This is a genomic window from Exiguobacterium sp. BMC-KP (assembly GCF_001275385.1).
In the GTDB taxonomy this organism is placed as follows: domain Bacteria; phylum Bacillota; class Bacilli; order Exiguobacteriales; family Exiguobacteriaceae; genus Exiguobacterium_A.
In genome coordinates, this window is sequence record NZ_LGIW01000011.1 from 1 (window position 1) to 115,343 (window position 115,343).

Genomic DNA, 115,343 nt, shown 5'->3' on the forward strand with positions numbered 1-115,343 from the left:
ATCGAATGCACTACAAGGAACAGAAAAAAGTATGCGCCGGCGCATACTTTTTTCTCCCTCATGCTGATATAGTACGTCGTCTCTTGTGATGTCCATCCCGAAATCGACACTCGATCAGGACGACTAATGGTTTCTTGATCTACACCCACAACTCATAGTCCACACTTTTCGTCGAAAAGATCAGACGCTGATAAATCTGAGGGCAGTCGATGAGAATGAAGAGCTTCAGAAAAAGTATGCGCCGGCGCATACTTTTTTGTTCACATTCGCCTACTCATCCTAACGATGCATCTGTCATCTTATGATTCAATATTCGGATTCGAATCCGGCTGATCGTTCCATGCATAGATCAATCATTCCTTGGCTTCAAACAATCAAGGAAGATGACTTCACGAAGCGGATGAGTTTGCACAGATCCTAGATGTAGCAAGGCCGATGTATCTCTCAAAAAGTATGCGCCGGCGCATACTTTTTTCTGATTTCCCCGTACATCCTAGGACGTGATATGCTAGACGTATCGAAAAAGGGGGGGCGATGTAAAATGGACAGCTCATCATCCGTCCAACACCGACAACTCGTCGTCTCTCAGGCAGCCAAGACGCTGCTAGAGAACGACGTCACCGAACATCTCACCTCGATCGACATCGTCGACGTCGAGGCATACGTCAATCAGCTCTATGAGGAATGTTACGAGTTCCAGAACGAGGAGGACGTCTACACGAAGCTCCGCTACTACTCGTTCAAGAAACTGAAGAGAAGATGGGTCCGGTCCGCCATCCGCAACTATGTCGAGAACAAGGGACCGATGAAGGAGCTACGGGGACTCCATAAGATGTACCTCGAGTTCTGGGACATCTCCGGGAAGGAAGGCTTCCAACGAAAGTTCTCTGCCGACAGCGTAGAGGACCTCATGCAGGAACATATACGCGAGCTAGAGGAGTGGGCCGAGAACAACAACCTTCTCATCCATACGTATCCACATTGGGGACAGAAGACGAAGAACCAGCGGACGAGCACCATGCGGACCGACATCCTGATGGTCATCGGGGAGGTCGCGAAGGGCCTCAAGCGCGTCCAGCCGAAGGCACATGTCGCGACGTCCACCTCGATCACCGTCCCGTTCTTCGGACTGGCCGATCGCATGAAGAACACGACCGAGAAGTTCAGCCAAGGGGAGGGGACGTTGACGGACCTCTCGCTCGACCTACATGACTATTCTGCCGTCGTACCGAAGTACAAGCAGGGCGTGCCGAACAATCTATCCGTCCTCGTCAGCAACGAGTTCCTCGCCGAACTCGACGGGAAGGTCCCTGATCTCGATTCACGTGATTTCGAGGCGTTCAACGAAATCCTGTCCTATCGTGACATGACGTTCCAGACGAACCGGAAGATTGTCTTCCCGATCTCCAAGCTGGTCAAGAAGATCTACGGGAACGATAGTGGAAAGAGCTACGCCTTGACGACGCAGCGTCTCGTCAAGCTCGGTTATTATCGCGTCGCCGTCAGGAACGAGGAAGGGGACCTCTCCATCTTCGGTCTGTTCTCCTCCGTCAAAATCAGCGGGGCGTCAGCCATCCAGCGCGACACCCAGATCACCGTGACCGTCTCGGAGGAGGTCTATGACGACCTGCTCAAGCAGCAGATCATCAGCATCTACGGGGAACAGATCGAACGACTGAAGGGGACGTTCGCCTATCATCTATCTTTTGTCCTGCAGAAGGAACGTCTCACCTCCTTCCAGCTCAAGGAGGAGATGCCGGCGAAGCGGCACTGGCGACAGTTCACCCATTCCATCCGCTTCAACAAGAGTCGGAAGGCCGAGAACCTGAAGGAGCTCGAGACGAACCTCGACCGGATCAAAGACCTCGACTTCATCATCCAGGACTGGCACCGTTCAGGGGACTATTATTTCCTCTATTTCCATCCGCTCGAGCGGTGGGAGCTCGACGACCGCAGCAACGTACTACTTCTCTGAGGGAGACGGTCATGGGGACGGACGCGTCCGTAAAGTGACAGATGTATATAATAGAAGGAGAGCGTCCGGATTTTCATCCGAACGCTCTTTTTTCTATGCTTCATCGAGCAACTACATATGAATGAGCATCAATCTTCTGGATGATGAGATTCTGATGATGAAAAAACCATGATCGATTCCATCATCACGAAATTGGTCGTCGGATGCCGTACCCTACATACGGATATCGGTAGCGAACCATGATCGTCATATTCATGACAATCAATGATCGAAGAAGCGTCTATTTTTAAAATAAGAACTTATGTTCTTATTTTATTTAATTCTATCTCTCGAGAAGTATGACCAGAAAAAAATCTACATCAGAAACATTTGTCGAAATATGTCGTAAAACGACCAATTTTCGATTTTGGTCGTCCATTTCCGTACCAGAATGACATTCATCAGACGAATCAAAACGTTTTTTGTCGTTTTCGACCGTACTGGAACAACACTTTCACTATCTTGGTCGTCATTCACCGTACTGAAACTACACTTTTGAAGTATTGGTCGCCTTTCACCGTACCGGAGCGACATTTTTAAGATTTCCTGGGATTTCTCAAATTTTTTTTAGGACATCCCGCGACAAGATTTGTCGTCTTTCACCGTACCGGAACGACACTTTTTCTTGTTCTGGTCGCCCAGCGCCGTACCGGAACGACACTTTCGGCGTTCTGGTCGCCTTTCACCGTACTGGAGCGACATCCATCAGTCAGAAAGCCTTGAAAATACTGGCGAAGAGGGGCCACCGATGGCTCCATGTCGGGATTCCGACGATTTTGGTCGTTTTCGACCGTACCGAAATGACATCTTTTCCCCCCCTGGAAACGGCTTCATATCAACGTTTCTGGCGCATTGGTCGTTTTTCACCGTACCGGAGACGCGTTTTGACAGTTCTCCTCAAGGACAGGATACTAGGCTTAATAGTCCAGAGTAGGGGAGGTGTAGGCAATGTCGATGAATCAGCAGAATAGACACGTATTGGTCGCGAACAAGGTGTTGATCGCCATGAGCGGTCTGACGCGTTGGACGAAGCGAGAAGAAAGCTTCATGTATGAGCAGCATCACTATAACATCCCAGGACCGTTCCTCGCCCTGAAATGGACGAAGTCGCGGATCCGTCATCTTCTCACGCTTCTCTCGCATTGTGACGACAAGGGCATGCTGTCCCTCGTCGAGAGCGAGGCGCTCGCGGACCATGCCCGGACCTCCGTCCGTTCGTTGCACGACAACCTCCGTCTGTTCGAGCAGGCGGGGCTCATCCGCTATGACTTCCATTTCACCGGCGTCCTGTCGATCGAGCTCATCGACTATCTCTCCAACTATCGTGACCTCACGGAAGAATCCGGCAGTATCGGTTCGAAGACGGGATATACCTCCATCTGGTGTGGGATGATCCGTCATCTCATGGAGATCGACCACGTCAACATCCTGCGCGTGGCATTGCGTGCCCTCGTGCAGGTGGAACGGGACATCCATGTCCAATCCCAGGAGAAGGCCATCCTCACCTATGACGAGGTGAAGGGCTTCCTCCCTCGCTATTGTGGCCATCGTCTCGCGGTGAAGGGCATGCTCGACCAGCTCTCACGCCTCTTCGACGTGCAACTCGTCGAGGACACGAAGGACTTCCTGTCGGCCGTCAAGGACAACATCTCGCTCAAGCGACGCATACATACCGTCACACGTCCGCTCATGTTCCAGATGAAGATCGGGGAGCAGGTCGACAGCAGACGCATCCGCGAGGCGGAACGCGCGAGCACGCTCATCGGTTGGTTCGACCTTCGTGAGGTGGCTCGTGACTTCGTCGACTTCGACCTGCTCGAGGTACCGCAGTCCTCCCTCAAGTCGCTCAGCGACACATACGGGTTCGAGGCCTGTGACGAGGTCCTGCGTTCGATCCGGAACGACTTCCTCCGCTACGGCGAACGCCTGCAGGAGACGGACGTCTATAGTCTCTTCTTCCAGTCCCCGGTCCTCTATCTCAATGAGCGTCTGAGACGACTCTCGGAAAAATTGGCCATCGCATGATGGTCTATTTGTCATGCCCTTTTCTGAAAAAAATGATGAAAACGAGGCAAATCACCCCTGATATCGGCGTCATCGGCCTCGAAAAAGAGAGTCTCCGCATCCAGGATATCCGTCCAGACGATTTTTAGAATGTGTCATACCGTTCAGGAAAAAAAACAAATATACAGGACATAAAAAAAGCTAGTGGATGCAGAGAAACGACTCATATTGAACGAAAACGAGCAGTCAGGGCGCATAATCCAGATAAAGGCGAACTTCTCCAAATCATCATGTCTCTTTATCGGACTTCGATTTCGAAAGGGAACGTTGGTATCACGGGCTCCATGATCGATTCACGTTTTCCAATTCTTTTTAATTCTTTTTTAATCCCTTCAATCTCCTAGAATGTCTGTAATGATGATAATCTGGTTAACCCTCATGTCATCATCTTGGAGAGGAGAACCCCTCTCTGGTGATCGAAGTTCGAGAAGACTAAAAAACATGTTGTATACATTTCGATGTCGAAATGTATACAACTTAAATATAGTGTATACATATGAATTTCATAAAAAATCGATATCGAACGATAAAAATGGTTGTCTTCAATCCTCTCGTATGTGATGATGGAGACAGAAAGGGGAGAGATGATGAACATTCTGACGTTCTACATATCAAAGGGAGGTTCCGGGAAGACGACCTGTTCCCTCAACATGGGGCATGCACTCGGTGAACTCGGACAACGCACCCTGCTCGTGGACCTCGATCCACAAGGTTCCCTCAGCAAGCTGATGCTGAAGGAGTCCGATACGATCAAATACATGACGCTCTTCGACGTCCAGGCGCGCGGACTCGCCATCGAAGAGATTTTGTTCGACGACGAGAGACACAACATCAGCCTTCTCCCCTCGAACGAACGGAACGCACGACTCATCAACCTGATATCGGAACAGGACAAACTCTTCCTGTTGAAGGATCTGCTCGCACCGCTCGCGGAGGAGTTCGACTGGATCATCCTCGACTCCGTCCCGTCGATCAACGAGCTGTCGAAGGTCGTCCTGTCCTGCGCGGACCATGTCATCGTGCCCTTCATGCCGAAGAAGCTCGTCTTCGACCAGCTCGGGAGCACCATCCGGACGATCCGGCAGGTGAAGAAGTACTATAACGACTCGCTCGAGCTGACGGGCATCATGCCGGTCGCCTTCGACGCGGGACTGAAGGCCGATCGCGATTACGCGGAGGCCATGGGACGACTCGCAGAGGAGGAGGGGCTCGACGTGCTCCCATCCGTCAGACGTGCAGCCTTCATCGAGAAGGCCGCCGACAACGGGAAGAGCGTGCTGCAGTACAAGTCGAAGGAAGGGCAAGAGCTCGCCGCACCATTCAGGGAGCTCGCCCGTCGCATGGTCGAGGGAGGGAAGGACGCATGAAGGCACGGAACAAGCAAATCCATAAGATCAAGCCCCAGGAGCAACATCCGTATCGGAGCGGGTTGACGGACATCGGCTCCGTCGTCCAGAAGCTCCCCGTGTCGAAGGACCTCGAGAACCTCGCGATCGAGATCAAGGAGCTCGCGCGCGTGCAGACGATATCGGTCTTCGAGATCGGCAAACGCCTCTCGATAGCGAAGTCGGAGATGCACGATGGAAAGGAATGGCAAGGGTTCCTCGAGACGGTCCAGATGTCGAACTCGCTCGCCTCGAGGTACGTCAAGGCCTATGACACGCTCCAACCGTTCGAGGAGTCGCTCGGGAAGCTGCCGGCCTCGAAAATCTTCGAGCTCATGTACGTCGAGGACCCGGAGGACGTCGTGCTCAACGGCCTACCCGTGGAAGGCGGGCGGAAACCGATAGAGGAGGCGACCGTACGTGAACTCCGGGCTAGCCGCTCTACCACGTCGGGCGTGAAGGTCAGCGCCTTCCGTCAGAAGAAGACGACGTCGACGGTCCTGTCGGCACGCGTGCCGACGGACACATCGGAACGCCTCCATGCGCTCGCGAGCGCACGAGGGCTCAGCATCAGCGAATATTTGTCACGATTGATAGAGGAATCGCTCGACCACGACATCGTGGAGGGCTCAGGTGAGATGGAAGGGGAAGAGAGACCATGAAGAAAATCGCGTTATACAACCGTAAGGGCGGGGTCGGGAAGTCGACGACGACGATCAACCTCGCACATGCCTACGCCAGGGAGGGTCTCCGTGTACTCGTGATCGACGCGGACGACCAGGCGTCGACCTCGAATGGTCTCGGGCTGACCGAGGACTATCCAGGGAAGGTGCTGCTCGACTGTCTAATCAACGAGGATGACCCATACTACGCACCGATCGAGCAGGTCATCGTCAACTGCGAGTACGAGACGGGGACGGTCCATCTCGTACCGACGCGTCGCTCCGCCTCGCCGACCGGCCTGACGAGCCAGATGGGCTATGAGTTCCGCCTGAGGGAAGAGCTCGCACGCGTCGAGGAATTGTTCGACGTCTGCCTCATCGACTGCCCGGGATCGACGTCCGCCCTGAACCCCTATGCCCGCTGCGCATTGGTCGCACAGGACATCATCGTGATGCCGGTACAGATGCAGAAGTTCTCGATGGACGCCGTCTACACGGCACCTGAGGAGCTCGAGGAAATCAGACGCTACAAGGAGGACATCCACATCGCGGCCTTCGTGCCGACGATGGTCGGGACGCGCTCGCGTGGGGACCTGACGACGGTCGAGGAACTCGTCGACCTCGGACGGGAAGTCGGCATACCCGTGTTGACGACGATCCCATACATGGTGAAGGTACAGTCGCTACAGCGTGAGTCCCGCCCGGTCATCGACCACAAGGGTCCGGCCACGGACGCGTACCTGAAGCTCGCGGAGGAGGTGCTCGCATTATGAGTCGCAAGAAGAACGCACCGAAGTTCTCGAGCTTCCAGGCGAACGGCGCGCTCCCTGAGGCGACGAACCCGAACACGGACGCACGTGGGGAGAAGGTCGACGCCGTCAAGAAGTTCTCCTCGCCGACGAGCGTCGCGAACCCGTATCAATCCCTGTCCGCGACCTCGTTATCCCGCGTCGTGACGAAGAAGCTACCCGAGAACATGGACGGGTTGGTCCAGTACTACAACCACATCGATGCCATCCATGCGACGAGCTTCGTCGAGAAGTGCCGCGTGCTCGCGCACGCCAACGCCATCTTCCGCTACGAGGGGACGCGTGACGGCTTCCGGCAGGAGGAGGGCGGATGGCTCGAGTTCGTCGGGCGCATCGGCCTGTCGCAGTCACAGGTGAGCCGCTTCGTCTCGTTCTGGAACGTGTTCGGCGAGGAGTTGCTCGTCCGCGCGGTCGAGGAGGAGCTGACGGCGTCGAAGCTCGCCGAGCTGCTGTCCTGGCCGGAGGACCCACGGGCGGTCATGCTCGAGGGGCGTACATACCAGGTCGGGGACGGGGAGAAGACCGTCTACGAGATGACGCGGGAGGAGCTCCGCGAGGTCAAGCGGATGCTAGGCGACCGCAAGGAGCGTCGTGTCATCGAGCAGCCTACCAAGAGTCGTCCCGTCAAGCTTCGGATCGACTTCGGCGACGACGATCCGTTGTTGAAGAACCTACAGGAACGTGCGAAGGAAGAGGGCAGCAGCCCGGAGGACATCATCCGGCTCGCGCTCGAGCAATATCTGCGCTGAGGCGCTGCGAAGAAGACAGGCATCCGTTGAGAGGGTGTCTGTTTGCGTCTTCCGGAAAAAATAGGGGTATAGTTATAAAATCCAAGCATTTTGTGGATTTTCTGATGAAATGGATTGTCTTTATTTTCAATATATGTGTAAGATTTAGATGAGACGAAGTGGCCATCATGGGATTGTCACACAAGAATTTTGGGAGGAATCACAAGCTATGAACTTCGATAATACGATCGACCTACAACAAGAAATCAAGAAAAGCATCTCCTTGACGGACGGGACGCGAAAGCTGACAATCAAGGGCCAGACGAAGAGTTATCCGGTCTATCAGATACCGCTCGACCTCCTGCTCTATAACCGTCAGAACGGACGTATCATCAGTTCGATGAACCGATACGAGTCGGAAGGGAACGACATCCAGACCCTCTCGAAGGAGGAGTACAACGACCTCGTCGAACAGTTCATCGTCGACTCGAACAGTTCTGCGTTGAACAAGACGAAACAGAACATCGCATTGTTCGGGCAACGTCTACCGGGCGTCGTCCTGAATGACGGGACGGTCGTCGACGGGAACCGTCGCTTCACGTGCCTGCGTCAATTGAAGCGGGAGGGGAAGACGTCGTTCTTCGACGCGGTCATCCTCGACCCTTCTGAAGGCCTCTCGGCCGTCGACATCAAGCGACTCGAGCTCAACCTGCAGCATGGGGAGGAGCGTCCGGTCGACTACAACGCGATCGACAACCTGGTCGAGGTCTACAACGACATCGAGAAGAACAAATACTTCACCGTGAAGGAGTACGCGACGAACACGAACAAGACGGAGACCGACGTCAAGAAGATGCTCAAGAAGGCGAACCTGATGGTCGACTTCCTCGTCTTCATCAACGCGGAAGGAAAGTATTATGTGGCGCGTGACCTCGACCTCGACGGCCCGCTCCAGGAGGTCATGCTCATCCTGAACAAGGAGAAGGACGAGGAGGAATATGAGCGCGTCAAGAGCGCGTTGTTCACTGCCATGACGCTCTCGAAGGAGGGCGATCTGACACGCCACATCCGTCGCATCGGGAAGGAAATCATCCAGGCAGGTAACCGTGAACAGTTCCTCGAGGAATATGAAGACATCGTCGAGGATGTCTACGACGCCTATCAGGGGGAGGCGAACGTGACCGTGAACACGGTCAAGAAAATCAACGAGACCCTCAAGGACGTTCGCGAGGAGGCAGGGGCCATCGTGAGCAATCGCGTCGACGAGACGGTCCTGACACGCGTCAAGATGAAGCCGATCGACTCGCTCAACACCGTCATCCGGACGCTCGACAATGTCGACGCGGACCAAATCGCCCGCATGGATGGAGTGTCGAAGAAGGAGTTCGCCCGCCTCGTCGAACAGATCCGGAAGGAACTCGAGGCCTATGAGTCACGACTCTGACTTCCGGGACCTGCCGCTGAAGCCGTCCTATTACACATCCGAGCATCAAATCGGCAAGGACTTCTACACGCCTGTCCTCGGACAGGCGGTCATCTATGACCGTGTCAGCGGCTACTTCAGCTCGAAGGCGTTGGCCTCCTATGCTCAGGGCGTCAAGGGGCTGATCCGCAACGGCGGTCGGATGCGACTCATCGTCTCGGAGGAGCTGAGCGAGGAGGACGTCCTGCTGATACGACAAGGCTATGCCCTGCGGGAGCAGACCGTCGACGCCCTGCTCGGGCGCCTCGACGAACGTCTCGACGACCAGGAGATGATGGACTATTGCAACCTCGCCCATCTGATCGCGAGCGGCGTCGTCGACATCCGCATCGGCTTCAAGTCGTCCGGCCTGTTCCACTCGAAGTTCGGCCTCGTCGAGGACATGTCCGGGAACGTCATCTACTTCACTGGCTCGAACAATGAGACGAGCGCCGCCATCCAGAACAACTTCGAGTCCTTCGACATCACGACGACATGGCTCTCCTCTTCCTTCGACGTCGAGAAAATCCATCGCGCGCGCCGCGAGTTTGATCTCCTATGGGCGGACCGGATGCGGGAGGAGAACATCTACGTCAAGCAAATCGAGGAACTCATCATCAAGAAGATACTGACATACGACAAGGGGACGATCATATTGGACAAGGAGATGCTGCGGGAGGACGCGATGATCCTCACGATCGACGACGGAAGATTCGTCATACACGATAACGTACAACCCGGAAAGCTGAAGGCGAACGAACTGACGATCGTCACGAAACTGAAGCCTTACTATTCAGGGGAGGGGTATCCCCACTTCCGTAAGGATTTGACATACGTCGAGATCCGGAAGGTCATCGAGCTCTTCGAGAAACTGGGACGTCGGCGTGACTTCGAAGTCGTGGTGACGCGAGCGCTGGAGGAACATCTCGAGCGACAGACCTATCTCATCGAGGAGCGGTCGAACTATGCGACGCTACTGAAGACGCAAGACGACCGGATCGAGGATAAATATGCCCGTTTCGCCTCGATCGTCGACCGAGAGCTCCACCGGGAGCTCCGTGACAAGCAGATGCGGTCCGCCTTCTACATGGCAGAGATGCATCGGGCGGCGAACTTCTCCGTTCCGGGGGCAGGGAAGACCTCGATGGTCTATGGGACGTTCGCGTACCTCTCGGCCCCGGAAGTCGACCGGGTCGACAAGGTCATCATGATCGGACCGAAGAACACCTTCCTCGCCTGGAAGGACGAGTATGCGGAGAACTTCGGTGCGAAGCGAGAGCTGCGTCTGCTCAACATCCACGACGCGGACGACCCGATCCGGCAACTCCGACTAGGGGGAGACTCGTTCGACCTGATTCTCGTCAACTACGAGTCGCTCGGACGATTCGAGGGCGTCCTCGGCGACGTCATCGACGGACGCACGATGCTCGTGTTCGACGAGGTCCATAAGATCAAGGGGATGGCGAGCAAGCGTGCCCAGGTCGCGAAGCGTCTCTCGACCCTGACGCCCTACAAATACGTCCTGACCGGTACGCCGATCCCGAACACCTACGAGGACGTCTATAACTTCCTGAACATCCTGTACGGCGAGGACTATAAGAGCTTCTTCAACTTCAAGCCGAGCGAACTGAAGAATCCTTCCGCGACCCGCGTAGAGGAGATCAACGCGAAGCTGTTGCCGTTCTTCTGGCGGACGACGAAGCACGAGCTGCAGGTACCGCCCGCGGAGCCGGACATCCAGTACCACGTGGAGGCGGATGAGTCCGAGCAGGCGATCATCGACCTCGTCCATCGCAAGTACATGGGGAACCCGTTCAGCATGTACATCCGGCTACTGCAGGCATCGACCTGCCCCGAACTCTTGTTGCGGGCACTCGACTTCCAGGAGATGTATGGGGAGGAAGAGGCATCCGGGTTGCTCTTCGTGGGACAGGAGGACACCCCTCCCGTCACGCTCGACCGTTCGGAGGTCGAATTGTTGCGCCGCGTGCCGACGACGCAGAAGTTCCGTGCCGGGGTGGAGCTCGTCTCCGACCTACATGACGAGGGCAAGACGGCCGTCGTCTGGTGCATGTTCGTCCACACGATTGACGCGTTCCGGACGGAGCTGCTCGCTAGAGGCATCAAGGTGGAGGCCATCTATGGTAGCACGCCACTCGAGGAGCGCGAACGAATCATCAAGACGTTCCAGGCCGGGGATCTCGACGTCATCGTCACGAACCCGCACACGCTCGCCGAGTCGGTATCGCTGCACCATGTCTGTCATGACGCGGTCTATCTGGAGTACTCGTTCAACCTGACGCACATGCTGCAGTCCCGGGACCGCATCCATCGTCTCGGACTCCCGCAAGGCCAATATACGCGTTATCACTACATGATGATGCAGGGACAACCGGAGGGGCATGGGATGGTCGACGAGAAGATCTATGACCGTCTCAAGCTGAAGGAACAGCGCATGATCGACGCGATCGAGAACGGTGAGCTCCGTCCGGATCCGACCGTCGACTATGACGAAATCGTCTCGCTGTTCGACTGAGGCTCTCGATCATAAGGATGGTCCTTGATAAAATCAGGTACCTGTAGGATTGGGGAGGTAGGGTTTCGCGACGAGTCACGGGATCCTACCTCTTCTTTGTGTTTCGGAGAGCGCTGTTTGTTTAGATATATCAAGAGGCCGATGAGCTCAGTATCATCGGTTTCTTCGGAAGGGGTAGGGAAATGTCCTACATATCGTTGCTTTTCGCATTTCTATTCGCTACGACGCTCCATGAGCTCGGACATGTCATCGGAGCGAGAATCGCGGGGATTGAAGTCTCTACGTTCTCGATCGGGTTCGGTCCCGTCCTCTTCAGGACGTCGCGCCGTGGCGTCACCTATCAAATCTGCATGATTCCTCTCGGGGGATATGTCATACCCTCGGGGTCCACGATCAACCGGACGAGACGCATCGTCTTCCTCGCGGCCGGATTGCTCACGAGCATCATCCTCGTCCCGGTCGGCTGTCTTTCTCTTCTTCGGGTGACTGATCCGGGCAGCTCGTTCGTATCTGGCTTGGACGGATTGGTCGCTCCTTGGCTGGAGAATCCCTTACGTTTCCTATATGACAGCCTATCCCTCTTGCTGGTGGATGGCCCCTCGACGTCCGCCTCGGTGATCGAGTCGCTTGCGGCGGCGAGCCTGTTCCTCGGCTTGGCGAACTGTCTTCCTCTTCTCATGCTCGATGGGGGACAGATTCTCTTCCTGCTTCTCGAGGGATGGTTCCCGTCAATCAGGAAGAACGAACAGGTCCTCTTCCTGATCAGCTATTGCATACTGGCGCTCCTCATCGCTGGTCCGCTGCTATTCGCCCTGGTCCAGGAAATCAGGACGACGTATCCCATCCTGTTGATAGGGTTCTTCGTTCTCTATCGCGTCATCAGATTGACTCCGGGCTTATCGTTCAGGGTGAAGAAATAAGAAAACCTACATGAAGATAGGGTCGGACCTGGTCCGACCCTATCTCTTTTTTTCTTCCGTTCGAACCCTGGATGGATGTAAGGAGTCCTTTCGATTCGTCAATGCGCCTCGTCGAAGCGGAAGCGATGGTGACGCATGTAGTTTTCCCGGCCGGGCCAGTTCCTGATCGACATGTCTTCGCGTAGTCCCATGAGACGTCGGTTCTCCTCGCCTAGGTGTGGGGTGACCAGTAGACGCCCGTCCGATGCGAAGGAGATGAATCCCTTGTCGAAGAGGCCGTCATGCATCACGCAGAGGACGAGACCGTTGTCCGGGTCATCCTTCTGAGATGCGTCCGACAATGCCCAGGGGAGGATATGGCTCGCGACGAGCAACTCGCGCACGTCGAGCCCGCAGAGTTCACAGCATGCGTCCCGTCTCAATAGTGTCTCGCGGAAGCGGGACTGGGAGATGCGGTAGCGGGTCATCCGCATGCCCTCGTGGTTCCGGGTCCGTGGGTGCGAAATATCTTCAAGGGAGTCTGAAGCGAACAACGAGAATTGTGACATCCAAAGCTTCGTAAGGTTACGTCGGAACGTGCGCCAGGCGTCGGGCTCATGCTTTCCGTCTCCCACGCCGAGCTTCAGGTCGAACAGCCATTCCCCGTCCACGGGGATGGGGAGGACGGTGAAACGGGCGACCAGGTTCTCGTACGTGGCACCTGATGCCTTGTGATGGAACGTCTTCCGATAGAGCGCCTCGTCGAGCGTCATGCCGTCGACATGGGGGAGGGCGAGTCCGACGTAGCGTACGTCGCGACCGACGCGCTCGAAGTAGAAGAACGGTGCATGGTGGCCCTGTTCCAGCGCATAGGCTCGTCCGAAATGCTTCAGGAACGTCTCGTTCCCGCGTTGCTTCGTGTCACGGAAGTCCTTACCGGGCGTCTGGTTGTCACCGTAGTAGACGAGGATGTTGGTGGCCTCGTCATATTGGTTCTCCCACTCGGCCTGCTTGCCGGTGTCGAGGAGGACGATGAATGCCTCCTCGTTGACGAGAGACGGATTCCTCTCGACCATGGCGCGTCGGATGCCGCCCTGGTTCCCGAGCCCCTTCAATCCATCCCCGAAGCGGAAGAGGTTCTTCAGGGGCTCGGTCGCGAAATGGGAGGGGGAGTCGGTCCCTGCCGGATAGATTCTTCCTGGTATGAGGTCCTGCGGGGTGACCCGGCTCAACGCTCGTCCCTCGTCTCATCCGGGCGTCGTCCGCGGTCCCTCAGGATGGCGAGCTCGATCTGTTCGGCGAGGGCTGCCTCCTGACGCTCCTTCTCGTGCTCGAGGAGCCGGACCCTCATCGACAGCTCGCGGTTCTCTTCCTCGAGACGTTCGACGTTCCGCGCCCGTGCCTTGTAGTCGTCCGTCACCGCGGTCAGGCTATGGAGTTGGTGTTGGAGGCGTTCCTTCTCCTCGTCGCCGCGACGGAGGCGTTCCTCGAGGGAGAAGATTTCCTTGCGCGATGCCTTGATCGCCTCGGCGTGTTCCTTCTCGAGCCGCGCGAGCGTCTCCTCCGCCTTCGTACGTCCCGCTTCCGCCTTTTCTGCCGCGAGGACGAGTCCGCGTTCCTGTTTGGCGAGCCGTTCGAGTGCGAGCCGTCCCTCCTCCTCGATGCGGGCGCGCTCCTCGATCACTTCTGCCTCGAGCCGTGAGACGGTCTCCTCATGACGCGTCTTGACGCCCGCGAGGTCCGTCGCCTGTCGCTTCAGTCGCAGGGAACGTTCCTCGAAGAGGTTGCCGACCTGACGTAGCAACAGGGAGAGTTGCTCGTCCTCCTCCGTCAACAGGGGGTCATGCGAGCGATTCTCGCTCAACGTGACGAACTCCTCGAATAGTTGGTTCGTCGTCACCTGACGTTCCCGTACCAGCTCGCCGATCCGGCGCGTGACCTCCTCCGACAGGCGGAAGGACTTGTTCTTCATCTCGTTCGTATCAGTGTTCTGCGGTTCCATGGACATCTCTCCGTATGTATAGGTATTTTTGAATCTCATGCCTCGATTATAGCACGCGTCGCATCGGCTGCCGAGCCGTCCCGCGCGGGGCACAGGGGACCGTCCGACGACCCGAAATTTCGATCTGTTCAAACGCATGGATATCTGCTATAATTGAGAAACTGAAACAGAGCGAAAGGATGTTCGTATTTATGGAAACAACAAAACGGCTCAACACCATCGAGCTATTCGCGGGGGTCGGTGGCTTCCGCGTCGGCCTCGAGAAGGCGAACGAGGACCTCTTCAAGGTCGTATGGGGGAACCAATGGGAGCCCTCGCGCAAGGCACAGGATGCCTTCGAGTGCTACGCGTCGAACTTCGACGAGGGGATCCACTCCAACGAGGACATCACGACCGTGACGGACGAGGCGTTCCGTAACCTGGACGCACAGATCGTGGTCGGCGGCTTCCCGTGCCAGGACTACTCGGTCGCGCGCAGCCTGTCGGGCGAGAAGGGGATACAGGGCAAGAAGGGCGTCCTCTTCTGGGAGATCAAGCGCATCATCGAGGCGACGACGCCACGCTACGTCCTCCTCGAGAACGTCGACCGCCTGCTGAAGTCCCCGGCGAAACAACGAGGACGTGACTTCGCGGTCATGCTGGCGACGTTCCGTGACCTCGGATACAAGGTCGAATGGCGTGTCCTCAACGCCGCGGAATATGGCATGGCGCAACGTCGCAGACGCGTGTTCATCTTCGCGACGCGCGACGACTCCGGGTTCTCCAAGGAACTCGAGTCCTATACGGCGGACGACATCCTGTTCGAGAAGGGCTTCTTCGCCCCGGTCTTCCCCGTCAAGCCGGAGGTCATCAAGAACCGGCGTCTCGAAGGGATGCTCCCGGACGACATCGTCGAGATCTCCGATACGTTCACGGCGAACTTCCACAACTCGGGCTACATGCACGGGGGACGTTTCCACTCCATCCATACGGAGCCGGTCTTCGAGAAGCCGACCCCGCTGCGGGACATCCTGCAACCGGAGGAGACGGTGCCCGAGAAGTTCTACCTCAAGGACTCCGCGATTGAGAAGTTCAACTTCCTCCGGGGTGCGAAGAAAATCGAACGCACGTCGGCGGACGGTCACAAGTACATCTATGCCGAGGGAGGCATGTCGGAGATCGATGATCTCGACAAGCCAGGTCGAACGATGCTGACGAGCGAGGGGACGACGAACCGGAGCTCCCACGTGGTCGAGGTCGATGGACGCCGTCGCTTCCTGACGCCGCTCGAGTGCGAGCGGCTGAACGGATTCCCGGACAACTGGACGAGCACGATGAGTGACCGCATGCGCTACTTCTGCATGGGGAACGCGTTGGTCGTAGGTCTCATCGAGCGGATGGGCTGGCGCATCGAGCAGATTGAAGACCGTCATCCGGTACCCGTGCCGGCCCAGGAATCGTTCTTCATCAATAACAACTGACGTGTACGTGTCACGCATACGCACGACACGTCCGGCATATCCGAGGCACCTCCATGACATGTGGAGGTGCCTTTTCTGGTTTCCCGACGTCCTCGGGGAGGGAAAGGTAGTGTAAAGGGATGATTAAAGGAGGCAGGGACGATGGCGACCAAGAACAAGAACCTCAGCAAGGTAAAGGGGACGGACACGAAGATGGAGGTCAAGGTGCGGCATGCACTCTGGCATCGCGGCCTGCGTTATCGCAAGAACTATCGGCGCCTGCTCGGGACGCCGGACATCGCCTTCCCGGCGCAGCGACTCGTCGTGTTCCTCGACTCGTGCTTCTGGCATGGGTGCCCCGTCCACTATAAGGAACCGAAGAGCAACGTCGAGTTCTGGCGTAACAAAATCAGACGGAACCGTGAGCGGGACAAGGAGCAGACGGAACACTACCTCTGCCAGGGATGGACGGTCCTTCGCTACTGGGAGCATGAGGTGAGCGGTGATTTCGACCGGGTAATTGATGAAATCGATAGGACGTATCACGCCCTCCTTGGTACGGGGGCGGACGTCCAGCAGGCGAGACTCGAGACGTATTTAGAGGAAGAAGTTGATATAGAAGATCCTTGTGATTAAGGTGATATTTCTTTATTTACTAAAGTATTTAATTATTGGAAAAAGGAACCTCTCAATATAATTCGATAGCATTAAAATCTGAACTATGTTGAGAGGTTTTAATAAAACCGTTGTATTTTATTGTATAGATATAATATTATGTCCAATATTTTTTTTATAAAGTCCCGGGCTTAATACATAAGAACCAACACTACTTCTAATTTTAATAGTTGGCTTTATTGAAATAGTGCAAGTTTTGTTGAATGGTAACTGTTTTAATCGACAATTACCTATCCTAATTTCTTCGATCTTGCAAAACCCTTTATTATTACCGCTCGAAATTTTCCATTGTTTTGATTTTAAATCTACAGCTTTATCAGTGACCTTAATTTCTAAAATTGCAGTTTGTGAACCGCTACCATTACATCCTAGTATCACCTTTAATATTTTTATAGTTGTATCTGTACGATTTAAATGTAAGTACATCTTTAAAATTTCGTCTTCAAAATACTTTTCGATTATATTAATTAGACACTTCATTAAATCAATTAAAGTTATCATTTGTTTATTCGTAAGATGCTCATCGATTTCCATTTTATAAGTATGAGAAATAGTATTACGTAGATCAATCACTAATGACAAATAACCTTTTATGTTATCAAATATTGAATTACTCAAACTATCTTGTACGGGTGTGATTCCTGATTCTTTTAAAATTTTTATCAATGAGGATAAGTCATCGGATGAATTAATCCTATCTACTATTAGCTCTTTATTAAACCCTATTACTAAAAGTAAATCCTCAAACTCTTTCCAATTTAAATTGTTAGATTGGCATAGTATATCTTTTTTAACCTTTGTGTTTCTTAAATCCTTCAAAAAAATAGACGATAGATAAACTTTTCCAAAACTTTTTTTTAGGTATCTTTTAATAAAATCTTCTGTATGCAAAATGTGTTCATAATCGATGTAGGTGTCGTAAACTTTTTTTTTTGCGTATGTTTCCCAAATTGTATAAAAAGAAAGTACAAAGTTTTTATTGATTATTTTTTCTATCTCGTCGTCAGGATATCGATTTTTTAATTCAAGAGATTTTTTTAAATTTTGATAAGCTTCGTAAGCGAATTCTTTACTCATTGTTTTTTATTTCCTCAAGTAGAAAATTATAAAAAAGACTTACTCTATTTTCTATATTTTTTAGTGAAGTATATTTACCGTTGAAATCAGCTTTTTTCAATCTAATAAATTCATTTTTAGCTGCGACAGAGTCAATTTCTTTAAGATTTTTTAAATTGATTTCTTCATCTAACAATTTTGATATAGACAACATGACAGTATCGTAAATCATCTTTTCAAACTTACCATTTTTTGTTTTTTTAAATGCCTTATCGCCATAAATATCATAGACTGCACTGATAAGTGATTCGAAGTAGTCGAAGGAAGCGTCAGTTTCATCGTCTGTAAATTCCTTAGCTTTAATAGCGAAGCTATCTAATGTATTTTTTATACCACGTCTATAATTACAGTTGATTGCTGCCTTGAAAGCGAAGAATCGTAAAATTAACTCTCTGTCTTCCATTCGAATTAATTCATCATCTGAGTTATTTATCATTTTTCGAAAAGGGGACAGCTCTGAAAGTTTGTTTATGGTGCTGTTAAATTCAGATGGGTAAATAGCATTTCTAATCTCATGAGGTGATAATTCCATGCCACCAGTGTTAAGTCTTTCGAAAACAAACTGCTTTAATTCTAATTCACGATCGGGACTTTTATTTGTCTCCTTTAAAATAATAATGGCGGATAAATATCTTCTTCTAATTAGATTAGCTAATTCTTCGGGTAAGTCGCCAAATTTAAATCCATTTATTTCTGACCATAAGTCTAAACCATCAAGTTCAAACTCATTATTAAAGAAACTAATGATAGTTGATATCCTTTGAAGACCATCCATGACTTCATATTTATTAAAGTCTGTTTCATATAAAAAAATTGGAGGGATAGGGACGTTCACTAGCAAGCTCTCGATTAATTTGGATTTTCTTTTTTGATCCCACACTCTTTTTCTTTGATAATCTGGTTTTAAATTATAGTTAGAAAAAATTGTCTGGAGATTTTGAAGCGGATATCTAGCCTGATCAATCAATAAATTGTATTCACCTTGCATGGCTTTATCGACTAGATGTTCCCTACTTTGATTTAATTCGGGACTAGTATGGATATTATTAAAAACTTTAAAAATATTATTTAACATAATAATCTCCCATGTTTACTTATTTGTTTATTACATCGCTGAAAGGAATACTGTTTTTTATAGAAAATAAAAAACAGTATTCCTTTTTTCATTATAACTTATGTATGGATATATCATAAATAAAGATGTAGCTGGAGTAAGTCACTCCAGCTACATCTCTATTTTAGGTGTAAAATCAACATAAAGATACGTTAGCAAGAAACTAAAAAAATCAGTATGAACTAGATGTTCCGTAAGTACGACCTTTATAATCACCGTGAACGTTTACACGTAGGAAAGTTTCTTCGAATGTTAATCCAACTCCATTTACAGCTAATCCGTAACTAACTATGCCTTCTTGAAAAGCAGTACGCTTTTTACTATTTGAGGTATCGACTCCTGAAGACTTATCGTAAATACTATAAGCAAAACCGTCGAAATTTCTTTTTATATAGTGATGAGTTATTCTTGCAGTGACTTTTTTTCCATCATAAGTGAAATTTGCTCCAATGCTTGCCGTTGCAACTTTTGTTCCGAAAAAACTATATAAGGTCCTCTCGTTATGAGCGTATTTAGTTTTAGCTGAAGCTGCGTATGCTGTTTTACCTAAAAAAGCTTCTTTTAGTGAATTAAAAAATGATAACCGATTCTCTGTTGTGTTTTGTTCTAATGTTTCTTCTTCTAGTAAAGTTGCTGGACGGTCATCTCCTTCTTGGAACTCGTCTAGAATGATTCCTTGATTAGAAAATATAATCTTGCTATTTTCGTCTAATGGATAAGTATGTGTATCAGTCTCGACTAGAAGCGAATTACGATCATCATTATCTTCTTTTTCAATTTTTTCTTGAATTTCATTAGTGTGAGAATCCATATAAGTTTCTAATTGTTCTTCCTTATTTTTAGATTTTTTTAGTACACTAACTAAGTTTTCTTCAAACTGTCTTTGTTTTATTTCTTCAACGGGACTTAAGTTAATTTGAATTGTCTCATTTTCTGTTGCAAAAGTTTGTATAGGTGTGATTGTTAAAATTCCTATAGTAGATAAAGAAAACAATATTTTTTTAGTTTTTAGGATGTTATAAGATTGTCCTTTTCAAATTTGAAGATTATATAAAAATTACCAACTTTCATTATACATAAAAAATGTAACAAAATGAATTAATTTCATTTTAACTTATTATCTTTTGGGATATAAAGGTGGAAGGGAGAGATGAAATATTATGGATGATAAAGTAGATAGTCGATTGTTGGGAATTCTTGATTTGGCAGACTCGAAGAGCACGAAGCTTAGCCTGCAATAGATAGCTAAGTTGATGAAAGATGGTTATAAATTAGAAGATTTCATAGAGTGGGATGAGGAACTGGTAGAAGGGATACAGGCGAACGTGAAGGAGGAACTTCACGGCCAATTTCTTGATTTGAAAGAAGAAAATCTCTCAATCATAGGAGAGAAGAAGTTCCTCTACAGACTCGTCTTGGTAAATGGAGGTGCGAGTGAGAACATCGGAAGAAATCTATTACATCCCTCGGGAATAATATACGAATATCTAACGACGATTGATTATGAAACATTCAGAAGGCTGACAGCTGGTGGTGAGCGTAAAACCATCTTCGTCAAACTAATGAAGGCATTTGAGAACGATAGTGGTGTCAGGGACGAGTCCTACGATAGTAGCATCATACAGGCGAAAAAGTTAGGGAAACGATTAGTGAATCAAATCGAAAAAGATTTGACCCGCGTATACGACGAAATGCCAAATCAATCCATGCCAGGGGACTGGGGAAAAAACGGGATTGCAAGAACACGAGGTCTCTGCGGGATTAGGATGTCTAGCGCAAAACGGGCTAGTCCATCTTAGAGAAGAACAAGTGAGCAAGCGAACTAGACACCTAGAAGAAGCCCTATCATCTATACCAGAAACAAACAGACGTATCATGGAACAGCGTCTGACAGGAATGACTCTCCAAGAAATAGGAGACATCAACAATGTGACACGTGAAAGAGTCAGACAAATTCTAGAAAAGGTCGTCTCTGGCATCCCTCTGACAAACATCATAGAAGCCAGACGGATGAGATATCTATTTGAGAGTTACGAACTTGATTATGTCTTCTTCGAGACTGTATTAGGCGAACGAAAAGAAACATATCATTTCCTTTCAGAAAAATGTTCGGAAGGTACTTCGTCCAAAAGAAAAATCTATTCTTTCTTACAATCAGAGCAGAGACAGCGGATGCTCTTGAGCGAAGGGCTATACGAGAACCTTGAGGGACAGGCCGTGACGATGACGAAGTCAGGAATGGTGGAGAAGTATTATGCCCTCGAAGGACGTGAGATGGAGCATGTGTCGATTCATCATCGTCGTTATCTCGCGTACATCGAGGAGGTATTACGAGACCAGGAAGGGGCACTGGGGACGTTCCGTCTATCCGAACGCGCCTTCGAGGGGGTCTCCGACAGGATCGAAGGATGCATACAATCCGCGGGACGAAAGGTCAGGTACCTCGACATCCGCCCAATCCTCGAGGAACGGGATGTCATCGAGAGTTTATTCGTCCTGGACCCGGGCATCTACAATGCGCGTCTCATCTATGACGTCCATGCCGACTACTTCTGGTCGCTGGACATCAGGACGCATCATGAGCTACATAACATCCTGAAGGATAACCTCAAGATCGATGCGATCCAGATGCGCCGGATGCCCGAGTTCGGCGTCATGGTGACGGATAAGCTGGAGTGGCTGGTAGGTCTCATCGACGAGATGGGTCCGATACCGCTCGAGACGTTCCTGCTGCGCGTCGAGGAGGCCTATGGTCTGTCAATCTCCTCTACGCGGAGTCTGATACAGATGGAGCTGTCCGACTACATCACCGCACAGAACGAGCTCGCCCATGAAATACCTGAGTTGACCGAGGGGGAGGAGGCGTTCATCCGTTCGGTGCTCGTCCAGGACATCTACACCGCCCAGGAACTGATCGAGAAGCATTCGGTGACGGTCGCTGATTTCCAACATCGCTATCTGAACAAGCGGAACCTTTCCGTGGTGGGCTACGACCTGAGACGAGGGTTCGTGCTCCGGAAGGGGCTCGGGAGCGGGGAGGCCTATTTCCGACGGTTGTTGCTGTCCGAGGATTACTTCCGTTGGGATCGTCGTTCTAACGTGCAGAACACGCAGTCCTTCTGGAAGACGCTGCTCGACCTCCAGGAAGACCTCGACCTGTTCCGGATCGAGGAGGACGTCTACATGAGCATCTCCGTACTCGAGCGAGCCGGTGTCGCGAAGAAGACGGTAGCCGACTTCCGAGAAAGGGTCGGCGCTCATTTCTCTGGCGGGCGGTACTATACGATGAAGACCATACGTGAGGAAGTCGAACATCCGATCCTCAATCTGGGGTTCGAGGACGTGTTCTATGAACGAATCTGTCGGAGTGATGCCGAGGTCCGGTTCATCCAGACACCATCCGGCCACGTGTTCTATCAGGCCGGGGAAAGACGGAACCAGGCGGATTTCATCGGTCACGGATGGCATCCATATCGATGCACTCCTGTCGTCCATCGAACAGACATACGGCATCCGATTCGAGAAATAGGAGGTCATCGAGAAGGTCAATGCCTCGGGTATGTATTATACGCCCGAGATGGAACGTGTGTACGTAAAAAAGTGGAGTTTATTCGATGAAATTTATGATAATTGATAAAATACTTTAGTTACTATTCGAGCTCTCTATACTCTAAGTTAAAAGGCCACGTTTCTTGTTTATAGAGAAACATGGCTTTTTAAAGTTATTTGTGTACTAGAGTACTTATACATCCATAGATTGACAATAATATAAAAAATCATGACTATGAAAAGGGTGAGCGAAAAAAATGACTCTTAATAAACTCTATAGGCTATAGTTTCTCGAATACTGTAGACTAAGATGTTAAAGAGGATGATGGATTAGTGCTTTTAATTGTTAATTGTTTGAGTTGGTTCAACAATGACGGTGGTGCATTTGACGGACTTTTGATAAAACCAACTTGCTCTGCGATATCTCTCCGTAGCTTACTCAAAGGCTCGTCGTTGATTTTCTTTTCATCTATTTCATAACCGATAATGAAAGACTTAAGCTCGTCGATATTAGTAAAAATGGGAAATGAATCATTTAAATCTATCAGTCTAGAGTCAGGATACATCAGTTTTTTTCTTACAATATCCTCCACATGATTGGTGTGATAACTATATAAGGCTTTCAATTGAAACATGTCTAAATGCTCTAGTATTCTTTTATCTTGAGGATCATTTAACGCTAAATCAATAAATATTTCATTTTGAATTGTATTTGGATTAGCTAAGAATCTAAAGTGAGAGTGTAAATTATCTTCAAACGGATTGACAGCTGACATGGAAGGAATTTTATCGCCCTTCATTGACTGATTACACTGCTTGCAAGAGGGTACCAAGTTATATAAAGACATAGAGAAGTAAGGATATTTGCTCTTAGGATAAAAGTGATCTAAATCAGCACGCACCTTCCCTTTTTTTGATAAAAAAGGAGTTATGAATTGACGATTACAGTAGGGACACACCTTTAAATTACTACTCATGATAAGGGCGTAATCACTCCACCCTTTCTCGAAAACTTTTGATTTTCCGATATTTGAAAATGTCAAATACAGATTGGGAATAGAATCGAACGACTTTTTGAATTCGTTCAAATTTTTGTTTTTATCATCGTGCAGAAGATTTTCGATTTCTGTTTTCTGGCGAGGAATCGAATTAATCAAGATTGTACGGAAATTGTTCCAATGACGAGTTTTAGAGAATTTGACACTGCTATCATCCCCATTTTCAGCTTTTGCAGAGTCCTTTATCAAATCGAATAAATCTTTTGTCGTAAATTTTTCATAACCAAATAAATCATATATATGTTTACTGAAGTTTTTCCCTGCATTACTGTTTAAAACTGCACTTATTAGTGGGAATTTATTTTCAATCTCAAGCTGAATACTTCGTAATATCATGGGTTGTTCAATCAAAAAATCATGTAAATTATCCCCTAGATAATCATTAAAGTGTTGCTGTTGAGATAAAAATAATTGAACTAGTTCTATTTCGCTTGTAAATCCTAAACATAGTTTCAACTCTAATGTCTCGTCGTAGGTTGGAGCATAGAGGTTATACTTGTATGAATCCCATCGATTCATTATATATTTCGTTGTATATCGAAGATGCTTATCAACCGCCTCATCATCGTATTTCAATTGAATCATCAGTAATCATCCCTCTTCTCTTTATTTAAAATATACTGAATTAATCTGTTTTTTTCATGTTCATTCATTGCATCATAGATTTCAGTTGTCTTCTTTACGCGATCGCTCACTACTTCGTTTAAAAGCGAGTTGATTTTTTCTTGATAATAGATTCGCGTGATGTCCTCGCCTATGATGTTCGTGGTCAATCTGATTGAATCTATCAAAGCATTTTTAGTTACTATCTCCATAGAGTCCTCGATAAATGCTATGTCACGTTTCATCCGCTCCGAAACTCGAATCGCTAACCTGCCTGTGACATTATCTAATAGGAATGAGTCCTTGAATAAAGAATAAATATTCTGGCTAAATGTCATACTGGTCTCGTTTCTTTCTTCTTTGGATATATAGTATATGTTGTGATGTGGTACGTCTGAAAGGATTATTGGTGAATGGGTAGTAAGTATGATTTGAACGTCGTGTTCAGGGAAAAATCTCGATACGCTTCTGACCATAGAGTCGATGTATGTAGATTGTCCCTCGGGATGGAGTGAGCTACCAGCCTCGTCAATCAATAACCATAGAGTTGTTTTTCTTATTCGTAGTGTTTCTTGAGACCGATGTCCGTTAAACTCATAGAGATCATTTCTAATTGAATAAAGAGTGGAGTATAGATTGAGGAGCTTGTTTTCACCCGTGCTCATTCCCCAATCAAATTCCAAATAAGACATGAAACTCATGTCATTGTATTTTTCTCGAAAACCTGAAAACCCCTTTACTTCGTCACTGTTCTTCAAACTTATCTCGAATAAGTCTGATTTGAGTATATTTTTTTTATAACTTACCTTCATTGTTGAAAGGTAGTACTCGACATAATTAAAAAAATCAAAAACGGAAGTATCTTTTTTCAGAACTTCATTATGAATTCGATCCAATGCTTCAGCGATATCGAAAGCGCTATTAAATCGTTTAAATGATAGTGATGATAACGAGCTTAAGAATCTAACATGTAACTCTTTGTGTTCCTTTACAGGTTCGACAGTCAGGTTTTTGATATAAAATTCATTGAGTCCATCAAAAAGAATACATTTCAAGAGGGCTTTTTCGAAATCATCATGTGGACTGTTTTCAATAGACTCACTGATTTTACTTAGGAGACGTTCTTCATCAAAAAGTTCGGGATATGGATTTATGGATTTTAACCTTTTAGCCAGCTCAGCCATAGGTGCTTGATAATCCATGGACACATATATTTTAGTCGGAAAATTTAAAAAGTCATAATAAGCTTCGTTTAAGGCATGTTCAAGAAAGTTAAGTTGCCATTCCATTTCCTCCTTGAAATATTTGGCGATAGGATTCATATATGTACCATTAGCAATAGATGATTCACTCTTTCTATCATCAAAAGCATTTTTTGATGATTTTCTAATTGTTTTTCCGAATGTCATGTCTCTCACTAAGTCCGAGTTATGCGTAGAATTAATGATGAAGTCGGATTTATTGAGCTCATCTGTGTAATGGACGACACAATTAGTATTAATGATTTTTTTCAAATCTACTTTTGATAAAGGTTCTATGAAAAGCTCTTTTTCGTGTGTAAGTATTTCAATTTTCATTTCAGTCGAAGTTGTATAAAAGAAAAGTTTTTTGTCAATTATTCCGTGTTCTCGTTCGTATTCATCATAAAAAATCCCTAGGTATCGATTAGTCAACGTTTCATGGGAATTATAATCTAAAAACATTTTTATTCTATTAAGAATTTTCGTCTTTCCGCTGCCGTTCCTTCCTACGATAACATTCACTGCCTTAATGTTAGGTGTTTCTCTAAATATGTAATCATCGATTATCGGAATTTGGATATCTAGTTTTTTTATGTTAAGTATGGTTGTCTTATCATCTTTAGTATGCCTGTCGATAGTTAGTAAATTTTGTAAAATAATTTCTTCGAAAGTCTCTTTTTCTTTGTCCAACTCCAATAAATAAATCAATTTCATCTTCTACTCCCCCTATCTGTATATTAATGTAAATAAAAAATCCTGAAATAACAATGGATACTTTGTATTGGAAGTACTTAAAATCATAATTCTTTTGCCATCCTCAATGCCTCTATCCAGGAACCGAATCGCTTCGTCACCGCGAGGAGTCTGGGTGCACCCCTATCGATTGCCCATCTGTCGTATTCGACAGAGTTCAGGTGCTGCTCCTCGAGCGCGACCCGGAGGAAGACTAGGCATTCCTCGTCGGTAAACCGACTGCGTGGAGTCAGACCGTGGCTCCTCAAGGCATCTGCCCAGCCACCGTACCGCTTCACGATCGTCGCACGACTCGGCATCTCGGGATGCTCCTTCCGTATCCGATTATAGTCGGACGACGAGAGGTAGCTCCCGTGGAGGTGGCGGCAGATGATGAGGCTCTCCCTTATCGTCCATTTCTCTCGAGGCATCCTGAGGTGGTCCAGTCGCCAGATGGCATGTGGGTCCAGGTTCTCGAGAGTGATGATTCCTGCACGGACGAGTAGCTGCGTCCATGATCCGAAGCCGTCGATGATTTCTTTGAGCGGGGGATGTGCGTCGCGTTTCGCGAGCTTGTCGTACATCGCGGCGTTGATTGTCCGTTTCCGGTCCTGCTGAAGTCGTAGGATCAGCTGGATGATGTCCTCCTGCCACTCCCCTGAGGGCTTTGCTCCCATTGAAATGATTCCTCCTCTGGATGATGCATCATTCGATTGATTGAGTAGGGGAAGAGTGGTCCCGTGTCTCCTTCGTCTCCTCTACACCACTATAAGGTGAAGACGGAGTGCGATGTCCAGCATGAATCACACAAACACCTAAAGTCACTAGGGTATCGTTAGGGTTTTAGGGTATTGAAATTGTGTTTTTCATCTGATAGACTAAGGTCATGAAGTCGAAAGAATAACTTTCTAAGGAGTGTTGACACATGACGCAAGTGTTCCAGCTGAAGAACAAACCGCATGGGATTGATCGGGGGAAGCTCTTCCTCGAGGAAGGGTTCGTCTGTATCGGATGGCCAGGGATCGGGAATCTAGAGACTGCTGACAAGAAGGACATACGACGGGGACTTGAACGAAAATACCAGTACGAAGGACAGAGACTCGGAGCCTATACGGGGGTGGTCAACATGTTCGTCAACGTCGTCGAACCAGGCGACGTCATCCTCGTCCCTGACGGCTCAATCGTCCACGTCGGAATCGCGGGACCGTATCGATACGCTAAAGAATATGACCATAAGGACATCGGGATGTGTCACCGTCGCCCGGTCGAATGGAAGGCGACGGTCGCGAAGTCGAGCCTGGACCAGAAGGTCGTCGACCTGGTCAAGAACCGAGGCACGATGACGAGGTTCTCCGGGACGTATGAGGAGACAGGTCTAGATGTAGTGATCGACGAGGAAGGACATACCCCGTTCGCCATCATCGAGGGGACGCGCGACGTTAGCGGAGGACACGGGTTTTTCGACCCTGAGACGATCGATGCAGCGAAGGACGTCTTGATCGATGCACTTCGGTCCGATGATTCTGATAGACGGATACAGGCGGCGATCGCGATTCTGAGACTCTCGAAGGGTTGAATCGCGCAGGATGAGTGACGGAGATAGACGAAATGGAGGAATGGACATGTTGATGACGGCAGAAAAGGAAATGATAACGACGGTGGCCTATGCGTCGACCTTCAAGAAAAGAATGCAACATCTCGATCCGGAGGACCATCGCATCATCGTAGAAGAGCTGAACCGTATCATCGACGGGGGTGACGTGCATACCTCGAGCTGGATCCCCGGTAGTGACTGGAGAGGCACGTTGTACGAACCGATCTGGATTTCCTGTCGCCAGAACAGCACGGAGGCGGCGAAGTTCTACGGACAGATTCTTTACCAGGTCATGATGGACAGACCGGAGGCATGGGGATTCGGCAACTATTCGGATGCGAAGGGGAAGACATACTTCCGATTGAAGGATTTATGACGTTCATACCATCAAAGGGGCCGGCTAGGCGATTCGTTATAGTCGGCCCTTTCCCATACCTCGAGCTACGTCATGGGACGTGAAGCCTTCAGGAGCACTGAATCCGGCTCCTAAAAAATCCTTCATTCATCCATTAAAAGTAATTAGATTATTTAAATTGTAAAAAAAGTGAACAAAGTATAAAATTTTAATATAATGTTTTGGAAAGAAGAGGTGAAGGACATGTTCATAAGAGGAAGAATGGACAACGGTCCCGGGCACGAGGCAGAGCTGCTCGTCTGGGATGCCTTGGAGAGACGATTCGAGGGAAGGGAGAGCTTCGGATTTCTCCATTTCCCGATGTTCGCAGAGGGACATGCTTATCGCAGGGAGATCGACATCTTGATCGTCGACCGCGAGATTGGCGTGACCACCATCGAGGTCAAGGGGATCAGCATCAGACAGATCAAGAACATATCCGGTCAGGTGTGGAGCTGCGAGAAGGACGGTACGCCTTTCGAAATCGAGCCATATGCGCAGGCGGAGCGTCAGATGGACATGTTATGCAAGGACCTCGAGGAGGAGCCGTTGCTCTATCGGAAGCTTGGGCGGCGTGCCATCGTCGCACTGCCATACATCACGCGTCATGAATGGGCGGAACGCGGTTACGACAAGATGTTGAACGTGCCTCCGATCCTGTTCAAGGAGGACCTCGTCGACCCCGGCGTGTTGGAGAGAATGGGGCGGATCAACGTCCGGAAACAGCCGGGTCGACTCGCCGATGCCGGATGGGGGGCCATCAAGAGACGATTCTCGGTCATGGAGGAGCCTGCGTCCGTACCTTCCGCGGAGCAAGTGATGGGATCGAAGGGGCTGTTCTCGTTGACCTACTTCCTCCCTGATCGGACGTCGATCGACACGAACGAGGGTGACATCCGTGCCGCACTCGAGGACGGCAAGAAGGTCTACCTCTTCTCGTCGTCAGGTCTACCTGAGAGGCTCATGAGGGAACTTCGTCCCTTCATCGAAGAGCATCAGCTCCAACACGTCCACCTCGACATCGACCGGACGCCGTACGGGTTCGCCTGCATCAGGAACGGAGAACTCCCGGATGCCTTGTCCAAACTCGTGGAAGGATGTGGGGCGTTCAACCATGGACAATACATGGCCGTACATGCGCCCGTCCGTGACAACCTGAAGATCATGGCGGGGGCGGGGACGGGGAAGACCCATGTGATGATTGACCGAATCATGTATCTCCTCGAGAGCGAGGGCGTCGACCTGAAGGACATCGTCATGATCACCTTCACGAACGACTCGACCGACGAGATGCGGCGCCGGTTCCAGGGACGCATGCTGACGATGTTCTCGCTCACGCGACGGAAGCGATACCTCGAACTCGCGGAGGACGTAAAGAACATGCAGATCAGTACGATCCATTCCTACTCCAAGTCGATCCTGACACATCTCGCGCACGAGATCGGCTTCGGTCGCGGCGTCAAGATACGGAGCTACATCCGGACGAAGGACTTGATCATCGAGCGGCTGACCGACGAGTTCCTGTCGGGCGATCATTCCGCGGGTGGCATCGACGGGTTGTTCGGGAGCGGACTGGAGCATCATCAAATCACACGTACCATCCGACGATTCTGGGACGAGATGGAGAAGAAGGGGCTGACCCGCGAGGAAATCGAGGGACTCGATTGGGGCACCGTCGAGGACGAGGACCATGCCACGTTACATGAGCTGTTCCGCCATGTCTTCTCGAGATGCGAGGCAGAACTCGAGCGCATCAAGCGGAAGGACAACGCGATCGACATGGGGGACATGATCCGGAAGCTGAGATGGTTCACCGACAACGAGAAGATGGATCAGCTCGAGTCGAGGAAGCACCTGTTCGTCGACGAGTTCCAGGATAGCGACAACACCCAGATCGAGCTGGTGGCGAGCCTACATGCACAGCTCGGATATACGGTCTTCGTGGTCGGCGACGTCAAGCAATCCATCTATCGGTTCCGGGGAGCGGACTACACGTCCTTCGAACGTCTCGAGGACAAGATGGGGGCGGGCATCCCTGAGGTGCGACTGACCCAGAACTATCGGACGAATAGCAGCCTCCTCGATCGGTTGGACGAGATGTTCTCCCGTTGGGGGGATGATGGACACGGACTCCTCCCTTATTCGCGATCGGACCGCCTCGTCGGGGTGAGACGTACGACGCGGGACGAGACGGAGCTATCGCTCGTCGAGGCCGGATGGTACGAACGAGAACAGGTCATGATGGATCGTATACGGGAAGGTCTCGGTGAGGTCTCGAGTAAGCCGGGCGAGAAGGTGGCCCTACTCGTCCGTACGAACAAACAGGCGAAGGAGGTCGCGAGTCTATGCGAGAAAAACGGCATCGCGGTCAAGCAGAACCTGGACGGTACGTTCTACCGTTCGCATGCCGTGATGCACTTCAAGGCATTGCTGGAGGCGATGATGTACCCGAGTGAGGCGGTCCACCTCGTATCGGCACTCGAGACGCCCTACTTCCTCTACAAAATCCCGTCGCGGTTGTTGGTCCGATACGAAGGGGACGGGAAGGCGATTTCCCGATATGTCGAGGAGCGCATCGGGGACGACTTCTCCCGTTACTTGAAGGACTTGCGGCGACTGCCGTTCCTGGCCGTGATCCAGCGCATCATAGCCGAGAAGGGGCTGATGCAGAACCTGCAGCCGTACTACGAACGGATCACGCAGGATCCCGAGGTGGCGGCAAGCCGCGCACGACAGTACGAGCTGGATCTCGCCCACCTGATGAACATCATCCATCAGCAGTTCGGTCCGGACACGGGCACGCTCTATACGATACATCGTTGGCTCAAGCTACAGGTACGGGTGAACACGAACGAGAACACGCCGATGGACACGACGAGCGACGGACAGCTCGAAATCACGACGATTCACCGGGCGAAGGGCCTCGAATATCATACCGTGATCCTACCGAGACTCGACTTCCCCTTCACGAACCAACGCAACGTGTTCCTCATCGAAGAGGAACAGGACGAGACGGGGGGGATGCGCCGGGTCGGCTGGGACCTCTCTGCCGACAGAGGCCGAGTGACGGGAGAGAAGGAAGGCAAGAACGGCTACTACGATGATCTCGAGACCTCGGAGCTGGATGAGATCGTCAAGGAGGAGACGCGCCTCCTCTACGTCGCGCTGACACGTGCGAAGAACAAGATCGTGCTCATCCGTTCCGGCGTCAAGCCCGACACATGGGGCGAACTACTAGAGAAAGCGATGGGAGGAATGCACGATGTCCGTTAAGGTATACACCTATGACGATCCGAAGGGATGGCGTTCCCATCCGCGGTATGAGGAAATCAAGGGAGCCATCCACGTCTGTGCGACGAAGAACGTGGCAGAGGGATTGAGACAGGCCTATCAGGAAAAAGGCTCGTTCGAACACGTCTATACGGTACGCGAGATCATCTCCGCGATGCAGCCGGAATGGAACTCGGCGGAGACGCAACTACAGCAATTCCTCAGACTTTCGAAGGTCCTGAAGGAGCATGGGGCACGCCCGACGGACGAGAGCATCAAGGAATCGTTCCGGAAGAACAAGAAGGAGGTCCTCGAGACGCTACGCCTCCTCGCCTATTCAGGCATCGGACCCTCGGATTTAGCCAAGGTCTTGCTGGGCAGGGAGGACCTGTCCGCGAAGGAGCGGATGCTGGTCGAGGTATGGCATGAGCTCGAGAAGCAGGATTCATCCTATGCCCGTCTCCGCGAGGAGATGAGGTCGGGCTGGTCACCCCGGAGATTGCACGAGGTACTCGATGACATATCGCCGGACGCGAAGTCGACGACTCCGGACGGTCATACGCTCGTCCTCCACGGTTTCTACTTCGTCACGCCTGAACAGCAACGCTTCCTGGAGCGACTACGAGAGGGAGGGATGGATATCATCTTCTTCAACCTCTACGACGCTCGCTATCCGGAGACGTTCGGGTTCACGAGAGCCTTCATCACGGAACGCTACGGCTGGTCGGACGACTGGGAGATTGCATCCGCTCGTGGTGAAGAGGGCGGTCTCGGGGACGTCTTCCTACGTGCCTATGAGGAAGGGAGTGCGCCGACGAGCGGGACGGACCGTGAAATCGTCGCATACGACTCGTTCTTCGAGTTCATGAACAAGGTCATCGTCCCGGCGTACCCGATCGGGGGAAGACCGGAGGAGGGCAAGACGCAGATCATCGCGACCAATGCCGACATGCTCAACGACGTCCTCAGCCAGTACTATCCGGACATGTCCACGGGCAGTCGCAACCTTCTCCGTTACCCCGTGGGACAATTCCTCAGCAACATCCATGCCATCCGGACCGCGGACGGCTTCATGCTCGATGCCGACATCCTGATGGCGACGTTCACGAGCGGGTGGCTGTACGATCCGGAGAGTGGCAAGAATGCCCGCGACTATACGGGACAACTGCGGAAGATCCTGCCACATTTCGAGGGATGCGAGACGCTGGAGGAGTGGCGAAGACGTTCCGACGAGCTGATGAGCTTTTACGAGCAGGTCCTCTCCCCCTATGAGAAGGCAGGGGACGGGCGCGTCCTCAAGAGCATGCGCAGCCCGTTCGTACGGATCTCGCAGTTCTCGCTCGACCGTCATGAGATGGAGACGATCCGCTTCTTCCTGAGACAGCTCGACTTCATCTCGAAGGAACTCTTCCGTATCGAGATGGAGGAGGAGCGGATCGGGATTCATTTCAAGAAGGTGTTCGAGATGGTCGCGAAGTACGACCCGAGCAGTCACATGGAACTCGAGGAGGAGGAGACGCGCATCCTCGAGACGCTGAACGAGAGGCTCGCGCGCATCGAGGACGACACCTTCTTCCTCTACGAGGACGTGGGTGAGGCGGTCAGCCTCTACCTCAGCGGTAAGCTGGACCCGGAGGACACGCCGATCGTCAAACCTTTCATCGAGGTGGACGGGGAGGCGTTCAAGGAAGGCAAGGAGTATCACGTGACCGGACTCGACGAACGAGGATTGCCGCTCAGCGAGTTCGCACTCCCCTGGCCCTTCCAGCCGGAGACATACGAGGCGTTGTCCGAGCAGCACCAGGTGCTCGAGCTCGACACGTTGCGGAACAAATCGATCAAGCACATATCGAGATATCTCTTCTATATCACGCTGGAGTTCCTCCGACCACGCTGTACGGAACTGTCCTTCATGCGGAACTATCTCGACAAGAGGGACATGGAGCCAGCGCTCTACGTCAAGCAGCTCGACCTGACCGTCGTCCCTGCGGACGTGTCATGGAACACGGAGGACGCACCGGCCCATCGTGAGAACGCCTACGACTTCGAGGCGGAGGCGACGACGGGAAGGGAAGGATTCGAAGGTTTGACGTCATCAGACTTCCTGATGGAATACGTCGCATGCCAGCGACGATTCCAGTACGGATACATCCTGTCGGAGTTCCCGACATTCGATACCGAGTTCCATCAACAGTTCCAGTACACGGACCTGCTCCGTGTCGTCAAGCGTACGATGCCTCGCGAGGATGAACGGGTCATACGGGAGGTCGGGACACTCTTCCCGGGATGGACGGATTATCGGAAACGGATGATCGCGAAGAAATACATCTCTGGAAAGTGGATGAAAAAGACTGAGAAGCAGGACGCGGCGGACGGCATCAAGATCAACTCGGCGCGCCAGGACCTCCAACTACCCGGGTTGAGAGTGGACCGACGGACGAAGCTCCGAGCCGAGGTCGAGGATGGACTATCTGGATGGATAGATCAGATCGAGGAGAAGCTCGGGAAGGACGTCGCCTTCAAGGCGAGTCCATCGGACGAATGCAAGTATTGCCCATACCAGGACATCTGTCCGGACGTGGACCCGCTCGAAGGAGGCGGGGGTCGATGAACGAACTATGGAGGCTGGTGGAGAAGGAGTGGCGATCCGAACCGCCGAAGGCACGTCCTAATGACGAGCTCGCGCTCGACCACATGAGGCGCGGGCTCGTCGACCTCGATACGTCCAACATCTGGGACGAGCTGGATGACGAAGACGATGAAGACGACGAGGATTGAACAAACGAACAGGAAGAGGTAGTGGCAACATGAACAATATGACGACGACGGGGTATCTGGCGGAGGACGAGATTGTCCTCACCCCCCAACAACAGCAAATCGTGGACAACGAATCAGAGGAGCAATTGGTGAGAGGGATTGCAGGCAGCGGGAAGACCTTGGTGCTCCTGAAGAAGGCGAAGAAGAAGGCAGTGAAGAACGCCGCCGACGCGATCATGATTTTCACGTATGCGAAGTCGCTGACGAACGCATCACAGATCACGATGAAGCGTCATGGACTCGGCAACCTGGGCGTGAGCACGTTCCATTCATGGGCGATGAAGGTCTATGGGCAAGTGTTCAGCGAGAGCTTCAAGCTGATCATGAACGCCGATCAGGCGAACCTGGTGAAGCGAGCCATCGCCAACACGAAGGTCGACCATCGGTTCGTCACCGACGAGAAGTATGTCGAGTTCCTCCAGAAGGAGATCAGCTTCATCAAGGGGATGGAGGTCCGCTCGATGTCCGAGTACGCGGCCGTGAGCCGACGTGGCCGAGGTGTGGGGACGCGGGTAACGGCCGCGGACAGGGAGATCATCTACGCGATCTTCTGGAACTATGAGGAGCTGAAGGGACGTAATCGTGACTTCGACGACTTCGCTTACCGGCTCTTGGACGTGAAGGATCGCATCCCGGAGAACGCGAAGCTCGACCACGTCTTCGTCGACGAGGCGCAGGATCTCCAGCTCAGCCAGATCCGTCTCTTGAAGGTATGTGTGAGGAAATCCATCACGATCGCAGCCGACAAAGGGCAGAAAATCTACGATACTGCGTTCAGTTGGAAGGAGGCAGGACTGAACATCCAAGGCGGACGTACGAAGATCCTCACGGAGTCCCATCGTTCCACGAGACAGGTCATCGAGCTCGCCGTCAGCCTGCAGCAGCACGACTCCATCACGCAGGACGAGGAATACGTCGTACCCGTGTTACCAGAACGTAGTGGTCCTAAACCGGTCCTCAGAAGGCTCGACGACAGAGGACATCATGACGAGGCAGTGATCGCGATGATCAACGAGGTCCTCGCGGCATCACCGTCGGCGACCATCGGTGTCCTCTACCGTTCCTCCCAAGGATGGGGACATCGGCTCGGGGGCGCCCTCAAGCGGAAGGGCATCGCCTACATGGACGTCCGCGCGAAGAAGGACGTCGACCCATTCTCTCCTGGCGTCAAGTTCAGCACGTTCCATTCTGCTAAGGGTCTCGAGTTCGACGTCGTCATCATCGTCGACCTGGTCGAACCGTCGGTCCTGCCGGCAGAGGAGGACGCGGCTGAGTTCTGGGACAACGAACGAAGACTCCTATACGTGGCCATGACGCGGGCGAAATCGCTCCTCTACATGATGACCTACGAGAGAGAGAATCGCCTCTTGCTCGAGATGGACGATTCGCTATACGACATCCAATGAGGCGGTTTCGGGACGTGTTCAATCACATGGACCGAGGGATGACGGGCGTGCTTCGACGACGCTCGTCGTATCACTCTCTCCTCACGGGATGGACGATATTTTTATCATAGGACGCACCCTCGAGTTATGGATCACGAAATGGGTCGAGGGTGTGTATTTTTTTTACATACCTAATGGCAAATAAATCTATATAATCCTTTTAAAGGCACGAACGAATTGTAGGAAGACTCATCTCGGGAAGATGAGGAATCGACCCAGGGAATGGAGCGTGGTGCTCGCTCCAGGGAGGACGACGAGGAGGAAGGGACACATGAGCAGAACAAGCAGGGAGGTTTTGTTTGATTTTCTGAAAGGGAGGAACACGGCAAGCCTGGAGGACGTCAAGACAGCCCAAAGAACGTATTACGAGACACTCGTGGACGGACAGGCGTTAACTTTGACCGAGTTAGCACCGTTGAGTGAGCATCGGAGCAAGCTCTGGGGCACATTGAAAAGGTCGGGATATGAAGACCAGCCACATGGCATCGCCATCGGTCTCCGACTAGAAGACGAGAACGTGGTGATCAGGTTGGCTCTCCAGTGTAGGGTGGAGGGCGAGAGAGGGACGCGTCCGACCACCGAGGACCTCGTGAGACACAGTCGGTTTTTGGACGTGACGCTCGACGACATGGAAGGGGTCCATCATATGTTGGACTCGAAGAGAATCAGACCGGACATGATCTCGAAAGAGGGGATCGGACGTGGTGAACATCGCAAGCTCGAGCTCGTCTACCGGCTCTCCGAAGCTGACGTCAAGGACGACCTCTCGATGGAGGATATGTTCTCGGATAGGCTCAGACAGGTGATGGGGAAGTTCGTCACGTGCTATGACGCCATCATCGGTGAAGGATTGCCAGGCTCTGGAGCGATGGACCGAAGTATGAAGAAACTGAGTGGGAGGGGGAAGAACGTGATACATCCGAAGAACATGATCCTACAGGGACCACCGGGTACCGGGAAGACCTACCATACGGTACTGTACGCCGTCGCCATCATCGAAGGAAAATCCTTTGAGGAAATCAAGGAAGAGGTGGCCGAAGAAGGATATGAAGTGGTGAAAGAGCGATACACGGGATACAGGGACGAGAATCGGATCGCCTTCACGACCTTCCATCAGTCGTACGGTTATGAAGAATTCATCGAGGGAATCAAGCCGATGGTGAACGACTCGGGAGAGGTCGGGTTCAATATCGAGTCAGGAATCTTCAAGGAATTTTGCGAGATGGCGACGACGAATCATCGAATCAGTCCATCGGCGAGAATCTGGAAAATTTCACTCGGTGGTGCGGGAGAACGAGACATCAAGACGAGGTGTTTCGAAGATGGGACGATCCGCATCGGTTTCACTAAGCACGGAGAAACGCCACTCCTGGATGACGAGAAGATGACGAGTGCCATGAAGAACGTCTTCACCTATTTCTACGATACCATGGAGATCGGTGACGTCGTCCTCTCGTTAAAAGACCACGAACATATCGATGGCATAGGAATCATCGAGGGAGAGGCAGAATGGCTGAAGGATGAAGAAAGATACAAACGCTGCCGGAAGGTGAAATGGCTGGCCAAGGACATATCGGAAAGTATCCTCGAGATGAACATGCGCAAGAAGATGACACAGAAGACGATCTATCCACTGAATCGATTGACCGTATCACAAATCGAACGGATCATCACCAAGCATGATGCCGTCGAGAAGGACGATGAGGAGAGGAGCGAGCCGTACGTGTTCATCATCGATGAGATTAACCGAGGAAACATCTCGAAGATCCTAGGAGAGCTCATCACCTTGATCGAACCCTCGAAACGCCTGGGTGAGGTCGAGGAGACGCTCGTCAAGCTCCCCTATTCGAAGAAGGAGTTCGGCGTACCGGACAACATCCATATCATCGGGACGATGAACACGGCGGATCGTTCCATCGCGTTGATGGATACCGCGTTACGTCGCAGATTCCGGTTCGTCGAGATGTCCCCAGATCCTTCGACGCTCCGAGGCATCTCCGTCGGAGGAGTCGACATAGAACGCCTACTCGAGGTGATGAACCGACGGATCGAGGCGTTGTATGATCGGGATCACATGATCGGCCATGCCTATTTCACTGACTTGTCGTCCGACGATGATGTGGATGCGCTCAAGGAAATCTTCCTCAAGTCGATCATCCCGCTCCTACAGGAGTATTTCTTCGATGATTATGAGAAAATCCGGGCAGTACTCGGAGACGGCCCACGCAAGGAGGATGCTCACATCCTGAAAGGACGACCGGATGCGTCCGGATTGTTCAACATGTCTGTTCACCTTTCAGGCATCGAGAATGGCTATACTGTCGATCATGAGGCTCTTTCTACCCCGGAGGTCTATCGAGCCATCTATGCGGGGCATCATGCGAAAGTCTGATGTCATCGAGGTCACGGAATATGAGGCCATCGTATACAAAGGTCCGGGTCGAAGAATCGACAAGGAGATGTTCGAGGAACTCGAGGAGCTCATGCTCACGCTATCGGATGAAGGACGGGATGGATTAGACTTCTTGAAACTCTCCTCCAGGAAAGGCTCCGGGAGGGTCATCCAGGTCAGGAACTACGTCGGCGTCCTGCAGATGCCGAGTGGCAGGCAGCTCCAAATCCTTCCGAAAATCCATACGACGACAGTCGACGCGAAGACGGCGATGCTCAAGATGTTGAGGACGATGCGTGATTTTCCGAGTAAATCGTTCGACGCGACGGCGCTCGGCAACTCGAGGATGTCGATGTTCGAAGTCTATATCAAGCTCTTCCTCGACGAGGTCTCCCTGCTGGTCAGACGAGGATTGAAATCGGATTATCGTCGAATCGAGGAGAACGTACGCTTCTACAAGGGGAAGATGAACTTCGCACGTCAGCTCACGGTCAATCACGTGCACAAGGAAAGATTCTTCGTCACGTTCGATGAGTACGGGATCGACTGTCCAGAGAATCGGATCCTTAAGAAGGCATTGATGAAGACTCTCGGCAGTTCGACGGATGCGAAGAATCGCAAGGATGCGAGGCGTCTGCTTGATCATTTTGATGGAATCGCGGAGAGTCATGCCGTGGCGAAGGACTTCGCTGGAATCATCGACGACCGGAAGAACGGGCATTACCAGAAGGCGATAGGTTGGGCGAGGCTACTCCTGAACGACTTGAACGTATCGAACACGACCGGGACCACGGACACACAATCGCTCCTTTTCTCGATGGACCAACTTTTCGAGAGTTACGTAGGGCACGTGATTCAGCACCGTCTCGGTCGGGAGTGGGACATCTCACTGAAAGGTCCTGTCAAGCATCTCTTCGACAACGGGTCATTCAGACTCATGCCCGATGTCGTTGCGAGATATCGAGATGCGTCCGACGGACGGATGAGGACGCGGGTCATCGACATGAAATGGAAGATCCTTGATCCGAGGAGCACCAACCTCGGGATCTCCTCGAGCGACATGTATCAGATGTTCGCCTATGCGAAGAAGTACTCATGTGAGCATGTCGTGGTGGTCTATCCGCTCGTCGAGGGTCTTTCTAGGAGGAATATCCAATATACCGACGGGGACATCACCGTCCATATCCATCTATTCGATTGCGTAGATGGGGAGGAAGACCTTATCGACTTACTCAGGTCTCTCGATTCACGACAACCGAGCGTCTCGAACACACCGATAATACCGACGAAAAAATGAACCTTAAGAAACGGAGGAATTGATATGTACGATATTTTGTTGAAGATATCGCAGGACATCATCAAAAAGATTGACCAGGGTACGGGAGGTGCGAACACTCTGAAGGACGTACTTCTTGACGAGATGCGTGACATCTATGGGGAAGGGGCGTCAGGAAAGTATGAGCAGATGAAGATGTTCCTGGAACGTACGGACGCCAATCACCGTGAGATAGCAGAAGGAAGGTCGGAAGGACGTTCACGTCAGTCTTGGCTCAAAGGACGTCTGAAGGCGGCTGAGGGAAAATTTCCTGGTGTGACTGAAGGAATCATCGACGGACTACGAAGATCGGATGAAGCAGATGATGATCGCAGAGCTCTCGATGTGAAAGACTCGTTCGACTTCGACATCATGACGAGCGAGATTCAGCAGGATGTAGAAATTGATGCGCTCTCCGGTGTACTGAACCTCGACACTGCGATGGAGGAGGTCAATACGTCAGGAGCATCATCACTTGAAGGATACTCGCGTCTAACGAATGCACTTAAATCCGATCTGAACTCCGAAGAAGATCGAGAGATGAAGCAATTATTGACGGTGAGTGCATTGAAGTTCATCCAAAAAGCTGATGAGGACTCAATCCTCAAGAAACTTAATCATGTACAGACTTCTTTCGTAGTCGATGCCGCCTATACCTCGGTCAAGGTCGCGTATAAGGTGGCGGACAAGTCGATTACGAGTGAAGAAGCGGTCGATTTCCTTGTAGACCGCGGGGTCGCTCGTCTCGAATCGCTCGTCCAGGTGACGTGCACGACCGTGGGTGCAAAGGTCGGCACCCAAGTAGGTCGAGTGATCGGTGGAGTGTTCGGACCTGCTGGGAGTGCACTTGGAGGCGTCATAGGAAACACCATCGGAAAGATGGTAGGAAAAAAGATTGGCGATGTCATCGTCACGGGAATCAAAAAAATCGTGCCGATTGCGAAGCGTGGACTTCAACATTATGCAGAAAAAGTGAAGAATAAAGTAAAAGGTGCATTGTCCAGGACTTTCTGGAGATGACCATCTTTCCAAGGAGCAACGAAGTATGAAACCTATAAAATTCAACCTGTTACTCGACGGAAGGATTGTCCGTTCGCTCGATGAAGTGAAGGATAACTTTAACATCGATGACATCTATGACTTGTTCAATAAGCGTATCCTCCAGAAATGGTTAAGGCTCCAGAACGAGCTCGCCATTGCTGAAAAGCTCGAGCTCATAACGACGGTCAATCCAAAGCTCGCCATCGAGAAGATTCTTGTGGTGTTCGGGTACGAGCCAGGTAAGATGCAGACAGAAATCTACGCACATCTATACGGTCGGACCTATCGTGAAGAGGTCGCGGTCGCGATCTCCGAGAACAAGAATCATGCTGAGATGATCGAGGACTACCATAAGAATTATATTTACTTGAAGGAGGCGCTACACAACTTCGGACTTGTGAAAGATCAGGTTACGAAAGATTTTAGGTTCGATGATGAGGAACGGACATCCGAATATTTGGAGGGCGTACGTGAAATCATGAGTGTCTTATCGAAAATCAGCGATGCGAAGAAATCACGAGGGGAGTTCGGGGACGAACAGTTCTCAAGACTCGTTCCTGAGCAAGGAAAGCTTAGTACGAATGACTATTCATATGGAGCCATCAAGGCGACCATCGATGAAATCGGGAAACATCATCTCGAGCTCTTGAAGCTCGACATTTCGAACTTCTTCGATGAATTCATAGATGAGAATCCTATCGTCATCATGTCCTGCCTGATGAACGACGCAATCCGGGAAGTGATGTTGGCGAATGAGCGCATCCGATCATCATTGCGGAAGTCATGCGATCACCATGCGATGATCCACAAGCTGGAACCTTATCTGCAGTCCTATGAGGGGGACACGGAAGGGATGTGGAAGTATCTAGGTAGCACAGACAAGAAATATCTCGTCCTGAACATCACTCTCGGTAAGTCTAGGGTGGGGGAACAATCAGACCTAAAAAAAGACTTCGGACATCGTGAGGTCAACGGGAACTATCTTGTTTTGAGTGGACTTACCTTCAAGAGCGCCTCGGCGACACAGGCCATCCACTACCTGGAGGTATGAGGCCATGAAGAACATGATTTTAGAGGTAGGGGCATACGTCGACGCCCTAAGACCAATCATCTACATCCCACATAATGATTTCACGAGCATCGAGAGGGTCATCGAGAACGTCGCCCAAGAGGAGTTCGATATCGTCGAGTTCAATCACGGTTATGGATATGTGGACTTCCGGACGAAACTTCCGAAGACCAACTGTTCACTCAGTGAGTTCTTACGGTATGCCGACGATATCAGTAACGAGCCGAGATTTTTGGTGTTGAAGGACGTACATGGAGAACTTGGCGAACCGGAGGTACAAGCGTTGCTGAAGAGCATCGCGATGAAGAACCTCTACAAAGAGGACTTCTACTGCACTGTGTTCATCCTGAGTACGAGCCTCGTGGTACCGACGGAGCTCGAGTCGCTGATGACCATCCTGGAAATCGGAGCCCCCGATGTCTCGGACATCGAGGAGCTCATCAAGGATTTTTCGAGAGTGCAGGACATCGACATCGAACAATCGATCATCGACGAGATGACTCTATCCTTCAAAGGACTGAGCGAATTCGAAATCTATCAAATCCTGAATCTTGCCTATCAGTCGAACGGCGAGATAACGGCGGAGGACAAGTCGCTGATCCTTCGGGAGAAGGAGCAGTTCGTCAAGAAGTCCGGCATGCTCGAGATCATCAACTTCCAGGAGGACATCGATGACATCGGTGGACTCGAGAACCTGAAGGCCTGGCTGAGGAGGAAGGGCCGCATCTTCAATCATCTTGATCAGGCGATGAAGGCAGGCGTCGACATCCCGAAAGGTCTGATGATGGTCGGCATGCCGGGCTGCGGGAAGAGTCTGGCGGCGAAGGCGACCGCTAAGCTCTTCAACGTACCGCTGTTGCGTCTCGACATCGGTAAGCTCTTCAACGTACCGCTGTTGCGTCTCGACATCGGTAAGCTCTTCGGGAAGTATGTCGGCGAGAGCGAGGATAACATGAGACGTGCGCTCAAGACTGCCGAGGCGGTCAGTCCTTGCATCCTCTGGGTCGATGAGATCGAGAAGGCGTTCTCCGGCATCGGAGATTCTGGAGGTGGCAATAGCGTCACGACACGTCTGTTCGGGACGTTCCTGACTTGGATGCAAGAGAAGGAATCGACGGTCTTCGTCGTCGCGACGGCGAACGACATCTCGTCCCTTCCTCCAGAGCTATTACGGAAGGGACGTTTCGATGAGCTCTTCTCTGTCAATCTTCCGAACAAGGAGGAGCGGAGACGTATCATCGACATCCATCTGACGAAGCGTCAAAAGAACAACCTGGACATCGACACGATCAAAATCGTCAAGGAGACGGAAGGGTTCAATGGCGCGGATCTTGAGTCCGTCGTGAGGGATGCGATTGAGAACCTCTACCTCGAAGGAAGGGACACGTTGACGACCGGAGATTTGCTCGACGTCGTCAAGGAGACCAAGGGTATCTCGACATCCTTGAAGGATAAGATTAGTCAGATCAAGTCGAGCCTCGAGAAGTTTGATATCAAGCCAGCCAGTCGAATGGACGAGTGATGAATAGGATAAGACGCTCTCCTTGCATGATTCTACGGGCCTTTCACTTTCGATTGTTCATCGAGAATGGGAGGCCCGTCTATTATTCATCTCGATAAGAGCGTTACGAAATTCGTCGACAATCATGTTTGTTTTCTTAAGAACCTTTTGTACAGAAAATTGATTATCGAATGGGACGACTGACTTACATTTGGACTGACATGAACGTAATTATTCATCGATTAAAGTCTTTTGGTGAATTCATAAGGTGATTCAGGGCACTTCCTCTAGATATAAGAAGATGAATCAAATCATTGGTGACGAGAAGGTTAGTAGTGATGAAGAATGTAACTTAAAATGACATTGACATTCATTTTTTATAGATAGGTAAATACTATCTTTTTTGGGAACCATGTTCATCAATTATCGTACTGAATAATAATAAAAAGGAAAAATAATTCAATTGTAGAGGAGAATTTTTGTGACATTCGACAAGGTGCTTTATCGGAATCATGAAGGTGAGGAAGAATTAGTAGTAGCTGAAGAATTGTCTTCCAGAGAAGATTATGAGTTTGTTAAAAAAAATTTACATTGCTCCTATGAAGGATGCACTTCCAGAATAAGATACGTTACGAAGGGAAAGAAAAAAGCCTATTTTACTACTTGGCCAAAAGACAACCACTCAGAAGCGTGTCTTAACTACTTCGAGAGAGAGAAAAAGAATCCATCGATAAAGAGAATCACTTCTGATGCGACTAGATTATCCGAAAAACATATTAGTAGTATTTTGAGAGAGATGATTAAAGTTAGTGATGAGTCTCAAGAAGAAAAAGAAGCTCGGTCGAAAAAACAAAAAATGAATAGAAATAATAAGAAGAACAAAATAACCGATATCACTAAGAGTTCTGAGATTAAAGAAGTCGCTAGACCGTCAACAGATGGCAACCTAATGCCTCTTCTAAGTAGCAGCAGAGCTCCCAATGTAAAAAGAAAATATGGAGTTGTTGACTTGAAAGAAGAAGATGTCGGTAGAGCGACAGGTCTCGTCGAAATGATTCACTCGATGGAAATTTCTGAGAACAGAGTCGTTATGGGATTGAAAAACAAGGATTCTAAAGAGAAAGTGTACATGGAAGAAGGATTTTTTGCGACTGCATATGCGAACATTGATACAATATTTTCTATTATAAAAGAAGCTGTTGATACTAGAGAGTCATTAAAAATTTACTGTGTCGGAAATGCTGAAAAACGGGCTGGCGAATTATGTCTGGTAATAAATGATCAAAAAGATATAAGAATAAATGGCAAAAAAATAGACGTATTCGCTTTTAACTATAAAGAGAGAACATGAATCAGAGATAAGGCATATCCTCATAACGATCGAAAAATGGGATATGTCTTATTTCTATGATGATAGCCAAACGGATATTCTTGAATTAATTTTTGTATATGGTTCTATTTTAGTCAATTCAAGGGCTAACTTTACTTAATGATTTTATGCTAGATTTTTCCGAAATACAAAACAAGACTATTAAACGGATCTTTCACAATAAGTTCCTGTCATACTCGATACAGTCTGCATAAAGAAGTCAAATGTTCTTCATTTTTGACACTTACAGAAATGCTGATTCAATAAAGACTCCCTCTGTATTCCCTTCGATTCTATAATAAATTTACATACGATAAGTGACATGGACATTAATTTAATTTCAGATATCTTGGACTTAGGAATGTCAGAATAAATTCTACATCCGAGAAGTAAAATCTGAGAGTAGATATGTAAATCAAGTTGAATTAAACAAATTAATGTAAGTAAATGTATTTTTAATTACACTAAAATATGTTATAAATGTAACTAATAACATATTAAGGAGGAAAATGGTTTGAGGACATTTTTAGCATTCTTTTTTTCGATACTCATCTGTTGTGTATCAGGGTGTACATCCCAACCGACGCAGCCGGCTGAGAAACCAAAGTCCACTATTCGAGAAGTTGAACTAGCGAAGGACCAGCATGCAAAAATCATCACGTTGTACCCAGCCTATATCGACTACATCACAAAAGTTGAGAAAAAGATGAAGGATACAAACGTCACGGACGAGGATTTACAGCAAATCTTCGATAAAACTGTCCGTCGGGAACTGGATCGCATTCAGAAAGAGCAGGATATCTTTCTTGATTTTAAGGGGTTCAATGACGTGAATAACGCCACTTCCTATGTGAACGATTTAAAACGACTGACGAAACGTCTGATGGATGAAGATAAAGAAAATATGAAGGCTGTTCACGCGGCACTCCGTAAATCAGCTGACCATCTTCCTGGTAAAGATAAGATAATCCTGATGTTACCATTATCGGAAGATTATCGATATGCCGCAAAGGCGACGAGCGGGTTGATGGGTTTTGCGATGAGCGATGGTAGCATGGTGATTATGTTAGGTGAAGAGTATACGCCCGGAATTCTGAAGTACGCCGTCGCACATGAGTATAATCATTCCGTAGTGAACGAACATCCTGAAATCAGACAACCAAGCTCCATCGACTATCTCATATTCGAAGGTAAAGCGGAAGTGTTTGCGCAAGAACTTTATCCCAAAGCCCCCCTTATAGAAACGGAGAAAATAGCTTCCAGCGATAAAAAGAAGATACTCGAACAGGTCAAGAACAACTCCTTAAGCTATGAAGAACTTAGCACTGGAAGTGAAGCGAAGGATGTCCCACGATTAACTGTTTACAGTTTAGGAACGGAGTTAATGGCAGATTTCCGACAAAAAAAATCTGAGCAGACGCTACAAGAGTTCTCATTAACACCGATTTCCGATGTAATTCATGCAGGAAAATTCAAGTCGATTCTTGATTAAAAAATAATGGTATCTCAAAAACTGAAGATAGATACATGAAATCCATCTTTAGTTTAATGAATCAGACTTTTTTAATACTCTATTCAAGTCAAGATTTTTTGTTTTTCTCATGGATCAAATCAAAGAGATGTCATATTTATTGACTTGATTAAGTGATAAGGGAATTTTCAAAATGAATCTAAACATAGTTCTTCCTTTCGATTACTAAAATAAAGACGAAAATAAACTTTTAATTTTGATGGATATTAAAATAAGTTTTATTTACAGTAATTATTTATGAATTTAATTATAGTTTCCAAAAAAATTTGTTTTGGAGGGATTTTGAGATGGCTGTAGTGAAAATGAGTAATCCTACTCAACGTATTGATTCATTAGAGGGTAGAGCTGCTCCTAAATATAGTTATGGTGAAGGAGCGATTCCTAAAAAAGAAGCAATCAAAACTCAACTAATTCGACCATCATTGACATGTAGTTGTTCATGTTCATCAGGTCCAGGTACGACATATCCCCCGTTTCCATGTAAGGGTGGAGGTGTAGCTGATGTAAACAGAGTTAAATCAATAAGATCTTTAAAATAAAAAAACTGAAAATTTTAATATTGCAAAAAATTTACTTATATAATAAAATATGTATATAGGTTATATTAGGTAAAAAAGGGGATATTTACATGAAAGATAGATATTGGGCTCCGGGTACGAGTGGAATTCCAAGTAGTGATAAACCATCTACTGAAACTACTGCGACTGAATCTAAATTTGGTAGCGGCACGAACGGTCCTCAAGGCGTCGTCGCACAACCACCAGGTGGAGGCGGTAAGAGCACATGTATTACTACGTTTTGCTATGGTCCGGGAACTACATGTTCTCAAGGCGCTTGTTGGGGTGCTGGATCTACAACTTCGGGTAAAGTGAAGGCATTACGTAAAAAAATTTAATAAAACTACTTAGTAAAAAAATAAAACCTAATATAACCTGGTTTTATTTTTTTGTTTCACGACAAAATGAATTAATCTGATGACTTATCGTATGTACACCTAATGTAATCGTTTGGTGGAATAAATTTTTTTATAAATCTTTAATTATTATTTAGATTTAGAAAGGAATTGAAATGAAAGTTAGAGCCGCTTTTCAAAATATGTTCTTTGTGTATAACGTTGTTAAGCTTACTCGAAAAAGGATTTTACTTTTCTTTATTTCGATTTTAATTGTAATATCATCTTTATTTCCTATCGTTACACTGGATGTAACGCGTAGAATATTAAACAATATCCAAAGTGGTTCACCAGTCAAAGAGACGATTAAATTATTTATAACCATGATTTCTATACAGATTTTTTCTCAATTGATTATGTACTTCATCCAATTTAACAAGAACCTCTTCTATATCAAAATGAGTAATCTTATACCTGAGTTGATTATGAAGAAAATTGCTAATTTAGCTGCGGATAAGATTTTTCATGAGAAAACTCAGGACGAATTATATTTTTTGAGAACACAGACTTCCGAAAAAATAAGTTCTGTTTTTGAGAACCTTTTTTCTTTACTATCAGCATTTACGACGCTCACTTCCATGTTCATATATGTTGCCAATTGGAACATGATGTACGCATTGATAATCTTTTTGATCAGTATGCCACTTGGGATTACTCAGGTATATTTCAATCAAAAAAAATTCAGATTATCCAAAAGATTAAATCGTCCATACAGAGAACAATTTTATATCCAATACATATCGACGACAGGAAGCTATTTGAAGGAAATAATAACGAACAACTCGATGGGAAGATTAATAAAAGAGTATAAGGACATTTTCAAAGGAACATACTACCAACAAAAAAAATTAATGAAGAAAGAATATATAGCGAGTCTATTTTTATCTTTGATGAGCTTTATGGTGATTGGTTTTTTAGAGTTCAAACTAGTCATGAAGGCAGTCAATGGAGAATTACTATTAGGTACTTTCACATCATTATTACAAGCCATAAACAGTGTCTCAATCGGAATCAACGCCTTGATTTTGGTAATGAGTAATTTTTATGGCGATTTGCTTTACGTAAACAATTTAAAAGACTTTTTAAGTGAGAAGAATGAAAAATCTTTCGAAAAAAATTATTATGAAGACGTTAAAAAAATCGATAGCAAGTCTTTCATTCTGAAAGGTAGCGACTTATCTTTTCATATCGGCAATAAAGAGATATTTCGGGATTTGAACTTTGAATTAGAGAGTGGGAAGATTCACGGTATTCTAGGTGATAATGGGAGTGGAAAAACCACTTTACTTGAGGTGATACAAGGATTGAAAAAACAGACCACGGGTTCCATATACTTTAACAACATGGACCTGGATCTCTTGAGTAAAGAAGAACGTTTTGAAATCATTCAAATGCTATTCCAACAACCGTCTCGCTATGAATTTTCTTTTGAGGATAACATCACGATTTCGGACTTTGAAAAGGAACCTACTGAAAACGTTTTTGAATTCATTAAACGAATAGATGACGAGAGCAAAATTGAAACAATCGTTTCAAGTAGTAATGAAAGGTTGGGAGATTGGTACGAAGATAGTAGACCATTATCAGGAGGACAGTGGCAAACAATTTCTTTTTATCGCTTATTATACAGAGAGTCTCCAATATACCTTATCGACGAGCCGACAAATAATTTGGACTATCATTCTATTCAAAGGATGAAAAATACATTAAAAAAAATAAAAGATAATGGGTTCTTAGTGATAGTTGTATCTCATGATTTGGAATTTATGGAGAGTATATGTGATAATTTAATTGATATGAAGGCTTTGACATCTAGAGGAAAGACGTTAATTAATTCTTGATTTTTGAATGAGATGTTTAGGGGGGATTTGTTTGAAGAAGTTAACCATATTTATTTTGTGCGTCGCTTTGTTCGCATTATCTGGTTGTAACGTATTTCAAGAAAAAGAAACTCACTCGATTAACAAGGCGCATAGGGATGAAGTTGGGAGTGAGGTCGTTAAAATCAATCAGGACGATGAGTTGAAAATCATTCCATTATATTCACAATATATCGATTACTTGGAGAACTCACTTGATTCGAGTAGCCCGGAAGTAGATAAGAAAAATTACTATAAATATGTTCTCAATTATTTTGATAAGATTGGCGAACAGCGTAATATAAATGTGACGGAATTAAAAGCTAACGGTATGTTACAAGCAACCACGTATAAACAAGAGCAATTAGATCGAGTGAATAAGTTAATGAAAAAGGATGCTGAAATAAAAAGTATCATTAAAAAGAGTTTTATAAAGGCTCATAAAGTATTACCGAAGAAAAAAAGTACGATTTTCATCGTACCTGTCTCTTCTGAGTATCTGGATGGAAGTGAACTGCTGAAAGGGGTGATGGGGGTTGCATATAAAGACTGCATTGTCTTTTTTTTAGATGAAAACTATGACAAAGACATTCTTGCTTATGCCACCGCTCATGAGTACCATCACACAATTCTGTATGATAATAAGGACTTCCGATTAGAAACGATTCTTCAATCCTGCATCGCAGAAGGTAAGGCTGATGAATTTGCAAAACGCGTTATAAAGGGAGTAAGGCCGCCGACGGATATGCCACTAGAAAATAAGACTAAAGAAAACATTATAAAGATGATGAATAAAGGAGAAGTTACAGGAGATGACATACTCCTTGGAAATGATTCGAAAAATATACCTATGTGGAGTAACTATAGATTAGGTAAAGATATTATGGAAAGTTATTTAAATCAAAATCCTTCTAGGTCGATTGCCGATTGGACGTTTGATGACGAAAAGACAATATTGAAGGGATATAAATATAAAATTGAAATCGAATGAACACAACATATGAACTCCTGAAGGATGGATGGCGTCTATCCTTCAGGAGTTCAATGTTTAATCAACTGCATAGCATTCGAATACACTGAATGGTGAATCGTTCTCAGTCGAAAGGATCTATTATCATCAATGATTACTGAAGCATGTATTAAATGAAATGTAGTGAAAGTCTTAGGCGAATATATTTTGTTGCACATGTTAATCGGACTTACATTTGATTACTTGGTTTGACTAGACATTTTGAACGAATAAATTAATATTATCATTTAACAGTTAAGCATCAATCCTTACAAAATTCTGTTGACGTTTGATTTGTCATCATGCTTGATAGTGACGACCTGACAGAACTCTAAACTTAAGAGGAGATTGTATTGAATGGCAATGAATCATATTATTGAATATTATTCCAAAAAGGTTGTTTTACAATTTAATAGGAGTTAAGATTAATTCAAAGTATTTTTTTACATAAAAGTATTTTTATGTCGTTAAGGAAATTAATTATTCTATTTATGTTTTACAAGGAGGACTTTCCATTGCTTTTTAAAATTAATAAGTTTATTTTTTACTCAGTAAATAAAAATCTCTTAATATGTCAAAGTGAATCTGGAATAGTAAAGATTCATAATCGGCTCCTTATAGATTTCTTGAAAGGTCTTGAGGCGGAATCGAGGGGCGGAGGAATCATCACATACGATGAAATACAAGAATATTTTCTAGAAGAATCGGACGATGTAATAGATTTCTTGATGAGCCACAATTTGATAAGTGAGAAAAATGAGTCTAACTTTAATATTCGTCAAGTACTGCTGATTTCAAATTCACCTGAAGTGAAAAGTATGATAATCAATAACATTAACGAGAATATTGAAGTTGATACGATAGATATAGATGAGATTGGGCATCATGATAAATTTAAGGAAAATACGCTAATCGTCATGTTCTTGAATCCATATATTAAATCTAAGGCAAAATTAGTCAGAGATGCTGCTATGAACAGTAAGAATTGTTTCGTATTGACGTCTTATATGTATAACGATAGTTTTTATCTAGACGCAGTTTTTAGCCCTGAATGGAAGACGCCTTGCCATATTTGCAACATGGGAATCCTGGATGAGACGATAAGTCACAATAGAATCTCGAAAAACTACAAAGATTTTATAGACAATCTAATGAATCAATACCCAGAATTCACTCCTGAGAGTGTCTTGAATAAAAGGAAAGTCATCAACATTGCAGCCTTCATGATTAATAAAATTGAGGCGATAGTCGGTCTTGATGTTCAAATCCCTTTCGATCTAAATGATTTCAAAAATAATTATCAATTAGATTTGGATTTACAAAAAAGTTTTACCGATACAAGTATACACTGGGAGTTGTGTGATTGTTATGAGTAAAGAAATGGAAAAAGTCGCTATAGAGACAGGTAGTGAGGATTTTAATTCAAACTATCACAATGACATTTATGACTATGAGACATTAGTTAAGGTCCAAAAATTTCATTATCTGACGACGAACCCTACGATAGAAATCTTCCATAATGTACATTTCGATGTAGAGATGCAATATTGGATTGAAAGTTTTTCGAACAAGGACATCATACCGAACAGTTATCTAGAAAAAATTGAGCTTAAGAAGTACGAGAAAAAAAAATTTACTTCTGGGTTGTACTTCACTAAAAACACAATTACAAATGAACAACTTTCAGAGATATTATACGATGCGTTTGCAAGGGATGAACAATCCTTGTCGAAAAATTATCCTTCAGCCGGAGCATTATATCCTGTGATACCCCTACTCCTAGTCACTGAACGGAGCAAGAACTCATCCATGCTCTCACCTGGTTGCTATGTATATGACTCAAAAAATCAAAATCTTTTGAAAATTGAAAGTTGGGACTCTGATGAAATTCTAGGTCAGGTGAAATCATTTATGGCACCGGACCATTCTATGTTACCGATTTATTGCATGGCGTATGCGATTGATTTTCGTAGGGCGATTACGAAGTACAAGTATAAGGGATATAGACATGCGATGATTGAAACCGGTTTGGCAGCACAATCGTTCAAAAACAGCCTTAGTAAGCATCAGACTCTCAAAGAAAGATGTTGGTCTGGATTTCAGGATTTAGCACTTGGTAGACATTGTGGTATGGACATCAGACTATCACCAATTACACTACTACAATGGTTTGGTCATGTAGAAGAATAAGGATGAGGTGGCATATGATATTTAAAAATAGTGGGAATATCAATTTCGCTAAACAAATTGTTTCAGTAAGTACTTCGTTCAATATTGATTTTTCTAGCTCTACAGTTTCTATTGGAGATTCCAGTCTAAGAGGAGACGGGGTTAACTTTAGTGGTAAGTTGGCAAAGATAAGTGCTATGGGGGAGTATATGGAACGGTACGTACAGAGCACGGTCTCTCATAAAATAAAAAATAAGTATCAAGAAGCATTCAATGTGAATACTGGACAAGTTGAGAATGTACATATTTTAGATATGATCATCCCGAAGTACTTATTGTTTGAAGAGGGTGAGCTCAGAGAATGGAATGATTCAAGTGGAACAGCCTTCCATGTCTCCTCAATGAAAGTCATAGACAATGCCTTCCAAGAATTCATTGAAAGACAGAGTTTAGTACATTGTTGGCTCACGAAGTCGCCAGGCAAAAAAATAAGTTTAGAACTTTGTGGTAGAAGTAATGATCAAATAAGAAAAGCTCATTCTGCTCTTTTAGCCTATTTTGATTCGATAGAGTCCTACGAAATTTCAATAACCGAAAAATGTAAAGTCGTAATAACTATAGCTACGAGTAAGCTTAATAAAAGTGTAGGTCTTGGTTCTTCGTGGGAATTGGAGTCTGCGCTCTTTAAGTCACTAAAAGAAACCTGGCAGTTGATATCGCATAAAGCTCCCGCGCACATGAATAGCGAATATGATAAGTATACAGAAGAGGTGCCAGATACGAATAAAGGCTTTAATCTCTATGGAGACTATTTCCATGAATTGAGTGTTGAAGAGGTAAAAAAATCATATGAATTTCTTGATAATGGAGAAATTTTCAAGTTCGTTGAAAACCCCAATTTTATACCGGATGACGGTAATTATTTAGAGACATTGAAGAAAATTGGTGAAGACTTAAACATCGAGCTACTGATAACGTATGTCCCCTCGATCATTGAAAATCTTCCAGGACATGTAGTAAAGATTATCGGGAAAGGTGCTTTTCCACATATCAAAACCGACATTATTAATCATCATGAATACAGCATCAAAGAAATCAATAAAGTTAAAGATGTCCCGAATAAGGGAGTCATGATTCCTTTCAGTTGACAATTGAGCGAGGTGCTAAAATGACATGCCAATATAAAGTCAATCCTTTCGTAACATATGATTTAAATGATGAACTCATCATCCAAACTAAAGTGGGGATTGACAAGATAACAGAAAAAAATCGAGCCAAACTAATCTTGGAACTAAGAAATAGCATCGGTAAGACGATTGATGGAGACACAGTTCTTGATTTTTTGAATAAACTAAAAATCGATGAGGGTTTTTTAGATTATCTTTTTAATCGGCAAATAGTTTCAAAAAAAATCCCCTTACAAATGGGCTTACAAGACATATATTTTTATTCGCCTGATAAATCGTATAGTAAGAAAATAAGAAAGATATTTGAGAACGAGGAAAAAATAAAAATTTTGGATACTGAAGAGGACTTGGTTGATAAAGTTAGGCTGAATCAATCTGATTTATTCATTATTTTTTATAGAGAATACTCTAAAGCAGAAGCAATCGGATGGCGAGACCTGTTTAAGTATCACGCCAATACGTTTTCTTCGATGGCGTACATATATAACGAATACTTATACATTGATTCTCTCTATTCAGCAAAATGGAATCTACCATGCCATTTGTGCCATAAAGGTTTTATCGAAAACGAGCATCGAATCGGTGCTGAAGAAAATGTCACATACCAAATCATGATAGATGAATTGTTCGAGTCAGATCATGGTTTTAAACTATCCCATAGTTTTTCCAATTCACAAGAATTAAATATCTTGACCCAGCTTTGTAACTTCATAACAAAACTCTCAATCCCTACTTCTCGACTCGCAAATGCGCATTCTCCCTTCATCAACGGAGCAGTTTTCGATATACAAGAAAACGTCCTTTCAAAAGGCACTACAAGACATTGGGAATTATGTGATTGTTATGAATAATATTAACTTTGAAAAATTTGTTTCGATGCAACATGTAAATGATCTCTTGAACAAAAACTTTATCGAAAAGTCAGTAATGGATTCGATTGTTGATTTTCATCAAGAGCAATTGTGGTTTCCATACGATATTGTTCGTGAAAAGAACATGAATCATTTGATGTTTTCATATTGGGAACAAAATTTGTGTGGAACTGACGTTTCTAACGAATTCGAAACGAATCGAATTTTACTTTCGGACGTAATTAACAAAGGTGATACAATCCTCAATTCAACCATTCTCGCACTGAATGAGTCACTGAAGCGATTAGTTTTAGAGACAAAATCTATCCTGCCACTAATTTTAGTGGGTAATCAGGACCAAGAGTATCCATTAAAGAGTGGATGTTATTTGTTTGTAAGGGACTCCAGTGAATTGATTCCGCTAAGAGAATGGACGGAGATAGATATTCGTTTTTTAGAAGAATACAATGTCATATTTGGTGACGGACAAGATATCTCGATTGCCTTAGCGCTCGATTTGCGACGTGCAATCGTCGTTGATGGTGGACGGGGTTATAGAAAATCAATTCTTGAGATAGGTAAAGTATCTACTTCGATTGAATACGAACTAAAACAGAGCTCTGTTGAAGGTATAGATGTAAAGCAAATTTTGGATTTTGCCGATAATGCTGTCACGAAAGCATGTGGATTGAATCTCAAATTGGCACCAGTGATTTCTATCCAGCATGTGAAGAAGGAAGTGATTGAATGTACCATCGATTAGAAAAACATAATCATTTCAACATACCTTCTAATATCTTTTTAGAAAATCCGAACTATCTACTCTATTTTTCACATGGTAATTATCTCAGGGATGGCCGGATCGGTCCACATTCAGGATTTGCGACTGGAAGTAGCAAGAAAAATACACTGATTAGAACGATTGCGGAGGGTATCGAGAGAAGAGCAACCATGTTGGGGGGGGGTAGCAAGTCTGATGATGTCATGACTTGGGATATCTTAAATCAAAGAATAAATAAACTGAATTTTGAGAACACTACGTTTAAAGATTATGAAATCGATACTACTGGTTCAGCTGTCCATACTTCTCAAGACAAAGCAATCTACGGAGCGATAAAAGAGTTATATGAAAAAAATTCTTTGTTTCTATTTTGGTATGGGAAGGTCGGTCATAAGATAATTTTGGATGAATATGTCGAGAACCCATACTATGAATTTTTTAGGAACTCTGGATATGAAGTATCGGTATTTGTAAACGAGTACTTCAGTCCTTTGAAAACTGTTATCGCGATAGCGTATAAATCGGATCATTCTTTCTTTTGCGGATTAGGTACATCGAACTCCTATGAGGATGCTGTTATTCACGCGTTGGAAGAAGTTTTTTTGATCGCATCTTTTTACTTCTATAAAAATATACTTCAAAATGATTCAGGCGAAAGCTTTATTCTTGACCAACCAACGGAAAGTCATATCCATGAATTAAATAAATTAACCTATAAGGAGATTAATGATAGTCGAACTGAATCCATATCGCTAAAGGATTTGGTTAGCTTGGCTCCTGACTATGTTGAGAGTATAAACGTGATACTGATCCAGCAGAATCTTGTAACGAACTTAGTCTGTATAAAGGTATATATCGAAGGATTGTTTAATTGTCTACCGAAAAAAAAGAATATCACAGAAAAGTTGCTGATTAACGAGAATACAATAAAGATTACTCCAGAGAAATTAGCATTGTTGCCAGAATGTCCAATGTCGTAAATAAACCCATAAAATTTATTTACTTTTAATTACAAAATTTACTTTTTATGTTATTATTCAGTTGTAACACAAAAAATAAGAAGAGGAGATGATATGGAATGAAAAAAGACCGTGGTGTAATTGGGTTAAAAGAAATCAATCAATTAACGAGTTCGTCGAATCCCTCAACGAATCAAGTAGATGTTTCTTCCAAGTATGGTACTAGTAGTAATGATGGTCCTCAACAATCCATGCAGCCAGGTGGTGGTGGTGGTGGAACCGGAGGTGGTCTTGTTGATTTTTGGTACCCCAACCCCTCAACTCAGTGTTGGGGTGCTGGCTCGGCAAGTATTAGCAAAACGAAATCTCTAGGGAAAATCTGAACTGAGAATACTTAACTTCGGATTCTTTAAAAGTAATTCAAGGTGTAATTCTATTTCGAATTAACTGAAAAATAAAAAAATATATTAAGAGGAGACCATACATTATGAAATACGATCGCAAGACTATTGGTATTAAGGACATCGGTGCTTCGAGCCCGAAAGATGAAAAAAAAGATTCGGAATACGGAACTGGGCCACAAGGTGCGGTCGCTCCACCACCGGGTTATGGTGGCGGTAGCGGTAATGGTGGTGGTTTCGTTGGAGGAGGAGGAGCAGGCTACGGTGGGGGCGCTGGGGGTGCATGTAACTGTTCAGGGTCGACTACGATGAAAAAAGTAGCTGCTCTGAGAACTTCACTTTGATTGTCAATCTTGAAATAAAAGAAGTTAGATTTAAATCTGAGTGATATTAATTTAATAAAATATCATACTTAGACTTTATGTTTCATCCATAAATGTATAAAAGATAGAATCCCTTCATTCTCAAAATAGACTGAAGGGATTTTACTTTTGTCTTAGAGATGTAAAGGCAACATTTTAATATCGTCGTTGAGTTGGAGAGTTTGACGACACTATTAGTCTGAGATGATTTCAAGAGAACCTCAGGTAACTATTTGTTATGTGTTATTCACCAGAAAACATATAGCATTGGAAGATGGTGCCATATTAAAATCACTGGTTAATTGGATGTACCGGTATCACTCGAAAATAATTTCAAGTTGATGGATGAGAGAATACTTGTTGGTATAGGCATTGGAGAAATTATGCACATATCCTCTATGTGACGATTAGTAGGTCGTGATATGAGTGATAAGACTTCAAATACGAGTCTTTAGCATCGCTCTTTGAAGTCGGGCAATCACCTTCTGTGATGGGACGGAACAGTCTCGGGGTGGAATAGAGTAGTATGGATTCGAAGAATGACAGTAGAATCAAGGAGAATGTGAATCCGAGATCGACCCTCTCGTCGAAGTAGACCACGTTCAATATGAGTAATAAGAATAGATGGATGGGGAAGACGAGTTTGTACACGGTATGCTCCTTTTCAAGATTTTGTATACACTTCGACGTCGAAATATCTTTCGCAGGACGTGGTTGTTTCATGATATGAGTGGGACGACCGAAGAGTCCTGATATGATGGATTCTCGTGTACATAACTGTATTCATTCGATAGCGATGAATCCGTATCTCTGATGGTCAACTTATTCTGAAGATAATCAATCCCTTCGATGTATACACTACTAGAGTGGACTTCAGAGGAATCCAAGTGATGTAACGTCAAAGAAATCCTTTCACGTAGGGCCATGAATAATAGGATGTCAGTCTGTCCTGGAATCGAGATGAAGGAATGGTTGTTCAGTAAGGTATTGATTGGTTCCATCAATAACGTGAAAGTCGAGCGTTCGTCATGCATGGTAGCAGGACGTGCGTCGTCGGAACGAAGATAAATCATGGTAAATCTCCTTCTAACAAGAACTTATGTTCTTATTATGAATCGTGGATTTATTTATTACAATCCTCTTGTTTCTAAGGATTGACCTGGTCTGAGGAGAATCATGCTAATTTGTAAGGTTTCACATCCCTGGGATGTTGCTCGTCCAATTCTCATATAGGACACAGTTCTGTCAGTGAGTGGTACCAAGAAAGCGATGTACTAACATGATGGAGTCGAAGTGCCTCTCCTCTTCATCGAGTAAGAATCGTCTGAAGTTCTTGTACGGTGTAGGGTGGAGATTTTCGATGCAGCATTGCATGACAGTTCGGGCATACCGGGACGAGGTCGTGTTCCGGATTGACGACGTATTCACTCCCGATCGTGTGCAAGGCTCTTAGATGATGGACGTGGATGAACCCTTTGCACAACGCACCATACCTCTCCTAGTAGTCGAACTTTCAGACGGAGCATCGACATCCGTGCTTGATGAGACATGCTTCCCAGACCTTCGGGTTACGTTCATAGGCGTTCACCGTGATGCTCTTCTTGGCCATTCGACATATAGTGCATGTTCGTCGAGCTCTTCCGGCAATCGTACGTCTGGTCGGGGGCGACGTTCTCCTCCGACAAGCCCCAGTGAGCGAGTATGGAGTGGAACGTCGCAGGGTTCAGGGGCATCGAGGTGGCCAGGAATCCTTCGTATAGATGAGAATCGTATTCCTCTGGTCCTACTTCCTGGTCCACGAGTAGGAAGGGGGCGTCTAATGACGCGTGTATGTAACGGATTGGTACATGGTAGCGTTCCTACGAGGATGACCCCGTGCTGACCGACCTCGAACCAATCCTTCTGCCACGAGGTGACGGAGAAGCTGTCCGTCTCTCGTCCATCGCGAAAGAAGTCGTCCACTGCCCATATGTTCGGATTGCAGAAGAAGGTCCAGTACTCGGTCGAGAGGGTCTTCTCTTGCTTGATGCGCCCCTCCTCCTTCCAACGACGCATCTTTTCCCGACGTCTGCTCTTGTCGGTCGTGAAATGGAAGGTCTCTCCCGACCATTCCCATGATTCTCCGAGATGGATGCCCTTCTCGATGATGGAGTGGGATGACCGATGGTCCTGATCGGTATACGAACTTAACCATTCTGCTGCGGCTTTGATGCTCGGATGTTCTTCTAGTTCTTGTCCGTCCTTGAAGATGATGACGGGACTCATTCGTCGATTGGTCGCTATGGGTAATCGCAATTCGGGAGACCCCTTTCATGTTAGATGGCATGACCATGACGACGTCATGATGATGGCTTGGAGATTGAGAGAAGATGTTGGATTGACTTCATGGGGTCGTTGTACCGGATGAAGACACGGCAGGCGGATCCGTCCGAAGGATTCGTCGCGGATGGATGAATCGATGACGCCCCAAGATGCTCCGGCATGACATTGGATATGTTTGGCTGATACATGTCATAATAGTCAATAACATACAAAAATCTGACGTCGGTAGAGGTGGGTCACGTGTCACACTTTCAATATTATCCTAAGAATCAACGAATCACGAGTCATCTGAATGCAGTGGTGGAGGTCTTCGGACGTATGGAGGACCACATCTCCGATGAGAAAAGGACATACAAGAGCAATGACATACTCGAAATCTGTAGACCTGGTCTAGAAGAGATCGGATACCTCGTGGAGGACATGCGCAGGGGGAAGGACAAGTACATCGAGGTACCGGTCTTGTTCGGGCGTAACAACCAGCTCGAGAAATCCTTCCGGGCCGACGCCTTCAACGACGTGGAAAAGTCCGTCATCGAGGTCGAGGCAGGCCGGGGCGTGTTGAACAATCAATTCCTGAAAGATCTGTTCCAGGCCTGCATGATGCAGGACGTCGACTACCTCGCGATAGGTGTCCTGTTCGAGTACAGGACCAAGAAGTCCAATGGTGACTACAAGGTGAACCGGGACTTCGAGACCGTCTGTAAGTTTTTCGATGCGCTCTACTCCAGTGACCGCCTACGACTTCCCTTGAAGGGTGTCCTGATCATCGGGTATGAGACGCCTAACCTACAGGCGACCGGACCAGTGTTCGTCGACGAAATCGAATGAGGAAGGAGATGGAACGATGTACGAACGCTATGCGCGAATCATCAGCGAGCTCCACGAGGACTTCGCCTGGGTGGTGAACCAGGAATTTCCGGCGTCCGTGTCTATGGGGGACCTTCGATTCAATGAAAGGGCGTTCCAGAGTATCCACGAAGGAAGTGTCAGGATCGTTGAAAATCCCCCGCGGTACGGAATGAAGTCGTTCACTGTGCGGAGGGTGATCCATCGGAGTGCGTGTCATGGTGAATTTTCAATCATCTACAGGTCCTATGGCGGATTAGTGGCAAGGAGAGCCTTGAAAAAATATAGGGATCCCGAGTATCGATATGACAAGGATGATTTACGTACACATGGGGTGTTTGATTTTTATCTCGAGGCAGGAAGCCGCTATCGGACGCTATACGGCGGCGATGCGACACATTACAATGTCCTGAATGACCTATTCAGATACGCGACGTACGCACAATGCTCGGATGTCTATCGGGGGATTGAAATCGATCATCGGAACTTGAATGAGGATCAATCGGATGCATTGGTGGTGCTATCATGGTTGTTCTTCGAACAGGAATTGAACTATGGCGGTCTGTCGTTCCAACAATTCAGTAACTTCAATCGGAACCTTGGGTTCAGACCGAGGGACATGCTCATGGGATTCGTGAGCATGATGTATCATGATTATAGGACCTATCAAGCCTATCCTTACTGGGGTTATAACAATAATCGGGAACGGACGTCACCTCATTTCGGTAAAAGCAAGTTCCGAGGATTGGATGATTTATATAAGCAATATTTCATCCGATTACAAGGTGATTTGGATAAGTGGCCGTCCTTGTTCTGTAACCAGGACATAGTACGCTATTTTCACGGGCTTACTGACCGGACCGGTGTCAATCCAAGATTTGTCCGATGAATATTTCTCGTATGGGGGGCGGTTTTACGAAGTGCTGTCTTATTTGAATATACGGATGATAGGGCAAAGGTAGCGTGAGATATTAGAGGATGTATCGTTGAAGCTATGAGAATTGGAACGCGAACCGATGTCAGTAAGATGGATTAAATCTTTGTATTTCAATCATTTGGAATCAAACGAAAACTTCCAGACTTCTGCAGGTTAAGGGAGAATCCTTAAGCGAAATGAGGGATGAATCTCTCCCTCTCCTCTCAAATGAATTATCTTCGAAGAGGGAAAAACTATGATGAAGCATAGAGATTTAAAATCAAGGATGTATCCGATGAAAGGATAGGGGATGCTGATTTACAATGTGTTTGTGCTTTCTTATTTCGTCTCCAACAATTTCTAGGCAGAGCATCGGCATACGTGTTCAGATGGTGTCCATACATCAGTATAGAGCTCAGATTCCTGTACGAAACCGAGCCATTACTAATCGATTGATATGAACGAGAAAATCTTAAAAGGGAGAAATCGTATGTTTCGTGTATACAGTCTTTTTATTGATGATTTTGAATCAACTAAAATCACCGACGATTTAATACTCTTACTTAGTAAAGATAGAAGGAACAAGATTGCGAAGTTGAGAAGAAACGATGATAGAATACGTAGCCTGTATAGTGAGCTGTTTATAAAATATGTGTTGCACAAGGAATTCGGTTTAGTATCTAAAGATATCCAGTTCACAAGAGATCAGTTCTCGAAACCTCTTTTAGAAGGATATGATAATATCCATTTCAACCTCAGTCATTCAGGAAACTGGATCGTATGTGCAGTGAGTGACTTGCCGATAGGTATAGATATTGAAAAAATAGAGTCAGGAGATAATCGTTTCATAGAAGAGGTTCTACATCATAAAGAAATCGAATATCTAACACGCTTTGAAGGCAATGAAAAAAACACCAAGTATTATACACTTTGGTGTTTGAAAGAAGCATATGGGAAGTATATGGGTGTAGGTTTAAATTATGAGTATCAGAAAAACTTATTCGAAGAGTCACTTCAAGGATGGGTTTTAAAACCGCAGCAGAGTGATGCAAATGAGTCGCTGTATTTCCAAGTAAATCGACTACCTGGTGATTATCTTATAGCAGTGTGTACTCCATATAGTAATTTGATGACTATTAAACAAGTTGACCATCGAGAAATTATCGACTTCACTCTCTAAGTGATGTTAGTTAAGAACGAGAGTTTGTTCTTTCATGGACTTGATCAACACGAAAATTAAAATGAGGTTGAATAGAGCAAGCATCGGGAGTGCAAAATTGAACCCTAGAATACTCAGTACTGTATTTAATGAAATATACATCGTGCTGATGGCAGCGGTAAAGATAGTGGATTTTCCTTGTTTAATGATTTCCATCTCACTAGACCAGTTGTAATTGGGAAACTTAAGGTTTATGAAGAAACCGACCAGACTAATCAAAAACAAGCTAGATACCGTAAAGACGATGAAGAAAAGGCTGTCCACGATGGAAGTGCTAAAATGAAGCATATAGACTAGAATGGCACAGATTACGCCTGGTATAAACAACATGAGATTTAATGCGATTTTAGCCATCGATAAATCTTTTAGTGTCAGCGGGGAAGTGAGTGTAATCCAGATGCTTTTTCCTTCGAATGACAAACTAGAGGAAGTCGTCGTGGTCAATAGGATACAGATGGTCGTAAAGATGATAAATATATACTTACTACTGATCGTGATGAACGAAAATTCAAAAGTGTATGTGTAAAGAAGCGGTACCAAGTTGAATAGATAGACTAAACTACCAATCAGTAATATCACGGGAGTTAAGATGGTGTTACTTACATAGGTAATCGATGATAGATAAAGTTGCACTTCTTTAAGAAACAACTGTTTGAAAATGTTGTTTTGAATGAGTGGTGTTCCTTGATTGATTTTTCTTTTACGTGTCTCCTGGAAAAGGCTTTCTACAGCTGCATACTTATATTTAATGATCCAAAGAGAAAGGATGGTTAATCCTCCTGTTAGGACAGTCATGGCAAGTAGTCGCAACATGTCATTTTCGATGTTCCAAAGACCTGTCAGTCCAAATAAATTGAGAGGTGAAGATATATAAAAGATGGATTTGTATTGAAGTGAGTCAGAATTAAGAAGCGCAAAAACGATTGGAATTAAGAAAATTGAAACTGTCACTAAAGCTTCAGCAACGTTATTTTGTAATTTGATAATGCTTAATATCCATTTACTCAAAATCGAAACGAGTAAAGTGGATGAAAGGATCAGAATAGGTGTCGTGATGAGTAATACAATCGAGCTGAAAACAAAGGAATGAATGTTTGAAACGATTAATAAGTACGAACATACCGCAGCAAGGAGTGCTACCGCGATTAACGAGGTGTAGATGAAAAATAGTTTAATCAAGTGAAACAATCGGAGTTGCCATAGGGGTAAGGGAAGACTGAAGATGAAATCCCGATCGTTTGAGAAGACGATTTTTTTAACGCCGCTCAGTATCGTCCAGATCCCGAACACCCAGAATAGAAGTGAAGAGAGAACAGGGAGAAGAATGTCTACCTGATCGTTCGAATAGAGATCGAAGGCGATATACAGCACATAGGAGATCGCCATGAAGAGAGCCGCGCAGTATCCAGCAATCGTCAGAGTCGCATGATTACGATCGGACTTACTATTTGCGTTATTCAATCGAGATATTTGAAGATCGTTTAGGATAACGAATTTTTGTAATGAAAGAAGCTTATTCATGTGTAGTAATCCTCCTAAAAGTCTCGTTCAAACTTCCGTTCACCAATAAGTTGATCATCGTATCATTCACGACTACTTTTCCTTCGTGAATCATCACAACCTTGTTGCAAATTTTTTCGGCGACTTCTAAAACATGAGTAGAATATAAAACAATGGCACCTTCTGAAGCACGTTTTTTCATCTCTTCTTGCAAAAAATAAGTGGCATTAGGATCTAAACCGACAAACGGTTCATCTAAGATGATCAATTTTGGGTTGTGCATCAATACGGAAATAAGGACTAACCGCTGCTTCATTCCATGCGAATAGGTGGAGACTAGATCATGGATTGCATCACCAAAATGAAGTTTCTTTAATAAAATCGTTAGTTGATGATTGATCGTGTCGCTATCCACGTTGTAGATGCTTCCTATGAGTTCCAAATACGAGTATCCTGTCATATTCCCATATAAGGCGGGTGTGTCAGGTGAATAGCCGATCTGTTGTTTAAACGCTTGAGGATCGCTCTTAATACTGATGTCATTCAACTCAATTTCACCTTGATCAAAATTATGAATACCGACAATCGATTTAATTGAGGTTGTTTTCCCAGCACCATTCATTCCAATGAAAGCACAAATATCGCCTTCCACGAGTTCTAAATTTAAATTCTTGATTCCCTTCTCGGAACCTCCATAAATTTTCGTGAGATTTTGAATCGTCAACATATGAAATCCCTCCTTGTTATTAAGAATGTTTCAATTTTTTATTTGAGATTACTAAATTAATGGATATGAACAATAGACAAGAGAGGATACTTAAATGATTCGCATTTGATACGGTCATAAGTTGTGATTCCGCTAAGTTTAAGACCGAACCTGGTGATAAAAGAAATATGGAATGATTTAAGCCTTTTAGTAATACACAAACGATTGATAGGATAATCGTAAATACAGCTACGATTATCGGATTTTTAATGAAACTACTTAATAAGATAGTAAGACTGATAACGAAAAGGATCCAGATGCTGTAATACAGGAGAAAACCTAAAAAACCTAAAAATGAGAGGGCACCGAAAAAGTAGATTGTGTAGTAATAAGAAGTGAGAGCACCAACCATGATGCAAAACATACTAATCAACCAGTGACTTGTCATTTTTGACAGGATGTAAGAAGGAACGGTGACAGGTCTCGTTAAAATGAAGTCCTGCATTCCATTGTTTCGATCAGTCGCTATCATTCCCATGAAACTGATGATGAGTATGATGAGACCGATTTGGTTAAATTGCCCTGAAATTGTAGAGATGAAGATTTCACTAGAAGACGGAATCGGGCGATTCGGATCAAGTGTAATTCCATCTGCACCACCCACGTTTTTTAGAATGACGTCCATATACTTATTGAGAAGGGGCTGAGTCATTCCTAAAATAATAAAGACGATGGATAACCAAATGATTTTAAAGTCTTTAATAGCTTCAATTAACTCGGTTCGGAATAAAATGTAATAGTTGTTCATGTCTCTGAAACCATCTCTAGAAAAATATCTTCTATGCCCTTCTCGTAATATTCAATCGAGGTAATATCCAAATCATTCGCTTGGGTTTTAGTCAGTAGCGTTTTTAAGTCTAAGTCATGTGAGCCGGTGAATATAAAAGATTTGGAAGATGTATATTCAATATGCTCAATCGTGTCATCGTTTTTCTCAAAAGAAATGATTTTTTCTTCGGTGTAAGCTCTGTTAGTTCTGATAAGTACTTGCTTTCGATTGAGTTGAGCATAGTCTTCGTCAATATTCCCGACGATTTCACCGTTCTTGATCACGATATATCGATCACAAAACTCACTCGCATCATCTAATATATGTGTCGAAATAATAATCGTTGTTCGTTTCTTGAGCTTTCCGATTAATTTCTTTACTTCGTTTCGGCCGATAGGATCTAATGCAGAAACTGGTTCATCTAAGATAAGTAACTGTGGCTCATGTAAAATGGCTTGTGCGATGCCAAGTCGTTGTTTCATTCCTCCTGAAAGTTGCTCAACTTTCAGCTTTTGTTTTCCCTGCAACCCTACTTCTTCTAGAACGAGAGGGATTTTATGGAGTAATTCACTCTTTTTTAATCCTGACAACTTTCCAAAAAACATTAATGATTCTTCACAAGTCATCCAAGGCTTAAAATCTGTATGCTGTGACAAATAGCCGATGTATTTTTTATGGCTTAGGATTGGATCAGAATAAAAACGAATATCGCCTTTGTCATAATTAAGGATTCCGGTCATGCATTTGATTAAAGTTGTTTTCCCTGCTCCGTTAGGTCCTAATAAACCTATACATTCTCCTTGAGAAATCGAAAAGTTAACGTCTGTTAGAATAGGGCGACTATTGATTGTCTTGTAAAGGTTACTGACCGTAATCATGACGATGAATCCTCCTTCCGATTACTAAAAATAAGATTGGCCCCAATAATTGAATCAGTAAGATGACAATTAACCAGACATAAGGAATTGCTATCTGATCTTTTCGTTTAAACCAATCTACGAGGGTAATGATGATGAGCAGTAGATTAAAGAAAAGAATAGGCAACATGAAGGGAAGAATTTGATTCCAGTCGATCTCCAAAAGTGCATTAAAGTCTGTGTTCAACTTAATCACTCCTTTCTATTTCCATTATCAATAATGAAAATTAATAAGTCAACGCTTTTGTTAAAAAATAAAGAATGATTGGAAAAACGATAACCATTATTAAGAATGAAAAAATAAATTTTTTACTTCAATGATTAAAATCCATAAAAAATAATTGTATTTTAGAAAAGTAATGAAGCTTATATTAGATAATTGGTCTTACCAATTATGAATACCTAATACGATAAATAGGATAAATTAAAAGTATATCGAAATAAAAAAACGTTCATGAAACATTTGAAATGAAATATAATTACGATTTTATGGGAGGTTGAAACTTTATTTATAGTGTGTTTAATTTGAAACGAGGAATTTTTTGGGAGTGTTTTACTGTTATTTGATTGAGAAATGGTTCTAAAAATGCATCGGAGGTCAATCGATATGGAGAGTATGATGTTAAAAAAGTCAAAAGAAGTAACCGATTTTGAATACCAAATGTTTATCTTATCGAAAAAACTTGGGACATCAGATTTATATACGGAGACGTGGGCTTTCAAGCTTTCTGATCATATCTCCATGTCGAAATTGGAAATGGCAATACTCTCTGTCATCGAAAAAAACGAAGATATACATAGTCGATTTGTAATGGTGGAGGATGCACTTAAAAAAGTATTGAATGTAAATCATGATGTTTTAGAAATCATAGATAGTACTGAGATTGAACTAATGAACTTGATTGAGGATTTGAAGAGTGAAAAATTTGATGTAGAAGAAGATGCGTTAATACGCTTCTACTTGTATCATCATCGTTCTTCAAACGAAGGATATCTATTAATTAATTCACACCATATTTTAACAGATTCTGTGACTAAGAATATCTTGTTGAATAAAATATTCAATGAATATGACGATAAAATTGATTCTTTGGCGATCAAGACAATAGAGAATGATCAAGGAATAAATAAAAACCCACTCTTGAATCTAGAATCATATAAATCTTATCTAGCCAAAATCATTAACTATCCTGATCGTGCTAATCCTTATGGGGCTATTAAGGAGAACATAGACGGGCATGTCAATCACATTTTGTTTTCGGAAGAGTTTCTTGATAAAGTCACTAGCATTTGCAAAACAAAGCGCATCACTCCTGTAACTTTTTACTTATCTACATTTTATACATTCCTATGTCATGAGTTGAATACGACGCAATTTCGATTAGGAATTCCTTTTTCAAGTAGAAGTAATAGTAATGAATCAAATAAAATTGGATATTTTGTAAATACGCTGCCGTTCGGTATGGACATTGGTGATTTTAGTTCCTACAAGCAGTTACTAAAGCATGTTCAACTGGAATTGTTCAAGTTAGATGAGTATAAAACGATTGCAAGCTCGCATATTTCGGATATCACGTCTTCGATGAACGGTAACTTATATAGAACCGTGTTTAGTTATCAAGAAACAGAACCATTGGATCAAATAGACTCTGAAGTCTACACATCCCAGAACGGAGCAAAATTTGAATTAACAGTAAATTTCAAAAAAACAAAAAATTCTCTTCAATGTGAAATGGAATTTTCAGATGAAACATGGTCCTTAGAAGAATCATCCCGTTTCATTCATCGATTTAAGAGATGGATGCTGAGACATGTTGTTGAAGAATTTGATTGGGATGTCTTGAACATTAAGAACAATCAAAATGAATTGGTTCTCGAAGAGGATTCTTACCAATTAAGAGGCGAATTTAGTTCTCAAAAATCGGACTCAATCTACGATAGATTTTCATCATACAGCAATCATTCGACATACCATTATGCGATTTCACATAATAAACACTGCATCAATTATAAAGATCTGAATGATAAGGTGATCAACTTCTCGCATAGACTTTTAAATCTTGGACTTGATTCCTCTCAAGTCGTCGCTCTAAGACTAAATAGATCTATCGATACAATCGCACTCATCTTTGCTCTATCGAAGGTAGGGATTACACACGTCCATCTCAGCGAAATGTATCCTCTAGATCGAACGGAGTACATACTAAAGGATTCGAAAGCGTCACTCCTTATCTGTGAGGAAACGACGAATAGCGATGATGAGCTACTCTTAGAAAAGATCACATGGATTGATTTTTATCAAATTGATGATACTCCTCCGATTTCAGTACAGACACAGACCAAAAATGAAATTTTCAGTTTGATCTACACTTCTGGAACAACAGGGGAACCTAAAGGAGTAAAAATCAAAAATGAAAGTATCATTAATTTTTCATCCAATCATATGAATTTCATCACTAATCCAAATGAAGTGTTTACACATGTCAGTACGTATACATTTGACGCATGGTTTTTCGAGGTAATGCTTCCTCTATTGAATGGGAAGACATTAATAGTGGTAAATTCACCTATAACTGACGAGAAGAATTGGCATTTTGGAGAAAAAGATGTTTTACCGACGGTCTCATTTTTGACCACAGCATTATTTAACTCGTTCGTAGACAGTAAGTTGATTAAAAAAATTCATTCCATCCAGAAATATGTAATCGGAGGTGAAAAGGTCTCCCCAAGACATGTAGAAAACGCCTTCAAGCAAAACGAGAACATAGAGATCATTAACGCATACGGACCAACAGAAAATACGACGTTCACCACCATCTATAAGATACCGAAACAAGTACCACGAGACATCCCGATTGGTACACCACTGACGAATACGAATGTCATTATAACGGGTCCGAACATGGAGATTTTACCTAAAAATTGTTATGGAGAAATAATGATTTCTGGTAGGAATTTAATGCAGGGCTATCTCAATAAAGGAAATGACAAACTAATCGAGTCAAATGTGAATGGTTTGGAAGAGATGTACTATAAAACAGGCGATATCGGAAAGATTGGTCTCGACAATCAGTTGTATTACTTACACAGAAAAGACCGCCAAGTGAAGATCAGAGGATTTAGGATTGAACTATCTGAGATTGAACAAAAGTTGATGCAGATTAATGGAATCACAAAATGTGTTGTACAGGTAGAAGATGAAATCAATCGCAAAAAATTGATTGCCTATTTTACAGGTACGCTTGACGTGGAGAACCTTAAAAAACATGCTGAATTCTTATTACCCAAATACATGTTACCAAATCAGTACATCTTACTTGAAGAAATCAAACTAACGATTAACGGGAAAATTGATAAATCTTCTGTAGTTGAAGCTATTCACATTAATGAGAACACCAACCTAGTTTGGAGTCATACAGAAAAAATGATTTTAGAAGCTATCTCAAAAGTCACAAAAAATGAGAACGCGGATAAAAATGAAAACTTCTATTCGTTAGGAATCGACTCTATTTCGTCTCTTCAAGTGTGCTCGCTTTTAAGGTCTAAAGGAATGGACATCAGCGTTTCAGAGTTCTTCAAATACCAATCGATTGCGTCATTGGCGAACTATATCGAGGAGTCGAATAAGCTAGGTGAAATTAGAGATGTAACACGTCAAGTGTGGACGGAAAATACACTTTCACCTATCCAAAAATGGTTTTTTGATACGCAGCCTAATCATCCATCACATTGGAATCAGACGGTTCTTATAAAGCTATCAGATGAACACCATATAGAGACGATTGTGGAGAGTCTAGAGAAGCTAGTGAATCAATTCAATATTTTCTCTTCGATCTTTACATACGAGGATGGAAACTGGATTCAGAAAATCATGGAGGATCGGTCTTATCATATTAGTGTTCAATCTGATGTGAGTGAGATGAACTTAGATGATGTGTTGGCATCAAATCAAAAAAGAATCGATATACGTAAAAATCTATACCATTTCTCTATCATTCGAGTAGCTGATAAAACGTATGTCCAGCTGGTCATTCATCATTTAATTATTGATGGCGTTTCATGGAGAGTACTGTTATCGCAGCTCTCAAATAATCTCGAGGATAATTCGGAAATACTTACGGAAAGAAAGAGCTTTAATGAGTGGGTACAGTATCTCGATGATTTTGAGGTGAGTAAGGTATCTAGACTATTTTGGGATGAGCTCGATATCGAACTGGAACCTAAATTGACGGTTAACTATAGTGATATTCATTACCTGGAGATGGAATTTAACCTATATCAAACAAAGGAGCTAAAAGAAAAAGTCATTCATCATTTCATGGGAGATCTAGAGTCTACTTTGTTAGGTATCTCTGCCAAGGTAATAAATAAAGTTATACAGAATTTAAATGAAACGATGGTCGTACAGCTCGAAGGTCATGGAAGACCCATGATGGAATCTGATTTTTCATCCACGATTGGTTGGTTCACGAGTATCTATCCAATTCAATTGAAATGTGAAGAATCTACATCGGATACCATTTTAAAAACACATAAGATCATTTCTGAAATTCCAAATAAAGCTTTCGATTATTCTTTACAAAAATCGCTGAAATTTAAGTCTGACTGGACCTTTAACTTCATGGGTGACTTTAATTCTGATGCTTATCAAGGATTTGAAGTTTCAGAGATGTTTAGAACAGATGATTTTTCGAAAGAAAGTTTAGTACCCTACAGCCTTCAAATCGTACCCATTGTAGTAGACGATAAGCTCTCGATTAAAGTATTCTTCAATGAAAAATTGTATTCTACTGTTCAGATTCAGACATTGATCAAGGAATTGAATGAAGAGTTACTTACCTTCATTGACTCTAAAAGTGAGCGATACCTGCCTGTCTCTGGAATGAAGGAAGGTATGTTGATCCAACATGAAGCGTCGGAGGAGACTGGAGACTATATCATTCAATGGACAATGGATACACCGAATATCGATTTGAATAAATTTCAAGTAGCGACGAATACATTGATTCGTAAAGTCGATGCATTAAGATCAGTATTTACTTTTATCGATGGAAACGGATATGAAATCATCAAAGAAGCCAGTGAGGTTTCGCGCAACTACATGACTACTATCTTCGATTGGTCTCTATTGGCAGACGATGAAGTAGAACGAGAGACTAAAAGATATCTAAAGAACCAAAAATCGATTGGCTTTGACTTTACGAATGGTCCATTGTTTAGGTTTACGGTCATTAAGAAAAAAACGAATTTCACTGTCATTTTTGAATTCCACCATATCATTCTAGATGGATGGAGCATGTCTCAATTATTCGATAGTTTATCCAAGGCATACGAACATGGTGTCGAAGTGGATCTACATGATTATGCCCAAGTTCGAATGAATCTTGAAACGTTGAAGAGTTATAGCAATTTAGAGGAATGGGATGGAGTTCTATCCAACTACACGCCGATCAAATTCATGAATACGAGTGGAATAGATGAAAGAATTCAGAGGTTCGGTTCCAATTCTATCAGTTCTGTGTTGTCTCAATACCTAAAGACGAATAATTTAACGATGAATGAATTCTATATGCTAGCTTGGAGCATCACACTATCAAAAGCATTTGGGAAAAAGGATATCCTGTTCGGAGCTACTATTTCAGGGCGGAATACACTTTCGATGCAAGAATTGAACACAGTAGGCATGTTCATCGCGACACTCCCAGTCAGAATGAACGACTTTGATGTAACAGAGACATCTGCATTGATTACTGCTATTAAACAAAATATGAAACGTATGCAGGATTATGATTATATTTCTTGGCTAGATATATCCAAGAAGTTGAAAGAAAACAGTGAAATTCAAATCGGTTATGTTTTTGAAAATTATCCTGTATCTGATAATGATGGAATGTTTTCGATTTCTAACTTTGATGGACAAGAACAGGTTGAGTTTCCGCTAGCACTTTCTGTAGTTCAAAAGGGTCAGGAAATCATACATGAAATGACGGCAAAATCTAGTGAAGTAAGCAGCGAATTATTGGATACGATCGAAGCCTTGTTTGAAGCGGTTGTATCAGGATTGATCCAGCATTCCAATGACTATTCGTATCTCACCAAAAGGATACACGACAATACACGATTATTTAGTCCGCCTCGAGAAGTAACCAATTCAGAGGTAGACTTGAGATCAGAATTGTTAAGGGGCTTCAAAAAATTTAGTGACAATGTATTTATTAAGCAAGAAGAAAAGTCCCTCACATATGCTCAAACGTTAAATATGATAGAGCAGATCATTCGAACGACGAATCTCTCGTCTGATGACGTCGTAGTAGTAAAAACGGAAGACCGGCTGAAAAAAACAATCTATCTCTTATCATGTTTGTTATCTGGAGCAACCTATGTGCCTGTTTCGCAAGAATACAATGAAAAACGAATTGACTATATTCTTGAAAATGCAGCTGCCAATTGTCTTTTCGATTCAGAAGGTAAATTCCAAAGAATCAGCGAACGTTCGAAAAACGGTGGACTTGCTTATATTATCTATACGTCAGGAAGTACAGGGGAACCAAAAGGTGTGAAGGTGACATCTCAGAACCTAAGTAACTTTATCTCCTCCATGAACGACTATACGTTTATCAGTCAAGAGGATGTCTATTATCAAAATATTGCTATGACCTTCGATCCTTCTATTATGGATGTATTGCTCCCGATGACAGTTGGAGCAAAGATGTATATACCTTTGGAAAAAATGATGGGAGACGAATTAGAAGAATTACTCGTCAAAGAACAGATAACCATCATGACATGTACACCATCCTTACTAAAAAATATGGATTTGACCCAGACAAAGAGTCTTAAAACATTGTTTGTCGGTGGAGAGAAGTTGACGTTTAAAGACATTAAACATGTACCTGATACAACGACCATAGTAAACATGTATGGACCAACTGAAGCGACAATCACCAGTACGTTATTCGTTATTACGTCTTCAAACAAATACGAATTTAAGAGTTATCCGATTGGTCGACCGTTAAAACACATGAAGTATGCTATTCAATCTAAAGATGGCATGAGACTCCCATATGCTTCTCCTGGACAATTGATATTGAAAGGACCAATGATTTCTCCGGGCTACATCGATGATCAATTGACAAAAAAACACTTTAGGAAGGTTGTGTCTTCGGAAGTTGGGACGAAATATGAAACTGGAGATTTCGTCCTTGAGACGAAGGATCACAGTATTCATTATCTAGACAGAGATGATGATCAAATTAAGCTAAGAGGTTATCGTATCGAACTTCAGGAGATAGAGGTCGTTTTAGATGAAGTAACTTCCATTCATGACTATCATCTAATGTTGGTGAACAATAAAACTTCTTTAGCATTGTTCTATAGAGGAGAAATTGAGAACGGCCAATTGAGACAAAAATTAACGAATAAATTGCCAACCTTTATGATTCCTTCAATCATCAAGCAAGTTGATGTATTTCCTACCACGATCAATGGAAAAATTGCTGTTGATGAATTGCTCGATGCGAAGGCAAACTCCATTGCAAATAGTCTATCGTACACCGAAAATACTGACGAAACATACATGACGATTCATTCGATATGGTTAGACACATTAAATGTAAATCAGTTGAATGAAAAAGATAACTTCTTTGAACTGGGTGGAAATTCATTACTAGCCATACAGGTCGTGAAAAAAGTAAACAACGCATTGTATATGAATGTCTCGATCAAGACTTTATTCAAATATCCAACTTTACTTGAATTTGTAACTCAAACGCGAAGAGGTGAGATGTTAGATGTTCCGAACTGAAGCATTAACCCCAATGCAAAAAGGGATTTGGAGTCATACAAAACTTGAGGGTGAAAACGATCAGTATTTAATTCCATTGATTCATAAAATTTCAAATGATGTCGAAACGACTGGTATCGAACTCGCATTAAACGAGGTCATTCGAAAGAATGAAGCATTGCGTGTAGAAATAGTTCCTGGAAACGACGTGTACCAATCAATCCAACCGTATGAGTATCATACTCTAGCGTTTATCTCAGTTAAGGAGAATGCAATTGCAGAATCGATTACGGAGTTCTTATCCTCAGGCATTTCTTTAAATGATTCACTTACGCAATATGTATTGTTTATAACACCACTTAACAAATATTTAGTCTGTAAATTCCATCATATTATTTTTGATGGACAATCAGCTGAAATTTTCCGAGATGAATTGATTGCCAACTTAAATAGTGTACCGCAACAAAAAAATGATACGCTCTATTCTTCATATCTGAAGAGTAGAGCGCATCAAAGTGATGCTGGGAATACATTCTGGGAAGCATATCTCCAGCAAGAAGTAGAGAGAATACCTAAATCGACGAAACAAAGTACCCAGGAAGTTGGTCGGCGAGATATTCAGGTGACTAAATTGCAATGCAGTTTAAGTGAGTACAAAGATGTAACGCTTGAATTAGGTGGAACCTTATTTACGACGGGACTCACGGCTTTTCAGGTGCTGCTACATAAATACTTTGACCTTCATCATCCAGCCACAGCGATTCCTGTTTCTTTACGTTCATCAACGGAAGAACGGATGATAGGTTTTTTGGCGAATGTCCTACCATTGATATCCCATGTAGCTGCTAATAAAACACTATTTGAACTACATGAGAAGATTCAGGACTTGGTTTTTTCATTGATAGAAAATCGCAATATTTCATCCGGGGAAATAAATAACATGGTGAACCGAATGAAAAAGTCTAATTACCACAGCATGACTCAATGTGTATTTGACCTTGGTTTTGAAGATAATTCATTAGAGAACACGTTGATTAAGCAGACAAGCATCAACACGGAATATGATTTCTTAGCAAAAGTCATCATTAAGGATGAGGCAGTCTATTTTGAAACGAACGTCGATCAAGCGATTTTGGACAGTCAGGTTATCGCAGAGTTACATCAATCTTTTGACAAAATCATTCAAGCATTACGAGTAGACGTGAACCAAGCACTTTCAGATGTCAACATCCTTCCAGACACACAACTACAAACTGTATTAGAGTCACTCAAAATAAGTTCATCCTTTTTAACTACGCACGAAGCAGGATCGCCTCTATTCAAGGAATTCGAATCTGACGAGCTAGCAATTTCATTTAATGATTTCTCGATCACTTATCTAGAATTGGCAATTTTAAAACAACAATTTCAAAAGAAACTAGAGGATTTGTATATACAAGATGGGGCCAAATGTGTGGTCGTTACGAAAAATAAAGGGCTTGCAGCTGTCCTCTATTATTGCATTCAACAATCTGGACATACTTACATACCGATTGCCCATGATCATCCAAGCGCCAGGATCGATTGTATCATCGAAGAGGCTAAACCAGTCCTCATTTTGTCTGATTTTTTGGAATCAGACAAATACAAGGTGACCGATGTTTCGATGGATAATCCATTTCTTCATTTAATAGAGGAAAACATCCTCTCTCGAGAAAGCGAGAGTTATACCGTCGATACATCGTATATCATATTTACCTCAGGTTCCACGGGTGTGCCAAAAGGCGTGCCAATATCCTATTCAAACATATTGAGTCTAATAGATGAATATAAGGCATTCGACATCAGCTTCGGGGATTCAGTAGCACAAATTGCAAGCCTCTCTTTTGATGCAAGTGTTTTCGAGTTCAGTCTTGCTTTTCATATAGGCGCTACGTTGAAGATATTCGACACAAAAGTAGGACATGAGCATTTTCCTGACTTTATACGACAAAATGAAATCACACATTTTTTAATGACACCGGAATATTACACAATCTTAGACTTTAAGTCGTGCGATACGCTCAAAACAATCCTGGTAGGTGGAGCACCTTATCGAAAAAATGCATCCATCCCACCACAAGTGAGAGTCTTGAATGCTTATGGTCCTAGCGAATGCTCCATTATCTCATCCTATAAATGCATGAAGGACACAACAAACGAAGCAAATATCGGGAAACCAATTTCTTCACTGTCCTATGTGATTCTAAATTCAGACAATCGCATCGTTCCGGATGGACAACGGGGGCAGTTATGCATCACTGGGAAAGGCATGTTTGACGGATATCTCAATCCCGATGTTGATCCATTCATAGAGTTGAAGATTGCTGGCGACACGTATCGGTTCTTCAAAACAGGTGATGTTGTCTATCGCGATAGAGATACACAAGATGTGATCTATACGAACCGAAATCAAGACATGATTAAGATTCGAGGAAATCGCTTAAATCCTGAGGAGATCACTCAACTTTGTTTAAAGCGTCCTGGCGTCACGAATTCCGTCACAGTGTTTCAGGATGATCGACTCTATAACTTTTTCGTAGGGACAGAAACGACCCAAGCAATGGAGCAGCTATGTCGAAATTACCTTCCTTCCTACATGATTCCTAGCGAGTTCATTAAATTGGATAAGATACCCATGACCATTAATGGAAAAGTGGATATGAACGAACTCAAGAACTATATCAAATCAAAAGTAGATGTGAAGAAGTCTGAGAATGGAGACGTTCTGTATACGGATTTAGAACAAAAAATTCTACAGGTGTTCACTCAACTATTCGATGAAAAAGATTTTAGTTTAAACGACAACTACTTCGAGATGGGTGGAGACTCTATCAAAAGTATCCAGCTTGCTTCGCTCTTCCAACGGGAGAACATGAATATAACCTCTATCGACATTATGAATGCGAATCAGTTGAAAGATTTATCAAAGCTTGCACTAGTCAATACGATGGAGTTCAACCAACAACCTATTGAAGGTTTATTCGAACTACTTCCGATACAGAAATGGTTTTTCTCGCACGATTTCGATAACATCAACCATTGGAATCAATCCATTGAGTTTGAGATTGATAGCTCGTTAACTAAAAGCGATATCATCAACATCTATGACGCGATCCGGAGGAAACACGATGTATTAAGAAGTAACTTCATTGATACAGATCATGGCAAGAAAGTGATGATTAAAGAAAACGACAATAGTAAGGGGATGGATGAAGTTTCAGTTGTTGAGATTCTAGATGTGGATAAAGAAATAGAAATGAAGCAACAACTGATAAATGATTTACAGGGAAGCTTAAACATTGAAGACGGAAGTGTATCGAAGCTAGTCGTTATAAAAGATTCAGCTGAACGACATAGCTTAGTCTGGGTGATTCATCACCTGATTTGTGATAACGTGAGTTGGCTCATTTTAAAGGACGATTTTGATATGGCGATGAAGCAAGTAATAGCGGGACAGCCCATTCAATTGATGGAAAAGACTACGAATTTCGAAGTATTGATTCAAGAGACAACCAATCAAGTCATTCCCACTCACATTCGGACAGAATGGGAACGGATAATGGGAGCGGATAGTAAAGAGCGTTTCAAAAATCAGATGTCTTCCACTCTTAAGATACCTTTTAAAACAAAGATTTTTGAAGTAGATGAACGTGAAACGGAAGCACTCCTCTCTTTCTCTAAAAAGAAAAACTATAGTCTCGACACAATGATGATGATGTTGTTTGGTCGAGCAATGATGCGACAGAACGAATTAGAGGAAGTTTGGATTTCACAAGAACTTAATGGACGAGATCGATATTCCGACAATGTTCGATTGAATCAAACCGTAGGATGGTTGACTTCCATTCATCCTGTTCTATTGAAAAACAAGGAGCGGTTGGATGAATATCTATCCACTAATCACTTTACTGTCGATAAAACCAAGGCTATAGGTAAGTACTATGAACTACTAGAGCCTACGATGGAGACGCCTAATATTTCATTCAACTATTTGGGAGAGATGAGAGAACTACCCGACGTTGTAAATAAGAATGACATCAACAAGTATGATTTTTTTGATGAAATCGCTCTAAATGTTGCTTTAGTCCAAAACAAATTCATGCTTGTATTCTTATATAAAGAACACTTGGATCAATTAATTGATTCACTACAAACTATTATTCGAAATGAGATTCCTAAGTTGGAGCAAGAAGATGAAATTGAGGTTTTTGGTTTAGATAACAGTTCATTGGTCGATCTAAGTGAACTATTCAAAATTTGACGCATGATGAGGTGAACCACATGAAAATTCTATCTGTATATCCTATGACAGAAATCCAAAAAGGGATTGCGTATGAATGTGAGTTACATGACCATACCAATGCTTATGTTAGTCAAGCAATCATTGAGATCCATTACAGTGACAAAGAAAGATACAGAAAGTGCTGGCATGCAATACTCAATCATTATGAAATATTTAGAACTAAATTCGTATTCGGTAAATTGAATGATGATATGCAAGTAGTGATTGATGATGCCAACTATACGTGGTCAGAACACCTGTGTTCAATAGAAGAAATTGAAGTCATCGCTAAATCCGAAAAAGATATTTCGATTAACGATCTACCGTTGACTAAGTTCAAAGTGCTCGAGACGCCAGAGGGAACATACCTTGTTTGGACGTTCCACCATCTTTTACTTGATGGATGGAGCATGAGTGCCACCTTGGATAAGGTCGATCGCTTATACGAATCGGAAGATAATATAATAGACGAAAAAAGGAATACTCTGAACCATTCTTATAGCGACTATATAAAAGGTAGCTTGAAAAATACTATGAAAAAGTCTGATTCATTCTGGGAAAACTATTTAAATGATTTTAGAGGTGCGCCTTTTCCTAACATATCAACAGTAAATAGGGATGTCTTTTCAGAAAAGAGTAGAGAAATCGATATAAGCTACTCTGATATTTTTGAATATTGTAAAAACAATAAAATTACTGTTGCAGCATTATTTGAGACGGCGTGGGCTACGCTATTAAGTTTATACACTCAAAAGCAAGACGTACTTTTTAGTGTAATCGATTCGGGTCGTTCTATTTTGGAAGAGCAAAATGATGACTTGATTGGGATGACGATTCAGCGGAGATCTAAACGAATCCGATTCAGCGTAGAGAACACTATCCATGAATTGTTAAAAAACATCATGGATGATGACTTAGAACTTCAAAAGCAAGGCCCTTTGTCTTTACGAAACGAAAATAGCATTCTGAACGTTGGGAACAATACGTCCTATTCGAATACGACTTTCGTGTTTGAGAATTATCCGACTCCATCAATGGACATGAACTACAAAGTTATAAAGGGGACGGAACTCTCTACGTCAGATATTACGGCATCATTCGGAATTGTCGAAGATATAATAATGGCAAAACTCATGTTTCATGAACAGGTGGTTGATGTGTCACAGGCAGAGAACATCCTCAGTTATGTCGAAGAAATTCTAAAAGAAATCATCAACTTAGACTCAAATGCTGAAGCTGGAAAAGTGCTTTCTTCTTTACGAAAAAGCGAAATCAAAAGCACTACAAACACTAGAATTTCGAGTAAATCATATTTAGAAATCATTGAGGAACAAGTCTCCACTACACCCGGGAAAATCGCGATTTTCGAAGAGGAACAACATCATACGTACGAAGACATCATTACATCATGTCATACCTTAATAGATAGTTTGAGCGAGTTGTCAATCAAAGAAGATGAAACAGTCGGGATATGGACGGAACGATCTGCTCAAACGATTGAATTAATGATTGCGCTCCAATATCTACACATACCCTATGTATTTTTAGATAAAAAGTATGGCTCGAGTCGTCTTGAGTACATCATGCAGGATGCCAACGTAGGAATGGTCATTTTGGATAATACGACCTCTGACGAGTACGAATTCACTACACCATCCATTACCTTGGAAAACCTGTTCAGTACGAATGTATTACAGAACCGAGTACCTTCTTACGTTGCGAAGAACACCTGTACACAAATTATCTATACATCAGGGTCTACCGGTTCACCGAAGGGAATCATGGTTTCTTCGGGGAATATCATTTCATTTGCTCTCGATAGCCAATTTTATCCCGTAAATGTCGATGAGAACTTCGCTCAATCTTCATCATTTGCTTTTGATGCAAGTAATTTTGAAATTTGGCTACCTCTATTTAATGGGGCATCCATCACAATCGTAAAAGAGCCAGTTTTCGATATCTATAACTGGAATCGTGCCATTTCTGAGAAGGGAGTGACTACTGCATGGATGACAGCAGGTCTATTTAACACATTCGTCGATTTGGATTTTTCATTGATATCAGGGCTAAAGACACTTTTTGTAGGGGGAGAAGCCCTATCACCTGCCCACATTAATAAAGCATACCAAAATTCAATCGATCTAACGTTATATAACGGCTATGGACCAACCGAATTGACTACATTCACCACAACCTATCAAATTCCTCGAGAGGATGCAGCATCGCAATCGATTCCGATTGGATATTTACTAAATAATAGCCATGCTCAGATTGTAAACACGGAAGGCTCAGTCGTCCCAATTGGAGTACCGGGCGAATTAATCGTCGCAAGTTCAGGAATGACAATGGGGTATTTGAATGATCATGAAAAGACTATTAAGGCATTCACGTCAAAAGACATCGATGGAGTAACGAAGACCTTCTATCACACAGGTGACATTGTTCGATTCGATGGTGCTTGCTTGCATTATAGCGGTCGGAAGGACAAACAAATCAAGTTAAGAGGATATAGGATTGAATTGAACGATATCGAAGCTGTTCTCAATAGCTTCGATGGTGTAGAACGATGTGCTACCCTCTTCAATGACGATTCTAGAACGGATAAATTTATTGAATTGTATTATGTCGGTAAGTCCACAAATATTGAGGTTAAAGCATTTCTAAAAGCAAAACTACCATCGTATATGATTCCTCAAAAAATTATCCAGTTGGACACGATGCCACTGAATGTGAATGGAAAAATCAACAAAAATGAGTTGCGAGCGACCCGACTGAGTAAGCCGAAAAAGCTTGTGGAAACAACTTCAGTACTTACTGATGAATTCAATACATTCTTAAGTGAATATTTAAACAATGAACGGATCGACGATCGAAAAACAATTTTTGATTATGATCTAGATTCTTTGAAAGTCGTCAAACTTACGCATGTCTTGAATGATAAATACGATCAAAAAATAAGCTTAAAGGCTGTCATGAATTGTCCGAGTATTGCTGAAATTCGAGGTTTGTTTATCGGTAATGAAGAGACACAAGCTGAAGTGTCAGTTTTGATTGACCAGAATCAAATCAATGAAGAGGTTGTATTGAATCCGACGGATATGCAACGATCGATGTATTTTATATCAAGTGATAATCCTGGGTTACCAATCTACAACATTCCGTTCATACAAAAAATAGCAGTATCAGAAAAACTCCCTATTAAAAAGCGATTTTTAAATTTAATCGATAGACACGAACTCTTTAGGTATCGTTTTGAATTGAATAATGACAAGGAACTAATCATCAAAAAGAGTGTTCATAATAGTCCTTCGTTCTTTGAAGTAGTAGCCGAAACGGAGCAAGAATTTATTAAATTTAAAAACAGTGAACTGAACTACTGTTTCAATCTGGATGATCCGAATGAATCCTTGATCCGAATGACGTTCATTCAATATCAGGATGTGCACTGGATAGTCGTGGTGATTCATCATATCATCTTCGATGGAGAATCGATGGGGATTTTCTTGAACCAACTGTTTTCCACTAATGTAGGTGAGGAGAATTCTATCAAGCAATTTGATGATTACTTACACGCATCACCAACTTTACCATCGGATGAAACGAAACAGTTCTGGATCGAGAGCTTGAAAAACGTTGATAAAAAAATTAATTTTCAGAAGTCGAGTCAGCTTCCTTACAATTTTGCAGGAGAGATTGTCACAGTAGATATCAAGAAGCGTTTCATAGAAACCTTAAATAAGACGGCACGGTCTTCTTCTGCTTCTAAATTTAATGTTCTCCTTGCACTATATTCCCAATTCTTGATCAAATATTTTAATCAAGATAGCATGATCGTTGGAAGTCCTGTATCGATAAGACCACCAGCATTCGAAAACACTTTAGGCATGTTCTTATCATTCGTCCCATTTGTGAGTTATAGAAACGAGAATCAGTCATTTGATGAGCATATCAGCCATACGAAACAAACTCTATATGATGTTGTCGATCATTCGAATGCGAGCTACTCAGATATCTTAAAGTGGAGCGAAAAAGATGCGACTGCTAGCAATGGATTATCGATGATCCAGACCGTATTAAATTATCAAATGGTTGAAAGTCAGAAATTAGAAGAATTACTCGTCTCAAATAATGATCATCAAACCGCTCAGTTCCCTATCTCATTAGTTTTTTATGAGAGTGATCAATCTAAACTACAGATCGAGTATTCTACCCAGCTATTCAATAAGTACGAGATCGTAAACATGATGGAGTTGTTTTTAGAATGGGGTGCCCGAGTATTAGATGAATCGAATCAAAGCATGATATATCATCCTGTACTGGGACAACAAGAAACAAAATTATTGGTGGAGATGAATAATCCACGTTTCTCGATTAGTAAGAAAGAGATTTCAGACTTCCTCTCAACTATTAGCCTTGATAATCATGATGCTGCAATCGTTTATGAAGGAAGAACAATCAAGTATTCCGAATTGCATGATTCGATTGAACAATTCAATGTGAAACTAATGAAATCAGATGTGGGCAAAGGGGATAAAATTCTCTTCTATGGTTCCCGATCCACTAATCAAATTATTCTTTATTTGACTTGTCTCAAGTATGGATATGTATACGTACCCATTGATCGAAAACATCCGTATGATCGATTGGTTCAAATTATTTCGGAATGTCGACCTCAGTTCATCTTGCATGAGGGCGATTTGGATCTAAAGGATTTGAATCATCTTCTTCGATTTAAAGCAGCTGACATCAATAATAAAGAATTTGAACGCTTTAACGTAGGAGATGCACAAGACGAGAGTTTGGCTTACATCTTATATACATCTGGTACAACAGGTAAGCCAAAAGGAGTGAAAATCTCACGATTTAATTTGAGCAACTTCATGTCCTCTCTTATGAATGACTATGGAATTGAGGGTAAATGGAATGCTGCATTCCTCTCTTCTATTTCCTTTGATGCGAGTATTTTTGAAATGACCTCGAACATCATTAAAGGTAATAAGATTGTGATTTTTGAAGAGGACTATTCTACTTTCACTGACTTTATTTTGAACCATCAAATCAATTATATGGTTATCACTCCATCCTTACTAAATGCCTATGATTTCTCGAAATGTCATTCTTTGAAGATGATTGTGAGCGGTGGAGAGAAATTCAAGAAGAATAGAACACTCCATGAAGATGTTGTTACTCTGAATGGTTATGGACCGACTGAAGCATCAGTTTGTGTATCGTATTCCTCGAAAGAATCAGAGAGTAACATTGGGATTCCCAATTCTAATTCTTGCGTCGTGATTGTAGATGCTTACAAAAATATTTTACCTGATGGAAGCACTGGGGAAATCGCTATCGTCGGTCCTTCAACCTGTGAGTCATACGTGGATCGAGCGGATAACGAAGGACGAATTGAAGATGTACCTTCATCTCTAGCACAGTATGGTCAAAAAATGTATTTGACTGGTGATTTAGGGAGTTTTCAAGAGCATGAACTTCATTACATCGGACGAAATGATCTACAAGTGAAAATAAGAGGGAATCGTGTAGAATTAACAGAAATTTCGTCATCAGCGGTGGGATTTGCGGGCGTAAAGGAAGCCTACACAATCTATTTCAATGAAGAAGGGGGATCGGAACTAGCATTGTATGTTGTTTCTGAACCTAAGCATTCTTTATGGGGTGAAAAGCAACTCATCCAATACTTGAGCACCCAATTGCCTAGCTACATGATTCCGACCAAAATAATGAAGGTCGATAAGATGCCTCTGACCGTCAATGGGAAAGTTGATGAGAAGCAACTCCCGTTACCTGATATGAATCATGATGAAATTGACATAGTAATTGCTCCAAGAAACGAACAAGAAAAAATGATACTTGATATATGGAGTAGTGTATTAAAAACAGAATCAATCGGAATTAATCAGAACTTCTTTGATTTAGGCGGAGATTCGATTAAGAGTATTCAAATCGTTTCGTTACTCAAAGAAAAAGAACTTCATATCTCGAGTCAGGATATTTTAACACTCCAAACCATTGAAAATCTGTCAGATGCAATGACTCTAGATGAACATGGACCAGTGGAGTACGGAGAAAAACTACATCGTTTCAGTATTTCTCCGATTCAAGAATGGTTCTTCAACTTAAACTTGAATAAAGTCAATCATTGGAATCAATCGCAATCGCTTACGCTACCGCGCGTTTCAGAAGAGCAACTGCTGAAGAGCTTCGAGGTCCTTTATGAGCACCATCCTATGCTAAGAAGTAGTTTTGTGCTGACTTCGAGAGAAGTGAAGGTCATGGACGTTGCATCGATCGCTTTAGAAAATCGATTCAAGCGATATTCAGGCATCGATGAAATGAATGCTGATACTGATTCTATGCAAGCTGGACTTAATATCTATACGGGTGAGACTTCTAAAATTTTATACTGCTATGAAAATAATGAGATTCATATTTTTTGGATCATTCATCACTTATTCGTCGATATCCATTCGTGGAGCATCTTAGAAAATGAAATTCGGCAGTTACTCCAAGGGAATGAGATTCAAGGAACAGACCATTCGACGAAACAATCAGTCATAGCAAAACAGCAGCAGTGTTCGATTATGGATGCTTTTGATTTGAATGATGATGCGAATAATCCTCTCTATGATACAAAGCTAAATGGGCAAGAGTTGATTGTAAAAAAACAGACCTTGGATAATGAGACACAACTAACGAGTACGTTCACGACGAGCATCATTCTCCAAACCATTGTGAGATTGACTAATGAGACGTTGAATGTATGGCTTGAACGCAATGCCAGATTTGAAGATACATTGAAAGAGTTCAATCTCAATCACACTGTCGGATGGATGACGGATTTCAAGAGACTCACGCTTCCTCGTCACGCTACGATTAATCAGGTGTTTTTACAACTCAATAATGTAGAGAGTCATTTAAGTAATGTAGACTCTGGTGGTAATTCAGTCTTCGTAAACATAGTCAAATTGGCGGGCAAGAAAAACGACTATCAAGTGGATAGTCTGGATATTGCAAAGGAAAACCTTCAGAAAATGCCTCCGACAATTAATGTAATTGAGTTTGATGACGAGTATAGAATCACACTCCTGAATGTCGCGAGTAGTGATGCTATTTTGAAGGCGTCAAAAGAAGTCATTGACATGGAACTGAACAAGCCTGAATTGATCAATCATTTAAAAATAATAAACAAGCTGAATTTTGAATTGCTTGATTATGAAGAGTTTACAAACTTAGGATCTCATTTGGAGATTGAAGGAGTCCAACCACTATTCCCATTACAAGAGGAAATGATTTATTCAGGGGTCAGTAGTGAAAACAGCTACGTGAATCACTTTGCTTGGACAACGACCGAGAACATAGACTCGGTAGTTTTTAAAATGGAAGGTGTTATCGAAAAATATGAGGCGTTAAGAACAAGGTTTGTCAGAACAGCGAAAAACAATTTCATTCAAGTGATTGATAAAAAAATCACTTCGACGATTCACAAGCATCGAGCACACCCTAGAACCCTTCTTGAAATCGATGCCCTCATTAAAGAAGAATATAAAACATTCAAGTATCAAAGCAATCGCCATTTGTATGGATTCTATTTATTTGAATTAGAAAATGGAGATACACGTGCTGTTTTAATCTTTAACCACATTTTATTCGATGGTTGGAGTATTGGGATTCTCATGAAGGAACTATGGAGAACTGACACGTCACCAATTCTAAAGAGTCGAAGTATAACGAACGATGAGTATTCGAGATGGCTATTAGCACGACGAAAGCACCAGGATACTACATCCTTCGAGAAGCTAAGAGCAATCGACAATCGATTGTTTAGTAAAGACGTACAACTGAGAAATCCAGAAGATATCAACATCGAACTTAGAAAAACCATACCTTATGAGAATTCCGAGTCATTCATGACATTTTGCAAAACTGAACGAGTATCAGTAGCGAATGCCATGGCAACCATCTGGGGAATGCTCATTTCAAAGCTGTCGGGTTCGAAAAACGTTTTATTTGGGTCGGTTAAATCAGGAAGGAATTGTCCTGTTTTCAAAATTGAAGAGCAGGTTGGAATGTTTATTCATACATCACCTACGTATTTAATGATTGATGATCATCAGTCATTTGCCGATCTAATCCATCAAATAGAAGCGTTTAATCGTAATAGTGATAATACGGATACTAGAAAACTGAAGAAGGCAGTCGGATTTGGGGTTAACCAGGACCTATATGAAACTATCTTTATAGTGGACAACTATCCTGAGCCGAATCGGATGGATCATATTAAGGACATCGAAGCAAATGAACAATCAAACTATCCTTTGAGTTTAAGTGTCGCCATGGATGATAAAGTACACTTCAAGATTTCTTACAGTGATCGACTAGTTTCTTCGGATGACATTCATCTTCTATCTTTTTGGATAGAAGAAGTTATGCAATATGTAACGAAATTTGATGGAGATGTATTAGCGAATGAACTACTAGGCTCGCTATCCATAAATCCTTCTATTTTAGAAACTCAGGAGGCTGTTTCCGTGGCTCGAATCGAAGAAATAGAAGAGAAAAATGAAGTAAATGGGACGGCGATTATTGAAAAGAATTCGTTTATCGAAAATGTAAAGCAAATATGGCGTGATGTCTTAGGTCATTCTGATTTTGATGAGCACAGTGATTTTTTTGAGATCGGTGGCAATTCTTTAAAGATGTCTAAAATGCTTTTTATTTTAAAGGAAGATTACGATTACGATTTAAACCCGCTCATGTTTTTCGAAAATCCAACCTTAAAGATCTTCGGTTTCGAGGAGGAACTTGAAAACGAAGAGGAGATTATTCAGAACTATCTCCAAGAGCACCCTGCAGAGAGCGCAAAAGTCTCTACGACGAATCACGTATTAGTGACTGGAGCAACTGGACTCGTAGGAAGTGAGCTTGTTTATCAATTGTTATCAAACGACCATATCGTATATTGCATCGTAAGAGGAATAAACGAGTATGAAGCACACATCAGACTTATGAAACGATTAGAAAGTATTTCTAAAACGGATGTATCGTTAAATCTACACAACTTACGAGTCTTCCGAGGAGATATCCATCAAGAATTTTTAGGGTTAGACGAAGAGACGTACCTTCACTTATCTGGAATCGTGTCAGAGATATATAACTGTGCCGGAAATGTAAATTTCATGGCATCCTTAAAGGATTCTCTTGAGACGAACGTAAAAGGATTACAGATGATCATGAAGTTTTCACAGTTGAACCTTATAAAAAAAGTGAATCATATTTCGACGCTCTCGGTCCTCGGGCATGATCATTATATTATCGAAGATACAGAGTTAGCTCCGATAAGTTACGTAAAAAGTAAAGTTGTCGCTGAAAAATATTTGAGGCAGTATCGAACAACCAGGGATGGGGTTTCCGTACAACGACTAGGACGAATAGCAGGAAATGACAGAACGTATAGCGTTCCTGAAAATGATTTGTTCTGGAGATTAATTGTATCCATCCATCAACTTGGATATTGTCCTAAAGAATTCTTGGAGTTTGAGACGGATTTGACTCCTGTGAACGTCGCTGTAGAGAGAATGATTGCTGAAACGAATAAAAATCATGAGAATCGAGTAATCAATTACTTTTCAGAAAGCTTAGTGACATTTGGACATTGTATTAAACTGTTAGAAGAAATGAGTCAAAAAACAATTGAACTGGTCTCGTACGAGGAATGGATGGATCATGCGGAAAATGACAGTAACTTGAATCAAATCAAAGTCTTGATTCCACTGTTCAGACAAAATGTCTTTTATGAACCTGAAGAAAATACCATCATTTCGGAAAACTCCCCGGACGTACAGTATCAATCAAAAGTCACGCTCAAAAATTCTATTTCTGATGAGGTGATCAAATGTTATCTAAAAGAAGTTCTGAACAAGTATTAATAGATATTCAGTTGATTGCCATTCCATTTGCAGGCGGCTCTTTGAATAGTTACAGTCAGATGAAACAAATTGATGGAGTAACGATAATTAATTATGAGTTGCCTGGAAGAGGAAGACGGTATGAGGATTCTGAGTATACGATGGAAAAAGTTAAAAAAGAAATAATAAAACAAATCGATTTTACTAAGCCGTATATTCTTTTTGGTCACAGCATGGGAGCATTCATTGCTTATGAAACGTGCGCATTAATTGAAGAACTCAATCTGAATAGACCGTACAAAGTAATTTTGAGTGCACAAATTCCTCCGCACTGTGTAGATGATCAATCTTATGATAGAGAAATGGATAATGCTTCAGTTGTGGCGTACTTAAGAAGCATGGGTGGTACTCCCCAAGAAGTATTAGACAGCAAAGAATTGATTGATTATTACGGAAAAATTTTGAAGAACGATCTCACGTTATTACGAAAGTATCTTCATAATGGATGGAGTCCAAAAGTTAAATCTAGCATTGAGATATGGAACGGGATTCATGACAACATGATACCGTTCTCTAAGGTCATGAAATGGAAGGATGTGACACTCTCTGAGTGTCACATCAAATCTTTCGAGGGTGGTCACTTTTTTATCAATGACCTATTGAGCGATCCTTCAGGTTTTAAAAAGGAACTAGTTTGAACGAAACATTCAGCAAAAGGGGATTAGGATATGATAATAGAAAAAGACTATTTAGCTGAGTACAATAATACGATGACTAAATATTTTCCGACCAAAATCCATGAAGTTTTAGCGAATGCCTCAAGAAAATTCGGGGAATATATAGCCATTAAAGATTCAGCAGAACAAATCACCTATAATGAATTGTATTCTCGAGCGTCCTCGCTAGCTCAAAAAATATCAGGAACGAGTCAACCGGTCGCCTTCATGGCTCATCGAGAAATCGAGACCATCATTCAGATGTATGCCATATTGATTTCCGGAAATTATTTTATTCCGATTGATCCGGATAGTCCATCCGCTAAAACGGAACATGTCTTGGAACATGCAAATGTGCGGTATTTGCTAGATGGTCATTCGATGAAAGAACTTCATGCAGATGAAGTGACCGTTCCCTTCCATGAAAAGCTAGAAGCAGGCGATGATATCGCATATGTAATGTTTACTAGCGGCAGTACAGGTGTCCCTAAAGGAGTGGTGGAGAGCCATTACCAAGTCATGAATACATTGTTTGATATGAAGAACAGAATGGAACTAGATACTCAGGATGGGTTTTTATGTCTAGCATCGTTCTGCTTTGATCTATCCATCTTTGATATTTTCGGCGCAGCGCTCTCAGGAGGAACCCTCTATCTTGTAAGAGATCAGCGTGATTTCGATGAGGTCCAGTCGGTCATGGAACATAACAAAATTACAGTGTGGAATTCCGTCCCAAGCGTCATGGAATATTTTTTAAGGGAAGTTGTGCTATCTCAAGATGCAAAGAATAATTTGAAGGTATGCTTAATGAGTGGCGACTTCGTATCAAAAGAAGTTGCCACTCGTGTACTTCAAAATTTTAGTGCTGCCAAGGTGTATAGTTTAGGCGGCGCTACAGAATGTTCGATTTGGTCAATCTTATATGAAATCAATCAAGCGAATATAAATGACTATTCATTCATTCCTTATGGTTATCCCATGAAGAACCAGACCGTGTGGATCCTTACTGATGAGTATACGCTTCAAGAGTTTGGTTCAGAAGGTCAGATTGCAATCGGAGGAAATGGTGTAGCTTTAGGATATTTGAATGATCATAAAAAAACGAAAGAGACCTTTATATACCATGAAACATTAGGATACTTATACCTTACAGGCGATATTGGTCAGTTTGTTTCGCCACATCATGTCAAATTCATCGGGCGACAAGATTCGAGGGCGAAAGTAAATGGGTATAGAGTTAGCCTAAACCAAATCGCGAATCAATTCCAGAAAGTGTTTGACTTTAAAACAAAAGTTCTTTTGATGAAACAAGAGGATAGCAAGGATAAAATCGTATTAGTATATGAAAAAGATGTTCCGCTAGACAATACAGAAATTAAAAATCATTTAAGTGCAAGTCTAGCCCTGTATGAACTGCCTAACGTTATATTCAACATTTCTGAATTTCCTCTGACGAGTAATGGAAAAATCGATTCAAAAAAATTATTAGACTTAGCAGCTGAACGACATGGATTTATGACAGATACAAGTGATTCGGATCATTTAACAGGACTTCCGAGTGAGTTTAGAACGATGTTGATTGACGTACTGTCATTAAATACGATTAGCGAAAAAGACTCATTGTTTGATTTAGGTGTTGACTCTATCCAGTTGGTAAAGATAAAAAATTGGATTGAAGAGAATGAAGGTATAGTATTGAGCTTAGTAGATATTTATACTTTAGATGAAGTTGAGAAAATTGAAGAGAAAATTTACGGTAAATTATTAGCAAAGGATGCTAAACAACATGGATTTTAATTTATTCAAAAATCAGGTGAGATTTAAAATTGCTTTAGAGTTGATCGATATTGAACAAGGTCTATCGATCAGACAATTGAATGAACTATTAAAAGATGTTCCACAGTCTACATTATATCGACAAGTGAATTTTATGATGGACGACAACCTACTTAAGGTGGTCGGATTTCAAAAAGTAGGAAAAGTAGAAGAGAAGTTTTATGCTTTAAATACTGAAGGATATAAAATCAATGAAGAGGATTGGAACTCAGCAACTTATAGTGAAAAAATTGATTTTGTCTCGTTTTACTTCATGTATATCTTACAAAACTACAAAAATTATTATGAGAAAAGTAAGACCGAAGATCAGCAAGATCAATCTACTTTCTCACTAGTGAAGCTAAATTTATCGGATGAATCTTTCAAAGATTTCCAAGGAGAACTAAGTACACTTTTGGAGAAGTATTATAATACTTCGGATGAAGATGACGATAAAGACCGGACGATTTCTGTCGTGATTATCCCTTAGTAAAGGTTTTTCAGCTCTCAACATCTCTTTAGCTGAGTTGAAGAATTGTTACCATTTATAGTTGTTATTACTAAATAAATAATGCTTAGGATGACTAAAGTAAAAGCTCTTCATTTATAGCAAATGAAGAGCTTTTACTAACGAAATTTTTGAGATGAAATCATAAAATGTTATTTATGATTTTTAACATATTCAATTGCAGCTTCAATATCAATCAATCCATTTCCATATTCTATTTTATCTCCTAGTGGAACTGCAGTTTGAATTAAAATGTTTTTAATTTCATGATTAGAAAGTTTAGAGTCATATTCTTTTAATAATGCAGCGCTTCCTGCTACGAAAGAAGCTGCAATAGAAGTTCCATCAATATATGCATATTTATTATTTAATGAGGTTGTGAGAATATCCTTTCCTGGAGCCATTAAATCAATTTTGCTTCCTATACTTGATTGAGACCATCTTCTGTTGTCTTTTTTGACTGCGCCAACACTTAATACTTCTTTATATTTTGCTGGATAAGCAATATAATTTCCCTTTCCTTGATAACCTAAATTGCCGATTGCAGAAATTAAAAGAGTACCATTCTGATCGGCTTTTTTAATCCATTTTTCAAGTTCACTATTGGGTTTCAGACTTCCCAAACTCATTAATACGATATCGATTTTATGATCAATCGACCATTTTAATCCTGTAATCACATGTTCGAAATCTCCACTTTTGTTATCATTCAAAACCTTGATTGAATATATATCAGCTTGTGGGGCTATGCCTGTAATTCCTACATTATTTTTTTGAGAATTAATAATTCCACCTAGTTGGGTACCATGTCCGTTATTATCTTTAGAACTCGATTCTTTAGTGAAATTTATACTTTTTTTAATATCTAAATCTCGATGATCATAATCTATTCCAGTATCAAGTATGGCAATTGAAATTCCTTTACCTTCAAGTTTGAATTTATTTTTAGTTTCGTTAACTTTAAGTGCATTGATGCCCCATTGATTTTTTTCTATGATTTTATTTTTACTTTTTTTATTATCTTCTAACCAAAAAAAGAATCCAATAACTAAAAGTAAAGCAAGTAAGGTAACTATGATTTTTTTCATTGTCTAGTATCATCCTTAATAATATTTAAAAAATCACTTATAAGCTCATAACACAAGCTCATAAGTGATTTTTTTATTTATTCAAAACATGCGCTATAAACAGATCCGACGTTAAAAATCTCGATTACTGCAGCGACAGTATCAGGTCCAGATTTTTTAGCAGCAGCTTTTACAGCAATTTTGATTGCAGCTGATTTAGTAGCTTTAAACTTACGAGCTGAATTATATGATTTAATCAACGTTTTAGTAAACGTTGTAGCTCCACCTGCAGTTTTGATGATGGATTTTAATTTTGTGATTTTTGCAATAGGGAATACATTTGTAGCGATTGCTAAGCCGATAGCAGAAGCACAACCGACGACTCCAAATGCTACAACATCACCTTCTTCTTTAACGACAACCCCATCAGAGACGTTATCTTGTAAATAATCTACTACTGCTTCGTCTCCTTCGTTGATAACATCCTCTGGAAGAGTCTCTACAGCAGCGAATACTTCTTCAAGGTCTTTTGCTTGCTCCTCTGAAATATATGTATCATTTTCAAGACCTGCTTCTTCAAGAGCAACTTGATCTGAATCAGCTGCAGATACACTTCCAACTGCAGAGAAGATTAGAACTCCCGAAAGAATAGAGCTCATTAATTTTTTGTAGAAAGACATAGAAAAAACCCCCACTTTTATTTTAAAATTTCCAACAAAGTAAATAATAAACAAATATCAAAAGAAAGTAAATAGAAAATTCCTTTTATCTGTAAATAATTTGTTGTTTTAAAATAAGCATGGAAGTTATTGTGAAAACATTAATTGTATGATTTTGCTTTAAAGAATTCGATGATTGGCAGAATAACTAAAGCTAAAGCGAAAATTATTATAAGATCAATATTTGGTTCTCCGTCCTTGAATTTATCAAAACAAATAAATAGAAAAATTAAAATTGTTAAAATTTTATAGCTAATCGACGAACTTTCCAATGTCACCTTTTTTCCTAATTCATCGTTTGGAATAAGCTTTTCATCTTTCCCTGATTGCGACCAAGTAAAATATGAGAAAAACATAATCAACAACAAGGCAAGCTGTACAATGGAGAAGAAGTTTATATAATTCTCGATTACCATGCTTGTAATTACTCCACCTGTTAATACGATAAAAGAAATTAAAAATACGATAGTTTTATTTTTTTTATTCATGACTATTCTCCTGTCCAAAAAGAAATAAGATATCAATGCGTGTTTCTAGCACCTCAGAAATTTTAAAAGCTAATTGTAGTGTAGGATCATACTTATTATTTTCAATTGCATTTATGGTTTGCCGACTAACATTACAGGATTGTGCAAGTTCATTTTGAGAAATGCCCAATTCTTTTCTTTTGGATTTTATAATATTATTCAAATGGTTCCCCCCGAAAAAAATGTCAAATACTTTTTACACTTTAATATTAGTATCTTCACTGATAAATGTCAAATACTTTTTACAGTTTAGTTAGTGATGTAATAAGTTGATTATAGATTTTTGCGAAAAAATGGATGTTTTATCAGATATAAATTAAACTTCAATTCACTTATTGTATGAATTATTGTCAACGGAATTAAGAATGCAATAGATATATATAATTTACTGACTGTATAATTATGTGTAACACACCGCTTTTTAAAATTGAGAAAGATGTGTTAGATATGGTAAGAGGCATGACGACTTGGAGTATAGATCTGAAATAGGGAATAAATCCTTTATGGTGCATAAGTATGAACGTAACATTGATGTCTATCGTGCGAATACATATAAGAATAATCAAAAAAATGGTAATACGATCTTATTTACTGTATATAAATACACATACAAAAAAACAGCACTGAAACTTTAATAGTTTCAGTGCTGTTTTTTCGTGATTTTCAGATACCCAAGGAATAGATGCTTGTGACCAATTAGTATCTCCCATGAATATCAATCACTTTATTTTTTAATTGTTTACTTATCTAAAAGAATGGCCATCGATTTTTGGCATACTCATATTTGATGAGATATCATTCACAACGATAATTATGATTTAAGCATTGTGCGATCCAGCTGATGTAAATATAGTTTAGTTGTAAGAAATATAACGAACGAGAAGCCGAACAATAAATAGAGAGGTGATTGATATGCCAATACACTCAATGTCGTGAGTAAAAGAAACGAAAGCAATAAAACATACCCATAACGTACTAAACTAAAAAGGGCTAACTTAAGCGCATCCTTTTTATTCAGCTCATAATGCGAGAGAATCGGAAATAAGAAAACGGAAATAGCTAAAAAGGACAAGCTGACAATTGAGAGACCTGTAAATAAAAGAGTCTGTCCCGTTTCGAGGTGACGAATGATTAAAAAATCAATCAGTAAGAACAGTAAGATGAAGGTCCACAAAATGCCGAACTTTAAATGATACTGCAACGCTTCTTTAAAAAAATGAATGTAGGATCGAAAAACACTGTAATCTTTATGCACTGACCATTGTCTCGTGACGGCAGTTAGTGCATACAGAGATGGAAAGATCGTGATGACTGGTAAAAGGGTGATGAAGAAAATGAAGTTCAATTGTACGAGTCCGGTAGTAAATTCAAGAAGTTGAAATAGCTTGTTTTGTTCATGCTTTAAGTTCATAAGTACCTCCCCCGACGTTCTCCTCAAAAATTAACCAGATTTAGATTCGAGACGATTAAATGGTGCTGTTGAGTTACGAATAATTAGTTCCGGTTCATAAATGTGAGAGGAAGGGGCTTCTTTTTTCTCCACTGCTGCGATGATCCGTTCTGCTGCAGCACGTCCAAGTTCTTGTTTCGGATGGATGATCGAAGTCAACTTCACTTCTGTGGCCACTGCAAGGACGGAATCATCATAACCTACAAGGGAGATATCTTGCGGGACAGATAGACGTAGCTTCCTTAACTGATCCAAGACACTTAAGGCTAGTTGATCATTGTAGCAAACCGCAGCACTTGGACGATGATCCTCACTCTCGAAGAGGCGTCCAATCGAATCATAGAAACTTGGAACTAACTCTTCCGTGGTATAAGTGATGATCAATTCTGACTCTAAAGGAATATTGTACTCACGAAACGCACGGAGGAATCCGCGCATTCGATAAACTCCCTGTAAATCATCCGTTTTAAATAAGCCCATGATACGTTCATGACCAAGATTGATTAAATGTTCTGCTGCTAAAAATCCACCTCTTTCGTCATCCATCATGAGATGAGGAGGCATCAATTGGGAGTAATACTGGTTAATCATCAAGTAGGGGATGTTTTGTTGCTCAAGTTCTAGATAATATTTGATGTTCGGATTATGGTTACTACTTTTGGTTGGTTCAACAATTAATCCATCAACTTGACGATCTAACATCATTTCGAGGCATTGACGTTCTTTCTCTACATCATTGTCTGTACACGAAAGTGTCAGAGTATATCCTTTCGAAGCTAAATGAGATTCGATTCCTCGAATGATGGATGGAAAGATGTAATCAGACATATAGGTTGTAATCACACCGATATTCTTGCCGTTATTAGAGCGCTCGATTACCTCAGCTTCTGGTTTAGGAAGTACGTGGGAGCAGTAAGTTCCTGAACCTTGTTCGCGGTACAAATAGCCTTCATTCACAAGCTCTCCAACTGCTTGGCGAATCGTGTGCCGACTAACTTGGAAAGATTGTACAAGTTCACTTTCAGGAGGAATTTTTTCACCAGGATGTACTGTGCCATCCTTAATCCAATCAAGTATATGATTCTTCACGATGCTATATTTTGTCCGTTGTGCCATAAGGCGTCCCTGCTTTCTCTCTTGTATCAGCAAACTTATCCGTACAAGATATGATAGTACTTACATATTAGCAAAGATTTGTCCGGTTTGCTATGGATTTAAGAGAAAATCAATCGATAAATCATTTAAATGTACGTACAAAAAAGAAATAAATGACAAAAAATCAAATTGACATGTCCGAATGTGTGTAATAGACTCAAATTGTGCAGAAAACGCTTTCATTGTCCATTTAACTTGTTTTAATTGTCTTTTGTTATAGCGTTGTGTGGGCTTCGCTATAAAAAATATCGTATTTGCTTAAATAAATATGTACGTACATCTTAATTCCGCTTTGACATTGAAAATTAAAGCACTGGAGGAATTCACAATGAACCTTAAAACAAAGAAGATGTTTGCGCTTACAATGACTGCCTTGATGACGACATCAATAGCATTAGCTGGTTGTTCAGGAGATGGTAAAAGTGCGGATGGAAAAGTCGAACTCACATTCATGTTTCGCGGGAATCCTGAAGAGCTAAAAGCGTACAAAGCAACAGTGAAACGATTTGAAGAAGCCAATAAAGACGTGAAAGTGACAATGGTACAAACAGCTCCGGACCAATATGATACAAAATTAAAATCTGCTATCGCAGGACGTAAAGTACCCGATGTCTTTTTCTACAATCCGGCTCAAGTCAAAGCTTACGTGAACTCGGGTGTACTACTAGATATCACAAAGAACGTCGAAGGATCGAAGGACATCCAGTTAGAGGATATCTGGAAAAAAGGTGTTGATAAATACCGGTATGATGGAAAGGTGCTTGGCAAAGGCGCTATTTACGGTCTTCCAAAAGATTTAGGACCATTTGCGCTCGGCTATAATAAGACGATGTTCGAAAAAGCAAAGGTATCACTTCCGGATAAAGACAAACCATACACGTGGGATGAGTTTATTCAGGTAGCTAAGAAGTTAACGAAGGATACGAACGGTGATGGGAAATTGGATCAGTATGGCACTGGATTTAACGTGAACTGGGCATTGCAACCATTCGTCTGGAGTAATGGGGCAGACTGGATCAATGAAGAGGGAACGAAGGTAACGATTGACGATCCAAAATTCATCGAAGCCCTACAATTTTTTGTGGACCAGCAGTTAAAACATAAAGTAACTCCATCTATTGGAGAGTCACAAACACTCGATACGTATCAACGGTGGATGAAAGGGCAACTGGCGTTCTTCCCAGTCGGTCCTTGGGATATGGCAGCTTTCAAAGATCAATTAAAGTTCGAATATGACCTTCTTCCATGGCCAGCAGGATCAACAGGGAAAGCAGCTGGTTGGGTTGGATCACTCGGAATCGGTGTAGGGTCAACGACGCAACATAAAAAAGAAGCGACAGAACTAGCCATGTACTTATCTGCCAATCAAGAAGGACAACAGGCTTTGGTAGATGCACAAGTACAATTACCGAACAGCATGAAAATCGCTAAAAATTGGGTAGAAGACACATCCATTAAACCTGCTAATAAACAGGAGTTCCTTGATTTGATCAATGATTACGGACGCGGTATGCCAGCAGAAAAAACATACACTGCTGAATGGTATGACGAGTTCTTCAAAAACATCCAGCCTGTCCTCGATGGAAAAACATCAGTGGAAGACTATGTGGAAAAAGAGCAACCAAAAATGCAAAAGTTGCTAGATGATGCCATCGCTCAAGAGAAACAGGCGAACTAACTAGAGGTAATGAGTCGGGTGGCGTAAGTCGCCACCTGAATCTCTAGTGTAGAAAGGATGGAAGACAATGAAGACAAAACCGATTTCCAAGTTATATCGTACGGAGCAACGGTATGCTTACCTATTCGTTGCGGCTCCGATAATTGGGTTCTTTCTGTTTGCTTTAATTCCGTTAATGTATTCCTTCTATGGTGCATTCACGAACTGGAACGGACTTGGACAAATGAAGTTTATTGGTCTTGAAAATTTCATTAACGTGTTCCAAGACGAGTATTTCTATAAAGCCATGTACAACACGCTGTTCATGATGATTGGGATTCCCATTGGTATCGTATTAGCGTTATTACTTGCCCTCGCTTTGAATCGAGGGATTTTTGGTACAAATACGTTCCGGGTTATCTATTACATTCCCGTCATTTCTTCCATCGCCGCTGTCTCGATTTTGTGGCAGTGGGCATATAACGGTGATTATGGTTTGGTGAATCAGTTCTTAGACTTAATCGGTATCGATGGTCCAAACTGGCTCCAAAATGCTAATACCGTTAAACCGGCGTTGATCGTCATGGCAATTTGGAAAGGTCTTGGCTATACGATGCTCTTGTATTTGGCAGCCTTGCAGAGTGTACCGCGTTCCTATTATGAAGCGGCGAAATTAGATGGTGCGAATGCCTGGCACTGTTTTTGGTATATTACACTCCCGATGGTTAAACCTGTCACCTTCTTCATCATCGTGACGAATATTATTGGTGGTGCGCAAATCTTTACGGAAATCAACGTCATGACACCGACAGGAGGACCGGAGTATTCATCTGCTTCTGCCGTCTTCTACATTTGGCAAAAATCCTTTGGAAACTTCCAGCTCGGTTATGCTTCAGCAATGGCGCTCGTTCTCGGTCTTTTCATTTTCATCGTTACCTTGTTCCAATTCCGTATGAACGAAAAATCATCATTTGACTTGGATTGAGGCGTTAATACCTTAGAAAGGAGAATGACCATGCAGTTAGCTCTTACCCGTAAAAAAGAAAATGTAGAGACGATGTCCGTGAAGAAAAAAGATCGGATTACTGATATCTTCGTCTTTATCTTTCTGACGATGGGTGCAATCGTCATGATCGCACCCTTATTATGGATGGTGTCAACCTCTCTGAAATCGAAAGATGAAGTGTTTTCACTTCCGCCCGTGTGGATTCCTACCGACATATCGTTCAATAAGTATTTTGAGATTTGGAATATGGGTCCGCTCTTGTCTGGTATATCAAACAGTCTGATTGTCGCCCTATCTGTCACGATCGTTGGAACATTCACCTCGAGTCTCGCGGCATTTGCGTTCGCTAAGTTGAATTTTAGGGGGAAGAATAAAATCTTCCTTCTCTTGTTTGCGTCTGTCATGATTCCGTACCCTGTCCTGATGATTCCACAGTTTATGATGTTCTCAGAAATCGGATGGGTCGATACACTTCTTCCGTTGATCGTACCTGGTTTATTCGGAAATATTTTCATGATTTTCTTCTTACGTCAGTTCTTGAACAGTATTCCGAATTCTATCATCGAAGCTGCAAAAATTGACGGGTGTTCTTATTTTCAAATCTTTTATAAAATCGTCTTCCCGTTGATCAAGCCCGCTGTAGCCGCACAATTAATTCTATGGTTCATGGCTATCTGGAACGATTATCTCGGTCCAATTCTTTATCTCAACTCTCCCGAGAAACAAACCTTACAATTGGTCATCGCCAATTTTAATGCATCCTATGCCATCCAAAGTGATTATCCGTTAATCATGGCGGCGTCTGTTGTCGCATTATTACCGATGTTAGTCGTCTTCATGATTTTTCAGAAGCAAATCATCGAATCGATTGCCATTTCTGGTGTTAAAGGGTGAGGGGTAATGAAAAAATGGAACACCCGTCTTTGCTTAAGACGGGTGTTTGTGATTAAAGGAGGAAAACAGTATGAAAAATATGGTGATGGGGATGGTTGTCTTGTTCATTGTAGGTTGCGCTTATTTTTGGTGGTCTACCAATGCATCGCTTCAGGATTTGGATTTACCGAAAGCGCCATTCGATAAGAAGGTAATGGATGTACAACCCGATGTTTTGAATCAAGAAAAGAAGTGGACAACAAACTTTACGCATGATGGGGCAATCATAAAGGAAGGTGATACCTACTATGTGTTCTCGACAGATTATATGGTAGGAGGTGCACCGACACCGGGCATCCAGGTTCGGAAATCAAAAGATCTCATTAATTGGCAATTCACAGGTCGTGTATTTGATGAAGTCTCTCAAGAAGCGTTCAATTGGACAGGAGGAAATACATTTTGGGCGCCCTCCATTACGAAAATCAAAGACACATTCTACCTCTACTATTCTGTCTCAAAAGTTGGGAGTCGTACTTCATACATTGGTATGGCGAGCGCTTCAAATGTTGAAGGACCATGGCGCGATCAAGGAGTCGTCATCGCGTCTAAAGAAGGGGATGGAAAAACGGTCAATGCGATTGACCCTCACGTGCTCCAAGACAAAACAGGAAAATGGTGGATGACGTATGGATCCTATTTTGGTGGTATCTTCTTGACGGAAATCAATCCGAATACGGGCAAATTGATGAAGAAGTCATCAGAAGGTAAGTTACTTGCTAAGCGAAAAGATATGACGATGGGAATAGAAGGTCCAGAAATTCTATACAACGCAAAAACAGGTTATTACTACTTGATGGTTTCATATGGTTGGTTAGAAGATTCATATAACGTAAGAATTGGGCGATCAAAATCGCTCGATGGACCCTATGTTGATTCTCGCGGGCGTGATTTACGGGATACTTCGGATGAATCATTTGATACTGGTTTAAAAATTGTTGGCTCCTACCGTTTTGGGGGAGACGACGGTTACGTGGGGACCGGTCATTCTGCATTTTTACAGGATGGAGAAGATACTTTTATTATCCATCAAGCTCGACCAAGCGAAGATATCTATTGGTCGCAATTGCAGGTCCGAAAAGTGTATTGGACAAAAGAGGGTTGGCCAGTGGTTTCGCCTGAACGATACGCAGGTGAAAAGAATATCAGTGTTCAAAAAGACCAGATCGTTGGAGAATGGGAAATCATTATTTTTCCACGATTTGATGATGGTCAGCAACAATCAAGAAAGCTGAAGTTGCAAAAAGAGGGCACTCTTCTTGATGAGGAAGGTTCGTGGCAATTAAAGGGGGACATCCTTAGTCTACGCATTGGGCAAGAGAGGTATGAGTTACGGGTCGGTGCGGCGTGGGATTGGGAAAATTGGAAATCCACGATCATCATGACAGGTCTTAGTGAGGACGGAACAGCAGTTTGGACAAAAAAACGTTAAATTAATTATTTGTACGGACAAATAACTATATTAAAGAAGATTAACAGTTTGATAATTAGAAAAAAACGTAAATAAATGCGTATTTTTCTGAAAAATGATTGCTTATTCCTAAATAATTGATACAATCATAGTGTAAGTTATACGTACAAATTTATTGTTTATTTAAGTTTTCTACACGAATTTTGAATATTTGTCCGGATGAAAATGAGGGAGTGCCCACACACTTTATTTTTTCTTCTGAAATGTAAGCGTATTCTTTTTGGGAGTAGGGTGATGAAATGTCGAAATATACAATCGGAATTGATTATGGCACGCAATCAGGTAGAGCCGTCTTGATTGACGTCGAAACAGGTCATGAAGTGGCGACTGCAGTCAAACCATATACACATGGAGTAATAGATCAATTTTTGCCTGATGGAAAAACACGGCTTGAACATGACTGGGCACTCCAACATCCGCGTGATTATTTAGAGGTCCTGGAATTGACGATCCCCGCAGTTGTCAAAGAGGCAGGTATCACGAAGGAACAAGTCATTGGGCTTGGTATCGACTTTACAGCTTGTACGATTCTACCGATCGATGTCGATTTGAATCCGTTGTGCTTCCGTGAAGAGTATCAACATAATCCGCATAGCTATGTGAAGTTGTGGAAGCATCATGCAGCTCAAGATGAGGCAGACGCTTTGAACCGTATTGCGAGTGAACGAGAAGAACCATTCCTAAAGCGCTACGGCGGGAAAATTTCATCTGAATGGATGATCCCGAAAGTCTGGCAAATCCTAAACGAGGCACCCTCCATTTACGAGGCTGCTCACGAAATTTTAGAGGCGACGGATTGGGTCGTTTCTCAGCTAACTGGAAAAGTGGTACGAAATAGTTGCACGGCTGGCTATAAAGCGATCTGGCACAAACAGGAAGGCTATCCTTCTAAAGAGTTTTTCAAAGCGTTAGATCCACGACTCGAGAACGTAGTCGAAGAGAAGCTTTCCAATGACATCGCACCCATCGGTGCCAAAGCAGGAGAATTAACAATATCCTTTGCAGAACGAATCGGTCTCCTTCCGGGAACTGCCGTTGCCGTAGGGAATGTAGATGCTCATGTTGCAGTACCTGCGGTCGGGATCACGGAACCTGGTAAGTTGTTGATGGTAATGGGAACGTCTACTTGTCATATCCTGCTTGGTGAAGAGGAACAGGTCGTACCCGGTATGTGCGGTATCGTCGAAGACGGAGTCCTACCGGGGTTAATGGGATATGAAGCTGGTCAGTCCTGTGTCGGAGATCATTTCGAATGGTTCATTGAAAACTGTGTACCAAGTGATTATTTGCAAGAAGCAAACATTCAAGGAGTTAGTGCGCACCAATTATTGACCGATAAGGCAACGATGCAACGCGTCGGCGAACATGGATTGATCGCTCTTGATTGGTGGAACGGAAATCGTTCTACACTGGTAGATACGAATCTGACGGGCGTACTTCTAGGTGCAACATTACTGACGAAACCAGAAGATATCTACCGCGCATTGATCGAAGCGACTGCTTATGGCACGCGAACGATTGTCGAAGCATTTCGAACAAGTGGTGTTCCCGTCCATGAAGTATACGCTGCAGGAGGAATTGCGGAGAAAAATGCCTTGATGATGCAGATTTATGCCGACGTCCTAAACATGGAGATCAAGATTTCAGCCTCTTCTCAAACTCCAGCTTTAGGATCTGCTATGTTCGGTGCCGTAGCCGCAGGAGCAGAACGAGGTGGTTATGCCACCATCACTGAAGCAGCGACGAAGATGGGACGTGTAAAAGAAAAAACATATCTTCCGATTCCAGAAAACGTTGAAGTGTATGAGGCGCTGTTTGCTGAATACACGAAGCTATACGATTATTTCGGTCGTGGAGAAAATGATGTGATGAAGCGATTAAAGAAAATTAAGGCGGAAGCGTCACGTCAGAAAGGGGAACCAGTATGGTGAGTCGTCAATTAAAAGAAGAAGTGCTTGAAGCGAACCTAGCATTACCGAAGCATGACTTGGTCACCTTTACGTGGGGGAATGTTAGTGGGATTGATCGAAATGCGGGTTTGGTCGTCATCAAACCGAGCGGTGTCCCGTATGATGCTTTGGCGATAGAGGATTTGGTCGTAGTCGATTTAGAAGGCAACGTCGTCGAGGGCAATCTTCGTCCATCTTCTGATACGCCAACACATTTGGCTTTGTATCGGGCTCTGCCTGAGATAGGAGGCATTGTCCATACGCATTCCCCTTGGGCGACGAGCTGGGCGCAAGCAAAGCGAGCGATTCCTGCCTTTGGGACGACACATGCCGACTACTTTTACGGAGAAATTCCGTGTACACGTGAATTATCTGATGAAGAGATCGAGACGGCGTACGAGCTGGAAACCGGAAACGTCATCATTGAGACGCTGAACGAACTGCATTTAGAACCTGTTGCCGTACCCGGTGTACTGGTCGCAAATCATGCACCTTTTTGTTGGGGCAAGGATGCGGATGAAGCCGTACACAATGCAGTCGTACTTGAGGAAGTAGCCAAGATGGGTATTCATGCCTTGAATCTGAATCCAGGATTAGCACCCATCAAACAAAGCATCTTAGATAAACACTACTTGCGCAAACATGGAGAAAACGCCTACTACGGTCAGAAATGATAGGTGCACATAGCTAGATGAGGGGGATTTTAAATGTTGACAGCAAATACACACGAATTTTGGTTCGTGACAGGAAGCCAGATGCTCTACGGTGAGGAGGTACTTCGTCAAGTCGAAACACATTCGAAAGAGATGGTCTCAGGATTAGATGCAGCGGATGTCTTCCGAGATCGAATTGTTTACAAGGGAGTCGTCAAAAATGCAGAAGAAATTCGGCAGATGATGTTGCGGGCGAATGCTGATGATGCCTGTGCCGGTGTGATCACATGGATGCATACCTTCTCACCATCGAAAATGTGGATCAGTGGGATGCGTGTGTTACAAAAACCTTTGCTTCATTTTGGAACACAGTTCAATCGTGACATCCCGTGGGATGCGATCGATATGGATTTCATGAACCTCAATCAGTCGGCGCACGGTGATCGTGAACATGGTTTTATCACAAGTCGGATGAACGTGAAGCGAAAAGTACTCGTCGGACATTGGGAAGATGAACTCACACGCCAAAAGATGTCATCTTGGATGAATGTGGCACATGCGTTAGCGGAAAGTAAGAACTTAAAGGTCGCGCGTTTTGGTGACAACATGCGGAATGTAGCGGTGACGGAAGGTGATAAAGTCGAAGCCCAGATTCAACTGGGCTGGACGGTCGATGGGTATGGTGTCGGTGATCTCGTCACCTATATGAATGCGGTATCGGAGTCGGATTTAGATGACTTGATGGAAGAATATCGCACGCGGTATGAAATGACGATTCCTGGAATGGAAGAAGAAGCATTCCAGGAATCGGTCCGCTATCAAGGGCGCATCGAACTCGGCATGAAAGCTTTTCTTGAAGCAGGTGGATACACGGCCTTCACGACAACCTTCGAAGACCTACATGGCATCAATCAACTACCTGGACTAGCCGTCCAACGATTGATGGAGCAAGGGTACGGGTTTGCTGGAGAAGGAGACTGGAAAACCGCAGCACTTGTTCGACTTATGAAAATCATGGCGAGCAACGAACGGACATCTTTCATGGAAGACTATACTTATCATTTTGAACCAGGCAACGAGATGGTACTCGGAGCGCATATGCTCGAGATTTGTCCGACGATTGCGGTCGATAAGCCTAGAATCGAAGTTCATCCTCTCGGAATCGGAGATCGTGAAGCGCCAGCGCGGATGGTATTCGAAGGACAGAATGGCAAGGCACTAAACGCTAGTCTGATTGATTTAGGACATCGCTTCCGTCTCTTGGTAAACACAGTCGAGGGCATCCAACCTGAGGAAGCAATGCCGAATCTTCCGGTGGCACGTGTTCTATGGAAAACAGAACCATCGATGGCTCAAGCTGTCGAAAACTGGATCCAAGCCGGGGGAGCGCACCATACTTGTTACTCGTACGAAGTAACAACTGAACAATTGCGCGACTTCGCAGAACTTCTGAACATTGAAATTACTGTTATCGATAAAGAAACGGAGACGGTTCGATTTAATAATGAGTTACGTTGGAATGAACTGTACTATCGACCATAATTTATTGGGACCTTGCTAGGTCCCTTTTCTTGGAGGAGATACTATGAATAACCAACTCGTCACATCAACGTTAAATACAAAAGAAGCGGCAACACAATTGATCGTCAACGTGGATTTACCAAAAGGTAAAATCAGTAAACATATCTATGGACACTTTGCGGAACACCTCGGGCGTTGTATTTATGAAGGTCTTTGGGTCGGTCCGGAGTCGACCATACCGAATACAGATGGCATTCGGAACGATGTACTAACAGCATTGAAGAAATTGAACATTCCGGTCTTACGCTGGCCGGGTGGGTGCTTTGCAGACGAATACCACTGGAAAGATGGTATCGGACCGAATGAAAACCGAAAACGGATGGTCAATACACATTGGGGTGGCGTCGTTGAAAACAATCATTTCGGAACCCATGAATTTATGCGTCTTTGTGAACTACTAGAGTGTGAGCCTTATATTTGTGGAAACGTGGGAAGTGGAACCGTCCAAGAGATGTCTGAATGGGTGGAGTACATGACGTTCAATGGTGAGTCACCGATGGCGAACTGGCGTCAGGAGAATGGCCGTATAGAGCCATGGTCGCTTACGTATTTCGGTGTTGGTAACGAGAACTGGGGTTGCGGTGGAAATATGCGTCCGGAATATTATGCCGACCTATATCGACGCTATCAGACCTATGTGCGTAACTACGAAGGCAATCAACTCTACAAGATTGCTGGTGGTGCAAACATTGATGATTATAAATGGACTGAAGTTCTTATGCGTGAAGCGGGTACGATGATGGATGGTCTCAGCCTTCACTATTACACGATCCCAGGCGATTTTTGGTTAGGTAAGGGATCAGCGCTAGACTTTACGGAAGATGAATGGTTCCTCACCTTGAAACGTGCCTATTACATGGATGAACTGATCACAAAGCATGGACAAATCATGGATCAATATGATCCAGATAAGCGGGTCGGTCTCATCATCGATGAATGGGGAACATGGTTTGACGTTGAACCAGGAACAAATCCAGGCTTCTTGTATCAACAAAACTCTATTCGGGATGCGCTCGTCGCAGCAATTCACTTCAATATCTTCCATAAGCATAATGACCGTGTTCACATGGCGAATATCGCGCAAATGGTCAATGTGCTTCAAGCGATGATTTTAACGGAGGGAGACCAGTTCATTCTCACGCCGACATACCATGTCTTTGAGATGTATCGTGTCCATCAAGATGCTGAACGTGTCGAGCTAGCAGCCATCACGCGTGACTATGTATCCAAAGAAGAATCGATTCCTTCTGTAAATGCGACAGCTTCTCGCGATTCTGATGGTGTATTGCATATTAGCCTCTGCCAGCTCGATCATCAAAACAGCGATAAGGTCGAAATTGATCTGCGAGGAATGGGTACGATTTCGGACGTATCAGCGCGCATTTTAACAGCAGATCATCTCAATGCCCATAATACATTTGAACAACCAGACGTGGTTGCGCCACGTGAGCATGAGGTCAAGGTGACGGAAGACGGGAAGCTCATCATGGATGTTCCAGCGATGAGCGTCATCACACTGGCGGTTCGCTGAGATGAAAGTCGTCGAGACAAGACGGTGTCGTACTTGTCCTCCAACAGAAGTAGACACTGATTGGTTATTGACCATCGACGCGGAAGTCATGGCACAAGTCACGGACGCTGAATATCAGGAACGTCTTCGTCAATGTGCAGTCTGTTCGTTTTACCAGGACGATACCTGTTTGAAATGCGGATGCTATGTCTCTTATCGGGCACGCCTTGCAACGAAGCATTGTCCGGTGAAGGTTTGGTGAAAAAGGAGCGACTTGAGATGGAACGACAAGAAGTAATAGATCAGACGGCATTTACGCTCGAGAACGATATGTGTCGTTTACGTATATTGACATATGGAGCAACCCTGCAAGAGTTTTCGATTCAGGATGAGGGATGGAAAAACCTCATCTTGTCTTACGATACAGTTGAAGAATACAAGACAGACACATATTACTTGGGCGCGACGGTCGGCCGTGTGGCTGGGCGAATCGAGGACGGAACATTCGATATGGACGGTGCCACGTATCATTTGCCTCAAAACGAAGGGAAACATCATCTTCACGGAGGAGATGGCTTCCACTGTCGATTCTGGAAAGTGGAAGACGTATCCAATACGCATCTCATTCTTCGGTATGTAAGTCCTGATGGTGAGAATGGCTATATGGGTGCACTCGATGTCAGAGCTTCGTTTGTATTGTTAAAAGACGGTGTCAAGATTACGTATCAGGCAATCAGTGACACAGATACAGTGGTTGATATGACAAATCATACGTATTTCAATCTAAGTAGCGGAAACCGAGATATCTTACAGCATGAATTGACGTTACCGGCTAATCAATTTGCTGAGCTTCGAAATGATTTGATTCCTACAGGTCGCCTATTGGATGTCGATCAGACCCCTTTCGACTTCCGATCAGGACGAATGCTGGGAGATGGTCCAGCTTCAAGCCATCCACAAAATCAACTCGTCAATGGTTATGATCATCCTTTTTTATTCGACGACCAACGAAAAGCGACGCTGTACGATCCTGAAAGTAAACGCTCCTTGATGTTGTCTACGACTGCACCTGCTCTCGTGCTCTATTCAGGAAACCAGATGAATGAAGAAACGATGTTACGTGAGGGACGCTCTCGAAAATATTATGGTGTTTGTCTGGAGCCTCAACATCTTCCTGACGCCGTTCATCACAGTAATTTTCCTTCTATCCAATTATCGGCGGGGCAGACGTATCACTGGGAAACGGAATATCGTGTCGGGAAAGGAGTCAGTCGATGAACCTCGAACAGATACAAAAGCAGGTTGCTACATGTTTTTGTGGAAATCCACACCATCCGATTTCGATTGAGCAAATCAATGCCTCGGAAAAGGTGTGGCAATCGCTAGTCAAGTTTGTGCAGAAGAAAGAGTGGCGGCATCTTCTCGTCATCGCTGATGTCACTACGCAGACGGTCGGTTATTCCCCGTTGCAGAAAGCATTGATGACGGTAGGAATTGATGTCACCTTAGTCACGCTCTCACCGAACAAACAAGGGGACGTCGCAGCTGATGAACTAGCAGTTGTACAAGTAATGCTCGAGCTGAATGATAGTGTGGATGCATTGATTGCACTTGGAGCAGGTACCATTCATGATGTGACGCGGTTTTGTGCTGCGAAAGCAAAAATCCCATTCTTATCTGTGCCGACCGCTCCTTCAGTGGACGGATTTACTTCAAAAGGAGCCCCCTTAATCATAAGAGGGAAGAAAATCACCTATCAGCTCGTCTCACCAATTGCAGTATTCATCCCAAGCGACATTATCCGTGATGCACCTCGTGCGTTAGTGGCGGCAGGTGTCGGCGACATGCTTGGGAAGTACACCTCCTTACTGGATTGGCGTTTTGGTGCCTCTGATGGACAAGAACCCTTTTGTCCTGTAGTTGCTCGATTGACAGAACAAGCTTTATTCGATTGTGTAAAAGCTCTACCAGATATCTATGCAGAAAAAGCGGAAGGTTTAGATCAGCTGATGGATTCATTGATTTTATCAGGAATTGCGATGTTGATTTTTGGACACTCACATCCTGCATCTGGTGGAGAACACCACCTCTCTCATTACTGGGAGATGGACTTCTTGACACACGAACGTCCGGCGGTCTTGCATGGCACCAAAGTTGCAATTGCGACGATGGAACTCATCGATACCTATAAAACGATGATTCAAGAGCAGTCTACTGTACCGAGGGAGATGGGGGAGTGGGCGACTCAGCTCCCGACACGACAGAAGATGGAGTCCGTTTTTAATTCGTTACAAGCCCCGATTCGACCAGAGGAAATCGGTATTTCACCCCTTCTCCTGGCGAGTAGCAAGAGAGAAGCGTATCGGCTTCGCGAAAGACACACCCTGTTAAAACAGTTGAGCTTACAAACGACCCACTTTGAAACAGAGGAGCGTTCATTATGACAGAGACAATCGTAAATCCAATCGTAGAACAACGCGCGGATCCATGGATCATGCGTCATACAGATGGCTATTATTATTTTACGGCGTCCTTACCTGATTTTAGCGGGATTCCGCTACGTCGCGCTCAGACGCTCGGGGAATTGACTGGAGCAGAAGAGAAAGTCGTGTGGAAGAAGCGCTCCACTGGAATTATGAGTGCCAACATTTGGGCGCCAGAATTGCATTATATTCAAGGGAAATGGTATCTCTATTTCGCGGCGGCACGTGAAGATGCTATTTTTGATCATCGCATGTACGTTCTCGAGAATGGTTCAGCCAATCCGTTGGAAGGCGAATGGGTGGAAAAAGGACGAATCAAGACTTGGAAAGAATCGTTCGCCCTCGATGCAACAACTTTCGAGCATGAGAACCGGTTATATTACATTTGGGCTCAGAAAGATCCTGAAATTGAAGGGAATTCCAATCTCTATATTTCTGAAATGGAGAATCCTTGGACATTGACAGGGCCCCAGACCATGATTGCAACACCTGAATATTCATGGGAAAAAGTCGGCTTTCTGGTGAACGAAGGACCTGCTGTTATGAAGCGGAATGGACATATATATGTGACGTTCTCGGCAAGTGCAACAAATCATAACTATTGTGTAGGTCTTCTTCGTATCGATGAAAAAGAAGATATGTTAGATGCCACTCATTGGAAAAAATACCCGCAACCCATTCTTACGACAAATGAGTCAATTTGTGAATACGGACCAGGTCATAACAGTTTCACGACACTCGCAGATGGGACCGATATAATTGTCTATCATGCGCGGAACTATAAAGAAATCGAAGGTGATCCATTATGGGATCCGAATCGCCATACGTATATACGACCATTTTCTTGGCAGGGAGATATGCCTATTTTTAAAAACAGGATGGTCAACAAGGAGGTCACACGATGAACCAGACAGAGGATCGGAATCTTGTTTTAGAGCAACGGGCAGATCCATGGGTGTATCTTCATTCTGATGGTTATTATTATTTCACAGCATCCGTTCCCGAATACGATCGAATCGAATTGCGTCGTGCTAGATCTCTTCATGAACTAAAAGATGTAGAAGCGGTGACAGCTTGGGTCAAACCTGATACTGGTCCGATGAGTGATCTGATTTGGGCACCCGAATTACATCATATTCATGGGAAATGGTATCTTTATTTTGCAGCTGCGAAGTCACGTGAAATTGTAAACGGACTCTTTGATCATCGCATGTTTGTGTTAGAGAATGGTTCGGACAACCCGCTAGAAGGCGAATGGATAGAACGAGGACAAATTGAAACACAGTGGGATTCATTTGCCCTTGATGCGACCGTGTTCGAACATCAAGATGTTCATTACTTAGTATGGGCACAAAAAGATCCTTTCATCGAAGGGAACTCGAACCTATATATCGCTTCTTTAAAGAATCCTTGGACCATTCAAAAACCGCAAGTCATGTTGACAAAGCCAGAGCTTGATTGGGAGACAAAAGGCTTTCTGGTGAACGAAGGACCTGCAGTCCTGAAGCGTCACGGACAAATCTTCATTACGTATTCTGCTAGTGCAACGGATGAGAATTATTGCATGGGTATGTTGAGTGCTTCAGAAGACGATGATCCACTGAATCCGGATGTTTGGGAAAAGTCATTGCGGCCAGTCTTCGCGACGAACGATGCGGCTAGCCAATATGGACCAGGACATAATAGCTTTACGATAGATGAGCAGGGACGCGACGTTATTGTCTATCATGCACGGACCTACACGGAAATTGAGGGTGACCCTTTGTACGATCCGAATCGTCATACACGGGCACAGATCTTTACGTGGGGTATTGATAAGAAGCCATATTTTGATAAGCCGATTTAAGTAGAATCAATACTAGCTTTTTACTCATATGAAATATAGTGAATGTCGTATACGCGTCGAGTTAAACGGCCATGAAGTCAAAACAAAACATCCCCTTTGTAGAGCAATTCTACAAAGGGGATGTTTTTTGGTGAAAGATATTACCCTTAAATCTTAAAGCGATTTGTCCCTTTTTCTAAAACCTCTGTCGTTTCGTTTAAAGTGACAACTAAGTCATGCAAAGCGGTGACCGTACCAATCATCTGTTCTGATGCTGCAGCGACTTCTTCGTTTCCTGCAGTATGTTCCTCGGCGACGGATGCAATCTCGCTTAACGCGTGACGAATGCGATTTTCTGATTGAAGGACGTTCTGCATTTGACGCGCCATATGTTGTGAAGACTGGGACACGACATCGACGTGTTCTGTCAATCGACTAAAAGATTGATCCGTATCAAGGATGGATTGCTTACCGGCCTCTGTCTCACTGACTGTCTCAGTAAAACTTTTTTCCATCGATCGAGTACTGATGAGGACATTGTTTACAATAGAGGAGATTTGACTGACGTTTTCTGCAACGTGCATGGAGAGATTCTTCACTTCAGAAGCGACGACGGCAAATCCTTTCCCTTGCTCGCCGGCACGAGCTGCTTCGATCGCAGCATTCAGTGCCAGGAGATTGGTTTGTTCAGAGATATCACGAATGATAGAAATGAGACCTTGGATTTCTTCTGATTGTCGATTGAGCTCTTGCACTTGATTCGTTGAACGTTGGACGTGAGAATGGATGACGTTCATTCGCTCGACAGACTGATGCATGTGAGCGCGACCCTCTTGTGTCAATTCATTCATCTCGATCGTAGCGTTATTAATATTCGTGCTGACTTCATCCGTACTCTGAATCAAACCTGCGAACGCATTCATCTCTTCGTTGAGAGAATGAGTCACGTGAGTCTGGCTCTCAGTTCCTACAGCAATCTCTGTCATCGTATGCGCGATTTGCGACGATCCGTCGAGTACTTCCTGTGAACTGGAATCGATGGTTTTACTAGTTTGAGTGATCACTGTAGAAGTTTTTTTGATTTCGCCAATCATCTTACTCAACATGTCGTTCATGTCTTGCATCGATACTGCAAGGGAGTGGATCTCATCGTTTGCGCTCACCTTCAAATCTCGTAATCGAAGATCCGCATTTTTTAAATCACCTGCTGCAATGAATTGAGCGACCTCTTGGAGCGTACGAATTGGATCAAGCTTGCGCATAAGAATCCACCGTAAGTAAATCAATGTGATGCCAAGGAAGAGGATGAGGCCTAAAAAGAAGAGCGGGAAGTTTTGTTTAGCGAGAGCCATCGTGAGTTCATGGACCTCATCTGCTGAAATATCCCCACCTAAAATACCAATAACGCTGCCGTCAGTGGATTTAATCGGAACAAAAACACTGATATATTTACCGTATGTCTTGTCTTCGATGATATCAGTAGCGTGTGTCTTACCTGAAAGAACGTCTTTTACGTCTTTGTAAGAAGCGCCGGTTGAAGGTTCTCCGATGTCACTGGCGCTCTCCGAAGAGCTACCATCTACCATGAGCTTTACGTGATCATCTTCTACGAGTGCGGTATAAGTATATAGAAGACCATTTTGCAGACGCAGATCATCTAACTGAGAACGAAGCTTCTCATAATCTGTTCCTTCTTCAGGCTGAGCGAGAAAACGCTCATAGGTTGTGGGATCAATTTGTTTTGAGATCCTTTGGAGATCTTGAATAGCTGTCTTTTTGAGAGTAGACAGTGCCGTTTGTGTGGTGTTGAAATAGAGGGCGACGTTACTGAACAAGAAAAATAAAAGAAGAATCATACCGATAATAAGGGATAGTCTGTTTCTTAAAGAATGCGTACGTTTGTTTTGCATACAAGTCCTCCTGAGTTTTTTCCATACAGACAGTAATATCGGTATATGTTATCAATTGTTTAGATTATCCTCTGAAGTAAAAATTTTCAGATAGTGAAGCGAGTGTAAAGTCTTTTGTCAACACTAGTCACTTGATAGACGAATGTAAATAAAAAAAGCCACATTACATTATTAAAGAGGAGTCGTTCCAAAAATCATTGCAGTTAGTAATTTTTCCTCTACCTTTTAAGTATTCATCTACAACTAAAGCAATCTAAGAGATTCTCGTGTTGGAAGCAAAAGAAATGGAGAAACATATACTTTTAAGAAGTATATGTTTCTCCATAGGTTTCTATCTGTTGCTTTATCTAATGCTGAGTTAATCTTACTGAGAAAGTTCAGTTTTTTCTCTTTGGTTTTGTGTGGCAGCACGAAAAATAGACCGATTTGATAAGAGTGGTTTCAGTAGTAATTGAAGAATAACAGCCTCGATGATAGATAAAAGAATCAAAATAAGTACAGAACCGATGTGCAATGCTTCATTTAAATAACACACGTTTAAAATAAATAGTAAAACCAAATGAACGACGAAAGTAATCTTATCCAAAGGATATACCTCCTCCCATGTGACCGATTCATCTGCCTAAAAACTTAAGGTACGAATCAGCGAACGGATGATCAAATAAATATGACATATTACCGTGTATACCCTTCTTCTAGACAATTCTATCGTTCAAAAGTGACGAAAAATTAGTCAGTGAGAAATGATAGCGCATTTTTCCAATTCCCAAATCTTAGCTTGATCATTGGAACAGATGGTCCTACATTATTTTTTAGCCATTTTCGATATTGCGTTATGGTGAGGTTACACGTATTAAAATCTATTTGGGCAGACTCCAGGGCTTTCAGACAATTTTTTTTCGATTGGGCCTCACCTGAAAGATATCCATGGTAAGTTAAAGCTAGTTTCCAGCTCCCGTGATGATGTGTAATGTTACTAGCACTCATCATAGAAGGGTATTTTTTTCTCAATTCAGTATACTGACGTACAGTAAATGAAGGACCGATTTTTTTAGAACATAAGTGTAAGCTTTCTTCTATTGATAATTTGTTCTGAATCAATATGGGCTTTTCTTTTGGGGTACGACTAATTGATGTTTTTTGTGGCTTAGCAGATGCTTTTATCACGCCATTTTCAATTAAAAAATTCTTCCACGTTCCGTAAAGTTGAAGGACTTCTTCATATGGTGGGTATGGAAGGAATTCCGTAAGAGTGATGTAATGGCTTGCCTTTATTGGCGTAGTATGAATTTGCTGAAGTCCTTGAATTAAACGGACCATTTTTTCTTTCTGAATAGCAGGAGAAAGTGAAGAAAAAGAATTTAGCTGTTCAGTCATATTACGATAAATCCCTTCTATTATTTATTACTTACGAGTGTTTTAAAAAAAACTTTAATGGTTCATAGAGTTTATCTTAAAAATAAATTAAAAGAAACGGAAAGGTGCTTTAAATTTTAAAGGTCACCTTTCCGTATAGAAAAACTTAAATATCAAATTTTTTCGATTCTGATTCCAAATGATTCGTTCGCTCATTCAAGTTTTCTACTAAATCGTGCAATGTAGTGATGGTAGCAATCATCTGCTCCGATGCAGCTGCCACTTCTTCATTACTTGCTGTGTGTTCTTCTGCAACTGCAGCTATCTCCTCAAGCGCCATTCGGATTTTTTGCTCAGAAGCTAAAACATGATTCATTTTCTCAGTCATATGTCTGGTTGACGTAGAGACGTCTGTAACCTGAGTAGATAGATTCTCAAATGTCTTATCCGTTTCAAGAACAATTTGCTTACCACTCTCCGTTGCTTGCACTGTAGTAGAGAAACTCTGTTGCATTTGAGCGGCACTCGTCTCGATTGAGGTAACGATTGAGGCGATTTCACTTACACTACTAGCAACATGACTCGACAGATTTTTCACCTCTGTAGCGACTACAGCAAATCCTTTACCTTGTTCACCAGCTCGAGCGGCTTCAATAGCTGCGTTAAGCGCAAGAAGATTGGTTTGTTCCGAAATACCACGAATGATTCCGACTAAAGCTTGAATATCAGAAGATTGTTGTTTCAACTGCTCGACCTGATCTGCAGATTGAATGACTTGTTGATGAATGTGATTCATTCTTTCTACTGACTGTTGCATTTGGTCACGTCCAATTTTTGTTAACGAAGCCATATCTATGGTTGTCTCTTGAATGGTCCGACCAGATTCGGAGGCAGTTTGAATCAGCGAAGAAAAACTTTGCATTTCTTCATTTAAAGACAGTGTGACATGGGTCTGGTTCTCTGTACCGATTGCGATCTCTCCCATTGTACGCGCAATTTGTGTAGAACCATCTAATACTTCTGTCGTGCTGTGATCGATTGAATGACTGGTCGTCGTGACAAGATTTGATGTTTGTTTAATATCAGCAATCATTACTCGTAGCATCTCATTCATGTCACGAATGGAGATTGCTAACGCATAAATTTCATCTTTTGAAGGAATAGTCAAATCCGTTAATGTTTGTTTTGCTTGTTTAAGATGTCCTTTAGCAATTAGGTCTGCGACTGATTGCAATGTTTCGAGCGGTCTTAACTTTCGTCCAAGAACAATATATAACAAGGTAAGCGTTCCAAGAAGTAACAACAATAATAAGCCAATAAAGAGAGGAAGGTTTTGTTTTAACAAAGAAGTCGTTAATTCAGTGACTTCTTTTGCAGCAATATCTGTTCCTAAAATACCAATGACTTGACCCGAAGAACTTTTCAAAGGTACATA

The 115,343-nt window shown here is 43.2% G+C and carries 83 protein-coding genes (1 of these 83 running past the window's edge); 60 read left to right on the top strand and 23 right to left on the bottom strand.

Annotation, left to right across the window (positions count from 1 at the left end; translation table 11 throughout):
* Positions 1–541: 541 nt before the first annotated feature.
* The 9 genes from ADM98_RS00565 (at position 542) to ADM98_RS00610 (ending at position 12,580) form a co-directional block, all read left to right on the top strand.
* A complete protein-coding gene (locus ADM98_RS00565) occupies positions 542–1,975 on the top strand; it encodes a hypothetical protein (RefSeq protein WP_053451773.1) in 1,434 nt (477 codons plus the stop codon).
* Positions 1,976–2,962: 987 nt separating this feature from the next.
* Positions 2,963–4,039, top strand: a complete 1,077-nt coding sequence (locus tag ADM98_RS00575; protein ID WP_053451775.1) for a hypothetical protein — start codon at positions 2,963–2,965, stop codon at positions 4,037–4,039.
* A gap of 599 nt (positions 4,040–4,638) precedes the next feature.
* Positions 4,639–5,445 carry a ParA family protein gene (locus ADM98_RS00580; RefSeq protein WP_082318449.1) on the top strand — a complete coding sequence of 269 codons (807 nt, stop codon included), beginning with the start codon at positions 4,639–4,641 and terminating at the stop codon, positions 5,443–5,445.
* Positions 5,442–6,125: a hypothetical protein gene (locus ADM98_RS00585; RefSeq protein WP_053451777.1), complete on the top strand. Its 684-nt coding sequence runs from the start codon at positions 5,442–5,444 to the stop codon at positions 6,123–6,125. Before ADM98_RS00580 ends, ADM98_RS00585 begins: the two co-directional genes overlap by 4 nt.
* A complete protein-coding gene (locus ADM98_RS00590; protein WP_035412959.1) occupies positions 6,122–6,898 on the top strand; it encodes a ParA family protein in 777 nt (258 codons plus the stop codon). Before ADM98_RS00585 ends, ADM98_RS00590 begins: the two co-directional genes overlap by 4 nt.
* Complete coding sequence (locus tag ADM98_RS00595; RefSeq protein WP_053451778.1) at positions 6,895–7,683, top strand: ribbon-helix-helix protein, CopG family; 789 nt, start codon at positions 6,895–6,897, stop codon at positions 7,681–7,683. The genes ADM98_RS00590 and ADM98_RS00595 overlap by 4 nt, the downstream gene beginning before the upstream one ends.
* Before the next feature lie 148 nt (positions 7,684–7,831).
* The gene (locus tag ADM98_RS00600; protein ID WP_152910934.1) at positions 7,832–9,106 is read left to right on the top strand and encodes a hypothetical protein; all 1,275 of its coding nucleotides are present in this window, start codon (positions 7,832–7,834) and stop codon (positions 9,104–9,106) included.
* Complete coding sequence (locus ADM98_RS00605; RefSeq protein WP_053451780.1) at positions 9,090–11,660, top strand: SNF2-related protein; 2,571 nt, start codon at positions 9,090–9,092, stop codon at positions 11,658–11,660. The genes ADM98_RS00600 and ADM98_RS00605 overlap by 17 nt, the downstream gene beginning before the upstream one ends.
* Positions 11,661–11,842: 182 nt before the next feature.
* On the top strand, positions 11,843–12,580 hold the full coding sequence (locus tag ADM98_RS00610) for a site-2 protease family protein (protein WP_053451781.1): 738 nt from the start codon (positions 11,843–11,845) through the stop codon (positions 12,578–12,580).
* Between the two features lie 98 nt (positions 12,581–12,678).
* Here ADM98_RS00610 and ADM98_RS00615 read toward each other — a convergent pair whose 3' ends face one another.
* Positions 12,679–13,791 (bottom strand): HNH endonuclease, encoded by a 1,113-nt coding sequence (locus tag ADM98_RS00615; RefSeq protein ID WP_053451782.1) that lies wholly within the window; start codon positions 13,789–13,791, stop codon positions 12,679–12,681.
* Positions 13,788–14,561, bottom strand: a complete 774-nt coding sequence (locus ADM98_RS00620) for a hypothetical protein (protein ID WP_053451783.1) — start codon at positions 14,559–14,561, stop codon at positions 13,788–13,790. Before ADM98_RS00620 ends, ADM98_RS00615 begins: the two co-directional genes overlap by 4 nt.
* Before the next feature lie 191 nt (positions 14,562–14,752).
* Between ADM98_RS00620 and dcm the strand changes: the two genes are divergently transcribed.
* Complete coding sequence (gene dcm / locus ADM98_RS00625) at positions 14,753–16,021, top strand: DNA (cytosine-5-)-methyltransferase (RefSeq protein ID WP_053451784.1); 1,269 nt, start codon at positions 14,753–14,755, stop codon at positions 16,019–16,021.
* Between the two features lie 141 nt (positions 16,022–16,162).
* On the top strand, positions 16,163–16,636 hold the full coding sequence (locus ADM98_RS00630) for a very short patch repair endonuclease (RefSeq protein ID WP_082318450.1): 474 nt from the start codon (positions 16,163–16,165) through the stop codon (positions 16,634–16,636).
* Positions 16,637–16,753: 117 nt separating this feature from the next.
* On the opposite strand, the gene ADM98_RS00635 is transcribed toward ADM98_RS00630, so the two are convergent.
* The 3 genes from ADM98_RS00635 to ADM98_RS00645 form a co-directional block, all read right to left on the bottom strand.
* A complete protein-coding gene (locus tag ADM98_RS00635) occupies positions 16,754–17,752 on the bottom strand; it encodes a hypothetical protein (RefSeq protein WP_053451785.1) in 999 nt (332 codons plus the stop codon).
* Positions 17,745–18,866, bottom strand: a complete 1,122-nt coding sequence (locus ADM98_RS00640) for a DUF262 domain-containing protein (RefSeq protein ID WP_053451786.1) — start codon at positions 18,864–18,866, stop codon at positions 17,745–17,747. Before ADM98_RS00640 ends, ADM98_RS00635 begins: the two co-directional genes overlap by 8 nt.
* A 211-nt stretch (positions 18,867–19,077) precedes the next feature.
* Entirely contained in the window at positions 19,078–19,899 is an 822-nt protein-coding gene (locus ADM98_RS00645; RefSeq protein ID WP_053451787.1) for a hypothetical protein, read from the bottom strand.
* A gap of 259 nt (positions 19,900–20,158) precedes the next feature.
* Here ADM98_RS00645 and ADM98_RS00650 point away from each other — a divergent pair, with 259 nt between their 5' ends.
* Both ADM98_RS00650 and ADM98_RS00655 read left to right on the top strand, forming a co-directional pair.
* Positions 20,159–20,704, top strand: a complete 546-nt coding sequence (locus ADM98_RS00650) for a hypothetical protein (protein WP_053451788.1) — start codon at positions 20,159–20,161, stop codon at positions 20,702–20,704.
* 10 nt (positions 20,705–20,714) lie between these two features.
* Entirely contained in the window at positions 20,715–22,523 is a 1,809-nt protein-coding gene (locus tag ADM98_RS00655) for a sigma factor-like helix-turn-helix DNA-binding protein (protein WP_082318451.1), read from the top strand.
* Positions 22,524–22,759: 236 nt separating this feature from the next.
* Here ADM98_RS00655 and ADM98_RS00660 read toward each other — a convergent pair whose 3' ends face one another.
* The 3 genes from ADM98_RS00660 to ADM98_RS00670 form a co-directional block, all read right to left on the bottom strand.
* A complete protein-coding gene (locus ADM98_RS00660; protein WP_053451790.1) occupies positions 22,760–24,097 on the bottom strand; it encodes an HNH endonuclease in 1,338 nt (445 codons plus the stop codon).
* On the bottom strand, positions 24,097–26,070 hold the full coding sequence (locus tag ADM98_RS00665) for an AAA family ATPase (RefSeq protein WP_053451791.1): 1,974 nt from the start codon (positions 26,068–26,070) through the stop codon (positions 24,097–24,099). Before ADM98_RS00665 ends, ADM98_RS00660 begins: the two co-directional genes overlap by 1 nt.
* Before the next feature lie 83 nt (positions 26,071–26,153).
* Entirely contained in the window at positions 26,154–26,765 is a 612-nt protein-coding gene (locus tag ADM98_RS00670) for a hypothetical protein (RefSeq protein WP_053451792.1), read from the bottom strand.
* A 248-nt stretch (positions 26,766–27,013) separates the two neighbouring features.
* Here ADM98_RS00670 and ADM98_RS00675 point away from each other — a divergent pair, with 248 nt between their 5' ends.
* The 24 genes from ADM98_RS00675 to ADM98_RS17425 all read left to right on the top strand — a co-directional run bounded on the left by ADM98_RS00675 (position 27,014) and on the right by ADM98_RS17425 (position 56,338).
* Positions 27,014–27,664: a hypothetical protein gene (locus ADM98_RS00675; RefSeq protein ID WP_053451793.1), complete on the top strand. Its 651-nt coding sequence runs from the start codon at positions 27,014–27,016 to the stop codon at positions 27,662–27,664.
* A gap of 46 nt (positions 27,665–27,710) precedes the next feature.
* Entirely contained in the window at positions 27,711–28,058 is a 348-nt protein-coding gene (locus ADM98_RS00680) for a hypothetical protein (protein ID WP_053451794.1), read from the top strand.
* A gap of 195 nt (positions 28,059–28,253) precedes the next feature.
* Complete coding sequence (locus ADM98_RS00685) at positions 28,254–31,349, top strand: UvrD-helicase domain-containing protein (RefSeq protein ID WP_152910936.1); 3,096 nt, start codon at positions 28,254–28,256, stop codon at positions 31,347–31,349.
* Positions 31,339–33,957 (top strand): hypothetical protein, encoded by a 2,619-nt coding sequence (locus ADM98_RS00690; protein WP_053451796.1) that lies wholly within the window; start codon positions 31,339–31,341, stop codon positions 33,955–33,957. The genes ADM98_RS00685 and ADM98_RS00690 overlap by 11 nt, the downstream gene beginning before the upstream one ends.
* Entirely contained in the window at positions 33,954–34,124 is a 171-nt protein-coding gene (locus ADM98_RS17280) for a hypothetical protein (RefSeq protein WP_160315901.1), read from the top strand. Before ADM98_RS00690 ends, ADM98_RS17280 begins: the two co-directional genes overlap by 4 nt.
* A gap of 29 nt (positions 34,125–34,153) precedes the next feature.
* The gene (locus tag ADM98_RS00695; RefSeq protein WP_053451797.1) at positions 34,154–35,569 is read left to right on the top strand and encodes a 3'-5' exonuclease; all 1,416 of its coding nucleotides are present in this window, start codon (positions 34,154–34,156) and stop codon (positions 35,567–35,569) included.
* A gap of 715 nt (positions 35,570–36,284) precedes the next feature.
* Positions 36,285–38,000, top strand: coding sequence for an AAA family ATPase (locus ADM98_RS00700; RefSeq protein ID WP_160315902.1), 1,716 nt, complete (start codon positions 36,285–36,287; stop codon positions 37,998–38,000).
* On the top strand, positions 37,987–39,297 hold the full coding sequence (locus ADM98_RS00705; RefSeq protein WP_053451799.1) for an McrC family protein: 1,311 nt from the start codon (positions 37,987–37,989) through the stop codon (positions 39,295–39,297). The genes ADM98_RS00700 and ADM98_RS00705 overlap by 14 nt, the downstream gene beginning before the upstream one ends.
* Before the next feature lie 24 nt (positions 39,298–39,321).
* On the top strand, positions 39,322–40,335 hold the full coding sequence (locus ADM98_RS00710) for a hypothetical protein (protein WP_053451800.1): 1,014 nt from the start codon (positions 39,322–39,324) through the stop codon (positions 40,333–40,335).
* Positions 40,336–40,360: 25 nt separating this feature from the next.
* Positions 40,361–41,407, top strand: a complete 1,047-nt coding sequence (locus ADM98_RS00715; RefSeq protein ID WP_053451801.1) for a hypothetical protein — start codon at positions 40,361–40,363, stop codon at positions 41,405–41,407.
* 4 nt (positions 41,408–41,411) lie between these two features.
* Positions 41,412–42,947, top strand: coding sequence for an AAA family ATPase (locus ADM98_RS00720; protein WP_053451802.1), 1,536 nt, complete (start codon positions 41,412–41,414; stop codon positions 42,945–42,947).
* 460 nt (positions 42,948–43,407) lie between these two features.
* Positions 43,408–44,277 (top strand): hypothetical protein, encoded by an 870-nt coding sequence (locus ADM98_RS00725; protein WP_053451803.1) that lies wholly within the window; start codon positions 43,408–43,410, stop codon positions 44,275–44,277.
* A 679-nt stretch (positions 44,278–44,956) separates the two neighbouring features.
* Positions 44,957–45,787, top strand: a complete 831-nt coding sequence (locus tag ADM98_RS00730; protein WP_160315903.1) for a DUF2268 domain-containing protein — start codon at positions 44,957–44,959, stop codon at positions 45,785–45,787.
* A gap of 326 nt (positions 45,788–46,113) precedes the next feature.
* Complete coding sequence (locus ADM98_RS17215) at positions 46,114–46,365, top strand: hypothetical protein (protein WP_152910937.1); 252 nt, start codon at positions 46,114–46,116, stop codon at positions 46,363–46,365.
* Positions 46,366–46,894: 529 nt separating this feature from the next.
* The gene (locus ADM98_RS00740) at positions 46,895–48,619 is read left to right on the top strand and encodes an ATP-binding cassette domain-containing protein (RefSeq protein WP_053451806.1); all 1,725 of its coding nucleotides are present in this window, start codon (positions 46,895–46,897) and stop codon (positions 48,617–48,619) included.
* A gap of 31 nt (positions 48,620–48,650) precedes the next feature.
* Positions 48,651–49,628 carry a DUF2268 domain-containing protein gene (locus ADM98_RS00745; protein ID WP_053451807.1) on the top strand — a complete coding sequence of 326 codons (978 nt, stop codon included), beginning with the start codon at positions 48,651–48,653 and terminating at the stop codon, positions 49,626–49,628.
* 509 nt (positions 49,629–50,137) lie between these two features.
* Entirely contained in the window at positions 50,138–51,022 is an 885-nt protein-coding gene (locus ADM98_RS00750) for an McbB family protein (protein WP_235504806.1), read from the top strand.
* A complete protein-coding gene (locus ADM98_RS00755; RefSeq protein WP_053451809.1) occupies positions 51,015–51,836 on the top strand; it encodes a SagB/ThcOx family dehydrogenase in 822 nt (273 codons plus the stop codon). Before ADM98_RS00750 ends, ADM98_RS00755 begins: the two co-directional genes overlap by 8 nt.
* A gap of 14 nt (positions 51,837–51,850) precedes the next feature.
* The gene (locus tag ADM98_RS00760) at positions 51,851–52,963 is read left to right on the top strand and encodes a YcaO-like family protein (protein WP_053451810.1); all 1,113 of its coding nucleotides are present in this window, start codon (positions 51,851–51,853) and stop codon (positions 52,961–52,963) included.
* Positions 52,960–53,853, top strand: coding sequence for an McbB family protein (locus ADM98_RS00765; RefSeq protein ID WP_053451811.1), 894 nt, complete (start codon positions 52,960–52,962; stop codon positions 53,851–53,853). The genes ADM98_RS00760 and ADM98_RS00765 overlap by 4 nt, the downstream gene beginning before the upstream one ends.
* Positions 53,846–54,616: a hypothetical protein gene (locus ADM98_RS00770; RefSeq protein ID WP_053451812.1), complete on the top strand. Its 771-nt coding sequence runs from the start codon at positions 53,846–53,848 to the stop codon at positions 54,614–54,616. Before ADM98_RS00765 ends, ADM98_RS00770 begins: the two co-directional genes overlap by 8 nt.
* Positions 54,601–55,614: a YcaO-like family protein gene (locus ADM98_RS00775; protein ID WP_053451813.1), complete on the top strand. Its 1,014-nt coding sequence runs from the start codon at positions 54,601–54,603 to the stop codon at positions 55,612–55,614. Before ADM98_RS00770 ends, ADM98_RS00775 begins: the two co-directional genes overlap by 16 nt.
* Positions 55,615–55,712: 98 nt before the next feature.
* Positions 55,713–55,976 (top strand): hypothetical protein, encoded by a 264-nt coding sequence (locus ADM98_RS00780; RefSeq protein ID WP_053451814.1) that lies wholly within the window; start codon positions 55,713–55,715, stop codon positions 55,974–55,976.
* A 104-nt stretch (positions 55,977–56,080) separates the two neighbouring features.
* Entirely contained in the window at positions 56,081–56,338 is a 258-nt protein-coding gene (locus tag ADM98_RS17425; protein WP_053451815.1) for a hypothetical protein, read from the top strand.
* 737 nt (positions 56,339–57,075) lie between these two features.
* On the opposite strand, the gene ADM98_RS00790 is transcribed toward ADM98_RS17425, so the two are convergent.
* Positions 57,076–57,429, bottom strand: a complete 354-nt coding sequence (locus ADM98_RS00790; RefSeq protein WP_053451816.1) for a hypothetical protein — start codon at positions 57,427–57,429, stop codon at positions 57,076–57,078.
* Between the two features lie 802 nt (positions 57,430–58,231).
* Here ADM98_RS00790 and ADM98_RS00795 point away from each other — a divergent pair.
* From ADM98_RS00795 to ADM98_RS00810, 4 genes are all read left to right on the top strand, one after another.
* Positions 58,232–58,474, top strand: a complete 243-nt coding sequence (locus ADM98_RS00795) for a hypothetical protein (protein WP_053451817.1) — start codon at positions 58,232–58,234, stop codon at positions 58,472–58,474.
* 522 nt (positions 58,475–58,996) lie between these two features.
* On the top strand, positions 58,997–59,506 hold the full coding sequence (locus ADM98_RS00800) for a hypothetical protein (RefSeq protein WP_152910941.1): 510 nt from the start codon (positions 58,997–58,999) through the stop codon (positions 59,504–59,506).
* Between the two features lie 352 nt (positions 59,507–59,858).
* A complete protein-coding gene (locus ADM98_RS00805; RefSeq protein WP_160315904.1) occupies positions 59,859–60,413 on the top strand; it encodes a hypothetical protein in 555 nt (184 codons plus the stop codon).
* 517 nt (positions 60,414–60,930) lie between these two features.
* On the top strand, positions 60,931–61,620 hold the full coding sequence (locus tag ADM98_RS00810; protein ID WP_053451820.1) for a 4'-phosphopantetheinyl transferase family protein: 690 nt from the start codon (positions 60,931–60,933) through the stop codon (positions 61,618–61,620).
* A 6-nt stretch (positions 61,621–61,626) separates the two neighbouring features.
* On the opposite strand, the gene ADM98_RS00815 is transcribed toward ADM98_RS00810, so the two are convergent.
* From ADM98_RS00815 to ADM98_RS00835, 5 genes are read right to left on the bottom strand one after another with little or no spacing between them, the layout of a single operon-like run.
* Positions 61,627–63,180, bottom strand: coding sequence for a hypothetical protein (locus tag ADM98_RS00815; protein WP_053451821.1), 1,554 nt, complete (start codon positions 63,178–63,180; stop codon positions 61,627–61,629).
* On the bottom strand, positions 63,173–63,886 hold the full coding sequence (locus tag ADM98_RS00820; protein WP_053451822.1) for an ABC transporter ATP-binding protein: 714 nt from the start codon (positions 63,884–63,886) through the stop codon (positions 63,173–63,175). Before ADM98_RS00820 ends, ADM98_RS00815 begins: the two co-directional genes overlap by 8 nt.
* Before the next feature lie 19 nt (positions 63,887–63,905).
* Complete coding sequence (locus ADM98_RS00825; protein ID WP_053451823.1) at positions 63,906–64,673, bottom strand: ABC transporter permease; 768 nt, start codon at positions 64,671–64,673, stop codon at positions 63,906–63,908.
* Complete coding sequence (locus ADM98_RS00830) at positions 64,670–65,572, bottom strand: ABC transporter ATP-binding protein (RefSeq protein WP_053451824.1); 903 nt, start codon at positions 65,570–65,572, stop codon at positions 64,670–64,672. The genes ADM98_RS00825 and ADM98_RS00830 overlap by 4 nt, the downstream gene beginning before the upstream one ends.
* Positions 65,556–65,741 (bottom strand): PLDc N-terminal domain-containing protein, encoded by a 186-nt coding sequence (locus ADM98_RS00835; protein WP_235504810.1) that lies wholly within the window; start codon positions 65,739–65,741, stop codon positions 65,556–65,558. The genes ADM98_RS00830 and ADM98_RS00835 overlap by 17 nt, the downstream gene beginning before the upstream one ends.
* A 477-nt stretch (positions 65,742–66,218) precedes the next feature.
* On the opposite strand from ADM98_RS00835, the gene ADM98_RS00840 reads away from it, so the two are divergent.
* From ADM98_RS00840 to ADM98_RS00865, 6 genes are read left to right on the top strand one after another with little or no spacing between them, the layout of a single operon-like run.
* Positions 66,219–73,415, top strand: a complete 7,197-nt coding sequence (locus tag ADM98_RS00840; RefSeq protein WP_053451826.1) for a condensation domain-containing protein — start codon at positions 66,219–66,221, stop codon at positions 73,413–73,415.
* Positions 73,402–77,676 carry a condensation domain-containing protein gene (locus tag ADM98_RS00845; protein WP_053451827.1) on the top strand — a complete coding sequence of 1,425 codons (4,275 nt, stop codon included), beginning with the start codon at positions 73,402–73,404 and terminating at the stop codon, positions 77,674–77,676. The genes ADM98_RS00840 and ADM98_RS00845 overlap by 14 nt, the downstream gene beginning before the upstream one ends.
* Positions 77,677–77,696: 20 nt before the next feature.
* Complete coding sequence (locus ADM98_RS00850; protein WP_053451828.1) at positions 77,697–87,641, top strand: condensation domain-containing protein; 9,945 nt, start codon at positions 77,697–77,699, stop codon at positions 87,639–87,641.
* Positions 87,608–88,318, top strand: a complete 711-nt coding sequence (locus tag ADM98_RS00855; protein ID WP_053451829.1) for a thioesterase II family protein — start codon at positions 87,608–87,610, stop codon at positions 88,316–88,318. The genes ADM98_RS00850 and ADM98_RS00855 overlap by 34 nt, the downstream gene beginning before the upstream one ends.
* Positions 88,319–88,348: 30 nt before the next feature.
* Positions 88,349–90,133: a non-ribosomal peptide synthetase gene (locus ADM98_RS00860; protein ID WP_053451830.1), complete on the top strand. Its 1,785-nt coding sequence runs from the start codon at positions 88,349–88,351 to the stop codon at positions 90,131–90,133.
* The gene (locus ADM98_RS00865; RefSeq protein ID WP_053451831.1) at positions 90,123–90,641 is read left to right on the top strand and encodes a hypothetical protein; all 519 of its coding nucleotides are present in this window, start codon (positions 90,123–90,125) and stop codon (positions 90,639–90,641) included. Before ADM98_RS00860 ends, ADM98_RS00865 begins: the two co-directional genes overlap by 11 nt.
* A 170-nt stretch (positions 90,642–90,811) precedes the next feature.
* Here ADM98_RS00865 and ADM98_RS00870 read toward each other — a convergent pair whose 3' ends face one another.
* The 6 genes from ADM98_RS00870 to ADM98_RS00895 form a co-directional block, all read right to left on the bottom strand.
* Positions 90,812–91,747: a S8 family peptidase gene (locus tag ADM98_RS00870; RefSeq protein WP_053451832.1), complete on the bottom strand. Its 936-nt coding sequence runs from the start codon at positions 91,745–91,747 to the stop codon at positions 90,812–90,814.
* Positions 91,748–91,824: 77 nt separating this feature from the next.
* On the bottom strand, positions 91,825–92,406 hold the full coding sequence (locus ADM98_RS00875; protein ID WP_053451833.1) for a hypothetical protein: 582 nt from the start codon (positions 92,404–92,406) through the stop codon (positions 91,825–91,827).
* 140 nt (positions 92,407–92,546) lie between these two features.
* Complete coding sequence (locus ADM98_RS00880) at positions 92,547–92,933, bottom strand: hypothetical protein (RefSeq protein ID WP_053451834.1); 387 nt, start codon at positions 92,931–92,933, stop codon at positions 92,547–92,549.
* Positions 92,926–93,135 (bottom strand): helix-turn-helix transcriptional regulator, encoded by a 210-nt coding sequence (locus tag ADM98_RS00885; RefSeq protein ID WP_053451835.1) that lies wholly within the window; start codon positions 93,133–93,135, stop codon positions 92,926–92,928. Before ADM98_RS00885 ends, ADM98_RS00880 begins: the two co-directional genes overlap by 8 nt.
* A 648-nt stretch (positions 93,136–93,783) precedes the next feature.
* A complete protein-coding gene (locus ADM98_RS17705) occupies positions 93,784–94,383 on the bottom strand; it encodes a DUF624 domain-containing protein (RefSeq protein ID WP_053451836.1) in 600 nt (199 codons plus the stop codon).
* 30 nt (positions 94,384–94,413) lie between these two features.
* Complete coding sequence (locus tag ADM98_RS00895) at positions 94,414–95,538, bottom strand: GntR family transcriptional regulator (protein WP_053451837.1); 1,125 nt, start codon at positions 95,536–95,538, stop codon at positions 94,414–94,416.
* A 367-nt stretch (positions 95,539–95,905) separates the two neighbouring features.
* On the opposite strand from ADM98_RS00895, the gene ADM98_RS00900 reads away from it, so the two are divergent.
* The 13 genes from ADM98_RS00900 (at position 95,906) to ADM98_RS00955 (ending at position 110,663) form a co-directional block, all read left to right on the top strand.
* Positions 95,906–97,255 carry an ABC transporter substrate-binding protein gene (locus ADM98_RS00900; RefSeq protein WP_053451838.1) on the top strand — a complete coding sequence of 450 codons (1,350 nt, stop codon included), beginning with the start codon at positions 95,906–95,908 and terminating at the stop codon, positions 97,253–97,255.
* Between the two features lie 67 nt (positions 97,256–97,322).
* On the top strand, positions 97,323–98,219 hold the full coding sequence (locus ADM98_RS00905) for a carbohydrate ABC transporter permease (RefSeq protein ID WP_053451839.1): 897 nt from the start codon (positions 97,323–97,325) through the stop codon (positions 98,217–98,219).
* Between the two features lie 72 nt (positions 98,220–98,291).
* The gene (locus ADM98_RS00910; RefSeq protein ID WP_082318466.1) at positions 98,292–99,134 is read left to right on the top strand and encodes a carbohydrate ABC transporter permease; all 843 of its coding nucleotides are present in this window, start codon (positions 98,292–98,294) and stop codon (positions 99,132–99,134) included.
* Positions 99,135–99,204: 70 nt separating this feature from the next.
* On the top strand, positions 99,205–100,602 hold the full coding sequence (locus ADM98_RS00915) for an arabinan endo-1,5-alpha-L-arabinosidase (protein ID WP_053451841.1): 1,398 nt from the start codon (positions 99,205–99,207) through the stop codon (positions 100,600–100,602).
* A gap of 278 nt (positions 100,603–100,880) precedes the next feature.
* Entirely contained in the window at positions 100,881–102,572 is a 1,692-nt protein-coding gene (gene araB, locus ADM98_RS00920; protein ID WP_053451842.1) for a ribulokinase, read from the top strand.
* Positions 102,566–103,264, top strand: a complete 699-nt coding sequence (gene araD / locus ADM98_RS00925; protein ID WP_053451843.1) for an L-ribulose-5-phosphate 4-epimerase — start codon at positions 102,566–102,568, stop codon at positions 103,262–103,264. The genes araB and araD overlap by 7 nt, the downstream gene beginning before the upstream one ends.
* A gap of 33 nt (positions 103,265–103,297) precedes the next feature.
* The gene (araA, locus tag ADM98_RS00930; RefSeq protein ID WP_053451844.1) at positions 103,298–104,785 is read left to right on the top strand and encodes an L-arabinose isomerase; all 1,488 of its coding nucleotides are present in this window, start codon (positions 103,298–103,300) and stop codon (positions 104,783–104,785) included.
* Positions 104,786–104,828: 43 nt separating this feature from the next.
* On the top strand, positions 104,829–106,355 hold the full coding sequence (locus ADM98_RS00935) for an alpha-N-arabinofuranosidase (RefSeq protein WP_053451845.1): 1,527 nt from the start codon (positions 104,829–104,831) through the stop codon (positions 106,353–106,355).
* A gap of 1 nt (position 106,356) precedes the next feature.
* Positions 106,357–106,596 (top strand): DUF6171 family protein, encoded by a 240-nt coding sequence (locus ADM98_RS17285; protein WP_160315905.1) that lies wholly within the window; start codon positions 106,357–106,359, stop codon positions 106,594–106,596.
* Positions 106,597–106,613: 17 nt separating this feature from the next.
* Entirely contained in the window at positions 106,614–107,612 is a 999-nt protein-coding gene (locus ADM98_RS00940; protein ID WP_053451846.1) for an aldose epimerase family protein, read from the top strand.
* Positions 107,609–108,778 carry a sn-glycerol-1-phosphate dehydrogenase gene (locus tag ADM98_RS00945; RefSeq protein ID WP_053451847.1) on the top strand — a complete coding sequence of 390 codons (1,170 nt, stop codon included), beginning with the start codon at positions 107,609–107,611 and terminating at the stop codon, positions 108,776–108,778. Before ADM98_RS00940 ends, ADM98_RS00945 begins: the two co-directional genes overlap by 4 nt.
* Positions 108,775–109,722: a glycoside hydrolase family 43 protein gene (locus ADM98_RS00950; protein ID WP_053451848.1), complete on the top strand. Its 948-nt coding sequence runs from the start codon at positions 108,775–108,777 to the stop codon at positions 109,720–109,722. The genes ADM98_RS00945 and ADM98_RS00950 overlap by 4 nt, the downstream gene beginning before the upstream one ends.
* Positions 109,719–110,663: a glycoside hydrolase family 43 protein gene (locus ADM98_RS00955; RefSeq protein ID WP_053451849.1), complete on the top strand. Its 945-nt coding sequence runs from the start codon at positions 109,719–109,721 to the stop codon at positions 110,661–110,663. Before ADM98_RS00950 ends, ADM98_RS00955 begins: the two co-directional genes overlap by 4 nt.
* Positions 110,664–110,809: 146 nt before the next feature.
* Here ADM98_RS00955 and ADM98_RS00960 read toward each other — a convergent pair whose 3' ends face one another.
* From ADM98_RS00960 to ADM98_RS00975, 3 genes are all read right to left on the bottom strand, one after another.
* On the bottom strand, positions 110,810–112,552 hold the full coding sequence (locus ADM98_RS00960; protein WP_053451850.1) for a methyl-accepting chemotaxis protein: 1,743 nt from the start codon (positions 112,550–112,552) through the stop codon (positions 110,810–110,812).
* A 729-nt stretch (positions 112,553–113,281) separates the two neighbouring features.
* Positions 113,282–113,929, bottom strand: coding sequence for a hypothetical protein (locus ADM98_RS00970; RefSeq protein ID WP_053451852.1), 648 nt, complete (start codon positions 113,927–113,929; stop codon positions 113,282–113,284).
* Between the two features lie 145 nt (positions 113,930–114,074).
* Positions 114,075–115,343: the 3' portion of a methyl-accepting chemotaxis protein gene (locus ADM98_RS00975; protein WP_053451853.1), read on the bottom strand. It continues 471 nt past the right edge of the window; only the last 1,269 of its 1,740 coding nucleotides appear in the window; the start codon falls outside the window, past its right edge; the stop codon is at positions 114,075–114,077.

What these genes read in the sequence shown, in the direction of transcription:
- ADM98_RS00565 (WP_053451773.1), top strand. Translation starts at nt 542, where the DNA reads ATGGACAGCTCATCATCCGTCCAACACCGACAACTCGTCGTCTCTCAG.
- ADM98_RS00575 (WP_053451775.1), top strand. Translation starts at nt 2,963, where the DNA reads ATGTCGATGAATCAGCAGAATAGACACGTATTGGTCGCGAACAAGGTG.
- ADM98_RS00580 (WP_082318449.1), top strand. Translation starts at nt 4,639, where the DNA reads ATGATGGAGACAGAAAGGGGAGAGATGATGAACATTCTGACGTTCTAC.
- ADM98_RS00585 (WP_053451777.1), top strand. Translation starts at nt 5,442, where the DNA reads ATGAAGGCACGGAACAAGCAAATCCATAAGATCAAGCCCCAGGAGCAA.
- ADM98_RS00590 (WP_035412959.1), top strand. Translation starts at nt 6,122, where the DNA reads ATGAAGAAAATCGCGTTATACAACCGTAAGGGCGGGGTCGGGAAGTCG.
- ADM98_RS00595 (WP_053451778.1), top strand. Translation starts at nt 6,895, where the DNA reads ATGAGTCGCAAGAAGAACGCACCGAAGTTCTCGAGCTTCCAGGCGAAC.
- ADM98_RS00600 (WP_152910934.1), top strand. Translation starts at nt 7,832, where the DNA reads ATGAGACGAAGTGGCCATCATGGGATTGTCACACAAGAATTTTGGGAG.
- ADM98_RS00605 (WP_053451780.1), top strand. Translation starts at nt 9,090, where the DNA reads ATGAGTCACGACTCTGACTTCCGGGACCTGCCGCTGAAGCCGTCCTAT.
- ADM98_RS00610 (WP_053451781.1), top strand. Translation starts at nt 11,843, where the DNA reads ATGTCCTACATATCGTTGCTTTTCGCATTTCTATTCGCTACGACGCTC.
- ADM98_RS00620 (WP_053451783.1), bottom strand. Translation starts at nt 14,561, where the DNA reads ATGGAACCGCAGAACACTGATACGAACGAGATGAAGAACAAGTCCTTC.
- dcm (WP_053451784.1), top strand. Translation starts at nt 14,753, where the DNA reads ATGGAAACAACAAAACGGCTCAACACCATCGAGCTATTCGCGGGGGTC.
- ADM98_RS00630 (WP_082318450.1), top strand. Translation starts at nt 16,163, where the DNA reads ATGGCGACCAAGAACAAGAACCTCAGCAAGGTAAAGGGGACGGACACG.
- ADM98_RS00635 (WP_053451785.1), bottom strand. Translation starts at nt 17,752, where the DNA reads ATGAGTAAAGAATTCGCTTACGAAGCTTATCAAAATTTAAAAAAATCT.
- ADM98_RS00640 (WP_053451786.1), bottom strand. Translation starts at nt 18,866, where the DNA reads ATGTTAAATAATATTTTTAAAGTTTTTAATAATATCCATACTAGTCCC.
- ADM98_RS00650 (WP_053451788.1), top strand. Translation starts at nt 20,159, where the DNA reads ATGAAAGATGGTTATAAATTAGAAGATTTCATAGAGTGGGATGAGGAA.
- ADM98_RS00660 (WP_053451790.1), bottom strand. Translation starts at nt 24,097, where the DNA reads ATGATTCAATTGAAATACGATGATGAGGCGGTTGATAAGCATCTTCGA.
- ADM98_RS00665 (WP_053451791.1), bottom strand. Translation starts at nt 26,070, where the DNA reads ATGAAATTGATTTATTTATTGGAGTTGGACAAAGAAAAAGAGACTTTC.
- ADM98_RS00670 (WP_053451792.1), bottom strand. Translation starts at nt 26,765, where the DNA reads ATGGGAGCAAAGCCCTCAGGGGAGTGGCAGGAGGACATCATCCAGCTG.
- ADM98_RS00675 (WP_053451793.1), top strand. Translation starts at nt 27,014, where the DNA reads ATGACGCAAGTGTTCCAGCTGAAGAACAAACCGCATGGGATTGATCGG.
- ADM98_RS00680 (WP_053451794.1), top strand. Translation starts at nt 27,711, where the DNA reads ATGTTGATGACGGCAGAAAAGGAAATGATAACGACGGTGGCCTATGCG.
- ADM98_RS00685 (WP_152910936.1), top strand. Translation starts at nt 28,254, where the DNA reads ATGTTTTGGAAAGAAGAGGTGAAGGACATGTTCATAAGAGGAAGAATG.
- ADM98_RS00690 (WP_053451796.1), top strand. Translation starts at nt 31,339, where the DNA reads ATGTCCGTTAAGGTATACACCTATGACGATCCGAAGGGATGGCGTTCC.
- ADM98_RS17280 (WP_160315901.1), top strand. Translation starts at nt 33,954, where the DNA reads ATGAACGAACTATGGAGGCTGGTGGAGAAGGAGTGGCGATCCGAACCG.
- ADM98_RS00695 (WP_053451797.1), top strand. Translation starts at nt 34,154, where the DNA reads ATGAACAATATGACGACGACGGGGTATCTGGCGGAGGACGAGATTGTC.
- ADM98_RS00700 (WP_160315902.1), top strand. Translation starts at nt 36,285, where the DNA reads ATGATCTCGAAAGAGGGGATCGGACGTGGTGAACATCGCAAGCTCGAG.
- ADM98_RS00705 (WP_053451799.1), top strand. Translation starts at nt 37,987, where the DNA reads ATGCGAAAGTCTGATGTCATCGAGGTCACGGAATATGAGGCCATCGTA.
- ADM98_RS00710 (WP_053451800.1), top strand. Translation starts at nt 39,322, where the DNA reads ATGTACGATATTTTGTTGAAGATATCGCAGGACATCATCAAAAAGATT.
- ADM98_RS00715 (WP_053451801.1), top strand. Translation starts at nt 40,361, where the DNA reads ATGAAACCTATAAAATTCAACCTGTTACTCGACGGAAGGATTGTCCGT.
- ADM98_RS00720 (WP_053451802.1), top strand. Translation starts at nt 41,412, where the DNA reads ATGAAGAACATGATTTTAGAGGTAGGGGCATACGTCGACGCCCTAAGA.
- ADM98_RS17215 (WP_152910937.1), top strand. Translation starts at nt 46,114, where the DNA reads ATGGCTGTAGTGAAAATGAGTAATCCTACTCAACGTATTGATTCATTA.
- ADM98_RS00740 (WP_053451806.1), top strand. Translation starts at nt 46,895, where the DNA reads ATGAAAGTTAGAGCCGCTTTTCAAAATATGTTCTTTGTGTATAACGTT.
- ADM98_RS00750 (WP_235504806.1), top strand. Translation starts at nt 50,138, where the DNA reads ATGTTTTACAAGGAGGACTTTCCATTGCTTTTTAAAATTAATAAGTTT.
- ADM98_RS00755 (WP_053451809.1), top strand. Translation starts at nt 51,015, where the DNA reads ATGAGTAAAGAAATGGAAAAAGTCGCTATAGAGACAGGTAGTGAGGAT.
- ADM98_RS00760 (WP_053451810.1), top strand. Translation starts at nt 51,851, where the DNA reads ATGATATTTAAAAATAGTGGGAATATCAATTTCGCTAAACAAATTGTT.
- ADM98_RS00770 (WP_053451812.1), top strand. Translation starts at nt 53,846, where the DNA reads ATGAATAATATTAACTTTGAAAAATTTGTTTCGATGCAACATGTAAAT.
- ADM98_RS00775 (WP_053451813.1), top strand. Translation starts at nt 54,601, where the DNA reads ATGTACCATCGATTAGAAAAACATAATCATTTCAACATACCTTCTAAT.
- ADM98_RS00780 (WP_053451814.1), top strand. Translation starts at nt 55,713, where the DNA reads ATGAAAAAAGACCGTGGTGTAATTGGGTTAAAAGAAATCAATCAATTA.
- ADM98_RS17425 (WP_053451815.1), top strand. Translation starts at nt 56,081, where the DNA reads ATGAAATACGATCGCAAGACTATTGGTATTAAGGACATCGGTGCTTCG.
- ADM98_RS00790 (WP_053451816.1), bottom strand. Translation starts at nt 57,429, where the DNA reads ATGATTTATCTTCGTTCCGACGACGCACGTCCTGCTACCATGCATGAC.
- ADM98_RS00800 (WP_152910941.1), top strand. Translation starts at nt 58,997, where the DNA reads ATGGAGGACCACATCTCCGATGAGAAAAGGACATACAAGAGCAATGAC.
- ADM98_RS00810 (WP_053451820.1), top strand. Translation starts at nt 60,931, where the DNA reads ATGTTTCGTGTATACAGTCTTTTTATTGATGATTTTGAATCAACTAAA.
- ADM98_RS00815 (WP_053451821.1), bottom strand. Translation starts at nt 63,180, where the DNA reads ATGAATAAGCTTCTTTCATTACAAAAATTCGTTATCCTAAACGATCTT.
- ADM98_RS00820 (WP_053451822.1), bottom strand. Translation starts at nt 63,886, where the DNA reads ATGTTGACGATTCAAAATCTCACGAAAATTTATGGAGGTTCCGAGAAG.
- ADM98_RS00825 (WP_053451823.1), bottom strand. Translation starts at nt 64,673, where the DNA reads ATGAACAACTATTACATTTTATTCCGAACCGAGTTAATTGAAGCTATT.
- ADM98_RS00830 (WP_053451824.1), bottom strand. Translation starts at nt 65,572, where the DNA reads ATGATTACGGTCAGTAACCTTTACAAGACAATCAATAGTCGCCCTATT.
- ADM98_RS00835 (WP_235504810.1), bottom strand. Translation starts at nt 65,741, where the DNA reads ATGTTGCCTATTCTTTTCTTTAATCTACTGCTCATCATCATTACCCTC.
- ADM98_RS00840 (WP_053451826.1), top strand. Translation starts at nt 66,219, where the DNA reads ATGGAGAGTATGATGTTAAAAAAGTCAAAAGAAGTAACCGATTTTGAA.
- ADM98_RS00845 (WP_053451827.1), top strand. Translation starts at nt 73,402, where the DNA reads ATGTTCCGAACTGAAGCATTAACCCCAATGCAAAAAGGGATTTGGAGT.
- ADM98_RS00850 (WP_053451828.1), top strand. Translation starts at nt 77,697, where the DNA reads ATGAAAATTCTATCTGTATATCCTATGACAGAAATCCAAAAAGGGATT.
- ADM98_RS00855 (WP_053451829.1), top strand. Translation starts at nt 87,608, where the DNA reads ATGTTATCTAAAAGAAGTTCTGAACAAGTATTAATAGATATTCAGTTG.
- ADM98_RS00860 (WP_053451830.1), top strand. Translation starts at nt 88,349, where the DNA reads ATGATAATAGAAAAAGACTATTTAGCTGAGTACAATAATACGATGACT.
- ADM98_RS00865 (WP_053451831.1), top strand. Translation starts at nt 90,123, where the DNA reads ATGGATTTTAATTTATTCAAAAATCAGGTGAGATTTAAAATTGCTTTA.
- ADM98_RS00870 (WP_053451832.1), bottom strand. Translation starts at nt 91,747, where the DNA reads ATGAAAAAAATCATAGTTACCTTACTTGCTTTACTTTTAGTTATTGGA.
- ADM98_RS00875 (WP_053451833.1), bottom strand. Translation starts at nt 92,406, where the DNA reads ATGTCTTTCTACAAAAAATTAATGAGCTCTATTCTTTCGGGAGTTCTA.
- ADM98_RS00880 (WP_053451834.1), bottom strand. Translation starts at nt 92,933, where the DNA reads ATGAATAAAAAAAATAAAACTATCGTATTTTTAATTTCTTTTATCGTA.
- ADM98_RS17705 (WP_053451836.1), bottom strand. Translation starts at nt 94,383, where the DNA reads ATGAACTTAAAGCATGAACAAAACAAGCTATTTCAACTTCTTGAATTT.
- ADM98_RS00895 (WP_053451837.1), bottom strand. Translation starts at nt 95,538, where the DNA reads ATGGCACAACGGACAAAATATAGCATCGTGAAGAATCATATACTTGAT.
- ADM98_RS00900 (WP_053451838.1), top strand. Translation starts at nt 95,906, where the DNA reads ATGAACCTTAAAACAAAGAAGATGTTTGCGCTTACAATGACTGCCTTG.
- ADM98_RS00905 (WP_053451839.1), top strand. Translation starts at nt 97,323, where the DNA reads ATGAAGACAAAACCGATTTCCAAGTTATATCGTACGGAGCAACGGTAT.
- ADM98_RS00910 (WP_082318466.1), top strand. Translation starts at nt 98,292, where the DNA reads ATGTCCGTGAAGAAAAAAGATCGGATTACTGATATCTTCGTCTTTATC.
- ADM98_RS00915 (WP_053451841.1), top strand. Translation starts at nt 99,205, where the DNA reads ATGAAAAATATGGTGATGGGGATGGTTGTCTTGTTCATTGTAGGTTGC.
- araB (WP_053451842.1), top strand. Translation starts at nt 100,881, where the DNA reads ATGTCGAAATATACAATCGGAATTGATTATGGCACGCAATCAGGTAGA.
- araD (WP_053451843.1), top strand. Translation starts at nt 102,566, where the DNA reads ATGGTGAGTCGTCAATTAAAAGAAGAAGTGCTTGAAGCGAACCTAGCA.
- araA (WP_053451844.1), top strand. Translation starts at nt 103,298, where the DNA reads ATGTTGACAGCAAATACACACGAATTTTGGTTCGTGACAGGAAGCCAG.
- ADM98_RS00935 (WP_053451845.1), top strand. Translation starts at nt 104,829, where the DNA reads ATGAATAACCAACTCGTCACATCAACGTTAAATACAAAAGAAGCGGCA.
- ADM98_RS17285 (WP_160315905.1), top strand. Translation starts at nt 106,357, where the DNA reads ATGAAAGTCGTCGAGACAAGACGGTGTCGTACTTGTCCTCCAACAGAA.
- ADM98_RS00940 (WP_053451846.1), top strand. Translation starts at nt 106,614, where the DNA reads ATGGAACGACAAGAAGTAATAGATCAGACGGCATTTACGCTCGAGAAC.
- ADM98_RS00945 (WP_053451847.1), top strand. Translation starts at nt 107,609, where the DNA reads ATGAACCTCGAACAGATACAAAAGCAGGTTGCTACATGTTTTTGTGGA.
- ADM98_RS00950 (WP_053451848.1), top strand. Translation starts at nt 108,775, where the DNA reads ATGACAGAGACAATCGTAAATCCAATCGTAGAACAACGCGCGGATCCA.
- ADM98_RS00955 (WP_053451849.1), top strand. Translation starts at nt 109,719, where the DNA reads ATGAACCAGACAGAGGATCGGAATCTTGTTTTAGAGCAACGGGCAGAT.
- ADM98_RS00960 (WP_053451850.1), bottom strand. Translation starts at nt 112,552, where the DNA reads ATGCAAAACAAACGTACGCATTCTTTAAGAAACAGACTATCCCTTATT.
- ADM98_RS00970 (WP_053451852.1), bottom strand. Translation starts at nt 113,929, where the DNA reads ATGACTGAACAGCTAAATTCTTTTTCTTCACTTTCTCCTGCTATTCAG.